The organism is Phyllobacterium sp. A18/5-2, assembly GCF_025452215.1.
In the GTDB taxonomy this organism is placed as follows: Bacteria; Pseudomonadota; Alphaproteobacteria; order Rhizobiales; family Rhizobiaceae; genus Phyllobacterium; species Phyllobacterium sophorae.
The window spans coordinates 399,683-515,025 of the sequence record NZ_CP104966.1 but is presented as its reverse complement, the minus strand read 5'-3'; the positions used below and the strand labels follow the sequence as shown (position 1 = coordinate 515,025).

Here is a 115,343-nt window from a genome sequence, read left to right as displayed (position 1 = left end):
ATTTGCCCGATACGCAGGCGGATGCAGTTAAAAATAGTGGCAAATTGTAAAGGAAAGGTCAGCGCGCGAATTAACGTCTGCGTCGGGAATGCGGCGTCATTTTACATTGAATTGGCTTGATTTTGCTGTATTCAGCACTGCGTTAGTGCACTGCACAATGCCCGATCCTTCCTCCCGAAAGAACCATCATGCCAACCTTCCTTTCGCCTTCCATCCTGCCCATAATATTTCTTATCGCTTCAAATGTATTCATGACCTTCGCCTGGTACGGGCATCTGAAATATCCGGCGGCAGCGCTCACTCCAGTTGTTTTCATCAGCTGGGGCATCGCGTTGGTAGAATACTGGTTCGCCGTTCCGGCAAATCGAATCGGACATGCGGTTTATTCGACAGCCGAACTCAAGACGATGCAGGAAGTGATCACGCTGGTCGTCTTCAGCCTGTTCTCAGTGTTTTACCTGAAGGAGTCGTTCACTTGGCAGCATGTGGCCGGTTTCGTTCTGATCGCCGGAGGGGCAACGCTGATCTTCAAGGCCTGACTTCGGTTCTGCTTCGCAGGGCCGGGATCAATTCAACCGTAATCATTGCCATGAAGATGAGCGCGCAACCGATCGCACCCTGAAGTGACATGCGCTCTCCCATAATAAGTGCGCCGAAAAGAGCGGCGAACAATGCTTCGGACGATAGCATGATCGCAGCCTGCGGTGCAGTTGTGAAGCGCTGACCAACAGCCTGCAGCGTGAAGGCGATGCCCGACGAGATGACCCCCGCAAAGAGAATTTCCGGTGCAGCGGCAATAATGGAGAAGAGTTCAGTGCGTTCCGTTCCAAGCGTTACGATGAAGCCAAGCACGGCGCATACGGCGAACTGCACAAGCGAAAGCATGATCGGCCGGCCATTATTTGCGGCAAGGCGATTGATGAAGATGATCTGCAGCGCCCAAAAGACAGCGCATGCAACGATCAGCCAATCACCAGCCGTCAGACCTTCGAGGCGTCCCCCGGATAAGAGATAGATGCCGGCAACCGCGGTCAGCGCGCAAGGCCACACGACGGGATGTGGCCACTGCCAGAAAAGCACGACAGCGAGGAACGGCACCATGATCACATAGAGCCCGGTCAGGAAGCCGGCATTTGTGACAGACGTTGTCTGCATGCCGATCTGCTGAAGGGCCGCCCCTGCAAAAAGCAGCAATCCGATGAAGGTAAAGCCAAAATAGTCGAAACGCGATAGTTTCTTCGGGGCTGCCTTTGCTTCGCGGATCGCAAGTGGCATTACCGTAAGCGCTGCGAGCAAGAAGCGCAGGGCAATGAACATAAATGGTTCGACACTGTCCATGGCGCTGGATTGCGCCACAAAACCCAGGCCCCAGATGGCTCCCGCAGCAAGCAGCAGTATATTGGCCCGGCCATGCGTCATGATGATCCCACAGTGCTCTGCGGTTATACCCGCGAGGGATATCTACAGATTGCAATTTAATGCCGCAAGGCCAGAAATGCTGCGGTGTCAGGTTCCTGATGCGCGTGACAGCCGGATGATTTTTCCATCACTTTCATCGGTCAGAAGGTAAATCGAGCCGTCGGGTGCCACGCGGACATCCCGGATGCGTCCAAACTCGCCCTTCAAAAGGCGCTCCTCGCCTTTGATAGTCCCTTCCTCATCGCGATCAAGGCGCGACAGCAACTCAAATTTCAGCGCTCCGACGAGAAGATCACCTTTCCATTCGGGAAACATTGCCCCCTCGTACACGGCCAGGCCCGACGGTGCGATAGACGGATCCCAGTAGTAGAGTGGCTGCTCATAACCTTCGGCACTTGTGCCTTTGCCGATTTTCGCACCCGAGTAATCCTTGCCATAGGTAATGACAGGCCAACCATAGTTCTTGCCGGGCTCCGGCCGGTTGATTTCATCGCCACCCATGGCGCCATGCTCGACAGTCAGCAGGGATTGTGTGACGGGGTCCCAAGCCGCGCCTTGCGGATTGCGATGGCCCTTGGACCAAAGCTCCGGCAGTCCTTTTTTGCCATCAGCGAACGGATTGTCCGCTGGAACGGTGCCGTCCGCGTTGATCCGAAGCACGGAACCCGCGTGATCCTTGAAATTTTGCGCGCGCAGTTTGTCGCCGCGCTCGCCCATCGTTACGAATAGCTTGCCGTCGGGGGCCACAACGATACGTGAGCCAAAATGATGCGCTGTTCCGGTTTTCTTGTTCATCGAAACGAGTATCGAGACATTTTCAAGTGCCGCACTTTCCTCACTCCGAACAAGTTTGGCGCTTGCCAATGCCGTTCCTGCTCCACCCTTGCCCGGTTGCGAAAATGTAAAATAGATCCGGCTGCTTGTGGCGAAGTCGGGTGCCAAGGCGACATCGAGCAAGCCGCCCTGACCCTTGGCAACCACTTTGGGAACGTTGGCAACTGGTTTCGACACTTTGCCGCTTTTGATGATGCGCATGCTTCCTGTGCGCTCCGTCGCAAGAAGTGCCCCGTCGGCAAGAAATGCAAGACTCCACGGATGGTTGAGCCCGCCTGCTACCGTTTGAGCCGAGAGAGTGACCGTCTCGGTTTTGAAATCCTCAGCAAAAGCAGTCGAAGAAAGGGCCAACAGCGTGGCAAGGAGCGGAGCTGATTTAAAGCTCGGTGTTCGTTTCATTGGCGATCCTCCTGTCCCAACCGAGATTGCACCATTTTGTGCATATTCCTTCGACGCGGTCGTCTCACAGTGGCGTGAGGTGCCGCTCCGTTGTCAATTTGCCGAGGCGTAAAGCCCGTTGATGCGACATTTTCCACTTTCTTCGTGAAATCGCCAGAAACAGTGCTATATTAAGGGACGACTGACTGAACGGTTCCGAAGTCTTGAGCTTCGGTGGCCGTTTTCTTTTTGTGCCGCGTGGCCTCGATGGAGCGCTATTCGACACTGACTACGAAAGGAGAGGGCATGGAAAAGGTCCCGATGACTCAGGCTGGATCTCGACAAGCTCAAGGAAGAGTTGCGCTGGCGCCAACAGGAAGAGCGGCCGCGTATCATCCAGGCAATTTCGGAAGCGCGCGCCCATGGCGACCTTTCGGAGAACGCCGAGTATCACGCTGCCAAAGAAGCGCAGAGTCATAATGAAGGTCGTGTGGGTGAGCTCGAAGACTATACCGCTCGCGCGGAAATTATCGATATCTCGAAACTGTCCGGCGACAAGATCAAATTTGGCGCGACGATCCATCTGATCGACGAGGACACGGACGAAAAAAGGATCTATCAGATTGTCGGCGATCAGGAAGCTGATCCCAAAGCTGGCCGCATTTCCATTTCTTCGCCCATTGCGCGTGCACTGATCGGGAAGACTGAAGGCGAGACAATTGAAGTCAATGCACCCGGTGGTGCCCGTTCTTACGAAATCATCGGTTTCAGTTTCGTCTAGCCTTCGTGCATGATCCCCTAAGCAGCGTCGAGGTGATAGCTCCGAATTTCAAGCGCAAGCTTTCCGGAGTCACCTCGACCATCATTCAACTTATCCCCCTGCAACGCGCGAACGGCCTCAAGATCGTCACGATAGGGCCGGGGCTGCCCGCCAACCTGCCCAATATCGGCTGGATGTCGCTTCCTGGTCTCTGGTTCAACCCCAAGACAAGACCGTTCCGCATTTGGCATGCGCGCCGGAACAATGAAATGATTGCAGGCATTTTCATGCGCTCGGTCTTGCGCATGAAGCTGAAGCTACTGTTTACGTCTGCCGCGCAGCGTGATCACAAGCCCTTCACCAAATGGCTGATCCGGCAGATGAATGGCGTGATCGCGACGAGCGGCAAGTCTGGCAGTTTCCTGAAAGTGCCGCACACGGTGATCATGCACGGTGTCGACACCCATCTGTTTCACCCGCCGCAGGACGATCAGGACACATTTGAAGCATCGGGGCTTCCAGGACAGTATCTCGTTGGCTGTTCCGGCCGTATCCGGCCGTCGAAAGGCACGGACCTGTTTGTCGACGCCATGATCAATCTTCTGCCGCGCTATCCGGATTGGACGGCAGTGATGACCGGCCGGACGACTGCGGAACATAAGGGTTTCGAACAGGCACTGCGCGACAGGATTACTCGGGCCGGGCTCGCCGATCGTATCCTGTTCCTGGGGGAGGTGCCGGATGTGCGTGTCTGGTATCGCAGGATGACGCTCTACGTCGCGCCTTCACGCAACGAAGGATTTGGCCTGACACCGCTTGAGGCTATGGCATCGCAGACGGCTGTGGTCACGAGCGATGCGGGGGCCTATGCCGAGATGATCGAGCCGGGCACCGGAACTGTTGTGCCGGCCGGCGACAGTATTGCGCTTGAACAGGCGATTGCTCCCTACCTTGCGGATCCGGCAATGTGTAAAAGAGCGGGCAAGGCGGGTCTTCGCCATGTCAGGGAGAAATTCCCACTGGAAAAGGAAGCCGCCAAAGTCCTCGAAGTATATGAATACCTTTTCGACGGTGGAGCGAAACCGTGACCATCACGGCATTTATCATTCATCTCAAGCGTGCCACAAAGCGCGGCGAACATATTCGCCAGCTGATCGAGCGCTTGCCGGTAAAAGCGGAAATCATTGACGCAGTGGACGCGCTGGATCTCAGCGATGACGATATGGGCGCAGTGTACAAGCGTTCGCTGCACAGACCCTACTATCCATTCGAATTGCGTATTTCGGAAGTCGCCTGCTTCCTGTCGCACCGCAAGGCCTGGCAAACAATCGTTGACCGCAATCTCGGCGCCGGACTCGTCATCGAGGATGATGTCGATTTGGACGATGCTGCCTTTGCCGCACAATTGAAGCTGGCATTGCAAGGCATGAAATCGACCGACTATATCCGCTTTCCTCGCTGGCCAAGAGGCGAGTATGGGCAGGAAGTCGCTAAAGAAGGCGCCAACAGTGTTATCGAACCGGACCTGCCTGGGCTCGGCATGCAGATGCAGCTGGTCGGGCAGGATGCGGCGTTGGCGCTTCTCGCCGCGACAAAGCAATTCGACCGTCCGGTCGACACAACGATCCAGATGCGGTGGCTGCATCCAATACGCGTCCTGTCAGCGCGGCCGATCACAATTCGCGAGATCGATTTCAATCTCGGTGGAACAGTGGTTCAGGGCAAGAACAAGACATTGTCCGGCCGCCTGAGCCGGGAGATACTGAGACCATACTACCGCGTGAAGCTGTATCTTTATAATCGTTTTCGCCGCTAGAGAACCATCAGCGGTTCGTTCTTGACCGAACGGATCGTCAGCGACGTGCGAACCGAATCGACATTCGGTGTCGAGGTCAGCTCTTCGATGACAAAGTTTTGGAACGTGCTGAGATCGCTGGCGACGCAATGGAGCAGGAAATCAGATCTCGCCTGATACCATCCATGCCCGGCGTACAAGGATCCAGTTCTTGGTTTTTTCTGCAAAATTCTTCAGATCCGCGTCGGATTGGCGATGCAGCCGGATCATGCAGAACGCCACGATGTCCTGGCCCAAAATCGAACCATTGAGGATAGCGCGGTAGCCTTGGATGACGCCGCTTTCCTCCAGTTTGCGGACACGGCGCAAGCAGGGTGGCGCCGAAATACCTACGCGCTCGGCCAGTTCCACATTGGTGATACGGCCATTATCCTGCAACTGTTTCAGGATTTTCCAGTCAATCGCGTCGAGGTCCGCCTTCAAAGGCATATTCCATCCTGTTCCAAGAGAATTGTCGTCACCATAAGCGATTCCCCACGCTGTGTAATGTATCCCTCACAGGTTGCAAACACCTTCGGCGCTACCGGCTCCAGAAACGACGGGTGAAGAGGATGACAACGGGAATAATCTCTAGCCGCCCGGCGAGCATGAGATAACTGAGAACGATCAGGGAGGGGTCTCCCAAAGTCGAAAAATTTCCCGCAGGGCCAATTGTTTCGCCAAAGCCTGGCCCGACATTGGAGAGTGCCGTCAAGGCGCCTGTGAACGCCGTTCCCAGGTCATTTCCAAGTATTGTGAGGATAGTCGCTCCAATCACCAAGGATGACATATAGAGGAAAATGAACAGCAAGGTCGATTGAGCGACGTCTTGGGTAATTTCAGAACGGCCATAACGCATCTTTATGACGGCGTTGGGCATTATCAGGCGCGTCAGGCTTGCAGATGCCAGTTGCCACAGAATGATAAGGCGGTTGAGCTTGATCCCACCCGAGGTGGAGCCAGAGCAACTGCCGATAAAGGTAACCAGGAAGAAGATGCCGAGCGCTTCGGAGCCCCACAGTGTGTAGTCCTCCGTCGCGAAACCAGTCGTTGTTATGACGGAGACAAGGTTGAAGAACGCTGCAATCAGAGCATCGCCTGTACCGATACCGGACTCCAGTTTCAACCCGACGGCGAGGACAGCGCTGAGACCGACGATGATGACAAAGAACAGCGTTACCTGCGGATCGACGAGAGACATCAAGCGCTGCGGCATGACCGCCTTGATATAGAGCACGAAGGGCAGAGCGCCAAGGATCATGAAAATCGTGGCGATTATCAGGATCGCGCGGTTGTGGGCATAAAAGCCAAGCGACGTATCGTGCGTTGAAAAACCGGCTGTCGCCACGGTTGTCATTGCGTGATTGACGGCGTCAAACATGCCCATGCCAGCAGCAAAATAAAGCAGCGTGCAGGCCAGCGTCAGGCTGATATAGGCAAGGATAATTCCGGTGGCGATCTGATGAATACGTGGCAGGATTTTTTCGGACTTGTCGGAGGATTCCATATGCAGAAGCTGGATGCCGCCGATACGAAGCGATGGCAACAGCAAAAGACCCAATCCAACGAAGCCGAGACCCCCGAACCAGCAAAGAAGAGAACGCCACATCAATATGCCGCGGGGCATGGAATCGAGCCCGGTAAGCACTGTCGCTCCCGTCGCCGTGATGCCAGACATGGATCTGAAGAAAGCTTTGGCAAAGCTGATTGGCAATGTCGAAAAAAAGAACGGCAAGGAACCGAGCAGGGCGGCTGTCAGCCAGATGGCGACAATCAGCAAAAAGCCCAGGCGCGGGGTGAAGCGGATCTCGGGGTTACTCGTGGCCAGGCTTACCAGCCCACAGAGGACACTCGTAAAAACCGCCGACTTAACAAAAACGGCCCAATCACGATTACCGATATGAATATCGACCAGTGCCGGGACAAGCATGGTCGCAGCCATGACCAAGCCAAACCGCGCGCAAATGTTGATGATGGTGCGAAAAATGGAGTGAACCTCAGGATCGCATTTTTGACATTTCAAGCTTCATAACTGGTTCTGGCAAACCGCACAACGTGTTGGAAACCGTGCAATGCAGCATCAACCTGTGGCTAACCCGCCTATGTTATGCACAGACCTTGCAACAAAGGGGGCTCAACCACTACTTTATAGCGATTGAAGCGGACCCCGGTTCGTGCCACCTATCGTATGTAGAGAAGATATCACTTCAAGGTCTTGTTATGTCACAGCGCCATGTGCCCGTTCTTATCATCGGTTCCGGTCCCGCCGGCTATACGGCGGCGATCTATGCTGCCCGCGCAAACCTCAAGCCGCTCATCGTGGCCGGCCTGCAGCAGGGTGGCCAGCTGATGATCACGACTGATGTGGAAAACTATCCGGGCTATGCCGATACGGTGCAGGGTCCGTGGATGATGGACCAGATGCGCATCCAGGCCGAGCATGTCGGGGCCGAGATCGTTCACGACATCATCACCGAGGTCGATCTATCCGTTCGCCCGTTCCGGCTCATCGGCGACGGCGGCACACAATATACTTGCGATGCGCTGATCATCGCCACGGGCGCACAGGCGAAATGGCTCGGCATTCCTACTGAACAGGCCTTCATGGGCTTTGGCGTTTCGGCCTGTGCCACATGCGATGGCTTCTTCTATCGCAATAAGGATGTGGTGGTCGTCGGTGGCGGCAATACGGCAGTCGAAGAGGCGCTTTATCTCGCCAATCTGGCAAAGTCCGTCACGATCGTGCATCGCCGCGATCAGTTCCGCGCGGAAAAAATCCTGCAGGATCGGCTTTTCCGCAAAGAAAACATCAAAGTTATTTGGGACAATGCCATTGACGAGATCACCGGCACGGTAGCCAAGGCACCGCTTCCGGCATCGGTATCTGGCGTTCGCCTGAAGAACGTCAAGACCGGTGAAACAACGGAACTGGCCACGGACGGCGTTTTCGTCGCCATTGGCCATGCGCCAGCTGTCGAGCTTTTCAAGGGGAAACTCAAACATAAGCCGAATGGCTATCTCTGGACCGCAGCGGATTCAACCGCAACCGATGTACCGGGCGTCTTTGCCGCCGGGGATGTCACGGATGATATCTATCGTCAGGCGGTCACCGCGGCCGGAATGGGCTGCATGGCAGCCCTTGAAGCCGAGCGTTGGCTGACCGCTCAGGAACCAGTGCGTCAAGCTGCTGAATAGCAGCCGCTAGAATGGAGCTGGCCGCGATATGCGTGGCCGGAACGGGGAGAGACTGCGCGATGTCGCTTGATTGGGACAAGTTGCGAATATTTCATGCTGCTGCCGAGGCAGGGTCGTTCACCCATGCCGCCGAGACACTGCATCTGTCGCAATCGGCCATCTCCCGTCAGGTTAGTGCGCTTGAGCAGGATGTCGGTGTTCCGCTGTTTCACCGCCATGCCCGCGGTCTTATCCTGACCGAGCAGGGCGAGGTGCTCTACCGCACCGCTCATGAAGTTCTGATGAAGCTGGAAAATGTCCGCTCCCGCCTGACCGACAGCAAGGACAGACCATCTGGAAAATTGCGCGTAACGACCACGGTTGGCCTTGGTTCGGGCTGGCTGATCGAGCGCGTGCAGGAATTCATCGAGCTCTATCCTGAAGTCCAACTGCAGTTGCTCCTCGATAATGAAGAGCTCGACCTGACCATGCGTCATGCGGATTGCGCTATTCGCCTGCGTCAGCCGCAGCAGCCAGACTTGATCCAGCGCCGGCTATTTACCGTACATATGCATGTCTACGCGTCACCAGCCTATATTGCCAAGTACGGCAAGATTGAAAGTATCGAAGAGATCGATACCCATCGTATCGTCAGCTTTGGCGAACCCGCGCCGTCTTATCTTACCAATCTCAACTGGCTGGAGGTGATTGGCCGGTCGGATGGCAATTTGCGTCCGGCGGTGCTGCAGATCAACAACCTGCTGTCGATCAAGCGGGCGATCCAGAAGGGCGTCGGCCTCGGTGTCCTGCCGGACTATATGGTGGAGAAGGATTCTGACGCTGGTCCGGCTGTTGCCCGAGATGGAATTACCTTCCTTCGATACGTTTTTCTGCTATCCGGAAGGAATCAAAAACGCTGCCAAATTGCACGTGTTTCGAGATTTTCTTTTCTCGAAAGCGCGCACCTGGTCGTATTAGGATCCCTGTTTGGCTTGATTGTGAAAAGTTTTTCTTCCTAAATGTGCGATTGCCAGCAGCATGGATTTACTCATTCTGTTGATATTCGTGACTAATTTTCCAATAGTGCTCGCAAATTCACCGCTATGCGCTGTGTGCATGGGTGCGTTGCACAAATGGGTGTTGCGATCATGAGGCAAAACCTTCATATCCACGTGACTTGCCGGTGCGTCTCCTCCTCCCATTGCGCGCCCGCAAGTGTTCCCCTCTGGAGGTTTCGCCGGAAACGGCATCCTTCAAAATTTAAGGCCGGGCAATTGTCCGGCCTCTTTTCTTTTCAGGGGGTATGCCTTCACGGCTCAGCGATAGAGTGGTTCGCCCTCGAGCCCCTTATAGAGCGAAGCGACGTGTTCGCCATAGCCGTTGAACAGCAGGGTTGGCACCGTTTCTCCCGTATGCAATATGCGTTCCTGCGCTTGGCTCCAGCGTGGATGCGCGACCTCCGGGTTAACATTGGCCCAGAAGCCATATTCATTCGATGCAAGGCCTTCCCAGAAACTTACAGGGCGTTGGTCGGTAAAAGTGATCTTGCGGATCGACTTCACTGATTTGAACCCATATTTCCATGGAAGAGCTAGCCGGATAGGTGCGCCGAACTGATTGAGCAGAGGCTTGCCATAGGCGCCCGTCACGACGAATGCCAAATCATTGGCTGCTTCCGCCATAGTCACGCCCTCGACGTAGGGCCAGGTGTAGAGAAAGCCGTTCTGGCCGCTCGCCATGGACGGATCGTTGAATGTCTCGAATCGGATATATTTTGCTGAAGCCGTGGGTTTGGCAAACTCGACCAGCTTTGCGAGGGAAAAACCCGTCCATGGCACGGTCATCGACCAGGCTTCGACGCAACGATGCCGGTAAAGTCTTTCTTCCAGCGGAACTTTTGCTTCCAGATCGGCAAACGCTATCGTGAATGGTTTTTCCACCATTCCGTCAATTTCGATATCCCATGGATTGGTGATTAAGGTCTGTGCTTCCGTCCAAATGTCTTTGTCGCCGCCGAACTCATAGAAATTATTGTATTTCGAATTGATCTCTTCCGGCGTGAGGCTGCGGCCCAACTCGTAAGCCTCGTTACGCTTTGCGGGATAGAGAGCAGGGTTGCCTGCGGGTTTGCGTTCGATCTCGGCTCGCGCCGATCTAGGCAGGACTGCGCAGGTCGTGGCTGCCAGTCCGCCCAAGCCCCAGGCTTTGAGGATCGTCCGCCGATCAAGGAAGGCCTGCTCCGGTGTTGCCAGGGCCTCGGAGATTGCCCAGTGGGGCTTTCGGTGAATAGCGACCATGATTATTCCTTGCGAAGAGTTCTCGCTCCGAAAATACGCAGTTTTCCATCACTGGTTTCACACAATGCTGTGAAGTTCTGCCGCAAAGAAAAAAGGGGCTCGCGAAGCCCCTTAATTTGATGCGATGTGCCCGATCTCAGCGAAGGCTGGCGCAGAAGCGCTGGATGCGCTTGCCGGCCTCTTCGAGGTTGGCATCGGAAGTGGCGTAGGAGATGCGGAAGTTCGGTCCAAGGCCGAAAGCCGATCCGTGCACGGCGGCGACAGCCTCGGTCGCCAGCAGTTCGCTGACGAAATCCTCATCCGTTACGATCAGCTTGCCGGATGGAGCTGTCTTGCCGATTGCAGCGGCGCATGACGGATAGACGTAGAAGGCGCCTTCGGGCTTCGGACACTCCAGGAAGTTGGTCTGGTTGAGCATCGAGACAATCAGATCGCGGCGCGCTTCAAATGCCTTCTTGAACACTGGAAGGTGGGCTTGCGTGCCATCGAGTGCCTCAACGGCCGCCCATTGCGAGATCGAGCTGGTACCTGAGGTTTGTTGACCCTGAACCATGTCCATCGCCTTGATGAGTTCAAGCGGACCCGCCGCATAGCCTATGCGCCAGCCGGTCATGGCATAGGCTTTCGACACGCCGTTCATGGTCAGGGTACGGTTGTAGAGGTTCGGCTCGACCTGCGCGGGCGTGACGAACTTGAAGTCGCCATAGGTGAGGTGCTCATACATATCGTCGGTCAGCACCCAGACATGCGGATGGCGCATGAGAACGTCAGTGAGCTTCTTCATCTCATCCCATGTATAGGCGGCGCCCGACGGGTTCGAGGGCGAGTTCATGATGATCCACTTGGTCTTCGGCGTAATGACCCGCTCCAGATCTTCCGGCTGCAGCTTGAAATCGTTCTTCTGCACGGCCGAAACGATGACCGGGGTGCCACCGCACAGCGCGACCATTTCCGGATAGCTGACCCAGTAGGGCGCGACGCAGATGACCTCATCGCCAGGGTTCAGTGTCGAGAGCAGAGCATTGTAGATGACGTGCTTGCCACCAGTGCCGACGATCACCTGGTTCGCCTTGTACTCAAGCTCATTCTCGCGCTTGAACTTGCGAACGATGGCTTCACGTAGCTGCGGGATTCCGGCGACAGGCGTGTACTTGGTCTCGCCGCGCCGAATAGCAGCGATGGCAGCTTCCTTGACATTGTCGGGCGTATCGAAATCCGGCTCGCCGACGGAGAGCGATATGACATCCCGGCCCTCGGCTTTCAGATCGCGCGCTTTCTGGGTGATCGCAATCGTTGCGGAAGTCTTCACACGGGAAAGGGCGTCTGCGAGGAATGCCATGTTATCGTTCTCCAGTAACGAGGGTTTGATGACCAGTAGACGGTTTGCGGGCCTGCTATGTCGCAACAGCGTGCGAATCGCAAGCGAAAGCATGCCCGCACGGGTTCACATCGTTCACTTTCTGTGCAGTGTGTGACATGGAACGCCTCAATCATCAGTGATGTTTGAACAACGCTTCAATCAAAATGATTGGACACGCCGGGAAGTAGCGGGAATATTCGCCCGCCACAGGAGACCAAAGCCATGCCGAAACTCTATTCGCAAATCGATCCTGAAACTGCTATAAGCCGCGGCTTTTGATGGCGAAACTGGCTCTGCCCTTTGAACACATTGCTATTTCATCAACGGATGGTTCAACGCGTAAACCGGAATTTCTGGCGAAGAATCCCAATGGCAAGGTACCGTTGCTTGAGTTTGACGATGGCCGGCTGCTGGCAGAATCAAATGCCATACTTCTGCATCTCGCTGAAGGCAGCCGGTTCATTCCGGAGGACGCCTACGAGCGAGCATTGATGTACCAATGGCTGTTTTTCGAACAGTATACCCATGAGCCAAATATAGCCGTTCGGCGCGCACTCCTGGTCTATCCGGAGAGAGCCAAGGATGCGACGCCGGAACGGCTGGCGGCAACGCTTGAGGGTGGCAACAAGGCCCTGCTCGTCATGGAGAGCCAGCTTCAAAAGACGCCCTATTTTACCGGCGGCACAATCAGCATCGCGGACATCGCGCTCTATGCGTATACGCATGAGGCTAATCGCGGCGGCTATGATCTTTCAGCGTATCCTTCGGTGTCGAAATGGCTGAACCGCGTTGCTGGCGATGAGGGTCATGTTCCCATCAGTTGGCTACCGGACTGATCAACCGCTCGACTTGATCTCCCCGTTGGTCCCGGTCAGGCCGGGCAGGCGAGCAACCAACGCATCGATCAGAATGCGCAACCGCGCCGGCATGAAGGGTGCCTTCGGCCAAATGGCATAGGTGTCGAAAACCAGCGGCTCGATATCAGGCAATACTCCGACGAGGCTGCCGTCCATGACCCGGTCGCGAATAAGCCAGCAAGGGAGCCAGGCTAGCGCCAGCCCGCTGGCGGCGGCATCGGCAGCCGCCTCGAGATCATCGAGAACAATACGGTTTCGTGTCGGAGCAGCGTAGGAGCCACCCTTACTGTCTGGAAACAGCCAGGGTCGTGTGCTGCCTTCGCGGCCATAGACGATCGCGTCGTGGCTGGCGATATCTTCCATGTAGGCTGGCGTTCCATGAGAGGCGAGATAGGACGGCGAAGCGCATATGGCCATGCGTTGCCGCGCAATTCGGCGGGCCGTGAGAACAGCGCTGTCGGGCAATGCGGCATTGCGCACAGCCAGGTCGTAGCCCTCTTCTATCAGATCAACGGGACGGTCTGTGAACGACATATCGAACCGCAGCTTCGGATATTGGCGCGCGAGATCGTACACCACCGGAGCTACGCAACGCCGGCCAAAGAGGACCGGCACGCTGATGCGCATGCGGCCCGCCGGTTCGCCCTTGTCAGGCGTCACCGAGTCTTCCGCAGCATCGACTGCCGCAAGGACGCGAACGCAATGCTCGTAGAAGGCGTGGCCGTCGCTCGTCAGTTTGAAATTGCGGGTCGTTCGGTGGCACAGCCGCACGCCCAGCCGCGCTTCCAGCCGCGCAACTGTCTTCCCGATGGCTGAGCGAGACAGGTGCAGCTTATCGGCGGCAGCAGAAAATCCTCCGGCATCCACCACCGTCACAAATTCCTGGATACCCGCAAGTCGATCCATTGTCCGCCTCCTATTGTAGACATATGAGATACAATAATGCAGCCAACAAGCGCAACTGTATTGCCCGCCGGTCCTATAAGTTGATGCCCTCAGGCCCCGTAGTCGGGCATAAAAAAGGACAGAGAGCATGGCGACGACAATGAAACGCTGGCAATTGACGGCAGCGGGCAGGGCGAATTTGAAACTTGTCGAGACGGCAATCCCGACACCAGGCCCTGGCGAGGTATTGATCAAGGTCGCGGCGGTTTCGCTGAACTATCGTGACAAGTTGCTGGTCGATGCCGGGTTTGGAATGCCGGATCCTCTAACGGAGCCGTTAATACCGCTCTCGGATATCTCAGGGGTTGTCGCCGCATGCGGCGAAGGTGTCACACGTTTTGCCGTTGGCGAGCGCATTGTTTCGACGTTCCTGCCGGACTGGATCGATGGCGACGGTCCAGGGACGGCGCGCCATCCAAACGGCCGCAATCTTGGCGGGCCGCTACAGGGCGTGCTGGCGGAATATATCGTCCTCAATCAGGATTGGGCGGTGTGCGGCCCCCGGAAGCTGAGCCATACCGAGGCGAGCACATTGCCTTGCGCGGGTCTCACCGCTTGGACCGCACTTGTCGAGCGTGGCAGATTGCGGGCAGGGCAGAAGGTGGTGGTACTCGGGACGGGTGGGGTATCGCTTTTCGGCCTGCAGATCGCATTGCTGCATGGGGCGGAAGTGATCGTCGTTTCCGGGGATGACAAGAAGCTGGCGCGGGCAAGGGACTTTGGGGCCCATCATGCTATCAACCGCAAACGAGAGGACTGGGTTGAGGCGGTTTATCGCCTGACCAGCGATCATGGTGCCGATCATATATTGGAGACGGTCGGAGGCGCTCATCTCGGCAAGTCACTCGATGCAGCAGCCGTCGCCGGGCGAATCTCGTTGATAGGCATTCTTGAGGGTCTTGATGTATCAGGCGGTTTTGGCGCCTTCGCTCGCAAACGCGTCGTTGTGGAAGGAATACAGGTGGGACACAGACGTGCGCTAGAGGACCTGGTCAGGGCTTTCGATCTATCAGGGACGAACCCTGTTATCGATGCGATATATGGTATGAATGACTTTGAGGCGGCCCTCGATCATCTCGACCGAGGGCCCTTCGGTAAGATTGTGGTTGAAGTCGGTTAGAATTGAGGGGCCGCAACGGTCTAATTTCATTGATAGAAATAAAAGAGGCGGGATAAATCCCGCCTCTTTTATTTCTATGTGCGTTCAGAAATCCGACGATTCCCGTATTCGGCTATCAGCCGGCAACGCTCAGGTTGTCTGCGGACGACTTGCCCGAACGACGGTCCTGTACGATCTCGTAGTTGACCTTCTGGCCGTCATTGAGACCGCGCAAACCTGCGCGTTCAACAGCGGAGATATGGACAAAAACGTCTGCACCACCAGTATCAGGCTGGATAAAACCGTAGCCCTTAGTGCTGTTGAACCATTTCACTGTTCCCGTAGCCATGGGAAATTCCTTTCAGATATATAAGACAGGCAGCATGCACATATGCGGCCCAGGGAATCGAACCTATGCAATGGAGTTCATCAGGAAGCGCAACGGGTTACGCAGGTCGCAAAGTCACTCGACCGATAAAATCGATGCCGGATACATATGACAGAATTTGCGCCAAAACAAGCCGTATTCAAATGGGTTTCTTGCCGGGGCTAGCTGCTGCGGGTTGCATAGGCAAATTTTGCCCCCACATTCCTTTTCGAATTTCAGTCCGTTCAGTCCTTGAGGATCTGTATTTCGTTTGGTTGCGAGGCTTTAGGAAATGATACGGGTTGGGAAAGTTCTTCCAAATCCGGTTGCTTGATATCAATCGAGTTCGTGACATGGCTGGTCTCCAGAGAGATATCCGGATAGCCGGTATCAGCATGATAGAGTTCAAGGCGAACGGGATTGCTTCTGAAGTCCAGATTGAAGGAGAAATAACGGAGCTGCTTGTCGTTAAGTATGTTGGGCTGGGGAATGAGAATATAACGCGCGCTGTCATCGCTGTTGGTTACTTTCACAAAATAACGAGCGTCATTGTAGAGATGAGGCAATCCCTTCGAAAATGGGTCTGGCAAATCGAACAGATTGCCACTTTTTGCGAATATTGCCGGATAAATTTGCGACGTGCCATTCGTATCGCTGGATGTCAGGGTTCCCATCACAGTCGTTACGGGAAGGTCGATACCGGTTGGTTCCAAGGCACCAGCAGCAGGAGCTGTTTTACTATAGGTTCTGGTGGTATTGTTCCACTTGTAGACCCCTGGAACACCGTTCAAGGAGAGCAGCGTCGGTGTAGTGTTCAGCCAACCCTGCATTTTCATGGCCTGGTAGGCCGTGTATTGAGGAAAGCAGGTTATCTTGTTGGCAGACTCGCCGCCGTTCATCGGGTCGTGCTTTCCTGCCAGCGCACCGGAATGATCATGAACCGGGCCATTTTCGTTCACTTCGTACCAGGTTCTGAACAGATTGCGCGTCGAATCGAATCCCGAGGGATTGGCTGGTCCATTCACCCCATCATGTGGGTATTCACTATCGATTTTCCATGCTTTTGCCGTGCCTTCGACAAAATGGTAGAGCGTAAACGAATGGCCAACTTCATGGATGAAAGCATTGCTGCATTGGTAGGCAAGCGTATTCCACATTTCGGCCCACCCCGTCCAGCCCCCGGACGCACCACCCGTGTTCGTATCATAGAATTTTTTCGTGGAGGGTTGATACCGCCAACCAAGGCCAACGTAAGTACCGAAACTATAAGGCGAGTTATCACCAAGTACATCGAGCAGTCCACGACCTGTATTGGCAAGGCTGACGCGCATGGTTAATTCCCGCGCGGGGCCATAGAGATCTGACATCCCATCTGCCTGCAGGTCTTGGTCCGTGTTGTATTTTTTAACGGGTTTCGCATTCGCATGAGTTATCAGGTAGTCAAATTTCATTGGAGTGTAATCAACGAGTTTGAGTTGTCGAAGCGGAGCAGATGCGAAATAGTCCTGCGCGAGTTTTGCAGCTGGAAGCAGGTTTACCGGGGAGGCCGTATTTGCCGGAGACCACAACACCATAGGGATTCTGGCGATCGTGAAGTCTGCGGGCCGTGACCAGTGGAGCGGGCTCACGTCCAAGGGGTTCAGGTCAATCGGACCGTCATACCGGATACTGAATTTGTACTCAGGACTCATGTAATCGGACGAGATTAGCGCACTCCACGCAGTTGTGCTATATCGCGGCAATTGGACATCGGAAAGTTTGTCTTCGAGATTTCCCGGCAGGCCGTCAGGCTCGGCGAGGGGGATGCTTTGTACCGATTCTCCATTCAAAGTGATATCCAAATAAGCGGTGTAGTCCTCAGGGATAGCGGAGGTTGGTGTAAACAGCAGCAATGTCTGGCGATCAGGAATTTGAACAGGGGCATTGAGGGTCCCGCCGGTGCGTTGAAGTACATGTGTTTGCGCAAATTCCACTTTTCCTGCGGGTTCGGGCGCTGGGGCCGCCGTTTGGGCAAAGGCTGGCGGTCCAAAGCCAAGTAAAACGGGAATACTGAGGATCGCAATGGTGTTGCATTCGATAAAATTTCTCACCGGATATCCTTCCACCTGGAGTGCACGACCAATCCGCGAATCCGCGTATCGGTATGTTATCGTTCCATATTTTCAAGAATTGGAATATTCGACATTAGTGCGATACCTTGCCGGATCCTTCACAGCCACCGGCCCCTCTGTAAGCTCGAATGGAGATTCCATTTGGAAGGGAAGGGCCTAACAGTAGATGGTAGAGTGAACAGGAACAGGCCGAATCGCGGTCGTCCACGGGGGAAACTCATGGCGGAGCAGAAAAAGAACCGATCCACAGCTACCTCGGTTGCAGGCGAAGTGGAAGCAGGGCTCCTCTCCCAACTGCGCGTCATCGGGGATATCTATTGGATATCGCCCGTGCGCAACCGCCTCATTCTGATGGTTCTCGGTGTTTTCAGTATCATCATCGTGACTTCGGCCGGACAGGTATTGCTGAACCGATGGAACGTCCCATTTTATGATTCCTTGTCCAGGCGGGATTTTCCTGCCTTCGTTGACCAGTTGATGGTGTTCTTTGGAATAGCTTCGGTGCTTCTCGTTCTCAACGTGGCCCAAACCTGGCTCAATCAGATGACTCGCCTGAAGTTGCGCGAAGGCCTCACCCGGGATCTGGTGGGGGAATGGCTGCAGCCACGCCGGGCATTCAAGCTGTCCAATTCCGGGCCGATCGGTGTCAACCCCGATCAGCGGCTGCATGAAGATGCCCGGCACCTCTCGGAAATGTCGACCGATCTCGGATTCGGGCTGTTGCAGGCTTCGATATTGCTGATCAGCTTTGTTGGTGTGTTGTGGGCGTTGTCCAGCGGCTTCGTTTTTAATATCTATGGCTACAGTTTTTCCATACCGGGATATATGGTTTGGGCAGCCTTTCTTTACGCCGCTTCCGCTTCCTGGCTCAGCTGGCTCGTTGGTCGCAAACTTATCAAATACAATGCTGACCGCTATCAAAAAGAGTCCGAGCTGCGCTTCTCGCTCATGCGGGTCAATGAGCACATCGATGCGATCTCGCTCTATCGTGGAGAAGCCGACGAGAATCGCAGAATTGGCTTTGATATCGACAGTCTTCTCGCTGCAATCCGTCTTTTGGTGACAGCGCTTACACAGCTGACATGGGTGACTTCGGGTTATGGGTGGATCACCATCGTTGCGCCGATTCTCGTGGCGGCGCCGGTTTACTTTGCCGGTAATCTGACCTTTGGCGGCTTAATGATGGCGATCGGGGCGTTCAATCAGGTCCACGACGCCCTGAAATGGTTCGTCAACAATTTCGGCGCCATCGCCGACTGGCGCGCGACACTTTTGCGCGTGACTTCTTTTCGACAGGCTGTCCAGGCGACTGATATCAAGAACGGGGTCCAGCAGCGCATCAAATTCGCGGAATCGGACTCAAATCAAATTGTCCTCGATTCTCTAAAGATCACGGCTCCCCGGGCCACAGTCCGCCTTAAGGAGAAGAAAGCCATCGTCAAGGAAGGCGAGCGCGTGCTGATCACCAGCGAGCCGGGGATCGACAGAACCCTGCTTTTCCGCGCAATCGCGGGCCTTTGGCCGTGGGGCGCCGGCACGGTGAGCTTGCCTCCAAATGCCACCGTTCTCTACATGCCGCGCCTGCCTTATTTTCCGCCAGGGAGCTTACGCGAAGCAATGTCCTATCCGCTTGGAAAGGAGGGATTTTCCGACGAAGAGCTAATTTCGGCACTGCATGAGCTTGGCTTGACCAGGCTTGAGACCTTGCTTGATTTCCGGGCTAGATGGGACAGGGAGCTAAGCGACGACGAACAGCAATCACTGGCTTTCGCGCGGCTCAAGCTGCACAAGCCCGATTGGGTTGTGATCGACGAAGCGTTAGATGCCATGGAACCAGCCGCGCATGACCGTGTTATGGCTGTCCTCCGCAATCATCTCGGCACGTCCACAGTGGTGCATATCGGCCGCGAAGACAAGGGCGACCATGTCTTCGCCAAGGTTCTGCATTTTGTCAGCGATCCCTCTGGACATGGTATGGAAGACGAAGGGCTCGAAGGCGTCTGACGTCGTTCCACCAGATCGTTCTGGAGTGATACTGGGTGCGCAAATTTCTCGTCTGCCTAGATCAGCGCGCCAGCGACTGTGGCCTCGTTCATGCGATCCGCTGGCTCCCTGTAGAACGCGCCGTGACCGCGATCCACAATTCCGGCCTTCGATAGGGACATACGGGGTGGCTCCATGGGGCATTCTGATTCCAACCAATTCAGACTCAGACGAAATAGTCCTGCAGTGGCCTGACCTCCAGCGACCCAGCCTTCAGCGCGGCAATTGCTTCCGCCACTGCGTCGGCACCGGAGAGGGTGGTATAGTAGGGCACCTTCTGCATCAGCGTCGCGCGGCGCAGCGATTTCGAGATCGGAGATCGCCTTGGCGCTGTCCGTGGTGTTGAAGACCAGCTGAACTTGCCGGTTACGGATCGCATCCTCGACGTGCGGACGGCCCTCCTGGACCTTGTTGATCTTTTGAGCCTCGACACCATTCTCTTTGAGGAAGCGGGCCGTGCCGCCGGTCGCAAGAATCTTGAAACCCTGTCCTGCAAGCCGCTTTACCGACGGGAGAATTCCCGGCTTGTCTTCATCGCGCACCGAGACGAAGAGCGTGCCGTCGCGCGGCAGATCGACACCGGCACCGAGCTGCGACTTGGCGAACGCCAGCGCGTAATCGTAATCGAGACCCATGACCTCGCCAGTCGAGCGCATTTCCGGTCCAAGCAGGGTGTCAACGCCTGGGAAGCGCGCGAACGGGAAGACTGCCTCTTTCACCGCAATGTGCTTGCGACCGGTCGTCGAGGGCTTGCCGCCATAGTTTGCCAGTGCGTCATCGAGTGTTTCGCCAGCCATGATACGTGCGGCAATCTTGGCAATCGGCTTGCCAATGGTCTTGGCAACGAACGGTACAGTACGTGAGGCGCGGGGATTGACTTCGAGGACGTAGATTGTGTTGTCCTTGATCGCGTACTGCACGTTCATCAGGCCGACCACATTCAGCGATTTGGCTAGAGCCGCAGTTTCCTTTTCCAGTTCTGCAACCGTCTCTGCGGAAAGCGAATGAACCGGCAGCGAGCAGGCGCTGTCACCGGAATGGATACCAGCCTCTTCGATGTGCTCCATGATACCAGAGATCCAGGTATCCTTGCCGTCGCAGAGGCAATCGACATCGACCTCGATCGCTTCGGTCAGATAACGGTCGAACAGCAAGGGATTCTTGCCGAGCAGCGTGTTGATCTGGCCGGTTTTGTCGTTCGGATATTTCTGCTTGATGTCTTCCGGTACGAGTTCCGGTACGGTGTCGAGCAAGTAGCTTTGCAGGCCGCGCTCATCGTGGATGATCTGCATCGCCCGGCCACCGAGAACATAGGATGGGCGAACCACGAGCGGGAAGCCGAGTTCACCGGCGATCGTGCGCGCCTGTTCGACCGAGTAAGCGATGCCGTTCTTCGGCTGCGTCAGGTCGAGCTTGATCAAGAGCTTCTGGAACCTGTCACGGTCTTCGGCAAGGTCGATTGCATCCGGTGATGTGCCGAGGATGGGAATTCCCGCCTTTTCCAGCGCATCGGCGAGCTTCAACGGTGTCTGACCGCCGAACTGAACGATGACACCGTGCAAGGTTCCGGCGGTCTGCTCAATCGCCAGGATTTCCAGCACGTCTTCTGCGGTCAGTGGCTCGAAATAGAGCCGGTCCGACGTGTCGTAATCTGTCGAGACCGTTTCGGGGTTGCAATTGATCATGATGGCTTCATAGCCCGCCTCTCGCAGGGCGAACGCGGCATGGCAGCAGCAATAATCGAATTCGATGCCCTGGCCGATACGGTTGGGGCCGCCGCCGAGAATGACGACCTTCTTGCGGTCGGAAACCTGCGCCTCAGAGGCGAGAGTCCCGGCAAACGGCACTTCATAGGTCGAATACATGTAGGCAGTCGGCGAGGCGAATTCGGCAGCGCAGGTATCAATGCGCTTGAAGACGGGGTGGACGTCGAGCTTGTTGCGCAGCTTTGTCACGTCGCTGGCTTCGACCTTGGCGAGGCTGGCGAGGCGCGCATCGGAAAAGCCCATGCCTTTCAGCACGCGCAGATTTTGCCCATCCTGAGGCAGGCCATGTTCGCGCACACGCTCTTCCGTGGCGATGATCTCGGCCATCTGCTCCAGGAACCACGGATCGATCTTGCAGCCTTCGTGAACTTCCTCGACGGAGAGGCCGATACGCAGCGCCTGGCCTACCATGCGCAGGCGATCCGGGGTCGGCACACCAATGGCGGCGCGGATCGCATTGTTGTCATTGCCTTCACCGAGCCCGGGAATGGCGATTTCATCGAGGCCGGTGAGGCCGGTTTCGAGGCCGCGCAGGGCTTTCTGCAGCGACTCCTTGAATGTGCGCCCGATGGCCATCACTTCGCCGACCGACTTCATGGCGGTGGTCAGGGTAGGCTCGGCGCCTGGGAACTTCTCGAAGGCGAAGCGCGGGATCTTGGTGACGACATAGTCAATCGAGGGTTCGAACGAAGCAGGTGTCGCGCCGCCTGTAATGTCGTTGTCGAGTTCATCCAGCGTGTAACCGACGGCGAGCTTCGCTGCGATCTTGGCGATGGGGAAGCCTGTGGCCTTTGATGCCAGTGCCGAAGAACGCGACACGCGCGGATTCATCTCGATGACGATCAGACGGCCATTGTCCGGATTGACCGCGAACTGCACGTTTGATCCGCCGGTTTCGACGCCGATCTCGCGCAGCACCGCGATCGAGGCGTTGCGCATGATCTGATATTCCTTGTCTGTCAGGGTCAAGGCCGGTGCAACGGTGATCGAGTCGCCCGTGTGGACGCCCATTGGATCAACATTCTCGATGGAACAGATGATGATGCAATTGTCCGCCTTGTCGCGGACGACCTCCATCTCATATTCCTTCCAGCCAAGAACAGATTCCTCGATCAGTACTTCCGTCGTCGGTGATGCGTCGAGACCGCTGCCGATGATGTCGTAGAATTCGTTCCGGTTATAGGCGATGCCGCCGCCGGTTCCGCCCATGGTGAAGGAAGGGCGAATGATAGCAGGGAGGCCGACATGGTCGAGCGCCGCACCTGCCATGCCGAGCGCATGGGAGACATAGCGCTGCTTGCGGTCGCCCTCGCCGAGTTGCCATTCGGTTTCGAGTTTGTCCAAAGCAGCGTCGAGCTCGGCGCCCGAATATTTGGCCTTCACGGCTTCGCGCTGTTCCTGATGCAACCTGCGGTCGAGGTCCTTGACCTCGGTGGCGTTGGCCAACATGGATTTGGGTGTCTCCAGGCCGATTTTGGCCATGGCTTCGCGGAACAATGCGCGGTCCTCAGCCTTGTCGATCGCTTCGGCGTTGGCGCCGATCATCTCGACATTGTAACGGTCGAGCACACCCATACGGCGCAGTGACAATGCGGTGTTGAGCGCGGTCTGCCCGCCCATGGTCGGCAACAACGCGTCGGGCCGTTCTTTGGCAATGATCTTGGCGACCACTTCCGGCGTAATCGGCTCGATGTAGGTTGCGTCGGCCAGTTCCGGATCGGTCATGATCGTTGCCGGATTGGAGTTAACGAGGATGACGCGGTAGCCTTCTTCCTTGAGGGCTTTGCAGGCCTGCGTGCCAGAATAGTCGAACTCGCATGCCTGACCGATGATGATCGGCCCGGCGCCGATGATCAGAATAGATTTGATGTCGGTGCGTTTTGGCATGGGTGCGTTCCTATCAACAGCGTGCTGCACAAAAAACCGCACGGTTTTGACCGTACGGGCAGGCACATAATTCCAAATGCGAGGCTAAGGCTGCCTTATAGGCAATGACTCTCTTCTGCGTAACCCCAAAAACGCGTCTTTTTACGCTTTTTCGCAACAGTTTTTGTCCCGCCGGCAGGTTTGGCACCGCTCTGCATTTATCGGTCACGAAAACCCGCACGTTGAAAAATAGCATCGTGCGTGAAACAAATATCGCACTATACTGTTGATAGTGCAGAATATCGGCGGTTAGGCCGGCAATCAGGAGACGGGGAAATGCGTTGGCAGGGCCGCAGACAGAGTGACAATGTTGAAGATCAACGCGGCGAAGGCGGCGGATTTCCCGGCGGTATCGGCCGCGGTGGCGGGTTCCGGCTTCCGGGGGGCTCCGGCCTGCGCACGGCGCGCGGCGGCGGTTTTTCCGGGATCATCATCCTGGCGGCAATCTTCCTGTTTCTCAAGTTCTGCACCAATATCGACCCAATGCAGATTCTCGTCGATTCCGGTGGCGATGGCGGTCAGCTGGTACCAGGCCAGAGCCAGACGGCTCCCGGCGAAACGTCGGTCACGAGCAATGACGAGATGACGCAATTCGTGCGCACCGTCCTGGCTGAAACCGAGGACGTCTGGAGTGGCATTTTCCAGGCAGAGGGCCAGACCTATCCAGCGCCGACGATGGTTCTGTTCAACGGGCAGGTGCGATCAGCCTGCGGTTTCGCCAGCGCCGCATCGGGCCCGTTCTACTGCCCCGGCGACAAGAAGCTTTATATCGATCTGAGTTTCTATGACGAACTCGACAAGAAGTTCGGCGCTTCCGGCGATTTTGCCCAAGCCTATGTACTTGCACATGAAGTCGGCCATCATATCCAAAACCTGATCGGTGTTCTGCCCAAATTCAACGCGATGCGCCAGAACATGGGCGAAGCGGAAGCGAATGCCATGTCGGTTCGGGTCGAGCTTCAGGCCGATTGCTTTGCCGGAATCTGGGGTCATTTCACCAAGCAGAAGGGGATTCTGGATGCGGGTGATCTGGAAGAAGCGCTGAACGCGGCGCAACAGATCGGCGACGATAATCTGCAGCGAAAGATGCAGGGCTATGTCGTGCCGGAAAGCTTCAACCACGGAACATCAGCGCAGCGCGCCACGTGGTTCAAGCGCGGCTTTGACAGCGGCAAACTGGAGAGCTGCGATACGTTTAGCGGGAATATTTGAGCCCAGTTATCCCCCCCCACAACGGGAGATAAGGGCGGGGCGGGCTATTTCCTTCGATCAACCCGCGTCTTGCTCGCTCGTGAAATCCATGCCCAGCGCATGGGCGACAGCCGCACGCGAATGGATTGTTGTCGAGTCGAAGACTGGCAAGGCGACGTTGTCGTCCGTGAGGGACAGGCAGATTTCCGTGCAGCCGAGAATGACGCAATCGGCGCCGGCATCCCTGCCGCGCTGAATGATCTTTTGCAGCGCATGGCGGGACTCTTCCTTGACGATGCCGCAGCAGAGTTCATCGAAAATCACCGAATGAATCTTGGCGCGATCGATCTCGCTCGGAACAACGACTTCGATGCCAAACTCAGCGCACATGTAATCGGCGTAAAAGCCATGTTCCATCGTGTAGCGCGTCGCGAGAAGGAGCGGGCGTCTCTTGCCTGCCGCGGCGAGGGTAAGGCCAGTTTCCTGGCGGATATCGATGAGCGGAACACTGACTGAGGCGGCCACGGCGTCAGCGACGAGATGCATCGTATTCGTGCAAATCAGGATGCAATCCGCACCGGCGCCTTCGAGGCGGCGAGCCGCGTCGGACAAGAGGGCGGCTGCATCATCCCAACGGTCGCTTTTCTGCAAGGCAACGACTTCGGCAAAATCCAGCGACTGCATGGCAATCCTGGCTGAGGCAAGGCCGCCAAGACGTGTCCGGACGATTTCATTGATCTGGCGATAGTAGACCGCAGTGCTTTCCCAGCTCATGCCGCCGATCAGTCCAATAGTGCGCATTGCAAATTCCCTTTTTGGTTCACGATCGGGATAATAAGTTGGATTGGACGCGAAAGGTTCGCAAAGTTTGTGAGAAATACTTGTTTGCGTGCAAAAAATAAGCGAACGATTTATACAGTGCGCGGGAAATTTGCTGGGAAGATAATATGCTCGACGATCGTGACCGCAAGATTCTGGATCTGTTGCAGGAGAATGCAGCGCTTGCCGTCTCCGATCTGGCTGATCGCGTCAGCCTCTCCGTCTCCGCCTGTTCACGCCGCATCCAGCGGCTTGAGGAAGACGGCTATATCGCCCGGCGCGTCGTTCTTCTCAATCGTCCGCTCATGGGGCTGCCGACGACAATGTTCGTGATCGTGCGCACGGCGCGCCATTCCGCCGACTGGCTCGAGCAATTTCGCAAGGCGATCAGCGACATTCCGGAAATCGTAGAGGTCCATCGCATGACTGGCACAATTGACTACATTCTGAAACTGGTTCTGCCGCGCGTCGAGGCCTATGATGAAATCTACAAGGCGCTGGTCGAAAAGGTCGAGTTCTTCGACATATCGGCGTCCGTTTCCATGGAAACATTGAAGGCAACGACTGCATTGCCGACCCATTACGTGCGCTAGGTTCAAGTGATGCCGGCCAGCAAATCGAGTCTTTCTACGCTTCCAGGTTCGGTACAGTTTGGCAGGATTTGTCAGGAGGATTTTGCCCAAGAGTCACTTTTCGGTGGCGCATTTGCGCATTTCCTGATCATGTTCACGTATTGTTTCGCCAGCGCGAAGCGATTTTAACGATTTTCCGCGTCAATCGCGGACGTGAACGCCATTGCGAGTTTTCCGATGATTGACCCGATCCTGGCCAAACGCGGCCTGACACTCGTCTTCATGATCCTGCTGCTTGATATTATCGGCATCGGAATCATCGTGCCGGTTCTGCCCGCATATCTTGAAGAATTGACCGGTTCGGATGTGGGGCAGGCGGCGATCTACGGCGGCTGGCTGCTCCTTGCCTATGCGGGAATGCAGTTCATTTTCGCGCCGCTCATCGGCAATCTCAGCGATCGTTTTGGCCGCCGCCCGGTGCTGCTTGTATCGGTCGTGACGTTTGCCCTCGACAATCTGATTTGTGCGCTTGCACCGAACTTCGCCATCCTGCTGGTTGGCCGGATACTTGCCGGCATCAGCGGCGGCAGTTACTCGACCGCCTCAGCCTATATTGCCGATGTCAGCACAGACGAAAACCGGGCGAAGAATTTCGGCTTGCTTGGCATTGCGTTCGGCGTCGGTTTCATCGTTGGACCGATCATTGGCGGTCTCCTTGGCGAATTTGGCCCACGTGTGCCGTTTTTCGGGGCTGCACTGATTTCATTTTTGAACTTTGTCGCAGCCTATTTCCTTCTGCCTGAAACGCTCAGCGCGAAGGACCGCCGTACGTTCGAGTGGAAGCGCTCCAACCCGCTCGGCGCGTTGAAACAGATGCGCAATCACAAGGGAATCCTGTGGATCGGACTGGTGTTCTTCATGCTGACGCTCGGCCATATGTCCTATCCGGCGGTATGGGCCTACGTCGGTAGTTATCGCTATGGTTGGAGCGAAAGCGATATCGGCATGTCGCTCGGCATCTATGGTCTGTGCAGCGCCATCGTGATGGGATTGGTCTTGCCTCGTATCGTGTCGAGATTTGGCGAATGGCGCACGGCCGTCATTGGCCTTACTTTCGCGGCGCTCGGTTTCTTCGGCTATGCCAGCGCGTGGCAGGGATGGCTGGTTTACGTCGTGATCATTGCCACTTGCCTGGAAGGTGTGGCAGATCCGGCCATGCGCAGTATTGCCTCCGCCAAGGTGCCCGCCTCGGAGCAAGGCGAGTTGCAGGGAGCCATGACCAGCCTCTTCAGCATCACCAATATTATCGGGCCGCTGATCTTTACCCAGATTTTTGCGATCTTCACGGCACCCAATGCGTCCATAGTATTTAGCGGGGCGCCCTATGTGCTGGGTGGCATTTTCGTGCTGATTGGTTTGATCGTGTTCATCCTTCGTGTTGAAAAGCCGGTGCTGGCGAAAGATGAGGTTCTCGCTCCGGGTGCATTGGCTCAAAACGAGGCAGGATAAAAGCAAGCTCGGCGCTCGACCTTTCAGGTCAAGAGCCGTTCCTCGGCCTTCTTCATGGCACGCTCAAACAATGTTGGCTCGCCAAGCGCGCGGGATAGTATGAGCCCACCCTGAATGCTGATTACGGCCTCTTCGGCGAGCTCGGAAGCCTTGGCTTCATCGTGACCGGCGCGTTGCAACGCTGCGGCGAGGGCCGTTTTCCAATCGGAAAAATAGTCCTTGATCTGATCGGTAAATCGATCCCGGACATTGTCGAGGGCGAAGGCGCCTACCAGGCAGATTCGCCGTCCAGAATGAAAATAGTCGATAACTGCGCCACACATCCCACTGATCGCCGCGCGCGGGTTTTGGGCCTCGCGCAACGGCCGATACACGTTGTTCTCGAACCATGTGTCGATCTCGTGCAGGACCGCCGCCGCCATCTCTTCCTTCCCGCCGGGAAAGAAGTGATAGAGACTGCCTTTGCCAAGCCCGGTCTTTTCGCCGATGATCGACAGGCTCGCGCCCTCGAAACCGTGTTCACGAAAGATCTCGGCAAGGACTGGAATGATATCCGTACGTTCGGCAACGGTTCTTGCCATCAACTATAACCCTAGATCTGATAGGCCGGGATGATCGGCCGGACGCGGGCCGGAGCGGTCCCAAAAGAATTTGCGTTCCGATTCCTTGATGGGCAAGTCATTGATAGAGGCGAAGCGCATTTGCATCAGTCCGTTCTCGTCAAATTCCCAGTTTTCATTGCCATAGGCCCGGAACCAGTTACCGGAATCGTCGTGATATTCGTAGGCGAAACGGACGGCGATCCGGTTGCCGCTGAACGCCCAAAGCTCCTTTATCAGGCGATAATCGAGCTCCCGGTCCCACTTGCCAGCCAGGAAGGCGACAATGGCCTCGCGTCCCTGCACGAATGTCGAGCGATTGCGCCAATAGCTGTCAACCGTATAGGCAAGAGACACGCGTTGTGGGTCGCGGCTGTTCCAGCCGTCTTCTGCACCGCGGACCTTCTGGATGGCTGTCTCAAGGGTGAACGGCGGCAATGGCGGGCGTTGGTCTGACATTTCAATCTCTCTATATTGTACTAATCGGTAAAGTGTTTACTAATTGGTAAACGAAGATCTCGAACACGTCAACAGACGCGAGGATGAATCTTTTACCTCCTGTGGTCTGCGCGCTATTTTCTCGGCTGGCCAGTTGGTTTAAGCAGGCGGGATCGCTGTTCCAGCTGAGGTTAAATCCAGATGTCCAATGAAAAACGCGTCGCGCTCAATGCCGAAGGTCTGACCCTGTCTCGCCTGGTGCTTGGAGCATGGCGATTGTTGAGCGGTCCGGAAAGGCCCGGCGCAACCAGCGTGGCGCGGCTGATCAGCGAGGCGATTGATCTGGGAATGACCAGCTTCGACCACGCCGACATTTATGGAGACTACGGGGTTGAAGAAGTCTTCGGTGCCGGTTTCAAGTACTGGGGTGGCCAGCGCGAGGCGATCGAACTGATTACGAAATGCGATATCATGCTGACGTCGGCCGCGCGCCCGGACAATCGCATCAAGCACTACGACACCAGCGCCGCGCACATCAAAACCTCGGTGGATCGCTCGCTCAAGAATCTGCACACGGATTACATCGACGTGCTGCTGATCCATCGTCCTGATCCGCTGATGGACGCTGACGAAACAGCGGCAGGACTGGAAAGTGTCGTGACGGCCGGCAAGGTCCGGGCTGTTGGCGTTTCCAATTTTTCGCCCTCACAATTCGATCTGCTGGCCTCGCGACTGCCTTTCCCGCTGGTCACCAACCAGATCGAGATGTCTGTCGTCCATACGGCTTCGCTATTCGATGGCAGCCTCGATCACGCTCAGCGCCTGGGGTATGCGCCGATGATCTGGTCACCGCTCGGCGGCGGCAGTCTCTTCACTGGCGATGGAGCGCAGGAGAAGCGTGTGCGCGAAACGTTGAAGATGATTGCAGATGAAGCAGGTGGCGTCGACATCTCGGCAATTGCCATTGCTTGGCTGCTGCGGCATCCAGCGCGGCCGATTCCCGTACTCGGCAGTCTCAAGCGCGAACGCCTGGCCGCGATGGCTGCGGCGCTCGATATCAAGCTCGAGCGCCAGCAGTGGTTCGGGATTCTAAAGGCAAGTACCGGCCAGGATGTCCCGTGACGATCAGGCAGCGTGATCACGTTCGGGCAGGGGCTCCAGCCCCTTTCTTTCACGGATCAGATTGAAGAACCGGCGGAACAGATAGTGCGAGTCCTGCGGGCCGGGTGACGCTTCCGGGTGATGCTGGACCGAAAACACCGGGCGTCCGGTAACGCGCAGGCCGCAATTGCTGCCATCGAACAGCGAGACGTGGGTTTCCTCAACGCCGTTCGGGAAGGATTCGGCGTCAACAGCAAAGCCATGATTCATCGAAACGATCTCGACCTTGCCAGTTGTATCGTCGCGAACCGGATGATTGGCGCCGTGATGACCCTGGTGCATCTTCTTGGTTTCGCCGCCAAGTGCCAGAGCCAGCATCTGGTGGCCAAGGCAGATGCCAAAAACCGGGATGTCGGTTTTGATCAATTCCTTAATGGCTGGAACCGCATATTTGCCGGTCGCGGCCGGATCGCCGGGACCGTTGGAGAGGAAGATACCATCCGGCTCGTAGGCCAGAACGTCCTCGGCCGTTGCGGACGCAGGGAGAATGGTCACCTTGGCGCCGAGACCGGCAATGAGACGCAGGATATTGCGCTTGATGCCGTAATCGATGGCGACGACGTGGAATTCCGGCGCCGATTGCTCGGCGAAGCCTTCGTTCCAAACCCAGGGCTTTTCCGTCCAGACGGAACTTTGCCCCGATGTGACGTCCTTGGCGAGATCGAGATCAAGGAGACCATGCCAGGCTGCGGCGCGTGCCTTGAGGGCCGGTATGTCGAACTTGCCATGCGGTTCGTGAGCGATCACCGCATTCGGCATGCCCTTCTCGCGGATGAGAACCGTCAGGGCACGTGTATCGACGCCAGCGAGCGCGATGACGCCGCGCGCCTTCAGCCAATCATCCAGATGATCGGCGGCACGGTAGCTCGAAGGCGCCGTGATGTCCGCCTTGAAGATCGCGCCGACGGCGCCGGCGCGATTGGCCGGGGTCAGGTCCTCGATGTCTTCCTTGTTGGTGCCGACATTGCCGACATGCGGAAAGGTGAAGGTGACGATCTGGCCGGCATAGGAGGGATCCGTGAGGATTTCCTCATACCCGGTGAGGGCGGTGTTAAAGCAGACCTCCGCTTCGCAGATACCCGTAGCGCCAAGGCCTTTACCTTCGATGACCGTTCCGTCAGCGAGCACCAGCAGGGCCGTTGGCTTGAATTCGGTCCAGCCTGCGGTCTTCGGCCCTGCTGCCTGGGCACCTGCGTCTGTAGTTGTCGTGGCGGTCATGCGGTTTCCTTAAGCGTGGGCTCGCGTCGTTGCTTGTTGTCTGTGCTGGGCATTGAAAAATGCCGTCCAGATTTCCATATGGCATGGCTGGACGCAGTGGTCGAACAATCCCCCACGGCAGCAACAACAAAAATGTCTGGCTAAGACCCAGTCCATAAACAAAGCCGCACCTCCGGTCAATTGCGACACAAGAACTCTTCGTCGAATCATGTCACAAGCGGCAAGCCCCGACGTTTGATTTCGCATGGGGTCGCCGTTAGTGTGCGGGCATAGCAGGAGAGTATGATCATGCGCGATACAATCGCCGGGGCACTAACCATAGCCATCAAGGCACAGGATAAGCGCCGAATTCCCACGCTGCGGCTGATCATGGCCGCCATTAAGGATCGTGATATCCTTAACCGTGGTACGGGCAAGGAGCCCGCAACGAGTGATGAAATCAGCGCCATTCTTGCCAAGATGATCAAGCAACGCGAAGAATCGGCCAAGCTCTATGAGGAAGGTAATCGCCTCGAACTGGCTGAACAGGAACGTGCCGAGATCGGAATTATTCGCGACTTCATGCCGAAACAGTTGAGCGATGCGGAGATCCGCCGGGCGGCCATGCAGATTATAGAGGAAATCGGTGCAAGCGGCCTGCGCGACATGGGAAAAAGCATGAATGTGCTGAGGGAAAGATATGCCGGCCAGATGGATTTCAGCAAGGCGAGCAGCATTGTGAAAGAGATTCTGCAATAGACGAATCTTGCGGGACGTGCAGGGGCCAGCAGCAGTCTGACTTGTTTGCGGGGTGAGTCTGACTCGATCCGGCGAGAAAGCTGACTCAACCCTCATTTTCCACAAACTTCAGACTGCGAATGGCGAGACTGGACGTTCTTTCCGACCGACCAGGATTCCCCCGGCCAATGCTTCTTGCTCGGCATTCGTCATCCCCTTCGTGATCCAAACCGTCATAGTCGATGCACCACTCAGACAGGGGCAGGTCCCGAGAGGTGCGGAGCAGGTTCGCAATACTCAATCAGCAATTCGGTGAGGACCCGTATTTTCCGTGCGGGATGCTGGCCTGGCGGGCGAATGACATATGCACCTGCCGGGGGTGGTGGATGACGCGTCATGACCGGTACAAGCGCGCCGGAGACTATATAGTCATGGGTAAGGCAATCGGGCAGGTAAGCGATCCCGAGTCCTGCAGCTGCGGCGGCGACCAGAGCAGTGCCGTTGTCGGCCTTAAAGCGCCCCTGCGGACGAACCGTGATGATCTTGCCGCCATCCATGAGTTGCCAGGCTTCGGTACCCTGCATGAGGGCCTCATGAGCGACCAGCTCCTCCGGCGTTTCGGGCGACCCATGCGCCTTGATATAGTCCGGGCTCGCGACGAACTTCCCATAGATCGGTCCGACGCGTCTTGCGATCAAGTTGGAGTCCTGAAGATAGCCAACTCGTATCGCGCAATCGTAACCCTCTGTGATGAGATCGACGAAGCGATCACTGTAGCAGGTGTGGATGTGGAGCTGGGGGTGGCGTCGCGCCATTTCCGCGAGGATGGGAGCGAAGTGAGTCGATCCGAAAGAAAGCGGCACAGCAACTCGCAAGCGGCCGCGAAGGTCACCGGCGGGTAGGATCGTTTCCTTGGCCACGTCGATCTCGGCGCAAACTCTTGCTGCATAGTCTCGGAACGTGGCCCCGGCTTCTGTGAGAGCAGCGCCGCGGGTGGTTCGTGCAAGAAGCTGGACGCCAAGTTCCGCTTCAAGCCGGAAGAGCCGGCGACTGACGATCGACTTGGAGACGCCGAGCCGGAGCGCGGCGGCCGAAACGCCCCCGGCATCAGCAACTTCTACGAATGTCCGTAGCTCTTCGATATCCAATTCAGTGTTCCCCATTTCGCGACACAGCTTACCACTTAAAGGTACTACCGCATCACGCATGGGAACGGCAATACTGCTTTCAGGCAACGTCGCCGCTGGCGCATGTCTTCCCGCAAACCGACCTAACTAACAATGACAGCATAGGAAGTAATAATGACCTTTCGCAACGGCCTTGATTCTCTTCTACGTCCCGAAGACTCGGTACTCGTTCTGATCGACCACCAGCCCTATCAGCTCGCGAACTTGAACAGCCACGATCCGCAAGCTGTGGTCAATTACACGACCGCTCTGGCGAAGCTGGCGAAAGCCTTCAATGTTCCGACGATTCTCACCAGCGTGATCGCGGCGCGCGGTGGGCTCCTCTTCAAGCAGATCACCGACGTGTTTCCGGGCCAGGAGGTCATCGACCGGACCTGGGTCAACACCTGGCAGGACGAGAAGGTCGTGGACGCGGTCAAGGCTACCGGCCGCAAGCAGCTGATCATCGCCGGCCTGTGGACCGAGGTCTGCGTGGCAATGCCTGTCATCCAGGCCGCCGGCGAAGGCTGGGACGTGACCGTGATCACCGACGCGTCGGGCGGGATTTCGAAGGAGTCTCACGAAGTTGCCATCCAGCGAATGATCGCGGCCGGCGCGAACGTGATGACCGTGATGGCGCTCGCTGGTGAATGGCAGCGTGATTGGGCGCGCACCGAGCATGTCGAGGAGCTGACCGAGATTCTCATCCAGCACTTCGGCGGCAGCGGCATCGCGTATCTTTGGGAGCAGCAGTTGCTCAACACGCCGGTGCCGAGCACCGCAGTGGCCGGTTGAGTCTGCTTTCCCACCAAATCGAGTCAGATTCTATGGCGGGGTCAATGCGAAAATTTGCATAGCTATTATGCAATTCTGAAAGTTGCCATACATTTGAACTCAGCTAATCTGAACTTGTCGGGTTCTTTTTCCTCCCAGATACCCCGACATTCAAATGTGCTGCACCTCCTCCCGCGGCATATTTACAATCAGGACCGCTGCACCTCCTCCCGCAGCGGTCCTTTTTATTTCATCGCATCAATCAGCCTTTTCGGGCGGGCGTTTCGGATCTGCCAGTTCCTGGACTGTCTCAGCAAGCGACGCGACTTCCTTCTCGCGAAGCTGATCGAACTTATGATGCAGAAGCTCTATCTTCTCGTGTAGAAGTTCAATCTCCAGCTCCGCCTTGATATTGATGCGGTAGTCGTTCTCAGCTTCCTTGCGGTCAATGTCTTGCTGACGGTTCTGGCTCATCATGATGAACGGCGCAGCATAGGCGGCTTGGAACGACAAAGCGAGATTGAGAAGAATAAACGGGTAGGGGTCCCATTCTCGCACATAGGCGGTGACGTTCAGTACGATCCAGATAAACAAGATCGTGGTCTGGATAATGATGAACGACCATGACCCCATTGTTGCAGCAACCTGATCTGCGATTCTCTGGCCCGGCGTCAGTTGTTCGCGATCGGCGGGCCTCTTGTGGCGCTCCTGGCGGCGAACTTCCCGCAAATGATGCAGCAGCTTGCGTTCGGCATCCCACAAGCCCTTCTTCACTTCCTCGACATTTGGCATGAACCTGTTTCCCGTTGCTATTGTGTGATTGTCTTGCTCATATTGATGCCAGTGACGCGGAACCCCGAGCGATCATAGACGTGTCTGGCGCGGTCGTTGTCTGCCGCCACGCGTAGTCTGATCTGGGTGTAGCCGCTGTCTGCCAATTGGCGCTCCAGGAGGGCCAATGCCTGTTTGCCGTAGCCATTTCCTTGCTTACCGGTAAATATGTGAAAATCGCTGATGAATGCGGAGCGAGCTGCGAGATCTTGCCGGTACCAGAGATAGCCGATCACGGTGCTGGCCCCAGCGATGATGCAAAGAAGTACTTGCCCCGCTGTTTTGGTGCCCTGTGGGAGGTCTTCATCTATTTCGCGTATCGCCTGTGCCCGGGCATCGACGTCGGAGAGACCGTAGTTAGTAGAAATCTCGGCTCCATAGTCGCGGATGAAATAATCGAGATAGGCAGTTAATTCGTCGGGACGCATGGGTCTAAGCGATATCATCGGCTGGTTCCTGTTTTGGATTGGGCGAGATCGCCGGATCGGAACATGCATCTTTAGCCCTTCGTGGCGCCATTTTGATCATACTAAAAGTTCCTGAACTCAAGCACCTATGGCGAGTTATGACCGCATTCCAGTCTGGCCATATGTTCAAAGGATAGCCTAGATAAGCAGACTTCATCCATGCCATCATGAACGGTCGAGTGGGAGTGCTGGCAGTGTCCGTGTTTGAAAGAAATTATTCCGCATTCATGTTTGACATGGATGGTACGCTTATCAACTCCACCGCAGCGGCCGAGCGCGTATGGGCCAAGTGGGCAGAGCAACACGGCCTGGATGTTAAAACCTTTCTGCCGACTATGCATGGTGCCCGCGCCGTTGATACAGTGCGCAGACTTGGGTTGCCGGGGGTTGTCCCTGAGGAGGAAGCGGCAAACATCACTCAAGCTGAATTAGACGACGTTGAAGGAATTGTCGCCCTTCCAGGCGCAATTGCGTTTTTGGCCCGGCTACCGCGCTCCAAATGGGCGATCGTCACTTCGTCGCCACTTGATCTGGCCAAACGGCGTCTTGCCACCGCCGGGATTCCGGTTCCGGATTGCCTGATCACAGCTGAAGATGTGATTGCCGGCAAACCCAGTCCAGATTGCTATCTTCTTGCGGCTAGAAAACTTGATGTGAGCGCTGTGAATTGCCTCGTATTCGAGGATGCCGTCCCGGGAATTATTGCGGGTGACGCAGCGGGTGCGGAAGTGCTGGTGATTACGGCGACGCATACACGTCCGATAGAGACTGCACACACGACAATGCCAAATTACGAGAACCTCAACACCGGTATTGATGACGACCGGATATTCTTGTTCCGGCCGGGCACTGAATAGCATTCATCCATGTAACCTGCGGATCGCGTGTCATCTCGACACTGCTCGCGAATTAGCGGGTGGGATGTAGTCCGTATGCGAGCTTTTGGTGCCAGGGACGCGATGCTTGGAACTGGCATGACATTTGCGCGTTTACCGTTCAAAAGCAACGGAGGCGAAAATGAAAGAACAACGCTGGTCTACCCTTATTGGAATATTGGCCGGTTTATCGGTTGGCGCGGGTATCGGCGGTGCGGTGATGGGAAATATGCTCCTCGGACTTCTAATTGGTACAGCCATGGGCGCATTCATAGGATCGAACACCCACATCCATCGCGATTATTGAACAGCTCCTTCGCTTACGAGGCTGCTGGTGCAGAAAACTTCCAGATGGTCAGCTGTGCAACGCACGTAAACGAGTGGTGTTCAGAAGACCCTGTTCTTCAAGCACAGGATAAGCCATCGCTGCGAGCAATGAATTGATCTGCTTCAGGTCGCGGATCGTATCGAGATGAATGGAACTTGTTTCCAGGCTGCGCGTCGTGCCTTCGCGCAGACGGCTGAAATGCCGGGAACTGCTTTGTTTTTCCAAATCCCGCAAATGATCCTTCTCCAGAACCAGCTGATGCGCGGTTTCCCGATCGCGGGAGACGAGGACGTTGAAGGCCATGCGTGCATTAGTCAGCACCTTAGCGTGGAAATTACTGAGTTCGAGCCATCCCTCATCCGTGAATTTGAGCTTACGGTCCATTTTCTTTTGCACCAGCGCCAGCATGTTACGTACGATGATATCGCCGACCTGTTCCAGCTTGACGCAGGCGCCGAGCAATTCCTGAGCGCGCGCGACTTCAAAGTCGCTGAGTGATTTGGTTGTCAGCTTGGCGAGATACAATTTGATCGCGGCATGCTTGCGGTCGACCTTGTCGTCTAGTGCTGACAATTCGTCGATGCGCTCTTGTTCTGGATTCTCATAGAGGTCGATGATCCGCCGCAGCATGATCTCGATAGTCTCACATACGCCCACGGTCTCGCGTGTCGCGTTGGCAAGCGCAAGGCTGGGGGTGTCGAGCACGCTCTCATCCAGAGCGCTGAGTTCTTCATGATCCAAGGGGCGTGGCTGTTCTGCAGGCACATTGAGCGCAACGAAGGCTTTGGTAACCTTCAGGACAAGGGCGGAGAGCGGCACGCCGGCAAGCAGGATGATGATATTGAACAGGATGTGCCCGTTGATCACCTGATCGGCGGGCGTGGAGCCGAGGAAGGCCATCGATGGTTTGAAAGTCAGGTACAGGACGAGGATTACCACCGAGCCCGCGCCGCGCATCAGCAGATTGCCCATCGGCACGATACGCGTCTGCGGCGCGGCATTGCGGGTAAGAAGTGGTGCGATGAAGGACGAGCCCAGATTGACGCCGAAGATCATCACGATCCCGAGTTCGGGCTGGATGAGTCCCCGGGCAGCAAAGGTGACCAAAAGCAACACAGCCGCGATGCTGGAGTGGAACAGCCAAGTCATTACAGCGGCAAGCAGGAAGGCGGTAACTGGGTCAGTATCAAGATAGCCGACAATCACCGGCAGCAATTCGCTTTCGCGCAACGGTTCGGTCGCCTGACCGGTCATCTCAAGCGAGAGGATCAGAAGGCCGATGCCGACGAGAATGCGGCCCATCTGGCGCCAGTTGCTGCGCTCCGTCGACATGAAAATTACCGTGCCGGCAACAAGGCATAGAGGGACGAGCAATGTGAGATCGAAGCTCAGAATCTTGACCACCAGCGCGGAGCCAACCTCAGCGCCGCGCACAGCCATCAGGCCGGCAATGCCACTGACTATGCCTGAGCCGACAAAGGACCCGACGAGAAGGCTGACCGCGGTCGAGCTTTGCAGGGCGATGGAAAGCATCAACCCCCAGAGTACCGCGAGAATGGGATTGTGCAGGACACCGCGCAGGCTTTGGCGCATACGCTCGCCGTAAGCGCGCTCCACTCCGGTTCGCACCATGCGGGTGGCCCAAAGCAGAAGTGCTACTGCTCCTGCGAGATGCAACAAAATTGCGGAACCGTTCACTTGAGGGCAATCCTGACACGTTGGAAAATACGGTAATGCAACCGCTTGATTTTAGTTTCAATTTGTTAAGATAACATATCGTGCAAACGGGGGAAAAAATATGTTCCGGCTAAGAAAAATTGTGTCGTATTTGACAAAGTGCAGCGGTTTTGTGACGGTTCCAGCTTGATGTTTTTTCGTTCGTTGGCTTTTGAAAGTCGGGCAGGCATGAGGGGCGTATGAGCAGGGGATGACGGTCTTGCAGCCCTTCCGTCGCGCCTTTATTTGTTGCATCATGTGATTGGCTTGAGCGATAGAGGCTCGAACCATCAATTCGGCCTCCAGAACCGTCAAATTTAACGAACGAAGAGCAGCATGCGATTTCCGCCGTCCTTTCTCGATGAGATCAGGGAACGTGTACCGATCTCCAGCGTGATCGGTACACGTGTTTCATTCGACCGGAAAAAGACGAATGCGCCCAAGGGCGACTTCTGGGCTTGCTGCCCGTTTCATGGCGAGAAATCACCGAGCTTTCACTGCGAGGATCGCAAAGGCCGCTACCACTGCTTCGGCTGCGGTGTCACTGGCGATCATTTCCGCTTCCTGACGGAATTGGAGGGGCTCAGCTTCCCTGAAGCAGTGCAGCGTGTTGCCGACATGGCGGGCGTTCCCATGCCCGCGCGCGACGCTGAAATGGAAATACGCGAAGCGAAACGCGCCACGCTCTACGACGTCATGGAGATGGCGACCAAGTTCTTCGAGGAGCAGTTGCAGACGGCTGGCGGTGCAAAGGCGCGTGCGTATCTGCGTGATCGGGGCCTGACTGCCGCCACACAGCATTCATACCGTTTGGGCTATGCTCCCGAGAGTCGCAATGCCCTGAAAGAACATCTGGCATTGAAGGGCGCCACCAAGGAGCAGATCGAGGCTTGCGGCCTTGTGGTCTATGGCGACGACAAGCCAGTATCCTTTGACCGGTTTCGCGACCGCATCATGTTTCCGATCGAGGATTTGCGTGGCCGCATCATCGCTTTTGGTGGCCGGGCGCTAGCGCCTAACGCCATAGCAAAATACATGAACTCCAACGAGACCGAGCTTTTCCACAAAGGCAAGATACTCTTCAACGCCCTCCGTGCCAGGAAAGCGGCACAGCCCCAGGCCGGGCAGCCGGCAAAAGCAGTGATTGCCGTGGAGGGTTACATGGATGTCATTGCCTTGGCCCAGGCCGGCTTCGCGCAGGCGGTTGCGCCACTGGGCACCGCATTGACGGAAGATCAACTCGATCTGCTTTGGCGGATGTCGCCGGAACCTTTGCTTTGTTTCGACGGGGACAATGCCGGTATCAAGGCTGCGCACAGGGCGATCGATCTGGCATTGCCTGCATTGAAGCCGGGAAGGTCGCTGCGGTTTGCGGTGTTGCCGGAAGGCAAGGATCCTGACGATCTTGTAAAGTCCTCCGGACCACAGGCCTTCCAGGCGGTACTCGATGATGCGCGGCCGTTAGCTGACATGCTCTGGGCACGCGAGACCAGCGGCGGCGTCTTCAATACGCCCGAACGGCGAGCAGAACTAGAAGCGCGGCTCAAGCAGATGACGGCGCTGATCGGTGACGAGAATGTACGCCGGCATTATGCGCAGGATGTTCGCGATCGCATCCAGCAATTCTTCAACTCGGGCCAGCGTGGAAATGATCGGCGCAACAATGGTCAGCGCGGCAACAGCCAGAACGGCTTTGGCCAACAGAACGGCTACGGGCAGCGGGGCAGAGGGGCGGCAGGCGGCCGCCTTGCCGTTTCGGACAGTCTGGCGCGTTCGGTTCTAGTGAAGACGACGTCTGCTGCGCCGCCGCTCCGCGAGACCGCTATCCTGATGACCCTGTTCAATCATCCGCGCCTGATCGAGGAAGATTTCGAAACGGTTGTCCGGCTTGAATTCAGTCACCCTGACCTCAAGCGCTTTCATGCGGCCATGCTCAATGCCATGGCGGAACACCATGTCGCGAATGGCGCCGAGATGCGCAAGGCGATGGTGGAAACCAGCCATGGAGCGCTTATCGAAGCACTTGAAGCACTGGCGCGGCGTGCTCGCATGTGGACCGCGACAGCGGAAGCCGCGGAAGAGGACGCTTTGGAAGCGTTAAGACAGGCAGTTCACTTGCATCAGCGCGCAAGTACACTACATAAGGAGCTGAAAGTCGCTGAAACCGCCTTGGCCACAGAAGCCACCGACGAAAACCTCAACCGGCTGCTCGATATTCAGAACGATATTCGCAATGCGCAAGCCACTGAAGCGCTGATCGAAGGGTTCGGAATACCTTCGGGACGGGCGGGTAAGGGTTTTTGACCGAATTGATCTCGCTTTTTTATCGCGAATCAGTTGAGTCGGGGTTGACGTGGGTCAATAATGACGGAATCAGATTGCGCGGAATTGAAGATATTTGCAGGTCTAGCACAAAAACCGGCAAATTCAGCAGATATGTAGCGTGCTCGCCACCGGGATAACAAGGTTAATCCGCCATTAACGGGATTTCGGCTAGTCGATCATTTATTACCTTGATGATGCGGGGGAACCGGTGTGCGGCCGCACTCGTTTTCCCTTATGCATGAACAAAGCGAACGTCGCTTGGAGATATAGAATATGGCAACGAAGGCAAAGGAAAACGAGGAAGTAGAAGTCGAGCGCGAAGGCGCGCCAGACGGTCCGCTTCTCGACCTTTCCGATGACGCTGTCAAGAAGATGATCAAGCTCGCGAAGAAGCGCGGCTATGTCACGATGGATGAACTCAACGCAGTTCTTCCGTCTGAAGAGGTCACTTCCGAGCAGATCGAAGACACCATGGCCATGCTCAGTGATATGGGCATCAATGTTGTCGAAGATGATGAGCAGGATGCAGACGCTGAAGAGACTGACAACAGCGCTGACGAGGAAAGCGACGCACGGGAGCTCGCGGAGTCAACAGGCACCGCTGTAGCTCCAACGACGACCAAGAAAGAACCTACCGACCGTACCGACGATCCCGTCCGCATGTATCTGCGTGAAATGGGCACGGTTGAGCTGTTGTCGCGCGAAGGCGAAATTGCCATTGCCAAGCGCATAGAGGCTGGCCGCGAGACCATGATCTCTGGTCTGTGCGAAAGTCCGCTGACTTTCCAGGCGATCATCATCTGGCGCGAAGATCTGAACGAGTCGAAGATCCTGTTGCGCGAGATCATCGATCTCGAAACCACCTATGCGGGCCCTGAAGCCAAGCAGGCTCCGGTGATCGAACGCGTCGAGGAAGAACGGCCTGCCGCTGCCAATGACCGGTCGCGCAGCCGTCGCGATGATGACGACATTACGAACGTCGGCGGCGATACACCGGTCGAGGAAGATGACGATGAGGATGATGAGGCCAATCTGTCGCTCGCCGCGATGGAAGCCGAACTGCGTCCGCAGGTCATGGAAACACTCGACGTTATCGCTGACACCTACAAGAAGCTGCGCAAGTTGCAGGACCAGCAGGTAGAAAATCGTCTCGCTGCCTCAGGCTCGCTGTCGCCAAGCCAAGAGCGCCGCTACAAGGAACTAAAGGATCAGCTGATCAAGGCGGTCAAGTCGCTGTCGCTGAACCAGAACCGCATCGAAGCGCTGGTTGCACAGCTCTATGACATCAACAAGCGCCTCGTTCAGAACGAAGGCCGCCTGCTGCGTCTTGCCGAATCCTATGGCGTGCGCCGCGAGGACTTCCTAAAGGAATATCAGGGCAACGAGCTTGACCCGAACTGGCTCAAAGCCGTTTCGAACCTGACGACACGTGGCTGGAAAGAGTTCACAAAGAACGAAAAAGACACGATCAAGAACCTGCGCACGGAAATCCAGAACATGGCGCAGGAAACCGCCATTTCGATCTCGGAATTCCGCCGCATCGTCAATCAGGTCCAGAAGGGCGAACGCGAAGCGGCGCTTGCCAAGAAGGAAATGGTCGAGGCTAATCTGCGTCTTGTTATTTCCATTGCCAAAAAATACACCAATCGCGGCCTTCAATTCCTCGACCTCATTCAGGAAGGCAATATCGGCCTGATGAAGGCGGTTGATAAGTTCGAGTACCGCCGTGGTTACAAGTTCTCGACCTATGCGACTTGGTGGATACGCCAGGCCATTACCCGCTCGATTGCCGATCAGGCCCGAACTATCCGTATTCCGGTACATATGATCGAAACGATCAACAAGATCGTCCGGACTTCGCGCCAGATGCTGCATGAGATCGGCCGTGAGCCGACACCGGAAGAACTGGCAGAAAAACTGGCCATGCCGCTGGAAAAGGTGCGTAAGGTCCTGAAGATTGCCAAGGAGCCGATTTCGCTTGAAACGCCAGTGGGTGACGAGGAAGATCTCGCATCTCGGCGATTTTATCGAGGACAAGAATGCGCTTCTGCCAATCGATGCTGCCATCCAGGCCAACCTGCGCGATACGACGACGCGGGTTCTTGCTTCGCTGACACCGCGTGAAGAGCGTGTGCTCCGCATGCGCTTCGGTATCGGCATGAACACCGACCATACGCTGGAAGAAGTCGGCCAGCAATTCTCTGTAACGCGCGAACGCATTCGTCAGATCGAGGCGAAGGCACTTCGCAAGCTCAAGCATCCGAGCCGGTCGCGGAAACTGCGTTCATTCCTCGACAGCTGATTTTGCGGCTTGCACAGCCGCAAATATGAAAACGGGATGGGTGTGAACCCATCCCGTTTTTGTTTGTGTAGAGAACAATGTGCCCCGTTTCACACCTGGGACATCTTCCCTGCAATGGGAATTGGCTTAAAGCCGGTTCAGAGCGAGGGTTCGCTTGATTTCTTTCCGGCCTTTTCCTTGACCATCAGCTTGTCAATATAGGCCAGGAACAGCGCCGAGAAGACGAAGGCAAGGTGGATCACTGTGAACCAGGTCAATTGTTCCGTGCTGAACTGGGTCAGATTTAAAAACACCTGCAGCAGGTGGATCGAGGAAATGGCGACGATGGTCGATGCAACCTTGATCTTGAGCGATCCCGCATCGATTGTCCCCAACCAGTGCACTTCCTCGGCTTCATCAAATCGGCTGACGAAGTTTTCATAGCCGGAAATGATCACCATGACGACGAGGCTGGCGACCAGCGCCGCATCAATCAGGCTGAGCATTTTAAGGATCGTGTCGGTCTCGTTCAGAATCGTAACCTTGGAGACGAAATCCACGAGCTTGCCTGCGAAGGAAAAGGCGTAGATGGCGAGCGCGAGCGCGAGGCCAAGATAGAAAACGACCAGAAGCCAGCGCGAGGCAAGGATGATGTTTTCGATGAAGATTTCGATGCGTTTCATAAGGTGGGGTCCGGTCCGGTTGCAGGAAACTGGCTCATGCCATCACATAACAACGCAGAGCGTGAACTCAAGTCAAAATCACAAAAAACCCGGACCGAGGCCCGGGTTTCTGGCTGCCAGCGTATTTGCAGCCGTTAGTTGTTACTAGCCATAGGAGCGACGAGAGGTGTGATGCGGCGAATGGCTACACGGCGGTTCTGCTGTTCCGGACCATCGGCTTTAATTTTCAGATAGCGCTCACCATAGCCCTGAGTTGCCATGTTTTCCGGCGGGATATCGAACACGTTCGTCAGCGCCTGCGCTACGGACTCGGCACGCTTATCCGACAGGACAAGGTTGGCCTGATCCGAGCCGACAGCATCGGTATGGCCCTCAATCAGGAACGTCTCCGCCGGGTTCTTTTTCAGGACTTGTGACATGGCGTTGGCAACGCTTTCGATACGCTCGATCTGGTCCTCGCCGATTTCGGCCGACCCGAACTGGAAGGTGATCGTGTCGAGATCGACCCGGCGCACCTTGTCGCGGATACGGGCGGAGCGCTTGACTTCATCCACCGAATAGATGCGTTCCACCCGTTCGACCGGCGGCTGCGCAAAGAACTCGTAGACATCTTCTTCAGGCGCTTCTTCAGCATCCATAATGTAATCGCGGACCGGAATGTTCAGGCGAAGCGGTGGCAAATCATCGCCCGGGTCGCGCCATTCAAGACGATCCTCGCGGTCGTAGTCAGGCGTATAGGTGAGTAACACCTCGCGTCCATCCGGCATGACACGCGACCGCTGGATCACATCACCATAGCGGTTGCGGATGGTAATGATCTGGACGCCATTGTCGCGGACGATTGTTTCGCGAGTGCGGCGGCGCGGCAAGTCCTCGTAGTAAACCTCTTGCGCATTGCGCGACATGCGAGGGCGATCAGAGCTCTCGACAAAGACATTGTTGTTGACTTCGACGATGGTGCGGTCGTCGAACTGCTTGATTACCTGAACATCAGCTGGACGCTCGTCACGCCGGCGGTCCTTGGTCCGCGTACCCTTTTCGGTAAGGACCGGCTCGATTTTGACGGGAGTTAGTTGCTGCTGGACCTCAGCATCGGTCGTGGGTGCCGGCGCGGGTGGGGTGGCGGGCTCCTGAGCAACCGGCCTTGCTGCGGCGGGTGCTTCGGCTGCCTGTCCGCCCTTGCTGCCCTTACTACGATTCTTTCCTTCACGAACGGGTGCTGGCTTGTCGCTGTCGAGAACCGGCGCCGCGTTTTCCGGCAGGGGTGATGCCTCTTGTTGTGCAGGCTGGGTGGCCTCGGCTGGCGCTGTTGCCGGAGCAGTCGCCGTCCCTTCAGGAGTCGGCTGTCCAGTGGCAGGATTTGCAGGTTTTACTGGCTTGGTTTCGTCGACGGTTACAGCCGGCTTTTGGCCGGTTGTCTGGTCGGGCGCAGGTTTTTCTGCGGTCGCCGGGGTCTCCGGCGTAACCTTGGCAGGTGCTTCCTGGGCGGCTTCCGTCGCCTTCTTCGCGTCGTCAGCAGCTTTTTCGGTTTGCTTGTCCGCCGCCTTCTGGGCGCCGTCAGCCTTCTTGCGCGCTTCTTCTTCGGTCGCCTTTTGAGTTTTTGCGGCCTTTGCCGCTTCCTGTTCCGCAGCCTTCTTGGCTTTCGCCGCTTCCTTTGCAGTATCCTGTTCAGCGGCCTTTGCTGCTTCAGCCTCTGATGCCGCCTTCTTGCGCGCTTCTTCCTCAATAGCCTTCTGCTGTTCCGCCGCCTTGTTGGATTCGGCCTCGGTAGCTCGCTTGGCTTTCTCGGCTTCCTGAGCAGCCTCCTTTTCGGCGGCCTTTGCAGCCTTCGATCCCGAAGCAGCTTTCCGTTTTACTTTTTCTTCTACGGCCTTCTGCTGTTCCGCTGCCTTGTCGGCTTCGGCCTGCGCGGCGCGTTGCGCTTCGTCAGCCTTCTGAGCAGATTCCGCTTCGGCGGCTTTCGCAGCCTGATCAGCCTGTTGCTTCGCCTGCTTCTCGGCCTGTTGCTGCGCTTTGGCTGCGGCATCTGCTTCTTCCGCGGCGCGCTCTTGGGCTTTCTCAGCCCGCTTGCCCGCCTTCCTCTTTATTTCTTCGGTTGCAGAATCTTCCTGCGGTAAGGCTTCTTCGGCCTGCGCGAGCATAAGCGACGGCACGTTTGAGTTGGAGGATATAAAGGGCCGATTGAGCGGGGGCTGTTGAGCCATCGCCAATGGCGAGGAGAAGAGAATTGCTGTTGAAGCAAAAAAGAGCGCTGTACGTTTCATTTTCATCCCTGTCTCGCGTTCCTTCTTGTTGAAACACGTCAAATGTTCGTGATCGCAACTTGGTTCCGCTTTGTGGCAACGAATTGTCCGTTGCGATCGTCTTTGCAGTTTCATTGCCGGTGGCAATGCTGTCCGGCCGCGAAGTTTGGCCGAATCCGATGAGGTGAGGATTGCAATACCAGCCTGTATGTCGGGTGAAGAAGCTGTTCATCTTGCGTTCATGTTAAAAATATGGACGCGGAACTGCTTGCGCTGTATTGGAACGCATGCCTATGGAGCCATTCTGGAAAACAAAGACTCTCGACGAGATGAACCGCTCGGAGTGGGAAAGCCTGTGCGATGGCTGTGGCCGCTGCTGTCTGCACAAGCTTGAAGACGAGGACACCGAAGAAATCTACTTTACGACAGTGGCTTGTACTTTGCTTGACGCAGGGACATGTCAGTGTTCGGACTACGTCGACAGAAAGAAGAAGGTGCCCGACTGCGTATTCCTGACGCCTGAGATCGTGCGCACCGTCGACTGGCTGCCGGAGACATGCGGATATAGGCTCATCGATGAGGGCAAAGATCTTTACTGGTGGCACCCTCTCGTATCGGGCAGTGCAGAAACTGTGCACGAGGCGGGCATTTCGGTCCGAGGCAAGGTCACTGCATATGACCACGATCTTTCCAGTGATGAAGATTACTTCAAACACATGATGCAGGCCGAATTGCCATCCTGAGCCTGTTTCGAAATGAACCGTGCGTGAATGGCACGTTGAGGATTTGTTCAGCTCATTTATGGAAGAACGGGCGCCTGTCCGGATATCAGATTTTCTGAATCCCCTAATCCCGGACAATCAGACAGGAGAACGCCCCATGGCTAGTCTTTCATTGAAGTTGCTGGCGGTCGGTGCTGCGATCAGCATCGGTGCAATTCTCGGCGCGAACACATCTAATGCCGCGCCGGTCGCTGCGGTGCCGATTGTTGTTGACTATGGCACAACGTCGGTACCGGTAGTGCAAATCGATCACCGATACGGGCATTATCGCCCGCCCTATCGTCCCGCATTTTGTACGCCCCGCCAAGCCGCCAACAAGGCGAACCGCATGGGCATTTACCGGGCGCGCGTGGCCGTAAACCGCAACGTCATCCGTGTTGCCGGCTGGAAGCGCGGCCTGCGCACAGTTGTTGTTTTCGCCCGTGCGCCTGGTTGTCCGTTCATTCGATAATGTCTGCAGACGCAAACAAAAAGGGTGCCGCAAGGCACCCTTTTCCCTGATGTGCAGGATCAATTTTTCAGTTCGAACGTCACGTTTACGTTTACGTTATAGGTGTTTTCGCCCGCCGCAACCGGAACGGAGTCGGAAGCCTCCATTGACATCATCTTGGGCCGAGCGGCCATCGGCATGGGGCGAGGGTTGAACGACTGCTCGCTAATGTCGATAACTTTGCCAAGGCCGACGCCTGCAGCTTCCGTCAAGGTCTTTGCCTTGGCCATGGCACTTGCAACCGCCTTCTTTCGTGCCTCTTCAAGGATCGCATCGGGCTTGTCATTGGTGAAAACAAGATTGCCGCCTTGATTGACACCGAGTGTTACGGACTGATCGAGGATCTCGCCTACCTTCTTCAGATCGCGCACGCGGACCGAAAGTGAATTGGAAACCGCGTAGCCAACGATTTTCGGTGCCTGTGGTGGTTGTGTACCATCTTTGTTTTCCGGATAGACATAGCGTGGGTCGATGCTGAAACCGGAGGTCTGTAGATCCCGTTCGGCAATGCCGGCTTTCTTCATAGCATCCAGAACCTTGGCCATGGCCTCATTGTTGGCTGTCAACGCTTCGCGTGCCGTCGGCTTTTCCTGCAGGACAACCAGTGAGATGATTGCGGTGTCCGGCGCGGCAGCAGCTTCGCCTTCTCCGGTAACCGTAATACGTGGTCGTGGAGTTTCGTCCGCCAGGGCGGCGAAAGGTACAGCCATCATTGTGGTGGCTGCGAAGGCCAGCGTCAGGAATTTCGGTGTCATGGATATCTCCCCAGATGAAGTGACGTTGCTGCGTCGCAGGTCATTATGGGTGGATTAGGGCAAAAGGCAAAACTTTTGGCGGCTCCACGCTTCGTGCATCCAATTGGCTGCATGCGCGTTTCTCTTTCAGGAAGAAGGAAGAGAATCATGACTATCGAAAAAAACAAGAACAGCCCTGGAAAGATCAAGGGGCGCGAAGGTCCGGCAGAAACACCGATGAAGAAGCGGGATTGGAGTGAGGTCAATTCGGAGGAAATGCCTATCGACGACGAGTTGGCAATTCGCGGCGAGCGGCACGTAGCGTCGGAGGATGCGGGTGACCTGTCAGAAGACGACGATGACAACCCCTATCAGAACAGCGATGACGCCTTGCCCGACGATGAAGAGGAGGAGGAAATTACCCGCGATCCGGAGCGGGAAGGGCACCGATTTGGCGACTAGCTTAGTCATTGGACGCCCGCATCCAGTAGGCGATGTCCGTCCAGTCGGCGAACACCGCTACTGCGCCTTTGTCGAGGAGGGCTTGCGCGTGGGTACCATAGGTATGCGCGCCGCCGGTGTAGCCTATAGCGGTCATGCCAGCGGCGACAGCCCCTTCGATGCCGAATGGCGAGATCTTCCATGACGACGCAGTCTTTTGGATCGGCCTTCATCTCGCTGGCGGCATGCAAAAAGAGGTCAGGTGCGGGCTTGCCGCGTTTGACCATGGAGGAACTGTAGATCGCATTGCCGAAACAGGCAGATAGCCCTGTCGTCTCCAGGCTAAAATGAATGCGTTCCAGCGACGAGGATGAGGCGACGCAGCGGGGTGTTTCCAACGTCTCAAGCAGTGCCCGGATTCCGGGTGTCGGCCGTAGTGACTGGCTGAACACACGTCTGGTTTCCGGCCAAAGACCGGTTTCCGCTTTATCCGAAAGCTGGTGGCCGGTGAGTTCGGCAATTCGCTTGATGATGTCGGACTGCTTCATGCCAATGCATTGCGCGATCGTACCTTCCGGTAGCGGCATTCCCTGATTGGCATAGACATTGTGATAGGCAACAGCTGCTAGGGGTTCGCTATCAACAAGCACGCCGTCGCAATCAAATATCACCAGATCAAATCGGTTCTGCAGCATTTTCGTCCCTCTTTATCATGCGCTTCACGGGCCTTTGCCCGCTCGTCCTTACCTTTCATATAGTGCACATAGGTCTTGACTAAAATACAAATGTTCAATATTCGGTGGTTGTGATTTGAACGGCTTCGAACACCGAATAGAGGCCGCGGAGGAGGGCATTATGGCTACGAATGTTGCATTGACGGGATTGGCACGGGACATGCAGGCGCGGGCGGAGACGGGCCGTCCGATCCGCATCGGCCTGATCGGTTCGGGCGAGATGGGCACCGACATCGTCACCCGGGTAGCGCACATGCCCGGCATCGAGATCGGGGCGATTTGCGAACTGAACCTGCAGGGTGCGCTGAAGGCGGTCGACATCGCCTACAGGCAAGAAGGCCATTCGCGCGAAGTCGCCACTGCCGCGGCGCTGTCCGCGGCGATGGAGGCGGGCAAGATCGCGGTCACCAATGATGCCAATCTCATCCTCGAGAACGGACTGATCGACGTGGTCATCGATGCGACCGGCGTGCCGGCGGTCGGGGCGGAGATCGGCCTTCGGGCCATGGAGCACGGCAAGCATCTGGTGATGATGAATGTCGAGGCGGACGTGACCATCGGCGCCTATTTGAAGAGCGAGGCCGACCGGCTCGGCGTCACCTATTCGCTGGGAGCGGGTGATGAACCCTCGTCCTGCATGGAGCTGATCGAGTTCGTCTCGGCCATGGGCCATCCGATCGTCGCCGCCGGCAAGGGCAAGAACAACCCGCTCAACATCGATGCCATTCCCGACGATTACGAGGAGGAGGCCGCCCGCCGTCACATGAATGTGCGCATGCTGGTCGAGTTCGTCGACGGCTCGAAGACCATGGTGGAGATGGCGGCGATCGCCAATGCCACCGGGCTGGTGCCGGACCGGCCGGGCATGCATGGCCCGGCGGCAACGCTGGAGCAACTGTCGAAGGTGCTGGTGCCGGAAAAGGATGGCGGCGTGCTGTCGAAGGCCGGCGTTGTCGACTATTCGATCGGCAAGGGCGTGGCGCCTGGCGTCTTCGTCATTGCCGACATGTCGCATCCGCGCATTTCGGAGCGCATGGAAGATCTGAAGATGGGCAAGGGCCCGTATTTCACCTTCCACCGCCCCTATCATCTGACCTCGCTGGAAGTACCGCTGACCTGCGCCCGCGTCGTGCTCTACGGCAAGGCCGACATGGTGCCGCTGGCGAGGCCGGTTGCCGAGGTCTGCGCGGTGGCCAAGAAGGATCTGAAGCCCGGCGATACCCTCGATGCGATCGGCGAATATTGCTACCGCGCCTTTATCATGACGGCGGGGGAAGCCCGCAGCGCCGGCGCCATCCCCTGCGGCCTGTTGCAGGGCGGCAGCGTCACCGCGCCGATCGCCAAGGGTGCGCTCATCACCAGCGCCAATGCCGTCCCGGCCGCGGGCTCGAAGATCGTCGAACTCAGGGCCCGCCAGGACAAGCTCGTCTACGGCGCGTGAGCGGCGTCGACGCATCGGCGCAGATACAAGATCAAGGCAACCAGACAAGGAGTGCCGACATGGCATCCGCCAGAAGTTCAAATGCCAAGCGACAAGATGATGGGAGCAATCTTCCCTTCGCGTTCCGGCATTATCCCCCGGAACAGCTGAAGGAAGCCCTGCGCAAGATGTACCTCATCCGCCGCTTCGAAGAGGGTGCGGAGGAATCCTATACGCGTGGCCTCATTCACGGCACAATGCATCTTTCGATCGGTCAGGAAGCCAGTGCGGTCGGCATTTCCCTGCCGCTCAGCGAGGATGACATGATCACCTCGACCCATCGCGGTCATGGTCATTGTATCGCCAAGGGCGCGGAAGTCTCGAAAATGTTCGCAGAGTTCTTCGGCAAGGAGACCGGATATTGCAAGGGCCGAGGCGGCTCGATGCATATTGCCGATGTCTCCAAGGGCAATCTCGGCGCCAACGGTATTGTCGGCGGCGGCATTCCGATTGCCGTCGGTGCGGCGCTTTCCGCCAAGAAACAGAAGAACGGCAAGGTTGTCATCTCCTATTTCGGCGACGGTGCCAACAATGAGGGTGCCTTTCACGAGGCGCTCAACATGGCTTCGGTCTGGAAGCTTCCGGTCGTTTTCGTCTGCGAAAACAATGGATATGGCATGTCGACTTCAACCAAGCGTTCGACTGCGGTCGCCAATGTCGCTGACCGGGCTGTCGCCTATAACATGCCGGGCGTGATCGTTGACGGTAACAATCTGTCGGATGTGGCCGAGGCCTCGCACGGAGCGGTCGAACGGGCGCGCCGGGGTGAGGGGCCGACGCTGATCGAATGCAAGACCTATCGTCACCGCGGCCATTCCAAGAGCGATCGCAATCGCTATCGCACCAAGGAAGAAATCGAGGACTGGATCACAAATCGCGATCCTATCCATCTTTTCGAAGATCAGCTGAAGGAATTCGGTTTCGTCAATAACGCCGATATCGAAGCGATCCGTGCGGATGCCGAGAAGGAAATCGCCGAGGCGATCGAGTTCGCCAAGAACAGCCCATCGCCAACCCTCGATAATCTGACACGCGACGTTTACACGGACTGAAATTAGATGAATGAGATAATCCGCGAACTGAGCTACTCGCAAGCGATCCAGGAAGCCATGGCGATTGCCATGGAGGCCGATGACCGCGTATTTCTGATGGGTGAGGATATCGGCGTCTATGGAGGTGCCTTTCAGGTCACCGGTGATCTGGTGCAGCGTTTCGGCGAAGACCGGGTGATGGATACGCCGATCTCAGAACTTGGCGGTGCAGGTGTTGCCGTCGGTGCGGCGCTGACGGGCATGCGGCCGATCTTCGAATTCCAGTTCTCGGATTTTGCCGCGCTGGCGATGGAACAGATCGTTAACCAAGCGGCCAAGATCCGCTACATGCTTGGCGGCGCAGTCTCGGTACCGCTGGTGATGCGGTTCCCGGCGGGCTCCGGCACGGGCGCGGCTGCGCAGCACAGCCAGAGCCTTGAAGCGTGGTTCGGCCATGTGCCGGGCCTCAAGGTGATCCAGCCTTCGACGCCTTATGACGCCAAGGGTATGCTGCTGGCAGCCATCGAGGACCCAGATCCCGTGATGATCTTCGAGCATAAGCTGCTCTATAAGATGAAGGGCCCTGTCCCAGAGGGTCATTACACCGTACCCATCGGAAGGGCTGCCATCGTACGTGAAGGCACCGACCTCACCATCGTTGCCTCTGCCATCATGGTGCATAAGGCGCTGGAAGCGGCGCGAGAGCTCGCAAAGGAAGGCATTAATGTCGAGGTAGTTGACCTGCGTACCGTGCGCCCGATGGACAAGGAGACGATCATCGCCAGTGTCAAGAAAACGTCGAAGCTGATGTGTGTTTACGAGGGCGTCAAGACGCTGGGCGTCGGCGCGGAAGTCAGCGCGATGATCGCCGAGAGCGAGGCCTTCGATTACCTCGATGCGCCAATCGTGCGGCTTGGGGGCGCCGAAACACCAATTCCCTACAATCCGGAATTGGAGAAGGCGACCGTGCCGCAGGTACCAGGCATTCTGAAGAGCGCCCGCGATCTGGTCAAAGGGGTTCGTTAGGCCATGCCAGTCGAAGTGATCCTGCCCAAGGTCGATATGGATATGGAGAGCGGCCAGATCTCGCGCTGGTACGCCAATGACGGTGACAGCGTGTCCAAGGGCCAACTGCTGTTCGAAATCGAAACGGACAAGGCGGCCATGGAAGTTGATGCGCCGTCCTCGGGGATATTGCGCGATGTGAAGCCGCAGGGCGCCGTTGTACCGGTGGGACAGGCGGTGGCGTGGATCTACGCCGAGGGCGAAGTCTATAGCACGGCGGCACCAGCCAAGGAGCCGGCCGAGAAACCTGTCATGGCCGAAGAAGCAAAGCCTGCTGTTCAACCGGCCGAAACTGCGCCGGTGAAACCTGATCCAGTCGCTACTGAGACCAATGGGGTTCGAGCTACGCCTCTGGCCCGGCGGATCGCCAGGGAAGCCGGGATCGATCTAAACTTCCTCAAGGGCTCCGGGCCGAAAGGCCGTATCCAGAAAAAAGACGTCGAGGGTGGTCTTGCCGTAACAGCGCCGGTTGTGGCCAAGCCATCAGCGCCTGCACGATCGCCTGTCGTTCAAAACGGCGATGCGCCGCTGCATGCGGTCTGGTTGCGCGAGGGCAATGGTTCGGGCCGGGCGCCGCTGGTCCTTATCCATGGCTTCGGATCCGATCTCAACAGCTGGCGTCCGATGCTGGGCGGCGGAACACTGGACAATCCCATCCTTGCTATCGATCTGCCCGGTCACGGCGGTTCGACGCACACTATTCCGGATGATCTCGACGGGATCGCCGCTCAGGTCGAGCAGACCATTGCTGCCCATCATTCGGGCGGGACCATCCTGGCCGGACACTCCTTTGGCGGCGCGATAGCCACGGAGATTGCTGCGCGCAGCAATCTCGACATCCGCGCCTTGACGTTGATCGCGCCGGCGGGACTGGGTCCGGAAATCAACGGGGCATTCCTTTCAGGATTTGTCCGCGCCCGCACCGAGCCAAGTCTCGTCGCCTGGATGAAACAGCTGGTGCAGGATGAGAGCCTGCTGACCAAGCCATTCATCAACGCGACGCTGGCGCAATCACAGGATGTGGCGTTGCGCGATGCGCAGCAGCTCGTTGCCGACCGGTTCTTTGCCGACGGCACTCAGGTTTTCGACATACGGCAAAGGCTCAGCAACCTCGCAATTCCTGTCCGCGTCATCTTCGGTGCTGCAGACCGTGTCATTCCTGCAGCGCATGCAACCGGCCTGCCAGGCGAGATTGCGGTCCATGTCTTTGCCGGGACGGGGCATATGCCCCAGCTTGAGCAACGGGAGAAAATCATGCGGATCCTGCGCGAGGTCTGCCAGTCGGCAGGGTAGGGCCGCCGGATTTTGGCGGGACCATCGCCCGTTGAATGGCGCTGCGGGCGGAAGCAAGGTTGGGCATCACCCAATTGGGTTCCGTACCAAGAAACTTGTCAAGAAAAGCAATGGCATAGCCCGGCATTTCCTGAACGTTTTCGCGGTAGGACCACCAGGTGCGCAGATCGTCGGCGCATTTATCGATCTGCGGCGCCGTACCGAATTCCTGCTCGCATATGGCGGCAATCGCCCCAACGCAGTAGTTGGTATAAAGGAAGCCTTCGGGCCAGAATGCAATGATATCCTGCATTTGGGAGGCTTGAGAATCGTTGCGCTTGGGTTGGCTGCGTACCTTTGCCGGTGCTTCTGTGATCAGTTCCTTGAGTACAAGGCCGGCAGCGAAGATAATGAAATCCTTGCGATCGATCTTGGAATAAGATTTCTGCTTCTCGACCGTCTCGATCCAATTGAGAAAGGCTCGTGTCAGCTTGGTTTCGTCGATGACGAAATGATAACCATAATGATCCGCTATAACCGCCGCATTCTTGCGAAAAGCCATGCGAAACCAACGCAGCCGGCGCAGGCGATGCCGTAAATCCGGCATGTGGACCAATTCGTCTCTAAAAAGAAAATCCATGCCTTCTCACTTTCGACTTTAGTGTCGTACGTCATACGCTTTTGCGCAGCATAAGCCAAGTTTTCAACGGTTCCAGAAATCATACATATTGACATTACAAAAAACAAATGTTCTATATTTTTTCGTTCGATCATAGCATATGTTGGCGGTCGGGCGTTGGGAGGTTGAAGACATGGCGATGTGGCAATGGGGATTGCTTGCCCTTGGTATTTTGTGGGCGCTGCAGTCACTGGGCGTCTGGTACCAGATGCGCCACTACAGCGACGTGATGAAAGGCATCACTTCCAAATATAATGATGGATTTGTCGGCGCGGGCAATGTTCGCGGGCGATTTGGCAAGGGGGTGATTGTTCTCATTCTCGTCACGCCAGATCTCACCATCCAGCGTTTTTTGGTTATGAGCGGCCGGTCGGTTTTTGCGAAATTCAAGCGGCGCACGGAGTTCGAGGGTATTTCGCTCGATGCAATGCGGAGGGATCCGGTCATGGCCGGTGTGGAGGAGCCCGCTCTGGCCAAGGCGGCAGAACGGGCGATTGAACAAATAGACAAGGCGAGGGGCAGAACCGGCGCGGCCGGGTCTAGTTGGGATCAAGGCAGTCAACGCATAGGGACGGCCGTTTCGGAAGGACGGTCGATTAGGAGGAGGGAACATGTCAATTCTAACAATGTTGGCGCAACATGCTGACATCGCCGCGCACCATATTTCGGTGGCGGGAGCGATGGTTTCGGATGCTGCGCTTCATGGCAAACAGGCCATTGACCATGCAGGCAATGACCTTGTGGTGCTGGCGCAGTCGACTGGCGACATTACTGTCGAAGAATTCAAGGATAAGCTGAAGAACGTCCAGCAGGAAGAGCAGCTTGGCTGGCTCACCAGCGCGGGTAAATATTTCATCGGTATTTTCCAGAAGGGTGGCGAGGTCTTTGCCGGCTTCGTTACGGGCATCATCCCAACCCTCGTTGTGCTGATGACGGCATTCTACGCACTGACAGAACTTGTCGGTGAAGAGCGAGTGCATGGTATCGCCCGCGGCGCAGGCCGTATAGCCCTGACGCGCTACACGGTCCTGCCAGTGCTTTCCGTTTTCTTCCTGACCAATCCAATGGCCTATACGTTCGGATCGTTTCTTGAAGAAAAGCACAAGCCAGCCTTCTACGATGCGGCCGTTTCCTACGTACATCCGCCGCTTGGCCTGTTCCCGCACATCAATCCCGGCGAATATTTCGTCTGGGGCGGTATCCTCGTCGCACTTCTCGAACTGGAGAAGAAGGGCGCTGTTCCCACCGGCTACCATATCAATGTCGCTATCTGGTATGCGCTCGTTGGCCTGGTGGTAATCCTGCTCAAAGGCATGCTGACCGAACGCATTACTGCGATCATGGCGCGCCGTCAGGGCATCGAGCTTTAATTCGGGGCGGGGAACAGTAAAATGTCAAAGACCTATACAGCAGTCAAAATCTCGAAGGGCTCCAATGGTTGGGGCGGGCCGCTTGTTATCCAGCTGACGCCTCAGCGTAACAAGGTTGTGTCCGTCACCGGTGGTGGCATCCATCCGGTCGCGCGCCGTATTGCTGAACTCACTGGCGGTGAAGCCGTCGACGGCTTCAAGGCGCCGCCGGTTGAGGGTGAAATGGGCGTGGTGGTTGTCGATTGTGGCGGCACCGCACGTTGCGGCGTCTATCCGCGCAAGCGTATTCCGACAGTCAATCTGACGCCGGTTGGCCAGGCAGGTCCTCTCGCCCAGTTCATCACCGAGGATATCTATGTGTCCGGGGTGAAGGAAGGCAATATTGAGCTCGCCGACGGATCGCAGCCTGCAGCCGTTGCCGGGGCAAGGTCAGATCCGACACCGGCTGAACTGGCAGCTTCGATGTCCAGCCGTACTCAGGCTGAATCGGACGCCGGTGAAGGCGGACTGATTGGTTTCATCAGTACCATTGGCCGTGTCATGGGTCGCGTGGTGGGCATTTTCTTCAATGCCGGACGGCGTACCATCGACCAGGTAGTGCGTAACGTTCTGCCGTTCATGGCGTTCGTCACCATGCTCATCGGCTTCATCCTCTATACCGGGATTGGCGATGTTCTGGCGCAACCTCTGGGACCACTTGCCAACAATATTGTCGGCTTGCTGGTCATCTCCGCCATTTGCGGCCTGCCCTTCCTGTCGCCCATATTGGGACCGGGCGCGGTCATTGCGCAGGTCATCGGCGTTGCGATCATCGGTCCGCAGATTGCCAATGGCACGATCTCGCCGGCAATGGCTCTGCCGGCGCTGTTTGCCTATAATACGCAGGTTGGCTGCGACTTCGTCCCGGTCGGTCTGGCACTGGGTGAAGCCAAGCCCAAGACCATCGAGATCGGTGTTCCGGCGGTGCTGATCAGCCGCCAGATCATGGGGCCAGTCTCGGTGCTGATTGCCTGGATTGTCAGCCTGATCGTATTCTGATCTTCAACGACCAAGAAAAAGAGGTTCGCCATCATGTCAGTCCTATTGAAAACACGGGTAACAGCCGTCGGACCTGAGGTGGCGGATCTCGCGGAGGGAGGCGTTGTCATCCTGTTTGCAGATGGCGCGCCGCCTGAACTTGCCGAAGTTTCGATCCTGCACAGCGTGGAAGGCAAGCCTTCCGACACGACGCCGCCCGTGGGATCGACAATTCAGATCGGCGATGTCTCTGCAAGAATCACCGGCATTGGCGAATACGCCTGGCAGAAGGTAAGAGACATTGGCCACGTGGTCATCACGTTCAACGGTTCAGACGAGGTTGAACGGCCGGGTGAGATCTGCGCCACGGAAATCGATACCGAACAACTGGTGTCAGCGCTGAAGGTTGGAACGACAATTACCATCGGGTAGTTATCTGAACCAGTAACAGAATGAACTGCCGAAGAGAGAACTGAATGGAACGCTCGACGATTGTGCGGGTGCATGACGGATTGCATGCGCGGCCAGCTACCCGGTTCGTCAAACTCGCCAAGAGTTTCGAATCGGATATCGAGTTGATCAAGGCGGACAAATCGGTCAGTGCCAAGAGCTCGGTCAAATTGATGCTGCTCGGCGTCAAGGAGAATGAGGAAATCACTGTTCGCGCAACGGGGGCAGATGCGATAGAAGCCATTGAGGCGCTGATTGGCTATCTCGAGAATCCGCGTTCCGGTACAGAAGAAGAGGGAGCTCCCTCGGTCGAGACAAAGTCGGCGGAACCTACCTCCAAGCCGCAAACGGCGCTCTACTCGGACGAGGCGAAAGCTGCGGGCAATATGCGGGGGGTCGCGGCAAGCGAAGGCTTCGCAATCGGACCCGCATTCGGCTTTTTTCCTGCAGAGATCAAACATGAAAACCGGCTGCTCGGTGCAGGAGAGATCTCGAATGAGATCGCACGGCTGAAGCAAGCGTTCGCCACGGTACAACAGCGTATGGATAAATCGCTGGCGACGAACAATCTGGCCGAGAGCGATCGCGGTATCATCGCGGCACTAAAAGACATTGCCTGCGACGACGAACTGACTGGTTCCGCCAGGGAACTTGTCCATGGCGGTATCGATGCGGTATCGGCGGTCATCGGCGCCACATCAAAAATCGCCGCCGATTTCGCGTCGATGGATGATCCTTACCTCGTTGCCCGCGCCGATGATGTGAATGCTGTTGGACGGCAGATATGCCTAGCGCTTCTGGGCCAGGACGATGCCAATCTCGATGCTGTTCCGGCCGGTGCCATCCTGATCGCCGAGGATATCGGTGCCTGGGATCTGGCTCGCGCGCCACTGAAACGCATTGCCGGTGTTATCTGCGGGCATGGCGGTGCCACCTCGCATGTGGCGATCATTGCACGTGCGCACGGCATTCCCGCTGTCCTTGGGCTTGGCCGCTCCGTGCACGAACTGCAAAATATCAAGACTGTGGCGCTGGATGGCAACAATGGCGATGTATTTGCCGATCCCGATCAGGCGACAGCCGATCGCTTCCACGAACAGATCGGCAAGGCGAAAACCGAAAAGCAGGCACTGCGGGCCTATAAGGATATAATACCCAAGCGGGCCGATGGCACCATCATCGAGATTGCCGCCAATCTGGGGTCGCTGGAAGAGATCGAAGCGGCCCAGGAAGCCGGCGCCATGGGTGTCGGGTTGTTTCGTACCGAGCTTCTGTTCATGCGGCACATCCATTTGCCTTCGGAAGATCTGCAGGCAGAGACCTATGCAACGCTGGCCAAGGCATTTGCACCCTATCCGGTGATTGTCCGCACGCTGGATATTGGCGGTGACAAGCCGATTTCCGGCATCGATTTCCCCGACGAAGAAAATCCCTTTCTCGGCTGGCGAGGTATCCGCATGTGCCTGGACCGGCCGGATGTGTTCAAACCGCAGCTCAGAGCGCTTCTGCGGGCAGCAGTGCACGGGAACATCAAGGTGATGCTGCCGATGGTTTCCGGCCTCGATGAAGTCCGTGCAACGCGCGCGCTGATCGAAGAATGCGCAAAAGAGCTGGAAGCCGAGAACAAGGCTTACGCCACGTTCGATCTTGGCGTCATGGTCGAAACGCCGGCGGCGGTGATGATCGCGCCAATGCTTGCCAAGGAAGTCGCGTTCTTCTCCATCGGCACCAATGACCTGACGCAATATATTATGGCGGCCGACCGGCTTAACCCAACCGTCGCCAAGCTCAACGATGTGACACACCCGGCGGTCATGGCGGCCATCGAGCTGACGGCGAAGGCTGGCGTTGAAGCTGGCATCATGGTCGGCATGTGCGGTGAGGCGGCCGGCCGTCCGGATCTGATCCCGGCATTTGTTGGGATGGGCCTGACAGAGCTAAGCATGAGCCCTTCATCGATCCAGCGCGCCAAGAAATGCGTTCTTGCGCTAGGGCAAGTGGGGGATCAGGAAGGCAAATAGACCGGAGAACGCCTCGGCCCGATCAGTCGCATGGATAGCTTGATCGAACTTGTCCTGTCTGGCCTGCAAGGCGAGGAGCGCGCTTTCGACAAGTCGCTCTTCACCCGGTTCATGGTCCGCATAGGTTGCAAGGCCAATGGCCAGAGCGATAGATGCAAAGCACAGATATTCAGCCTCAGTGTCCGGCTGCGCTTCGTAGTGTGCTGGCAATGTCAAAGGTTCAGTATGGTAGTGCGACTGCAGTTCGATCGCCATGGCAGCGCAGGCCGTCGATATATCGTCCAGCCCGCCATCTACCTTCGCGGCCCGCAAGAGTGCACCGTGTCGGCGAATCATTGCGCCATGGACACCGGAGAAGGTTGCTTCGTGAATCAGGGCATTGTTCGATCCGAGAACGCTGAACATGCGTTTGGTCAGATAGTAGATATCGCGGCGGAAAGGCGCTTCGCCCGTGCAGGTATCCGCCGGGAAGTAAACGTCGAGCCCGCGCGCTTCGATCGTCGTCGAATGCGCAGCTGGATCTTGTGATACGAGGGAAATTGAAACCGTTTCGGCAGCAGTTAGTGCCTTGTCAACTGCACGTGCGGCCTTGTCGAACAGGATGTCCGGCAAGGTCTGCGTCACTGGCTCGACCCCGTGACGGCTCGCCCGGATAAGGTGACGAACATCGCGCAGCCGGTCTTTCAGACTGACGACGATCTCGTTCGAAATATCCCGGATCATGTGGCAAACCTCTGCTCGCAAGTGGATAAGACTTTGTATCTGTTTTTCATGGCTTGCTAAACAACATTCTGGTGGAGTGTACTGGGAATAATGTGCTGGCATCGGCACAGCACTTGCTGCCGGTGGAACCGCAATCAATCAAAGGGGGAGACGATTGACCGATCGACGCAAGCGAACGAATGGTTCGACGAATAGTCTGCAAAAGACTCCTCTGGACGTGGGGCAGCCCGATACCAAGATCAGCCGCATGCGTATGCGCGCCGCCTGGATGTACTATATCGAGCAAATGACGCAGAACGAGATTGCGGAGATCCTCGGCGTCGGCCGCGTGACGATAGTACGTATGCTCGCCGAGGCGCGGGCTCGCAATGAGGTCAAGATCGGAATTCAGGGCTATCTTTCTGATCTGGTCGCGCTGGAAAGAAAGGTTGAAAAGCAATTCGGCCTCGACAAGGTGGTCATCGCGCCATTATCCCATCCGGACAACGACCCGATCCCGGCAATAGCTGCCGCAACTGGCGACTATCTATCCGGTGTCGTCAACAACGGCATGCGCGTCGGTGTCGGTTGGGGGCGGACGCTCCTCAACACTTTGTCCTATCTCGAAGCGCGGGCGCTTGAAAATTTTACGGTCATATCCTTGCTCGGCGGTATCAGCCAACCTCGCCGGTTCAACCCCGCGGAATTTGCCTGGCAATTTGCCCAACTGTTCCAGGGTGATGGTTATCTCATTCCTGCGCCTGCCATGGTCGACAGTATCGAGACGAAGACGGCGTTAATCGAGCGTTGCGGCCTGAAAAGCGTGTTCGAGATGGCCGAGGACCTTGATCTTGTGCTCCTCAGTGTAGGCGCAATAGAAACGGCATCGAGCACGCCTTATCACATCGGCTTTCTCAATGAGGGGCACCAGGCCTCTCTGGCGGAACGCGGTGCCGTGGGCGATCTGCTGTTCCATTTCTATGACAAACAGGGCCGTCTGGTCGACCATCCTATCCATGATCTCGTCATGTCCGTCGGCATAGATACGGTGCAGCGCGTGCCGGCGCGGGTCCTGACTTCGGGTGGCAAGGAAAAGATCAGGGCGCTATATGGCGCGATGACGCTCGTGCGCCCGACGGTGTTTATAACGGATGAGGAAAGCGCCCGGCGCCTGCTTGTGCTGGCCGAACAGGAAGAAGGTTGAAACTCCTGGCTGCTTTTCCGTTGGAAATCAGAGCATGAGGACAGGATAGACGAAGTCAGGGATTGCATTCGCGGTTTTTCCCGTTATTGATCGCGGCAGATGTGCAGGGCAGTACCCGGTACGTCGAATTTCAGGTGGGGCCTGTAGCTCAATTGGTTAGAGCCGGCGGCTCATAACCGCTTGGTTGGGGGTTCGAGTCCCTCCGGGCCCACCATTTCTCTAGCACGCGCCACGGACTGCCACACCATGATGTTGAGCAGGAGGTTCTACATCTGAAGAGCGGTCCCGTATCGGATCGGACTCTCGGCATTGACCGCCGCCCAGCTCAATTGTTGGAGGCTAGGACGAATACACTTGGTCCCGCAGCCATATCGGCTTCCAATTTGTCATAGAAGCCATCGCGGTCGTGCGGTTGCGAGATCGGCGGCCCCAATCACGCCGGCGTGACGCTCGAGACGGGCGCTCACCAGCGTTGGACGAAGCGAAATTTTGGGAATGTAAACGCACTGCGAATTTGATCGAGATATCCTTCAGCGGCGCATCCTCCGGACGAGGAAGCCGCTGATTCACTGTCTGAAGCTCAAAGAAGCCAGCTCAAGCCGAAAGCGATTGCGACACCGGCGGCGAAGATGCAGCTGTAAAGAAAATATGATCGATGGTGCGGCCACGCATCGTCATCATCTTCGTCAAGATCATCCGTTATATAAATGTCCTCGCGCCGCATGCCGGACTCCCGATAACAACCCACTCAACACTAAACCCTTTGAACGCCTTCAAGTTCCAACACCTGTGAGCAATGATGTTCCGTCACAGGCGATATATTTCTCCATTATGAACCATTCACTTCAAGGCCCTTTAAGCGTTGACGGTATTATAAAAGCTCTCCCCCAGCCGTAATCTCAAACATCTGCCTGTTGCGCCAGTCCATCCACGTCACCAGCAATAGCAAGGATACATCCAGGAGTAGGGCAAGAAATCGACCGGTCGTTTGGTGTCTCGTGTCGTGTGCCCAATCCTCATCATTCCGCCCCAGCCACCCTCGAGGAAGCCATGGCCCATACCATCAAGATCAATGGAACTGCTCATAGCGTCGACGTCGATGATGACACCCCCTTGCTGTGGGTGCTGCGAGATGTGCTCGGCATGAACGGCACCAAATTCGGCTGCGGAGCCGCATTGTGTGGCGCTTGTACCGTTCATATTGACGGCGTGGCGACGCGTTCCTGCGTCACCACGATCGACAGTATCGGTGACAGTGCGGTCACCACGATCGAGGCTATCGGCGAAACGCCGCAGGGAAAGGCTCTGCAGAGGGCCTGGCTCGATCTGGAAGTGGTGCAATGCGGCTATTGCCAGTCGGGACAGCTCATGTCGGCCGCAGCACTCTTGACCGATACGCCGAAGCCGACCGATGCCGATATTGACGGTGCAATGGCTGGAAATGTCTGCCGTTGCGGCACCTATCAGCGCATTCGCGCTGCCATCAAGCAAGCAGCGGAGGCCTGAGGTCATGAACACAATCGATTTGAACGTTCCCATTCTCGGGCAGAACAAGACCTCGCGCCGTGCCTTCCTGCAAGGCGGCGGCTTGCTATTGGGCTTCGCCATGACCGGCATGGGCAGCAAAACAGTGTTTGCCGCAACTGCGGCGCAAGTGACCGAAGCTGAAGTGATAGCGCCATTCGAACCTAATGCCTTCATCCGCATCGATCCCAAGGAGGTCGTGACGCTGGTCATGCCGATGGCTGAAATGGGCCAGGGTGTCTATACGTCCATGGCCATGCTCCTTGCAGAAGAGTTGGAAGTCGACCTTGACCAGGTGTTGCTGCAGCATGCCCCTGCCAATGATGCCCTCTACGCCAATCCGATACTCCAAAGCCAGACGACGGGTGCCTCAACGACGATCCGCGCGTTTTGGACGCCATTGCGTCAGGCAGGTGCGGTCGCTCGCAACCTTCTGATTACGGCTGCGGCCAAGAAATGGAACGTCGATCCTGCGACCTGTCAGGCCAGAAAGGGCGTTGTTTCCGATGCGTCTGGCTCGCTACACCTTGGCTATGGGGAATTGGCGGAGGAGGCGGCCAAGCTGCCAGTACCGGCCGCCGACAGCGTGGCGCTGAAGGATCCGAAGGATTTCACCCTAATCAGCACCAGGGCCAAGCGGCTGGACACAGCCATAAAAGTGGACGGCCGTGCTGAGTTCGGCATCGACATCAAGGTGCCGGGAATGAAGGTCGCGGCGATCGCCATCTCGCCCGTTTTTGGCGGCAAGCCCAAAACAGTGGATGACGCGGCAGCGCTTGCCGTCAAGGGCGTACATCAGGTGGTCAGGACGGACGAGGCGGTCGCCGTCATTGCCGATCATACGGGAGCGGCCAAGAAAGGATTGGCGGCGGCGGCCATCCAATGGGACGATGGTCCAAATGCCACGGTCAGCAGCGCTGACCTCATCAAGCAGCTTGACGAAGCGTCAAGGCAGCCTGGTGCAGTTGCACGCAATGAAGGTGACGTCGAAAAGGCGCTCGCCGGTGCGGCACAACGAATAGATGCCATCTATCAATTGCCTTTCCTTGCTCATGCGACGATGGAGCCGATGAATTGTACCGTACATGTGCAGAAGGACAGCTGTGACATCTGGGTTGGCACCCAGGTACCGACACTTGCCCAGGCAGCGGCTTCCAAGCTCACCAACTTACCTGTCGAGAAGGTGAAGGTACATAATCGCTTGCTCGGCGGCGGTTTTGGGCGGCGCCTGGAAACTGACGGTATTGTCCATGCCGTCAAGGTTGCCAAGCAGGTGGATGGCCCGGTCAAGGTCGTCTGGAGCCGTGAGGAAGATATCCAGCACGATATGTATCGCCCCTATTACTACGATCGGCTCTCCGCAGGGCTGGATGCAGATGGCAAACCCGTAGCCTGGACGCACCGCGTCTCAGGTTCTTCGATCATTGCACGCTATATCCCGCCGCTGTTCAAGGATGGACTCGACTTCGATGCTGTTGAGGGTGCTGCCGAGCCACCCTATGCCCTGCCAAACATCCATGTCGACTATGTGCGGGTCGAACCTGCCGGCATTCCGACTGCCTTCTGGCGCGGCGTTGGCCCAACTCACAATATATTCGTCGTCGAAAGCTTTATGGACGAACTTGCACATGCGGCAAAGCAGGATCCCGTCGCCTACCGAAAGGCGCTGCTCGGGCACAATCCGCGCGCGCTCGGTGTCCTGAACCTCGCCGCTGAGAAGTCGGGCTGGGGAACAAAGATGCCTGAAGGTCATGGCCGTGGCGTCTCGGTGCAGTTTGCCTTTGGTACCTATATCGCGCAGGTGGCGGAGGTGGAGGTCGCTGCTGATGGATCGGTCAAGGTCAATCGGGTCGTTTGTGCTGTCGATTGCGGCTTGGTCGTCAATCCGGACACGATCGAAGCGCAGATGCAGGGCGGAACGATTTTCGGTCTGACGGCGGTCTTGCACGGTGCGATCACGCTCAAGGACGGGCGGGTCGAGCAAGGCAATTTCGATACCTATTTGCCGATGCGGATCGATGAGGTGCCGGTGGTCGAAACGCACATGATCAAGAGCGCCGATGCACCCGGCGGCATAGGCGAAGTAGCAACGGCGGCTGTCAGCGCGGCGGTGGCGAATGCGATCTTCGCGGCCACCGGTAAACGCGTCAGGACCCTCCCGATTGATCCCGGCGTTTTGAAGAAGGAAGCCTGACCGGTTCCAAATCAAGTGGCGCTGGGGCCCTATGTCACGGACATGGGCTCCAGTTTTTCATGCTCGGCAGCTTGGAGAATTCATGCCTGTCTGGCTTCTCGAACCCCCACGACTTCCTTGGAAAATATTACGGCTGCGAACACAAGTGCGCCCGCGAAGGTGATAAGCGAGCCTATGCCGACAAGTGGCTCTAACTGGGTGTTGCCGAGTTCCATGAAGTATAGGGCGGGCAGCATGACCACCAAGCCAAATGTGTACATTGCGTAATGGACCATTGCCAGGCGCTTGTTTGCCTTGGAAGGATTGAGAGCATAGTACCCTCCAAAAATGGCACTCGATACCCAGCCGAGAAGGTTGACATGGGCATGGGCTGCTATCGTGGTGTGGTTTCCCGACATTCCCATCTGCAGGCCCACAATCAGGCCTATGATCAGCCATATGATTGCTGTTTTGAAAAACAGCTGAGAAATCTGTGGCATTTGCGGTTCCCCTCCGAACTGCGATTTAGTGATGTGGCGGAGAATACACGCGTGTCCAATGTCTTTCTAGCAGGCACATCTAAGCAAAAATAATCAGATTCAATACGTATTTGATGGATATCAGGTATTGGGTGTTTCAATATTTTCCATCGGTGCGCGTACGGTCCAAACAATGCGATTGGCACTTTGCTCCAGCGTGCCTTCGCCGCCAAGTGACAGCGGTGTTACGCGTTCGAGAACAACTTTGCCAAATCCATTGTTGCGTCCCAATTTGACGGCAGGTCCGCCAGACTCGGTCCAGGCTAAATAGAAACTCCTGCCTCCATCGCCAACGAACCAGTCGACGGTAATGTGTCCGGATTCTGCCGAAAAAACGCCGTACTTGGCCGAATTTATCGCCAGTTCATGGAAAGCGATCCCCAGGTATTGGACTGCATTGGGTTGAAGCGTGATTGATGGACCTGACATCGTGATATTCGCTTCGTCACCGAATGGCCTGATCTGTGCCAAAAGCAGATCTGAAATCGTCGCCCCGCGCCATGCGACATGCACCAGCAAGTCGTGTGACCGTGCGAGCGCCATAATCCTTTCACGAACTTGCTGCTCAAATTCAGGAGCATCACCGGTGCGGTTGCCTGTCTCGCGGATCATGGACAGGATCACGGCGTATTGGTTCTTCACGCGGTGGTTCACCTCCCGCATGAGCATCAAAATCCGTTCTTCGTTCTCTTTCTTTTCGGTAATGTCGCGCGCAATTTTTGAGGCGCCAATGACGCGGCCAGACGAGTTTTTTACCGGCGACACTGTCAACGAAATGTGGATACGATCGCCGTCCTTGCGTTGGCGTATTGTTTCATAATGGTCGATTCTTTCTCCCCTGCGGATGCGCTCGACAATACTTGGTTCTTCATTCAAGCGCTCAGGCGGGATTAGCAGGGTGATGGAACGGCCAATCATTTCGTCCGCCGTGTAGCCGAATATCCGTTCGGCACCCTTGTTCCAGCTGCGAACAATTCCGGTGAGGTCCTTGCTGATGATCGCATCGTCCGATGATTCAACGATTGCAGCAAGTCGTTGCGTGGCAATTTCGTCTCGCTGCCGGTCGCTTACATCGAGCAGCATATTCAATGCACCGACGATTTCGCCCCGCTTGTTGCGCAGCAAGACCGGACAGGGCAGAAAGGTAATGCGGCTGCCGTCGGGTCTTTCAGCGATTGCCTCTGTCCCGCGAACCTCCCGTTGTTCACGAAGGGTTACGGCCATTGGGCATTCATCGTGCCGCATGGGTGTTCCGTCGGGCCAGTACAATTTCCACGACCCGCACCACTCATCCTCACCTATTTGAGGTTTTCGCCCCCAAAGTTCAGCTGCAGCTTTGTTGTAAAAAGTAATAATTCCAGATTTATTGGTGGTATAGACCGCAGCGGGGAGATCCATGATGATCGTGTCACGGCTATGGTTGTCCATGCCATGCAAAGCTGCTAGCGAAGATGCAAATGAACTTTGCGGAACGTCCACAATTTCCCCAATCCAACGGCAATTCTCTTCTCTTGTTGTCGGTCAAAACCAGGAGCCGCAGGTTACAACAAGATTCCGAGTATTGCCGTTAAACTGTTTGCGACGTACTTGGTTCCATTCCTTGCGCGTCAACCGGCTTGCGCATGCACATTGTCGAGGCGGCGCTTTCGTGGGGTCTGGAGGTTGAAGGGGTGGCGCTTTTCGATGAAAGCACTTGAAATGCAATTGCAGACCGGTTTCGCAAGGAATCCGGCCTGCAATATATTCAGCGTATCGCTTGAGCGCCAGTATGCTTGAGTTCTATAGACCCGGCGTGCGAACCAATCAAATTGCGAAGACGACAGCTGCAACTGCAAGCGCGCCAAACAAAATCATCGAGCATGTCATCCAGTTGGAGATATCGCCGTTTTCTTTCGTATGCCGCATCATCGCCTGACTCCTCCTGAGCATAGCCGGTTGCACCGGCCCGTTCTCAAAAATCACGAACATCCGTCGCTGATTTTAGTTTCCAGCTGTTTTCATAAGTTGTCGTGATTCATAAACTGTCGCTGGAAGGTCAGAAGATCTAATCCTGTCACTCCAGTTTCAGTGTAAGGACTATAGCGCTTTCAATTTAGTCGTTCAATTTGAACCGAGCGGATGGTCATCACATTTTGATAGCAATTGAAAGGAATGTGATACTGTCGGTTCAGCTCGTGGCGGCGTCCAACAGCCTTGGAAAAACCATCCGCACCAAGGCACCACGACCGCCGTGGAAACTTTCCGGTGCATCGAGCATTTCAAGTTGCCCGCCATGATCCTCGACGATTTTCTTGACGATCGCGAGGCCGAGACCCGTTCCCTTTTCGCGTGTCGTTACATAGGGCTCAAGTAACTGGTGACGGTTTTCGGACGGCAATCCTTTGCCATTATCAAGAACTTCGACAATGATCGATTGGCCAGCGGCAGTGGCGCGGATGAGAATAAAGCCTGCCGTGATCTGACCGGTCTCTAATACCGCATCAATGGATTCCGAAGCATTCTTTATGATATTGCCGAAGGCCTGACCAAGCAGGCGGCTATCGAAATTTCCTAGAAGCGGTTCATTGGCAATATCGTGTTCAAACTTGATCCGGTTTTTGCTTATTTCGACGAGGAAGGACGCATCGCGCAATACGTCGCGGATGTCCGTCGCTGCCAGCTGGGGCTTTGGCATGCGAGCAAATTCGGAGAACTCGTCCACCATGCGACCGATATCGCCGACCTGCCGGATGATGGTCTCGGTGCACTGGTCGAAAACCTCTCGATCTTCGACAATGACCTTGCCATAGCGGCGCCGGATGCGTTCGGCGGACAGCTGTATCGGCGTCAATGGGTTTTTGATCTCATGGGCAATCCTGCGGGCCACATCGGCCCATGCAGATGAGCGATGGGCGGCTACCAGGTCGGTAATGTCGTCGACTGTGACCACATAGGACGTGTTCTTGGTGTCAGCGTCTTCCCGGGTGATCTGGACATTGAAAGATCGTGCGATGCCACCGCGTGTGATGCTGATCTGTTTGCGGCTGGAAGACCGGCCGTTCTCGCGTGCAGCCACGAATACCGCACCGATCTCAGGTAAAATCTGGACAAGGTTCTTGCTGGCTGCCTGCAGGCCGTCAATTGACAACATCTGTTCGGCCGGACGATTGAGCCCGGCGATATTGCCTTGCGAATTGACGCTGATGACCCCAGCCGTCACGCCGGACAAGACTGCTTCTGTAAACCGCCTGCGCTCATCGATCTCATCCTTGGCCGAGATGAGGTCGCTGTGCTGAGTTTTCAGCTGCTCTACCATGTTGTTGAACGTTTGCGAGAGCGAACCAATGTCACCATCCGATCCGCGCACGGGGACGGAGACGTCGAAATTGCCGGTGGCTACGTCCTCTGCTGCGCCGATCAGCATCCGGATCGGTTGAACGACGCGATTGGCGACCGCAATACCCGTCCACACTGCGGTGAGCAGCAACAGCAATGTGAGCTCGATGTAAAGCAGCGCGTAGGCGATCTGCGTATTGGAACGGTTGTTTGCCAGCGATTGATACTCAGTGTTGTTGTCCGTCATGACGCGCATATTGTCGAGCGCAGAGGAATCCACCGCACGGATTGTATAAAGATACAGGTCTGGCAGGGCCTGTGTCTTGACTACGGCGCCGACAAGATTTGTGTCCCCGGGCGGTATCAGCACAGGCTTGTCTCCGGCCGCACCTTTCAGCGCTTCCAAGGGCACTGCGGGCAATGAATGATCTACGAAGAGTTCTGCTCTGACGACAACCTCGCCGGTCGACTTGACCAACGATGCGCCCAGCAAATTATTGCGGCCGGCATCGTATGTCAGCCAATCCGAGAATGCGCCCCGGTCGAGACTGTAGAGAAGTCGCCTCTGATCCAGGTCTATCGCCATGGAAAGTGTTGTCGTCAACAGGCTCTGTACGTTGTCCTCCATGTAGGATTGCGCTGCCTTGATCGACATGTCGATGATCTGGTTATTCTCCGGTTTGATCCATGAGTTCAGCCGGTTGTCCAGGACAATGAGCGAAAAACACGCAACAATAATCGACGGGATCGATGCAATCAGAGCAAAGATGATCGCGATGTTGGTGTGCAGGTCGTTGTGCTTTTCCTTGCTCTTGAACAGGAGCAGTTTTTTCAGCGTCGCGTAGGACAAATAGACCAGCACCAGAATGGAAATGGCATTGGCAGCGATGATGAGCTGGGTCGTTTGCTTTGTCGGTGATACGTTGGTGATGCCCATCATGACGATGAACGAGACGATCGTTGTCGCCAAAACCAGGAGCGTCATCACCAACGCGCCTTTCGGCAGAACCTGCGGTTTCACTACAGTCTTGCTGGCGGGCATCCATTCGCCTCGTTGGATCCCCCCGATCGTTCGGAGCGGATCAAATAGTTCTGTTGTCGATTATCGGTCGTGGCGCCGCTTGTAAAGCAAGCTTGCATAACCAGCACACTTTGAGGCAACAGGAAGAATGGGCGCGTTGCCGATGTGCCACGGCTGCCTACGGAGAACCTTATGACAATCCGCACCATACTTAAGTTTCCCCATCCAGGTCTGCGATCGCATGCCAAGCCTGTCACCGAGTTCGACGGTGGCCTGCAAATGCTGGCACAAGATCTCCTTGAGACAATGCGTGCTGCTCCCGGAATTGGTATTACCGCTCCGCACATTGGCGTCCTGAAACGGCTTGTCATCATTGAACTGGACCCGAATGCCGGCGCCCGGTTCTATGCCAATCCCGAAATCGAATGGGCCTCCGATGAATTTATCCGGCACGAGGAGGGGAAGCATTTCTATGCCGGGCGTCTCGAATGAACTGGAGCGACCCATATCAATACGCGTCCGCTACCAGGATCTTTCAGGTGTTTTACACACCGAGGAGGCGAGCGGCCTTTTGTCAGCTTGCCTGCAACATGAAATCGATCAGCTGGATGGCCTGTTCTGGATACATCGCCTGTCGAAATTGAAGCGTGATCGCGTGATCAAGCGCTTCGAAAAGTTGCAGCGCAACCAGAAAGGGTAGGGCTGTTCAGCGGTGAATCGGGTCTTTCCAGGGGACGCCTTCCGGCTTTTCCACAGGTTCGATATCCAGATTGACGACAACCGGTTCCTGGCCGGAGCGGACAAGGACACATTCCAGTGCTTCGTCCGGGCTGGCGTTGATCTCTTGGTGCGGTACGTAGGGCGGTACGAAAATGAAGTCGCCGGGGCCAGCTTCCGCGACAAATTCCAGCCTCTCGCCCCAGCGCATGCGAGCGCGGCCCTTCACCACATAGATAATGCTTTCCAGGTCGCCATGGTGATGCGCACCGGTCTTGGCATTGGCATGGATCACCACGGTGCCGGCCCAGATTTTCTCGGCGCCTGCCCGGGCACGGTTGATCGCAGTTGCGCGATTCATGCCCGGTGTCTGTGCCGTGTTCGGATCAAGTGAATCGCCCGGAATTACCTTCACACCGTGCTTACGCCAGTCGATAGGTTGCTGACGATCTTGGCCACCATCGTGGGGATGATTGTTGGACAAGGTTATCTCCTGTTTCTTTCCAAGTATCGACGTCAATCTAATCAAGATTGCGACGCTCGACCAGACTGGCTTTTAATGACGATTAATTAACCTCACCTCGGAGTATTTACCTTGACGATCTAACTCTTCGCTCGCCAATGTGTGTCAGCTGCGGGTGTTTCCGCAGTTGTCTGGAACGCTGGGTGATGCCAATCAGTAAATCGCGAAAATCACCGTTCAATGCCGGGAATGAGCGCGGTGGTGATCGCCTGCTTCAGATCGAGGCGGTCTATGACAAGGTTCCCGTGGGCCTTTGCTACATCAATCGCCACGGAGTCTTCGTGACAATCAACGATCAGTTGTCACGCATGCTTGGAATTGCAAGTGAGTTGGCGCTGTGTCAGCGCATCGAAGACATTGTACCTGACCATGCGCCTCTTCTGCGCAAGGGATTGGAAGCGGCTCTCGCTGGACTTGCCATTCCCGATCAACAGATCGAACATTGCGAAGATACATTCATGGTTTCTGCGGCACCAGTGATGAATGATCTGGGCGAGTTCGCTGGTATTTCCGTCGCCTACACCAACATCACTAATATGAGAAAAATGGCCGAGAAGCTGTGGGAAACCGAGCAGCGTACGGCCTATGCGCTCGAAAGTGCTGGCCAGTGGATATGGGACTTGAATATTGCGACGATGCGCGTGTGGCGTTCGCCGCAATACCGCATACTGCTCGGCCTTGACCCGAACGGCGCAGATTCAGAAAGCGTTGCCTGGGATATCGTGCACCCTGATGACAAGGCCCACGCGATTCAAGCGTTTGAGGATGCCGTCAGTGGTCGCACGTCACATTTTGAAGCGATATACCGTGTGCCGCGCGGCGCCGGCGGCAACGCATGGATACTAAGCCGTGGTAAGGTCGTTGAATATGGCCCCGACGGTTCACCGTTGCGGCTCCTGGCGACAAGTGTCGATATCAGCGCGCAGAAGCGTGTCGAGGAACAGCTCTCAACGACGGTACAGTTGCGGCTGGAACTCGAGCAGAAATTGCTGGAAGCCAACCGCAAGCTAAAGAACCAGTCGGAACGGGATCATCTGACCAATCTGCCCAATCGCCGGAAGTTCAGCCATCTGCTGAAACGGGAGTTCGTGCGTGCCATCGAAAATGCAGATACCCTGGCGGTACTGATGGTCGATATCGACCATTTCAAGGCTTATAATGATTTCTACGGGCATCTGGCTGGGGACAAATGTCTCGTGCAGGTGGGACGCGCCTTGAACAAGGTAGTCAAGGATAGCGGGGGATCTGTTGCACGGTTTGGCGGTGAAGAATTTGCGGCACTCCTGCCCAGCATTACAACAGAACGGGCCGCCGATATTGGTGGTCGAATGCTTGAAGCAATTTCCGCCATGCAGCTTGAGCACGGCGCCAGTCCAAGCGGGAAGGTTTCCGTCAGCATCGGCATGGCGGTCCTTGACGAAGCTCACCGTGTGGCCGTTCCCGGCCCCGACGACCTTCTGAATCTGGCTGACAGTGCGCTTTACGAATCGAAACGCAATGGACGTGGCAGGCTGAGTGTTTGGGGTGCCTTCACGAGATAGGCCGTTGCATGCCGCGTATCGACTTCCTCCAAATCATGGGTGCATGCAGGTTGATCGACCGGACTTCTGGTTGCGATTCTCCTCCATGGTTTGCGAGCCATGCAATACTGTTTTTCACGATTTCGTCGACCGGCTGGGAAAACGTCGTGAGCGCATACGATGCCCATGCTGCCTGCTCGATATCATCAAAACCGACCACGCAGACGTCTTCCGGAATCCGCAGCCCGAAATCATGACGTGCTCCGTCCATCAGTCCAAACGCCATGAGGTCATTGACGCAGAATACCGCATCTGGTTGCTTTGGTTCAGCAAACAAGGTTTGGGCAATCTTGCGGCCGCTCTCATAGACTGTGTTGCCATGTCGAACGACCGTCACATCAAGGCCGAATTCCGCCGCGGCAGCAACGAAGCCTCGTTCGCGAGCCATCAGGCTCGGGGTGCCAACCGCTGAGTTGGCGAGAGCAAGGTGGCGGCAACCGGCGCGTAAAAATGCACTTACTGTCACTCTCGCGGCATGGCCGTCATCAAGATTGATGCGGAAAGGCCCGTCGATCTCGTCATCCCTGTTGATCAGAACAATGCGCTGTCCACTGTCGAGACAGAGTTTTGTGATTGCTTTGTCCGGTAGCCCAGACAAGAGAATTGAGGCGTCGGCGCGGTAATGCAGGGTCTGTCGCAACGCCGCATCGACGCTGCCATCCGATCGGTCCGTGTTGATCAGCATCGAAATCTTGCCGGCCCGCTGCAATTCGTGGGTGAGGGCGCGTACCAACCGGGCGCGGTAGGGCGTATCCATCTCCGATACGACGAGGCAGACAATACCGCTTTCGCTGCGCATCAAACCGCGCGCCAACTGATTGACATGATAGCCAAGCGCTTGCGCGGCCGCCATGACGCGCTGACGCGTTTCATCCGATACGCTGGCGCCGGGCGTAAACGTGCGCGACACTGCCGACCGGGAAACGCCGGCCCGCTTCGCAACATCATCGGCGCTGACGAATGATTTGTTCAATTGCCTGATCCCACCGGTTAGCGCTCTCCCTTCTATCATCTTGCACGCGATTGCGTGGGCTTGCAATCCCGCATTAGGCCTCAAATATTCGCGCATCGAGCAGTCATTCAGCTTGACAGCCTGTCTCAGCATGTGAAATCTTTGCACACGCTTGCAAAAGGCGTGCGGCATGGAGGTGCCGCTTTTTCAGGGAGGAAAATCATGCGTTCTGTATTCGCAATCGCTGCCGCTTTTGCCGTTGGTCTTCAGATGATGCCAACCGAAGTGCGCGCTGCGGACAATCTCAATTTGATCTGCTCGGCCGATGTCGTCATCTGTGAGTTGATGAAGGGCATGTTCGAGAAAGAAACCGGCATTCAGGTTAATATGGTGCGTCTGTCATCGGGCGAAACCTACGCCAAGATCCGAGCTGAGGCACGCAACCCGAAAACCGATATCTGGTGGGCTGGTACGGGTGATCCGCATTTGCAGGCCGCATCCGAAGGACTGACACAGGAATACAAGTCGCCCATGCTCGACCAGTTGCAGGATTGGGCGAAGAAGCAGGCAGAGAGTGCTGGATACAAGACGGTTGGCGTTTATGCCGGTGCGCTTGGCTGGGGCTACAACACAGAGATCGTCAAGACTAAGGGCCTGAAGGAAGCAAAATGCTGGGCGGACTTGATCGATCCATCCTTCAAGGGTGAAATCCAGATCGCCAACCCGAATTCATCTGGCACGGCCTACACGGCGTTGGCGTCCCTTGTGCAGATAATGGGCGAAGACAAGGCCTTTGACTACCTGAAGCAGCTCAATGCCAACGTCTCGCAATATACCAAGTCCGGATCGGCGCCGGTGAAGGCTGCTGCACGCGGTGAAACGGCGCTCGGTATTGTCTTTATGCATGACGCCGTCGCGCAGATTGCCGAAGGCTTCCCTGTAAAGGCTGTCGCTCCTTGCGAAGGCACGGGATATGAAATCGGTTCTATGTCGATCATTAAAGGCGCTCGCAATCTTGATGCCGCGAAGAAATGGTACGACTGGGCGCTGACTGCCGAAGTGCAATCGCACATGAAGGAAGCAAAATCCTTCCAGCTACCTTCGAACAAGTCTGCGACGGTTCCGCCGGAAGCGCCGAGGTTCGAAGACATAAAGTTGATCGACTACGACTTCAAGACCTATGGCGACCCGGCCAAGCGCAAGCAGTTGCTAGATCGCTGGGACAAGGAAATTGGCGCAAGCGCCAACTGATCCCTCCGCGCTTCTGACGCTTATATGTCCGGACCGACCGTCCGGACATATAGTCAGCGCAGGCAACTATCTTTCATGAATCAAGGCGGCGAGTGGCGTGATGGAACGTAGCGACCGGAGACTGAACATTGCTCTTGGTATAGGGCTTGCCGGGTTCACTCTCGTGCCCTGGTACAGAATCGAAAGTGGCTTTTTTAATCTCGGTTGGCTGGGCAATTTCCCGACAGGGCCGGAAGAAGCGCCTGGCTTGGCGCAAATCTTCGAATATGGCCGCTGGACCTTGGCGGTCTTGGCGCTGCTCTTCATTGTCGGCCTATGCGCTCGAGCCTTCAAGGTCTCGCCATTGCGTTCAAATATGCTGATCACTGCAGGTGGGGCCGGTCTCATCTTCCTTGTTTTGCAAGGTCTCGCGGTCGGTTTCAGCGGCTGGACGTGGACGATCAGCGAAAGTCTTTTCGGACCGCTTGCGGATGGACAATCATCCATGGGGGCGGGGGCAGGGCTGGTTGCGTTGTCCTTTGTCCTGTTGTTTTCCTTTGGCCTCGCCGAGCGCGGCGCGCTCAGGGGCGATGCCTTCGTGGTTGCCTCGATCGCTCTGCTTGTTGTCCTCGTCAGCATTTTTGTGTTCTATCCGGTCGGTAGCATGTTTGTCGGGGCCTTCCAGACCTTCGACGGTTCGTTCGATCCCTCCGGATTTGTCCGCAACATTCAGGATCCATCGATCTGGAGCCTGGATTGTGTCATCGGTGGCAATCGTTGCGGGATTGCCTGGCGGACCCTGCTTCTGGCGATACTTGCGGCCTTTAGCTCTACCTTACTTGGTCTATGTTTCGCACTGGTCGCGACACGTACACGCTTTCCATTCAAGAAGGGTTTGCGACTTCTGACGATCCTGCCGATCATCACGCCGCCTTTCGTCATCGGCCTCGCGCTCATCCTGCTCTTTGGCCGCGCCGGTGTGGTGACACAGCAGCTTTCCAACCTCTTCGGCATCGAGCCCGGCCGCTGGCTCTATGGCCTCACGGGCATCTGGATTGCACAGGTTCTCTCGTTCACGCCCATCTCATTCCTGGTGCTGATCGGTGTCGTCGAGGGTGTCAGTCCATCCATGGAAGAAGCTGCCGCAGACGCTGCGCGCAGACCGCTGGCGCACATTCTGGAAGATTTCACTGCCCTTGATGAAACCCGGGCTGGCCAATGCTTTTTTGATCGGATTCATCGAGAGCATGGCAGACTTCGGCAATCCGCTGGTGCTCGGCGGCAGCCACGGGGTGCTTTCGACAGAAATCTTCTTCGCTGTTGTGGGCTCGCAAAATGATCCGTCGCGTGCCGCCGTGCTGGCGATTATCCTGCTGTTCTTCACGCTTTCCGCATTCCTTGCGCAGCGTTTGTGGCTCGGCGGCAAGAGCTTTGCGACCGTAACCGGCAAGGGCGATTCGGGGGCACATATCGCCTTACCCCGATCGCTTTCAATAGGTGTGCATGCCATCGTCATTCCATGGATCCTGTTCACGCTGGTCATCTACGGCATGATCTTCGTCGGCGGCTTTGTCCGGACATGGGGTCTCGATAACACGCTCACGTTCGAGCATTATCAGCGCGCATTCTCGTTCAGCTTTGATAATGGCGTGGTTGCCTGGACAGGGGTTGCGTGGAATTCCTTCTGGACAACCATCAAAATCGCGCTGATTTCGGCACCGCTCACAGCAGCAGTCGGACTACTCACAGCCTATTTGATCGTTCGTCAGCGCTTCGTCGGACGCAATGTGTTCGAGTTCGCACTGATGATGAGCTTTGCGATACCCGGCACAGTTATTGGCATCAGCTACATCATGGCGTTCAATTTGCCGCCGCTGGAGATGACCGGTACCGCGCTGATCTTGATTGCCTGTTTTGTCTTTCGCAACATGCCGGTTGGCGTGCGCGGCGGTGTGGCGGCGATGAGCCAGCTCGACAAGAGTCTGGACGAGGCGTCATTGACTTTGCGGGCGACCAGTTTCCGCACGATCCGCAAAGTCATTTTGCCCTTGCTTCGCCCCGCGATCGTGGCTGCGCTGGTCTATTCATTCGTCCGTGCCATCACCTCGATCAGCGCTGTCATATTTCTGGTCAGCGCGGAGTACAATATGGCGACTTCCTACATCGTCGGCCTTGTCGAGAACGGCGAATACGGCGTTGCCGTGGCCTACTCGTCAATGCTGATTGTCGTCATGATCGTCATCATCACCTGCTTCCAGCTACTGGTGGGCGAGAGGAAGTTGCGCCGCGAGAACCGCGTTGCGACCGCCTTCGTTCCGTCTGCCGCACCTCAAGAGAAGGCCGTATCATGACAACCCATCGCACTGGTTCTGTTGTTTTCGCCAATGTCAAAAAGCAGTTCGGAACCTTCACGGCCATTCACGATCTGACCCTGGATATCGAACCTGGTACGCTTGTGACCTTGCTCGGTCCATCAGGCTGCGGCAAAACAACGACCCTTCGCATGCTGGCCGGTCTTGAGCATCCGAGTTCGGGACGCATTCTCATTGGCGGCAAGGACGTTACCATGCTTCCCGCGAACGAACGTGATGTCTCGATGGTATTTCAGTCCTACGCCTTGTTCCCCCATATGTCGGTGCTTGAGAACGTTGCCTATGGGCTCGAATCATCGAAGATGAAAAAGAATGAGGCGCGTGAACGGGCAGAGGAGGGGCTGAAGCAGGTTGGTCTTGCCGGTTATGGCCAAAGGCTGCCCGCCGAGCTCTCCGGTGGCCAGCAGCAGCGTGTCGCCGTTGCCCGCGCACTGGTGCTCGAACCGCAGGTGCTCTTGCTTGACGAACCCCTCTCCAATCTTGATGCTCGCCTGCGGCGCCGCGTGCGAACGGAAATCCGTGAGCTGCAGCAGCGCCTCGGTTTCACGGCCGTCTATGTCACCCATGACCAGGAAGAGGCGCTTGCGGTGTCGGACAGGATCATAGTCATGCAGGACGGTGTTGTTGCCCAGCAGGGCTCACCGCGCGAACTCTACGAAGCACCCGCGTCATCCTTCATCGCCGACTTTATCGGTGAGGCCAATGTGGTTCCCTGTGAAGTGCTGCGAAGTGATGGCGGGCAGGCGATCATCCGCGTTGGCAGGCTCGAACATTCGGTTCCCGGGCGAAGCGCGCGGCCGGGACCGGCCAAGCTCGCCGTCAGGCCCAACGCGATTACGCTCGAGGCGGCTGAAGCCGGCGCTTTTCCCGGAAGCATCCGGCATGCCGCCTATCTCGGCGATCACGTGGAATATGAAGTCGAAACGGAGGCGGGCACACTCTTTGTCGTGGATCCAGCCGTCGACAGGAACCTTGCGCCTGCCACGAATGTCAGCATCGGCTTTCATCATCGTGGCATCGCCATCATCAACAATTGACGCCTGTATCCATACCGAAGGAACGAACATGACATCGCATGCCGCTGCTGATCTTCAGGATCGCTTCGCCCTGGCTCAGAAAATGGCAACCGAGGCCGGGGCCGTGGCTCTTGCCCATTTCAATGCACGTGAACGGCTGGTCATCGAGACCAAGGCCGATCCGCACGATGTTGTCTCAATCGCCGATCGCGAAGTGGAGGATCTCATCCGGACGCGAATCGCCGTGGCATTTCCGGGCGATGCCATTCTTGGCGAAGAATATGGCGTCAGCTCAGGTACGTCCGATTATACGTGGGTTATCGATCCGATTGACGGCACTAGCCCCTTTGTCAACGGCATGCCGACGTGGTGTGTTTCCATCGCAGCCTTGCATGGAGAGGAAATAGCCATCGGCGTCATCTATGTGCCGTGCAACGATGAACTCTACGCGGCAGCCAAGGGCATGGGTGCCGCATTGAACGGCAAGGCCCTGAAGCTTGATGCGAGCCGTAACATCCGCAACGCCGTGACCGGCATTGGCGCCAACAATCATGTGACACCGGCAACAGTGGCAGCGATTGTTGAAAAACTGCTCGATGCCGGCGGCAATTTCATTCGCAATGGTTCCGGCGCGTTAATGCTGGCTTATGTCGCGGCCGGGCGGCTGGTCGGCTACTACGAACCATATATGCATGCCTGGGATTGCATGGCGGGCTACTGCCTGGTCAAGGAAGCCGGCGGCTGGCATCATCCATTTCCTGTCAAGGGTGATGGCCTTACGCGAGGATCGCCGGTGCTCGCTGCTGCGGAAGGTGCTGTAAGCGATCTGCGCGCAATAGCAGGCCTTTAGGGTCGAACCAATTAGACTGCTGGCGCAGGCGGCTATTCGACAGCTGTTGCGCCGTCGACCGTCGCGTGCCTGGCCGACAATAGTTTCGTATCGCTCGGCTGAAACCGTCCCTCGATATCGAGATAGGTTGAATAGAGAACGCCGGCCACGAAAAGAACCGCAACGCCGTAATCGCACACTTTGATCAAGAATAACCGCGTGTGCCTCCCTTCATAATCATAGTAGCCTCGAGTTCTTTTCATGGCCCCCACCACATTTTTACCCGTTAGGCTATTTTACGACTGACGCCGGTACCTCGCAATCAATCGGAGGCTAATCAGTTGGAGTGGCACGAGTGATGAGTGAGGCGGCCAACTAGATCCCTTGTGACTAAGCTGACGAAAACCGCACGTTGAAGCGAGGCGGGCCCTGTCGGCCAGTGAACACTATCGCTCTATTAGGGCGTGGGAAAATACCTGAGCTGACGAACTGGTAAAATGGAGGGATCGCCCGCCAGCGGGTCAGGTATTGCGCGAGAGCTTGTCACGCAAAAAAATGTCAATTTCCCGCTCTCGCGGCAAATGCAAATCATTGACTTATTTCAGCGAATAACATCGACTAAAGTATGATGCTGTAGAGCAGAGTTTCTTTAAAGCTGGATAGTCATGACGGTCGTGCGGAATCTTTTTGTGGGCGCCAACAATAGGCTTATCTTGGCTGTGGGGGTTGGGGTTCTTCTATTCTATCCATGTCACGTTGACTTATGGGTGGCTCGGCTTTTTCGGCTTTGCCATCGCCAATGTCGCGGGTCTATGGCTGTTCGGCTATATTCTTGGCCGCACCAAGCGCCCTCCGGATCAGATCATCAAGGAAATTGAAGGCCGTTACGCGGGTGTATTCCTGCTCTTCCAGATGGCCGCGCTAGTTGTCACCATCTTCGGCTTTGTAGCTTATCTTTGGCAGCCGATTGTCGGTGAGGGCTCTCCGGTCGGTGTTGCCCTGTTGCTCTTGTTTGCCTGCGCCATCGGGCATGCGCTGTCATTGCAACAAATAAAATTATTGCACATCGCCTATACCGTAGTTGGTGTCGCCGCTGGCATCGTCTTGCTCATTGGGTTGCGCCAGACGTCGGATTATCCGGGGGTGCCGCTTCAGCAATTCGATAGTCGCTTCTATGGCCTGGTCATGCCCACGCTTATCGGCTTTCTGCTTGGACCCTGGCTCGACATTCAGCATTGGCAACGGGCCGTCACCATCAAGCGCGAAGGCGGTAACGTGGGCCTTGCGTATGGGGTTGGTGCATTGCTGTTCTTCGGGTTTCTATTTCTGAACGCCTTGACAGCCTCGGCCGTCGGCCCGATCGGCAGCATTCTTTCGATCGATGGGCTGCCCAGCGCCCAGGGTGCCGTTTCTGCAGCCACTGTGCTCGCTGCAGAAAACGGGCAGCCATATCTCGCAGTTGCCTTTGTGGTCTGGACGGTCATTGCCCTCGCTTCAACCGTGGACAGCTTTTATTGCGCAACGTCGTGGTTCCTCAAGGGTAAGAATCTACGCAGTAACAGTCCGCTTCTCGCCCTGATCCCTGACGGTGTGGCCTCATCGCCCCTATGGCTTCTATTTGGCGCTGTCTGGGTTGCCTTCACTGCGGTTCCAGCGAACTTTTCATTGATGTATTTCATGATGCCTTTTGCGACATTGTTTGTCAGCGCTTCAGCCAATCTGGTCTGTGAAGCGCTGGGCGCCAGGCCGAAATTCGATCCTGTGCTGAGCTTCATGATCGGCTGCGGTTCCGCGCTGATATTCGTAATCGGATATATCCAGCCAATACCCGGTTTCCTGTTCATCTCGCCGTTCATAGGATTGATTGGCGCATTGCCGGCTATCATTGAGTTGGTTGGCCCAGCCTCGAAAGCGATACCAGTCGAGATCGTCGACCAGCCTTTCCGAATGATGACGCCATCACCATTGACAGGCGTGTCTGGCGGCGAGGATATGTCGCCGTCACATGGCTTCGACGGAGAGTGGTTCGTCATGCAGTTGGTACCGACCTACGACGACACCAATTCGGTCGGCAACGTTTATTTCGCCAATTATGTCCGCTGGGTGGGCAAGGCGCGCGAACTGTTCTTCAATGTCTGCATGCCGGATTTCGACCTCGCCACAACGCGGTTCTATATCCTTACCCGGTCGTTCTCTCACGACTATCGACGCGAGTCGAAAGAATTTGAACAGATCAGCGTGCGGATCAAGATCGCACGGCACAACCGCAAATTCGTCACGTTGCAGCACGAAATTCATAGCTCGGCGCAAGGCCTGCTTGGGCACGGCGAGCAGTCGTTGATGTTCGTGGATCGGGAAAATTACACTCCGCTCGACATTCCGGGCGAGGTAATCAAGGGCTTTCTTCCCTATTGGCCCAAAGATTCCCGCCTGTCTCCGAGCTACCGGCCACCTATCCAGGATGCTGCGAAACGTCAGGCTTGAGGTATTCCACCGGCCATTTCAGCTGATTGACGAGTCGTCCGGGATCCAGACCTGGCTTCATATGGACAAACTTTTGCTCTAGCTGGCGACCTGATAGCGCTCGCTGTCAAATGCCAGGAGTTCGAAGGTCTTTTCAACAGGCTCGGCAGGGCTGAACAGGAAGCCCTGCACCTGATCGCAACCTTCCTTCTGCAGGCAGGCGAGCTGTTCGCGGGTCTCTACACCCTCTGCGGTAATCTTCATGCCCATGCTGGCGCCGAGGCCCATAACAGCGCGGATGATCGCGAGGCTCCCCCGATTGTGGGGCAGATCACGGACGAAAGACTGGTCGATCTTGATCTTGTCGAACGGCATCTTGCGCAAATAACTCAAGCTCGAATAACCCGTCCCAAAATCGTCCAGTGCGATGCTGACGCCCATGGCGCGGAACTGGCGGAGCAGAGAGATTGCCGCAACATTGGCCTCGAGGAACACCGATTCCGTGATCTCGAGTTCCAGCCGGTTCGGTTTCAATTTGTTTTTCGTCAGGGCATCGCGGACAATCGATGCAAGATCGGAGTGCCGGAATTGGATTGCAGATATGTTGATCGCAACATGGATGTCCTGCGGCCACGAGACGGCGGTACGGCACGCTTCTTGAATGATCCATTCGCCAAGAGGAATGATATTGCCGGTTTCTTCAGCGATCGGAATAAAGATGGTCGGTGAAATGAAACCGTGTACCGGATGTTTCCAGCGAAGCAGGGTTTCAAAGCCGACGGTTTTCAGCGTCTGCGCGGAAACGATGGGCTGGAAGTGCAGGATAAATTCCTGCCGGGCCAGCGCTCCCCGCAAATCCATTGCCAATGCACGCTTTGCCTCGATGCGCGCATCCATTTCGACCTCATAGAAGCGGAAGCTGTTGCGGCCCTCGTTCTTGGTACGATAGAGCGCGAGGTCCGCGCAGCGCATAATGTCGTTGACGCTGTCGGTCGGAGCGATTGCAATGCCGACGCTGATGTGGATGTTGATCTGGATACCATCGATCCAGAACGGCTGTGAAATGCTCTGGACCAATTGCTCGGCAAGCTCGGTCGCCGCCGCTTGATCGGCACCGCGCGCCAGAATGGCAAATTCGTCGCCGGACAAGCGTGCGACTGTGTAGGTTGCGGGTGAGCTGCCGCGCAGCCGATCGGCAACCTGCTTGAGCAGTTGGTCGCCGATACCGTGGCCGAAGCTATCATTGACCGTCTTGAATTCATCGAGATCTATACAGAAAACAGCAAAGCTGCGCAGGCCCTTCTCCAGGTCCTTGGTGGCCTGGCCGAGCTGGTCGGTGAATAGTGTACGGTTCGGCAGGTCCGTAAGCACGTCGTAGCGGGCAAGATAGGATAATTGGTCATCGGATTGCTTCGCCGAGGTTACATCCGAACCGACGCCGCGATAACCGACGAACTGCCCCGCATTGTCAAAGATCGCCTTGCCGGTCAGGGACCACCAGCGTGTCTCTCCCTTGATGTTGATAGGGAGGATGTGATTGCGGAACGTTGTGCGGTTTTCGATAGCCTGCCAGATGGAACCAACCTTGACCGCTTCCTCCGCGTGGGACTGATCGACCTTGAACAGTTGGGCAAAGGGCATACCCTGTAGCTCTTTCGTCGTCTTCGCGGCAATCTGCGCCAAACGCGGCGATGTATGTTGGAGTTTCAGGTCAGCGTCGGTTTCCCATATCCAATCGCTGGCGTTTTCTTCGAAGTCGTATAGCAGCAGGCTGATGACCTCCTTTTGCTGTTCCACCTTGATCTGGTCCAGCGTACGCATGACAATGAGATTGCTCATATGTACGATGGTGAACAGTATGAAGAGGGCATAGAAGGCAAGTAGAATTGCTATGAAAAGAAAGAAATCCTCACCGGTCGAGGCAAGAGCGAAAAATGAACCGGTGATGATTGTGCCCGAATAGGCGATGGCCGCGAGCGGAACAACCGCAACGCCTATCCCGGTCGCCATCAAACCCGCTGCTGTACAAGCGATCAGAAGCCTGTGATAAGCGTCGGCATCGAGAAACAGCATCAAGGGAATGCTGGCAAGGCAAATGCCATAGAGCGATGATACGATAATCAAATACTTGATTGCATCAAAGCCGAGTTCCTTGATCTTGGGGACCTTGTACCATTGCCAGCAGGCAAAAAGCGAGCCGGCAGTCATCAGTGTGACCACCGTCGTAACGCCGGCAAGATAGGGGCGCGGGCCGAGATCCCAAAAAACGAAAGCGACGACGAACATGACACACATCGCCACGAGGACAGTAAACGGCGCCAGTCTGAGCGCAACATCCATCTGCTCGGCATAGACACGGCGTTTGACCGCCGGGTTTATCGCCCCGCGCATTCCGAACATCGATCGGATCGCGTCAAATGTATGAAAATTGGACAACGGCACGCAAAGCCCTCAGAATCGTGAGTTCATCTTTCCCCATGTTAGTTTTTTTACGTTCGGCATTGGTTAATATACTTAGCATTTTTTTTAATAGTTACCAATGTCTTTATGGTGCGTTGTCGCTTTTTGGTTAAGATGATTTTTCTACATTTAAGCCAGTTGAAATCAACGCTGATTATATTTGATATATATAAAATGGCTTTCGTGAATTGAAGGCACCTGTTTGTAGTAATTTTTCAAGAAATCGCATTCTTTTATTCAAATATATTTATGTATATTTGTTTAATTGCTTTCTGCAACCTGCTCCGCACAAATTACGACCTTTGATAGTATATTTGGTGTATCTCGTCGATCAAAAGAGCGATCGGTAAAAAACGGCTCGGAAGCCTGCCCTGTGCTATGCGCTGCAGTCCGGTATCAGCAGGCCGTTGCGCCAGACGTTCAATTTGGTACGGCGAGTACAGCTGTCAGCAGGCCGGGGAATGCCTCTTCCAGATCGCTCCTGCGTAACTCGTTCATATGGGAAGTACCGTCGTTGCGGGTTTTTACAATGCCTGACTCTGCGCAGCACGCGGAAATGATGGGACATACTTGACTTTGGCCGCCCGCCATCGAGTGCAGCACAGGTCGCTTCTCCTTCGAGTGCCAATTTACGGACAATCGAAAGGCGCACCGGGTCGCTCAAGGCGTACAGCACCGATTCAAGTTGGATTTCGGAGGTCGGGGGATGGCGGAACTGTCTCATCCCCAAATCATAGCACAAGTTTTCGTGTATTGCTATTGTTCGAATAATATCGAACTATCAAAATATTGAAGTTGAATTCCCCTACGGATCCAACATTGGAGTGATCATATATGGCTTCTCTTTTCGAACCCTTCACCTTGAAGGATGTGACATTGCGCAACAGAATCGCGGTGTCGACCATGTGCCAGTACTCGGCTCACGATGGGATGATTAATGACTGGCACCGTGTCCATCTTGGCGCATTGGCGCGTGGCGGTGCAGGCCTCTTGGTCGTGGAAGCCACGGCCGTGTCACCGGAAGGCCGTATTACACCGGGGTGCCTTGGTTTGTGGAATGACGAACAGGCCGCTGCGTTGGCGCCATCGGTGCAGCTTATCAAGGATGCCGGTGCAGTGCCTGGAATACAGATCGGCCATGCGGGGCGTAAGGCGAGTGCCAATAAGCCATGGGAAGGCGATGACCATATCGTAGAGGGTGATCCACGCGGGTGGGAGACGATCGCGCCATCGGCCATTGCCTATGGCGGTGGCCTTTCGAAGGTACCGCACGAAATGACAAAGGCTGATATCGAGCGGGTTAAGCTGGCGTTTGTCGACAGTGCGAGACGCGCCCTGGCGAGCGGGTTTCAGTGGCTGGAATTGCATTTCGCACATGGCTACCTGGCGCAGAGTTTCCTGTCGCAACATTCCAACCATCGAACCGATGAGTATGGCGGCAGCCTTGAAAACCGCAGCAGGTTCATTATCGAGACTTTGCAAGCGGTGCGCGCAGTCTGGCCCGAAAATCTGCCCCTGGCGATGCGCCTTGGTGTCATTGAATTTGACGGCAATGACGAGGAGACGCTGCAGGAGGCGATTGAACTCGTCAAGCGGCTGAAAGCCAACGGGCTCGATTTCATCGACGTGAGCATGGGCTTTTCGCTCGGCAAGGCGAGTATCCCCTGGGGGCCAGCTTTCCTCGGGCCGGTTGCAGCCCGTGTGCGCCGCGAAGCTGGCATTCCAGCTTCCACATCATGGTACATCAGCACACCACAGCAGGCGGATGGGCTGGTGCGTGACGGCGCTGTTGATCTGGTCATGCTGGCGCGACCGCTTCTCAACGATCCGCACTGGCCCTATAAGGCGGCAAAGGAACTTGGTGTGGAGAATCCAGCTTGGGTTCTCCCTGCGCCTTATGCCCATTGGCTCGACCGGTACCGCGCGGCGTAGATCTATATTTCTGGAGTGAGGAGTGGGCTTTCACCCACCCCTGCCAGTCCGGTTCTTTTCATTTCTGGTGTGATGCAAAACGGCCGGTGACAGCATTGTTCGCCTCCGCTTCGACGGCAAGGCCTTGCCTCGGTCGGGACCAATCTTCCGGTCACACCGGCTGGCACGGCGCTATCTGCTTCTGCCGTCGTTGCAATTGTGTGCTCGCCAAACTCATTGCGTGGTTCGAGGGGCTGCGCAACGAACGCAACATTGGCGTTGCAAGCGGTTGTTTTGGAATAGCGTTTTCACAATCCACCGAAATATGGAATGCCTTGCGTGGTCGTTTGCGAAGGCATTGCCTAAGTTGGCTCACAGGTGGAAACGCTTCTCTCACCTCAAAAAGTCGCCCCAAACTGCGTTGAAATGTTCATGCCTGTCGTCAAGGTCTATCGAAAATCTCGGATGGTCTGTATAGACGGTCGCAAAAAGACAACAGGGCGGATGTGCGAGCACCGCAAATGAATATGGCGATTGTGACAAACAGGGCAAAGAGCCCAATTAATGTAGCTGCGAATGACGAGCCGGCTGTCCAGAAGACGGCTAATCCCATGGTTGCATTCGAAGGCGTCTCCAAACGCTTCGCGGCTGGCCGGACCAGCGCGGAAGTGGTGGCGCTGGCCAATATCGACCTTGTCGTTCCGCGCGGTTCGGTGACCGGAATTATCGGTCGTTCGGGTGCTGGCAAGTCGACTCTGATCCGTCTCGTTAACGGGCTGGAGAAGCCAAGCTCCGGCCACGTCCTTGTCGACGGTGTGGATGTCGCCGGACTTGATGAGAAAAGCCTGCGTGCCGTGCGCCGCTCCATCGGCATGATCTTCCAACACTTCAATCTGCTGTCTTCGCGTACTGCCTTCGACAATATCGCATTGCCGCTGGAGATCGCGGGCGTCGACAAACAGTCGATCGAAAAGCGCGTCACCCCCTTGCTTGAACTCGTTGGCCTATCTGATAAGCGCGATCGCTATCCGGCCGAGCTGTCGGGCGGGCAGAAACAGCGTATCGGTATTGCCCGCGCTTTGGCGACGGAACCAAAACTTCTGCTTTCCGACGAGGCAACCTCGGCGCTCGACCCGGAAACGACGCGCTCAATCCTGGCCTTGCTGAAGCAGATCAACAGGGAATTGGGGCTGACTGTTCTTTTGATCACGCATGAGATGGAGGTGGTGAAGACCATAGCCGATCATGTTGCAGTCATCGATGGCGGACGCATTGTCGAGCAAGGGCCGACATTCGACGTTTTCACCGGACACATACATGAGACCACGCGGGCGCTGCTCGGGGGCCTCGCCGGCATGCGTCTGCCTGAGTTTTTGACCAGCCGGATTTCAGAACGGCCCGAAGCCGGTTCCCGCACCATTCTCCGCGTGGTTTTCAAGGGAGAGAATGCAACGGAACCGATGCTGGCGCGGCTCGGCAGCGACCTCGGTATCGAGGTCAACATTCTGGCCGGCGCCGTGGATGAGATTGCTGGGCGGCCCTTCGGCATGCTCGTCGTTTCGCTGCGCGCAGATGAGGTGAAGATCGTTGAGGCCCGGCAGTTCCTTGCCGACCACGGCCTGTCATCCGAGGTGGTTGGTTATGTCCGCTGATATTCTCGCACTTCTTCTCAAAGCAACCGGCCAGACTCTGTATATGGTTGCCGTGGCCGGGCTGATCGGCTCGCTTTTCGGTATTCCGCTCGGTGTATTCCTTGCAACCAGTGGTCGCGGTGAGCTCTTTCCTGCGCCTTGGGTGAACAAGGTGCTTGGTGCCGTCGTGAATGCGACGCGCTCGACCCCGTTCATCATCCTGGTTGTCGCCATCATTCCGTTCACACGCCTTGTCGCCGGAACGTCGATCGGCACGACAGCTGCCATTGTGCCGTTGACGATTGCCACCATTCCCTTCGTGGCGCGATTGGTAGAGACGGCAATCCGCGAGGTGGATCCCGGTCTGACGGAAGCGGCCCGGGCTATGGGTGCAAGCCCGATCCAGATCGTGTTCAAGGTGTTGCTGGCCGAGGCACGGCCCGGCATCGCTTCAGCTTTGACCCTGACGATTGTGAGCCTGATTGGCTACGCGGCTATGGTCGGCGCGATTGGTGGTGGCGGTCTGGGTGATCTTGGTATCCGCTATGGCTACCAGAGATTCATGCCCGATGTCATGGCAATCGTGGTTCTGGTGCTGATCGTGCTTGTGCAACTCGTGCAGAGCGCCGGTGACCGGCTTGCTCGCAAATTTGACAAGCGCATCCGTCCACGCTGAGTTCTTCATAAAACAGGAGTTTGAAATGTTGAAGAGAATCCTCGCCACCGCCGCTTTGGCCGCAATCCTGAGCGCGACCGGCGCAATGGCCGAAACGATCAAGGTCGGCGTGACCCCGGGTGAGCACGCGCAGATCCTTGAGAAGGTCAAGGAAGTTGCCAAGCCCAAGGGTCTTGATATCGAGATTTTCGAGTTCTCGGACTACGTCGTGCCCAACCAGGCGCTGAATGATGATGAACTCGATGCCAATTCCTTCCAGCACAAGCCTTATCTGGACAACCAGATTGCCGACCGCAAGTTCGATTTGGTCGATGTCGCCTATACGGTCAATTTCCCGATGGGCGTCTATTCGAAAAAAGTGAAGAGTTTCGATGAGTTGGCCGACGGAGCTACCATCGCGATTCCGAATGATCCGACCAATGGCGGCCGCGCTCTGCTTATCCTGGCAGACAAGGGCGCTATCAAGTTAAAGGACGGAGTCGGCCTCAAGGTGACGACTGCCGATATCACCGAGAACAAAAAGAACTTCAAGTTCGTCGAACTCGATGCTGCCCAGCTGCCGCGTTCGATCGACGACGTGGATGCTGCGGCGATCAACACGAATTATGCGCTCGAGGCCGGCCTTGACCCGATGAATGGTACAATCCTCAAGGAAGGCGAGAAGGCACCGTACATCAACCTGATTGCTGTTCGTACCGCGGACAAGGACAAGCCCTGGGTAAAAACCTTGATCGAGATCCTATCACTCGGATCCGGTGAAGCAGTTCATCCTCGACAAGTACAAGGGTGCCGCTGTTCCAAGCTGGTAATCACAGACTTCGGGAAGAATCTCACCCTGCGGGTGGGATTCTTTTTCCGTCTGCGCCAAACAGATGCAGCTTTTCCTTCGGGATTATCACCCGCAAATTGTCGCCGGTCTCTGAAATCGAACGGCCCGCCACCCGAACGACGACGCGCTCGCCGCCGACAATGCCGTAGACATAACTCTCCGCGCCGACTGGCTCGACGCCCAGCACTTTAAGCTCGAGAAGCAATCCGCCAATGTGCGTTTCGCTTCCGGCGGCGACCTCCAGATCTTCCGGCCGAAAGCCAATCACAGCGCCTGCAGCCGGCACAGCCAGGCCCTCCGCACCGATGCGTGTTCCATCTTTCAGCACGAGCCCAGTGCTGTCTGCCGTGACATGCACGAGATTCATTGGCGGGGCGCCGATGAAACTGGCAACGAAAGTGCTTGCGGGCTTCTCGTAGATATCGAGAGGAGCGCCGATCTGTTCGACCGAACCGGCATTCATCACGACAAGTGTATCTGCCAGTGTCATGGCCTCAAGCTGGTCATGGGTCACATAGACGCTGGTCACGCCCAGCTGACGTTGAAGGTTCTTGATCTCAACGCGCATTTGTCCGCGCAATTTGGCATCGAGATTGGACAGAGGCTCATCGAAAAGAAACACCTTCGGGCTTCGGACAATGGCGCGCCCCATGGCGACACGCTGGCGCTGCCCGCCAGAAAGTTCTTTCGGGCGCCGCTCCAGAAGATGAGTCAGTTCAAGTATTTGCGCGGCATCTTTCACGCGCTTGTCGATCTGGTCTTTCGGCATGCCGCGATTGCGCAGCCCATAGGCCATGTTGTCATAGACTTTCATATGCGGATAGAGCGCATAATTCTGGAAGACCATGGCAATGTCGCGCTCGGCCGGTCCAAGATTATTAACCACAGAGTTCCCAATCTTGACCGTACCATCCGTGATGGATTCCAGCCCGGCGATCATGCGTAGCAGGGTCGATTTTCCGCAGCCGGATGGGCCAACCAGAACGCAGAGTGCGCCATCCTCAATGGCGATGTCGACGCCTTTGACCGCTTCGACTGAAGTTCCATAGACCTTGCGGACATTGGTGAGTTCTACGCTAGCCATATCAATATCATTTCTCCGTTTCGACCAGTCCGCGCACGAACCAGCGTTGCATCAAAACGACAACGAGGATCGGAGGAACAATGGCGAGAATGCAGGTGACCATCACCAGATGCCACTCCGTATCGGCATCGGCGAAGGAAATCATTTTGCGCAAACCGATGACGATGGTCGTCATGTCGTTGCGGTTGGTCATGAGCAGCGGCCAGAGGTATTGCGTCCAGCCATAGATGAAGAGGATCACGAACAGCGCAGCTATGTTGGTTTTCGACAGGGGCAGGAGGATGTCCTTGAAGAAACGCCATGGTCCAGCACCATCGACGCGCGCCGCTTCTACCAGTTCTCCCGGAATGGTCATGAAAAACTGCCGGAACAGCAGCGTCGCCGTTGCTGATGCCATCAGCGGCAGTGTCAATCCCGTATACGTGTCGATCAGTCCGAGATCGACCATGACCTTGTAGGTAGGCAGAATGCGCACCTCGACTGGCAGCATTAGTGTGATGAAAATCAGCCAGAAGAAGACCATACGGCCGGGAAAACGGAAGAATACGATCGCATAGGCCGACAGGATCGAGATGACAATCTTGCCGACGGCAATTGCAAGCGCCATGATCACTGTGTTGAGGAGCAGGCGGTCGACGCCGACGCCGCCGATACGGCCGACACCACCGAAGAGCGCCGCCGAATAGTTCTCCCAGAAATGGCTGCCGGGCAGTAGCGACAGCGGGGGATGCATGATCTCCTGCAGCGACTGTGTGGAGGCAACGAACGTGTAATAGATCGGGAATGCCACGATCAGAATGCCGATGATCAGGATGATATGGGCAATGAGCCGGCCAATGGGATTGTTCTGAATCATCGTCTTCCCTCAGCCGTAGTGGACTTTGCGCTCGACACAGCGGAACTGTATCGCCGTCAAGCCGATGACAATGATCATCAGGATCACCGATTGCGCTGCTGAATCCCCGAGGATCAAATTGACAAAGCCGTCGTTATAAACCTTGTAAACCAGGGTTTCCGTCGCCTTGCCGGGTCCACCCCCTGTGACCGCATGGATGATGCCGAACGTGTCGAAAAAGGCATAGACCGTATTGACGACCAGCAGGAAGAACGTCGTCGGCGCCAGCAGCGGAAAGACGATGGTCCAGAACCGTTTTGTCTCGCCCGCGCCATCGATGGCGGCGGCTTCGATCAGTGACTTTGGAATTGATTGCAGGCCGGCAACAAAAAACAGGAAATTGTAGCTGATCTGTTTCCAGGCCGCCGCGGAAACCACAAGCACCATCGCTTGATCGCCGTTGAGCAGCGGGTCCCAATTATATCCAGCCGAGCGGACCAGATAGGCGAGTGTACCCATCGACGGATTGAACAGGAAGAGCCAGAGCATGCCCGCGATGGCCGGTGCAACCGCATAGGGCCAGATCATCAATGTGCGGTAGATGCCTTTGCCACGAATGACCTTGTCGGCCATAACGGCAAGCAGCAGGGCCAGAGCCATTGCAATCAGCGCGGTGGCCATGGAGAAAATTACAGTCACCTGAAGCGAGTTCACATAGTTGGCATCGCTGATAACACGCTTGAAATTGCCAAGACCGACAAACTGCGTTGAAAGACCAAACGGATCCTCGCGCAAAACGGATTGATAAATGGCCTGCGATGCGGGCCAGTAAAAGAATATCGCGGTAATGGCGAGCTGCGGTGCCAGCAGCAGATAGGGTAAAAACTTGTTTGGAAAAGTGACGCGTGTTGACGATGCCATGAATGCCTCGTGTGAAAATAGCCCTGTCCGTAACCGATACGGACAGGGCTGTCATGAGGGGATATTATTGACCGAGTGCTTGCTTAATCGCAGCGTTGCCGCGCTTGACGGCGTTATCGAGAGCCTGTTGGGCAGTCTGTTTGCCAGCCAACATGTTCTCGTACTCCTCGTTCTCGATGTCGCGAACCTGCGGCAGGTTAACGAGCCGGACACCCTTGGAGTTTTCCGTTGGAGCCTTGCCCAACATCTGCTTGATCGGAATCTCACGAGCAGGGTTCTTGTCGTAGAAACCGGATTTCTTGGTTTCTTCATAGGCGGCCAGCGTTACCGGCAAGTAGCCAGACACCTGATGCAGGCGCGCCTGGATGTCGGTCTTGGAGAGGAAATTGAAGAAGGCAGCAACGCCCTTGTATTGCTCGTCACTCTTGCCGGCAAAGACCCAGAGGCTCGCGCCGCCGGGTATAGTGTTCTGCGGGGCGCCCTGGGCTCCCGGTTCGTACGGCAGTTCGCCCGTGCCGTAGTTCATGCCCGACTTGACGACATCGCCGAGACCACCGGATGACTCGGTAAAGATTCCGCATTCGCCAGAGATAAAGAGCTGTTTGGCTTCAGAGGTACGTCCGCCATAACGGAAAGTGCCATCTTTAGCCAGGTCCGCAAGTTCCTGGAAGTGCTTGACGAAGATTGGCGCGTTTATCTTCAGCTCGACATCATTGCCGGCGATGCCGTTTTCATTGGTGCCGAAGGAAAGATTGTTCCAGGCAGCAAAGTTTTCAGTATGAATCCAGGTTAGCCAGGTTGAGGTAAAACCGCACTTTGCCGCGCCGCTGGTCTTGATCTTCTTGGCAGCTTCCCAGACCTCGGGCCAGGTCTTTGGCGGGTTGTTCTCGTCGAGACCGGCTTTCTTGAAGATATCCTTGTTGTAATAAAGGATCGGCGAGGAGCTGTTATAGGGGAAGGACAGCATCGTGCCGTCCGGCTTCGAATAGTAGGAGACGATGCCGGGCAGATAAAGGCTCTTGTCGAACTTCGCGCCCCCCATCGACAGGATGTCGGCAACTGGCTTGATGGCGCCTTCGGCGCCCATCATGACGCCAGTACCTGCATCGAATACCTGCATGATATCGGGTGCCTGCTTGGCACGGAAAGCGGCGATGCCGGCATTGAGCGTTTCCGGATAGGTGCCCTTGAATACCGGAACGACCTTGTAGTCGCTCTGGCTCGCGTTGAATTCCTTCGACAGCGTCTCCACAACTTCGTTATTGGCGCCTGTCATTGCATGCCACCAGCTGATCTCGGTGACGGCGAAGGATGATGTGGATGAAGCGAGAATAATGCCTAGTGCAAGGCCCAGGCGTGTACCACGATAAGTCATTTTAATCTCCCATGATAAGGCGTCATCTGAAGTGCGCTTGGGTGCAGTATCTCCATTATGTGACAGATAAACAACAGGTTTATGACTTTGAACTCATACCTTGGTTCAAGCCTGTGGAAAAAATGCGCAGCTGTTCAATTTTGCGCCATGCAATTAAGGGGCTTCAGACCAATGTGACGCCAGCCTTCCGCATTTTTGTAATCATTGCCGCAAGCGAACCCCCGAGATTTATGCCCCGGCATGCATCGAGAAGCACATCAGCGGCAGAATCCATGCTCGACTGCATCCAGTGCCGAATAGGCAACGCAATAGTCAGTCGCGAGGCCAACGAAAGTCACATTGGTGATTTCGCGTTCCCGCAGGTAACCGGCGAGGCCGGTGGGTGTCCTGTGGTCATTTTCGAAGAAAGCCGAATAACTGTCGACATGCGGCCGGAAGCCTTTGCGGATCACCAGTTCAGCCTTTGTCCATTGCAGATCTGGGTGGAAGTCAGCGCCACCCGTTCCCTGAATACAGTGATCCGGCCAGAGCGTCTGCTTGCCATAGGGCATCTCAATCGTTTCGAACGGCGCCTTGCCCGGATGCGTTGACGCGAAACTTGAATGCCCAGCCGGGTGCCAGTCCTGGGTTAGGACGACATGATCGAAGCGCACGATGAGCTTATTGATGACCGGAACGATCTCGTCGCCGCTATCCACAGCGAGCGCGCCAGCCGGACAGAAATCATTCTGTACATCGATGACGATCAGCGCATCCTTGGCCATTCCAATTCTCCGACTATCGCGAACTAAGGAATATGGCCAATGCGTTCCTGGCGTCAACGTGCGAAGTGCAGATCCCCGTCGATCCAGACGTGATTGACATCGAGCTTGTCATCAAGGTGGACCACATTGGCAACGAAGCCGGCATCCAGGCGCCCATAGTGATGATGGATGCGGATGCTCTCTGCCGGATAGAGTGAGGCCATGCGAAAGGCCCCGTCGAGCGGCAATCCAAGTTCGCGATGGACGAACCGCACGGCCGAGATCATGTCGAGGTCGGCGCCCGCGAGTGTGCCATCCTCCAGCGTCAGGCGGCCGCCGGCACGTGTGATCTTGCGGCCATTCAGTGTGAACGATGTAATGTCCGTACCGATCGTGGACATGGCGTCGGTGACAAGGAATATCTTTGACGGTCCCTGTTTGGCACGCAGCGCAATCGACATCGAAGCCTTGTCGACATGAAAGCCATCGGCGATCAATCCGGCAGACAACGTGCCCGATTGCAAAGCCGCTCCCACCACGCCGGGACTGCGGTGACCAAGCTGGCTCATGGCGTTGAACAAGTGTGTGACCATCGTGGCGCCCGCGTCCTTGGCTGCCAGGGCGATCTCATAGGAAGCGCCGCTGTGACCAAGGCTGACGATTATCCCGGCGTCCGCCATTGCCCTTATCTTGTCTACTGGCACGGTTTCCGGCGCGACCGTGGTCAGGAGAACCGGAATTTCCTGCGCCGCCTCGATGAGGGCAAGGAGATCGGCATCGTCCATTGGACGGATCAGCTTGGGATCGTGCGTCCCCTTGTGCGTAATCGAGAGATGTGGTCCCTCGATATGCAAGCCGATAAATCCCGCAACCTTTTCCTGCGCCGCAGCTTTGCCCGCGGCGAGCGCCGCTGCCGTGATCTCTGGTGTGTCGGTGATCAGCGTCGGGAGCAAGGCCGTGGTGCCAAAAGCGACATGCGCATCGCATATGGTGCGGATCGTGTCGACACTCGGGCCGTCATTGAGAAGCGCGCCGCCGCCGCCATTGACCTGAATATCGATGAAGCCGGGCACGAGCATGCCGCCCTGCAGTTCGACCTTTCGGATATCGCCATGCAATGTTGAGGCCGCCGTAATGTTCTTCACGACGCCGCCATCAACGACCAAGGCTGATCTCGGCATGCCAGTTCTCACCGTCGAATATCGCGGCGCCAGTGAGTGCGTATACGGTGCTCATAAGGTTTCAGTCACTTTTCTCAAATGCGGCGGCTCATCCGGGTTCAGCCCGCGGCTGCGGGCAAAGCTTTCCACGAACGCATAGAAAGACACAAGCAGGGCAAGCGGATCGGTCAGCGGATGCGATGTTGCAACGAAGGGCAAGGCGGTCGCCTTGGATGGCTTTGTCGATGTCAGGAAGACTGCGGCACCCTGTTCCGCCAGACGGTCCGCCGCTTCGACGATGGAGTCTTCGGCTGCGTCGCGCGCCGCCAGAACCAGGACGGGGAAGCCTTTGCCGACGATGGCTTTCGGTCCGTGCATGACTTCGGCGCTGCTATAGGACTCAGCGTGAACCGCGCTGGTTTCCTTGAATTTCAGTGCGACTTCGTTGGAAATTGCAAGGGACGGCCCGCGTCCGAGGACAAAAAGTGAATTTTCATCCTTCAGCGCACGGGCAAAGGGCGACCAGTCGCAATCGATGGCCTTGGCCAAGGCCGCCGGAAGCGCGTCAATGGCGGCTAACAGTTTCTTGTCCTCGGTCCAATGGCCGATCAGCGCAAGACCGGCAACGGCCGAGCTGACAAACGACTTTGTAGCGGCAACACTGCGTTCAGGCCCAGCCAGGATATCAATGGGAAAGTCGCTGGCATTGGCGAGATCGGAATTGATCACATTGGTAATGGCGATGGTAAGTGCACCGCTGTCGCTTGCTGCCTTGGTCATGCTGACGATGTCGGGGCTCTTGCCCGACTGCGAGATGGATAATGTGGCGGCGCTCCCAAGCTTGAGCGTCACACCATAAATCGACGCCACGGAGGGACCGAGTGAGGCGACCGGGACGCCGGCGGTGAGTTCGCTCGAATATTTCAGGAACGCGCAGACATGATCGGATGATCCACGGGCGATCGACGCCAGGAAGGGCGGGTTCTTCTCGCGCAATTTCGCGCCGGCTGACGCAAGTGCATCGCGGGAAGCGTCCAAAAACCGCGCCGTGACCGCGGGAATGGACAGGATCTCTTCCCGCATCAATGTTGTCTTGGTCGTCAAAGCACTGCTCCTGATATTTCCGAAGAATCGCCAAGCTTCAGTTCGGCGACAAATTCATAGGCGTCGGCCCGGTAGATCGATCGTGTGAATTCGATCACCTTTCCTGATTCCAGATATGATATGCGCTCGATGTTCAGGCTGGCTGAACCGGCCGGAACCTGGAGCAATTTAGCATCATTTTCCTTCAGTATGGCTGCCGAAATACGCTGTATCGCACGGACCGGCCGGTTGCCGCCTTCCGCCAGAACCGCATAAAGCGAAAGCGTTACCAATTCCGGGTTGGGCAGGACGTGAACCGAAAGTGCCGCCCGTTCGATTGCCATCGGGGTATCATTGGCAACGCGCAGGCGGCTGATGCGAGCGACCTTTTCGCCGGACGACAAGCCAAGCGTGACCATTTCCTCGGGCGAGGGGGCATAGATACCGCGGTCGAGCCAGGTCGAACGGACGATCATGCCGCGTCTGGCCATGTCCTCGGTGAAAGATGTGAGATGCGAAAGTGACTGTTCGACGCGCTCCGAACGCGGCGCAACGAATGTGCCGGACCCGTGCCGCTGCACAAGCAGACCGCTATTGACCAGGCCCTGGACTGCCTTGCGAACCGTGACGCGCGATATGTCTGCCATGGCTGCGAGTTCGCGCTCGGGTGGCAGTGCATCGCCCGGATGGAGCATGCCATCGCGCACGGCATTTTCGATAAGTCGTTGCAATTTGACGTAAAGCGGTCCGCCGCTGACGGAATCGTTGAGTGTTGGAAGGATGTCAATCAAACCGTCAGCCATAGATCACCCCCACCGTGACTTCGGCGAAATTCTTTACAGCAAGTTGTACCGCTCCGGTCAGGGCATCATTCAAGGGTTTTTGAAGTCTAGCGCGATAGCGTGGTGACAGGAGCGGCTCGTAAAGCGGGCCAAGGCCACCCAATAACGAAAGGCGCATCGGCGTTCCTGCCATGATTGCGTCTAGGCCCTCTTCGATTTGCCCGACCGTTTTTCGCAAAATGGCAAGAGCGACCTTGTCCTCTTGTGCGGCATAGTCGAAAACCATGGGCGCAAAAGAACCATAATCGCTTGGGCGCGCCGAATGAGCGAACTGAACGATGCGATGTGGATTGCCGCCAAATCTCTCCATGACCGCGCCGGTCATGGGGGAGGAAGGATGGAACCCGTCATGGGCGAGCAAAGTCTCTTCGAGCAGATCCCGGCCCAGCCGTGCGCCACCCCCGAGATCGCTGACGTTGAAGCCCCAGCCCCCCGCGAAGCGGATATCGGCACCGGATCGGCTAACAAAGGCAGAACCAGTGCCAAGAATAACCACTGTGCCGTCATGGTCCCCAAGCGCTCCCTGAAGCGCAATCACGCCATCGGAGTACACAAGTGAGTTCTTGAACGGCAACATTGCTTGCAGTTGGGCGCTGTTGCCGCCGACATTGGCGCCGGCAAGGCCAAGGACTGCTGAGATAGAGCTGATCGCGGAGGGATCAATCTGGGCCGCTATGAGTGCTGCTTCCGTTGCATCAAGAATGTTGAGACGTGCCGTATTCATGTCTGTCATGATATTGGCCGAACCGCTTTTGCCGACGCCCAGCACATGGCCGTCCATATCAGCCAATGCGGCCCTGCAGCCGGTGCCACCACCATCAATTCCCAGGAGATAAGTCACGTTCATTCGCCCTCCAAAAAACAGAATACCAATAAAATACCAATAGCCAAGCAATAATTTATGCTTTTCCAATTTTTTCCAAAACTCATTGAAATGTAAAGATAAAAAATGCAAGCCAGACTTTTGTATCATATTTTTTTAAGATTTGCTGGACAAGTGGTATTTTTTTGGCATTAATTATCGGAACGAGGAGAGAGGCAGTGGGAACAGCACGTACCGAGCAGCGTAACGACAAGGCATCCGGACTGGACGAGCGATCGCCAGAAGATGTCCTTCGTTTGCTGCACGATGCCCAGATTGAGGCTGCGGCTTCCGTGGCGCGGGCAACGAATTCCATCACCAAGGCTGCTCTCCTGGCCGCCGATACACTTCGCGCTGGCGGGCGTCTCGCCTATGCGGCGGCAGGTAGTTCTGGCCTTATGGCGTTGGCCGATGCGCTCGAGTTGCCGGGGACGTATGGTATTGCTCCGGATCGTATCGTCATCTTGCTTGCAGGCGGGGTCGCCAGCCTCGACCGCCTTGCTGGCGTCTATGAAGATGACAAGAGCCAGGCGGCCAAGGACATTACGCAGGCGGACCTTCAAAAGGGCGATTGCCTGATCGCGATTTCCGCCAGCGGTACGACACCCTATGCGCTTGCTGCCATCGATGAAGCAATCAAGCGCGGGCTGAAAATCATCTCGATCGCCAATAATCCCGATGTTCCGCTGTTTGAAGGGGCAGATGTCACCATCACACTGGAGACGCCGCCAGAAATGGTTGCAGGGTCAACACGCATGGGTGCCGGCACTGCTCAGAAGATCGCGCTTAATCTCTTGTCGACTTTGATGGCCGTGCATCTCGGCCATGTCCATGACGGTTACATGGTCAATCTCACCGCGGACAATATCAAGCTGCGCGAGCGGGCAGCGCGAATTGTATCGGCCATTAGCACCTGCGATATCAGCGACGCTGCAAAGCTGCTTGAGGCGAGCGGCGGTTCGGTCAAGGCGGCGATTCTGCTCGCGGCAGGCGCGGCAAATGCAGAAAAAGCATCAGAAATTCTCGAAAGCAATCAACAGAGGCTTCGCCCGGCGCTTTCGGAACTGAAAGGGAGTCTTGGTTCTCGTTAAGAATCCGGGCTCTCATTAACGGCACTGCTCATAAGGGTGCAACAGGAGACTAAAATGGGAAGCACGACACTAAAAACACTGCTTATGGCGACCAGCATCCTGGCTACGGCCGGTTTTGCTCACGCCGCAGATACCACGCTGACGATTGAAAGCTGGCGTACCGACGATCTCGCCATCTGGCAGGAAAAGCTCATTCCGGCGTTCGAAGCCAAGAACCCGGGCATCAAGGTCAAGTTCGCTCCGACACCGCCAACCGAATATGACGCGGCTCTCGGTGCCCGCTTCGATGCGGGCAGTGCCGGTGACATCATCACTTGCCGCCCCTTCGATAAATCCCTGGAGCAGTTCAAGCGCGGCAATCTGACGAGCCTGAACGATCTCCCGGGCATGAAGAACTTCTCGGATGTAGCCAAGGCTGCCTGGACGACCGACGATGGCAAGGACACGTTCTGCGTGCCGATGGCTTCGGTTATCCATGGCTTCATCTACAACAAGGATGCCTTCGAGAAGCTCGGCATCGCCATTCCGACCACGGAAGCCGAATTCTTTGCTGCTCTCGACAAGATCAAGGCAGACGGCACCTATATTCCGATGGCGATGGGTACGAAAGATCTCTGGGAAGCCGCAACGATGGGCTACCAGAACATCGGACCGACGTACTGGAAGGGTGAAGAGGGCCGTGCCAAGCTCATCAAGGGCGAAGCAAAACTGACCGATCCGGAATGGGTTGAGCCTTACAAGGTTCTTCTCAAGTGGAAGGATTACCTTGGCGACGGTTTCGAAGCCCAGACCTATCCGGACAGCCAGAACCTGTTCACGCTTGGCCGGGCTGCAATCTACCCTGCGGGTTCGTGGGAAATCGGCCTGTTCAATACGCAGGCGCAGTTCAAGATGGGTGCATTCCCGCCGCCGGTCAAAAATGCCGGTGACGCTTGCTACATCTCCGACCACAACGATATCGGTGCCGGCCTCAATGCCAAGAGTGCCCATCCGGAAGAAGCCAAGAAGTTCCTCGAGTGGGTTGCTTCGCCAGAATTCGCCGACATCTATGCCAATGCGCTTCCAGGCTTCTTCAGCCTGAATTCGACACCGGTGAAGATGGCTGATCCGCTGGCACAGGAATTCGTCTCGTGGCGTGAAAAGTGCAAGCCAACGATCCGCTCGACCTATCAGATCCTGGCGCGCGGCACACCGAATCTCGAGAACGAAACCTGGGTTGAATCGGCCAACGTGATCAACGGCACGGACACGCCGGAAGCTGCCGCCAAGAAGCTGCAGGACGGTCTCGACAGCTGGTACAAGCCTGCCAAGTAAGCAAATCGCTAGCCGGGGCGTCCGCGACAGGGCGTTCCGGCTATTTCTTTAGCTGAAGCGCGACGTGCACCGTCACGCTATCATCTTGCACAAGGTAGTCGTGTGCCGTGTTAAGCACGACCAAAAATCAAAAGCAGGGGTCTCGGATTCAATGGCCACAGTCGCAGAAGTATCGATCGATCGAGGTGAGGACAAACGCCAGCGTCGCTGGCACATTCTGGTGTTTTTGCTGCCGGCCCTGCTTGTCTATACTGCGGTGATGATCCTGCCGCTCATCGAAACGCTGCGGCTATCCCTGTTCAACGTCAAGGACGGCCAGAGCGCTTTTGTCGGCTTCGGTAATTTTCAGGTGCTCTTCGGCGATCCGCGGTGGGCTGCCAGTTTCTGGAATGCCCTGGGCAATAACTTCATCTTCTTCCTCATCCACATGCTGGTGCAGAATCCGATTGGCGTTGCACTGGCCGCCCTGCTGTCGGTGCCGAAGCTGCGTTTTGGCGCGTTCTACCGCACCGCGATGTTCCTGCCGACCTTGCTGTCCTTCGTGATCGTCGGGTTCATCTGGAAGCTGATCCTGTCGCCGATCTGGGGCGTTTCCCCTTATCTCCTTGATCTGGTCGGGTTGAAGTCGCTGTTCTCGCCGTGGCTCGGCAAGCCGGACACTGCGCTGATCGCTGTGTCGCTTATTTCGGTCTGGCAATATGTCGGTATCCCGATGATGCTGATCTATGCCGCCATGCTGAACATTCCCGATGAGGTGCTTGAAGCCGCCGAGTGCGATGGGGTAACCGGCTGGAGCCAGTTCTGGAAAATCAAGCTGCCGTTGATCCTGCCCTCCATCGGCATCATCTCCATCCTGACGTTTGTCGGCAATTTCAATGCGTTCGACCTGATCTATACGGTACAGGGCGCGTTGGCCGGGCCAGATGGATCGACTGACATTCTGGGTACCTTGCTCTACCGCACCTTCTTCGGCTTCCAGCTGCAGATCGGCGATAAATCGATGGGCGCGACGATCGCGACGGTGATGTTCCTCATCATCCTGTCGGGTGTCTGCCTCTACCTCTTTGCCATCCAGCGGCGCATGCGCCGGTACCAGTTCTAGGATCAAGCACATGGCAAAACCAACCGCTTCACCCATCCGTACCGGCTTCGTTCATTTGGCTCTCGGCGCCTACACGCTTGTCGCGCTGTTTCCGGTGTTCCTGACCGTCATCAACTCGTTCAAGGACCGGGCATCGATCTTCCGTGATCCGCTCGGACTGCCGACGCCATCAACATTCAGCCTCGTGGGCTATGAAACGGTTCTGAAACAGGGCGATTTCGTCCTGTATTTCCAGAACAGTTTCATCGTCACCGCCGTGTCGATCTTCTTCGTCCTGCTGTTCGGAGCGATGGCGGCCTTCGCGCTTTCGGAATATCGTTTCCGCGGCAACACGATGATGGGCCTCTATCTGGCGCTCGGCATCATGATCCCGATCCGTCTCGGGACGGTGGCTATTCTGCAAGGCATGGTTGCGGCAGGACTGGTCAATACGCTGACCGCGCTCATCCTCGTCTATACGGCGCAAGGGCTGCCGCTTGCTGTCTTCATCCTGACCGAATTCATGCGAACGGTTTCCGACGACCTGAAGAACGCCGGGCGCATCGACGGTCTTTCCGAGTACTCGATCTTCTTCCGGCTGGTCCTGCCGCTGGTCCGGCCTGCGATGGCGACGGTCGCGGTCTTCACCATGATCCCGATCTGGAATGATCTGTGGTTCCCGCTGATCCTCGCTCCGAGTGACGCCACCAAGACGGTAACACTCGGCAGCCAGGTGTTCATCGGCCAGTTCGTGACCAACTGGAATGCGGTTCTTGCAGCCCTGACGCTGGCGATTGTGCCGGTGCTGGTTCTCTACCTTGTCTTCTCGCGGCAGCTGATCCGCGGCATAACATCGGGAGCGGTCAAATGACGGCACAGAAACCGATCCGGGTTCTTGTGGCGGGGCTCGGGAATATGGGCCGGAGCCATGCGCTCGCATATCACAACAATCCGGGTTTCGAGATTGTCGGACTGGTCAACCGCTCGGTGGTTCCGCTGCCCGAAGAGTTGTCCTCCTACGCGATCCATCCGTCGTTCGGTCAGGCTCTGGCCGAGCTCAAGCCCGAGCTAGTCTCGATCAACACCTATTCCGACAGTCACGCCGATTATGCCGTGGCGGCGATGGAAGCGGGTGCGGATGTCTTTGTCGAAAAGCCGCTTGCGACCACAGTCGCGGACGCTGAACGCGTCGTTGCTGCCGCCAGAAAACATGGCCGCAAGCTGGTGATCGGATATATTCTCCGCCACCACCCGTCCTGGGTGCGGCTGATCGAAGAAGCGCGCAAGCTAGGCGGTCCCTACGTGTTCCGCATGAACCTCAACCAGCAGTCGAGCGGCGCGACATGGGAGACTCACAAGTCACTGATGAAGACGACATCGCCGATCGTCGATTGCGGCGTGCATTATCTCGACGTCATGCTCCAGATCACCGATGCCAAGCCGGTTCAGGTGCGCGGCATGGGCGTGCGTCTGACCGATGAGATCGACCCGAACATGTATAATTACGGCCATCTGCAGGTGCTGTTCGATGACAAAACGGTCGGCTGGTACGAAGCAGGCTGGGGTCCGATGATGTCGGAAACCGCCTTCTTCGTGAAGGATGTAATCTCGCCCAATGGTTGTGTGTCCATCGTCATGGACCAGAACGCCAAGTCGGACGATATCGACTCGCATACCAAGACGTCGACCATCCGGCTGCACGCGGCAAAGACGGGACCGGACGGCCGCTTTGCCAAACCGGACGAACTTTTGAACATGGCGGGCGAGCCGGGGCACCAGGACCTCTGTGATCTTGAACAGGCCTTTGTCCTCAAGGCAATTCGCGAGGATCTCGACCTTGGCCGCCACATGCAGGACGCCGTCCGCTCGCTCAGCGTCTGCCTCGCGGCGGATGAAAGTGTGCGTACCGGCAAGCCAGTAGACCTATGAATTTGAATCAAGAAACGGGAACAAGACATTGGGTTCTTTGAAGATTGAAAATATCCGCAAGTCCTTCGGCCATGTGGATGTGCTGAAAGGCATCGACCTCGAGGTCAAGGATGGAGAGTTCGTGATTTTTGTCGGACCGTCAGGTTGCGGCAAATCCACCTTGCTGCGGGTCATCGCGGGACTCGAGGATGCGACTTCAGGCGACATCCTGATCGATGGCAAGAAGGTGAACAACACGCCGCCTGCCAAGCGCGGCATTGCCATGGTGTTCCAGACCTACGCGCTTTACCCGCATCTCTCGGTTCGCGACAATATGGGTCTCGGTCTGAAACAGGCAGGCAAGCCGGCGCAAGAAATCAAGGAGCGCACCAGGATCGCCTCGTCCATGCTTTCGCTCGACGATTATCTTGAGCGCCGTCCGGCAGAACTGTCCGGTGGACAGCGCCAGCGTGTGGCCATCGGGCGCGCCATCGTTCGCGAACCGCAGCTGTTCCTGTTTGATGAACCGCTTTCGAACCTTGATGCCGCGTTGCGCGTCAATACGCGTCTGGAAATCGCCCGTCTGCACCGGCAGCTGAAGGCAACCATGATCTATGTCACGCATGATCAGGTTGAGGCGATGACCCTCGCCGACAAGATCGTCGTGCTGAACCAGGGACGGATCGAGCAGGTCGGCTCGCCGATGGAGCTTTACAATTCGCCGCAGACGATCTTCGTTGCGGGGTTTATCGGCTCGCCGCAGATGAACCTGATCGACGCGGCCAAACTCGGTCAGACCGGTGCCAGGACCATTGGCATCCGCCCGGAACATATCCAGGTGAGCAAGACATCGGGTGAATGGAAGGGCTCGGTGATCCATGTCGAACATCTTGGAGCCGATACGATCATCTATCTCCAGACCGATTTCGGCCCGCTGACGGTCCGTCTTTTCGGCGAACACAATTATGATGTCGACGGCACGCTCTATGCAACTCCCGACTCCGGGCGGACTTACCGGTTCGACGATGACGGGCAGGTCATCAAGGCCTGACGATTCATGTCATGACATCATAAAGCGTTTGGGCCATAGTCCGGCGCGTCGCGGAATCAGTTCCGCGCCACCGGTATGGATAGGAACAGGACGACGACCATGAGCTGGACACCCAATTCCAAGCGCTACGACACGATGAAATACAATCGCTGCGGCAGGAGTGGCCTCCATCTCCCCGCCATATCCCTCGGGTTATGGCATAATTTCGGCCATGACACGCCGCATCGGGTCAAGCAGGCGATCTGCCGCCAGGCCTTCGATCTCGGAATCACTCACTTCGACCTTGCCAACAATTACGGTCCGCCACCCGGCTCCGCCGAAGAGGCGTTCGGTGAGATTTTGCGGAACGATTTCAAAGGTTATCGTGATGAGCTGATCATCTCTTCGAAGGCCGGATACAATATGTGGCCCGGGCCTTATGGTGAATGGGGCAGCCGCAAATATATGATCGCCAGCTGCGATCAGAGCCTGAAGCGGCTGGGTCTCGACTATGTCGACATTTTCTATTCGCACCGGTTTGATCCGGATACGCCGCTTGAAGAGACGATGATGGCGCTGGATCACATCGTCAGATCCGGCCGCGCGCAATATATCGGCCTTTCCTCTTATAATTCAAAGCGTACGCGCGAAGCTGAGGCCATACTCGAAGAGCTTGGTACGCCTTGCCTCATCCATCAGCCGAGCTATTCGATGATCAATCGCTGGATCGAGGAAGATGGGTTGGTCGATACGCTTGAGGAACTCGGCATCGGTTCGATCGTATTCTCGCCGCTGGCGCAGGGAATGCTGACCGACAAGTATTTGAAAGGTGTGCCGGAAGAGAGCCGGGCGGCGCAGGGCAAGTCGCTCAATCCCGATTTTCTGAATGAGCGCAACGTCGCCAATATTCGCTCGCTCAACGAGATTGCTGCCAGACGCGGACAGACGCTTGCCCAGATGGCGCTCGCCTGGGTGCTGCGCAAAGGCCGCATCACCACCGCGCTGATCGGAGCGAGCAAGCCGCAGCAGGTGGTTGATTGTGTCAAAGCGCTCGACAATCTCGCATTCACCGATGCCGAGCTGGCCGAGATCGATACCTATGCGAACGATGCGGACATCAACCTGTGGGCCGCTTCGGCGGAACGCAAGGGACCGGAGCGCAATCCGCCCAAGCGCGATTGATACAGACATCGGCAACGCCTGCGGCATTATTGCCGCGGGTGGTCTCGTGCCAAAGCCAAGATTGGCAGCGCTCCGCTAATGTGCGAAATGTCTGCACCCAGAAATTGATACGGATTGGAATGCTTCGATGAAAATTGCGATGATCGGGACCGGGTATGTCGGTCTGGTGTCGGGCGTTTGCTTTGCGGAATTTGGCTTTCAAGTCTCGTGTGTAGACAAGAACCCCGCCATTATCGAACGCCTGCAGGCGGGCGAAGTCACAATTTACGAGCCTGGCCTGGATGAACTTCTAGTGCGCAATGCGCGCGACGGCCGCCTGGTCTTCACAACCGATCTGGCAACAACTGTCGCTGATGCAGAAGTCATCTTCATCGCCGTCGGCACACCGTCGCGTCGCGGGGATGGCGAGGCCGATCTGCAGTATATCCACGCGGCCGCTGATGAAATCGCCGCTGCGATGAAGCCAGGCGCCGTCATTGTTATCAAATCAACCGTGGTTGTCGGCACCAATGCGGAAGTGCGTGCACGCATTGCCAAAGCACGTCCGGGCGTGCCGTTCTCCATGGTCTCCAATCCGGAGTTCCTGCGCGAAGGCTCGGCCGTCGAGGATTTCTTGCGGCCTGACCGCGTTGTCGTCGGTGTTCACGACGACGCTGGCGCTGCGGCGATGAGGCGGGTTTACCGCCCGCTTTACCTGCGCGAGACGCCGATGATCGTGACGACGCTCGAAAATGCCGAGATCATCAAATACGCCGCCAACGCCTTCCTGGCGATGAAGGTGACTTTCATCAACGAAGTGGCCGATCTGTGCGAGAAGGCCGGTGGCAACGTGCAGGACGTCGCGCGGGCGATCGGCATGGATAATCGCATCGGCTCGAAGTTCCTGCATGCGGGACCGGGTTTTGGCGGGTCATGTTTTCCGAAGGACACACGCGCCTATGCCGCAACCGGCCGCAAGAAAAATGCGCCGCAGACCCTGATCGAGCAGGTCGTTACCGTCAATGAAAAGCGCAAGCGTTCCATGGCCGAACGGGTCATCGAAGCCGCCGAAACAAATGGCACGAAGGCTGTTGCCGTCCTCGGCATTGCCTTCAAACCCAATACCGATGACATTCGCGAGTCTCCCGCGCTTGATATCATTCCCCTGTTGCAAAAGGCCGGTCTGACTGTGCGCGCGCACGATCCTGAAGCCCGTAGCGCGGCCGAACCGGTTTTGCCGGGCGTGGTGTGGTGCAAGTCGGCATACGAGGCTGTTGACGGGGCAGGGATTACCGTCCTGCTCACCGAGTGGAATGCCTATCGGGCGCTCGATCTGAAACGGGTGGCCGATCTGATGAGCGGCAACACCCTGTTTGACCTGCGCAACGTCTATAGTGCACAGGACCTCGAAGGCACCGGCCTCGAATATCATTCGGTGGGAAGGCCGCTGGTGGGGAAGGGCAGCTAGTCGAGTGTGACTAGCCGCCCAGCAATTCCAATGGAAATGGCGTTCGTTTCCAGATTTTTTCAATCTTGTAGGTTTTGACGGAGGTTGCCTCCCATTCGTGGAGGATTCGGGTAATTCGTACGCGATCTTCTGCCAGGAGCGCCGGGTAGAACTCTGGTGAGAGATAGTTGAAATATTCCAGCACCGTCCTGTTCTCTTGCAGGAGCCGCACTGCAATATCGAATTCCCCTTTTATCACCGGGATCAGAGCTTCGAAGCGCTCGATCGTGGATGAACTGACCCATGGCATCGGAAGGCCGGAGAGATAGGCAAAATAGTCATCCAGACTTTCAATAGCATAGAGTTGCGGCAGCGCTTCCTCGATCATATCCAGCATCTGTGCGATCGTTTCCGGCTTCGTGATGTTCCACCCCGCTTCTCTTATGTACTCGCAATAATTGGCTTGCCTGAAGCGGGGACACCAGCCGGGAGAACTTATTTCGTGTCTTGGCGCGAGCAATCGCACTGAAAGTTTTGGGACAAAAACGTCCGGATCAGAGCAACGGTCTATATGGACGCCGCGCAGCAGGTGCTGCACGGGCTTAATGAAGACGAATCGTCCTGTCGAGATCAGATCGTTCCGCCGCTGAATGAGCGGCCGCACCGCATCGCGTACATCCTTGATGGTGGTCATTATTTCATCTTCGCGGTGCGCCAAGACCTTTTGCCCGGTTTTGAAATCATATATGCAGGTTAGATCGCTTCTAACGGCCTCATGGACATCGAGCCCCAGGGAGTCCTTTTCCCTTGTCCTCACTTTCTCTCGATAATACCCGCTTGGAGCCCCTTCAAACGGTGCCATAAGAGATAGTTCTGGTGAGAGAGTGCTGTCGCCGACTGCCAGCTCAGCGAGCCGCCCTGCAGCTCCAATGCAAATGGCGTTCGCTCCCAGATTTTTTCAATCTTGTACAGCTTTACCGAGTTGGCCTCCCATTCGTGCAGTATGCGAGCGAGCTCGAGACGATCTCCGGTCAAAAGCGCCGGATAAAGCGTGGGTGAGATTTTCGCCAGATATTCTTGCAGCTTGCGCTCTTTGTTCAAGATAATTCGAGCTTCCGCCAGGTCGCCTCGGCATAGTGCAAAGGTCAGCATTGTCTGCGGAAAATATTTCGGATGTGCAATACGGGAGCGTTCGATTGAGGCGAACTCAAAAAGATCGTCAAAGGTTTGGATTGAGCGGATCTGCGGCAGGATGATTTCCTCGATCATCTCCAGCATATAGGTGACGGTTTCAGGTCTGGTGACATCCCAATTGGGACCATAGGGATTACCGGGTCCGTAGACATGCCCATAATATTGGTCACCCCAGCCCAGTCCAACCCTGTCCCGTTCGAGAGCAAGCATCCCCGTTGTTGATGTTGGCTCGAAGGCGCGCGGATCTCCGGCACGTTCGATATAGACGCCGCGCAGGATATGGTGGACCGGCTTGATGAAAATGAATCTTCCGGCCAATGCGAGATCGCTATGGCGCTGGAGGAGCGGCTGTACTGCCTGTTTGACTTGCTTTGTCGTGGTCATAAGACGAGTCACCTTTCGCCGGCGGGGCCGGTGCGCACTTCCATGATGAATATGTAGCGAACGCCTGGTTTCGTCTTGGCCATGCCGCGCGAGAATAATTCCATGCGGCTGTGTGACAGCTCGGTTGGGCCTGTCTTGGCATCGTATAGACATAGCGTATCAGTGCTCACTTCCTCGTAGATATCAGGTAAAATTGTTCCCGAGGCGCCGCGGCGGGCTGGCTCATCGTATAGCGAGATCGGGAACATTCGCCCCAGGTTTCCAGATAGGATACTCCGCATGGAGATTTGGGTTGTTCAAGAGCCTGATAGCCACCGCAAGTCTTGCATGAAACTGATTGCCGTAGTTTTGTGGTGTTCCATAGAGCCGCATTGGACCCATCGTGTTCGCAACCATTTCAGCTTGTGTTTGCACGGTGAAGTAGTTTGGACAAAATTTGCTGAACGTCTCACGATCCACTTCCCGCACACTTGCCCAAATTTTTGTATCAGTCTCACCCTTGGTGAATTGCTTCGCGCGCAGCGAAAGCAGCGGGACGACATAAGGGTCATCCGCAGCTGCGATCGCGTTATATTGCTGCACGGCATCGGCAAGAGGATATTCAAGTTCCGGCGTTTTAAGAAACGAGAGGAGGCTCGTGACGGAGCGTATGACCGGATGACTTCTGACGATTGCCTCAGCGGAATATTACGGTCGATCTCCCGCGCGATTTGCTCGGCTCGTCCTATCCATGAACCGGTTGCTGGCTTCGAGGCACTTTGAGCAAGAGTGGCTCCGGTCACAACCGGATCTATGCCACCACCTGCATCAGTCCATTGGCCTCCACCGGAATTGCCGGCTGGCACGCGTGGCTGGTTGGGATCATATTTGTAACAAAGGTCCAGTTCATCCCAGACCTCGAGTTGCATGTACAGGAGATCCTGCTTGTGCTTGAGCAACTGATACCATTCATCGTAACGGGGGCTCGGACCGTGGCGCGTTGGCGTTCTTAGCCGAGTATCATTTGCCTTTATCTGGCGGATCAGGTCGTTATATGCGGGATGTTCTTTGATCGATCGATGCATGAATAAGGTCCTTTAAAAGGACTATAATCCTATTCATCCTCGCGGCCGTCAATTCGACAATAGTCGCAAACGGTCCACTACCGGCTCAGCCGAAGACCAGAGACTGGTGGACGCCAAACCCCGCCATCGCGCCTGCGGCGGAGGCCAGAGTAGCATTGGCCATGGGGCTGGCCGCATCGCCTGCCGCAAAGACCCCTGCAACCGTCGTTTCTTTCCGGGCGTCAACGCGAATGTAAGGTCCGAGCGGTCCATCATCGAAGATGCAGCCGAGTTGCTCCGCCAGCGCGCTCGCCATTTGGGTCTTCGGTGCGGTGAAAAGGGCTGCAACGGGTACGATCCTGTCATCGCTGAGCCTGACAGCTTCAAGCGCGGGCGCTTTGCCGAGGAGCTCCACAATGGGCGTCCGCTCGATCCGGGCGCCGCGGGCCGTCAGGCTTGCAACTTGCTCGCCGTCCGGCTCGAATGCCCCTTGCGTGAAGTAGGTAGTCGGACCCCAGTCAGGTAAAAGCATGCCCTGGTGCGGCGAGGAAGGATGATTGGCAAGGACGCCGACAGCCTGGTTGCCGACCTCGTAGCCATGGCAATAGGGACAATGCAAAATTGTCACCCCCCAGCGTTCCTGCAGGCCCGGAATTCGTGGCAATTCATCCCGCACGCCCGTGGCCAGAACGAGTCGTAAGGCAGACTCTTCCCCTCCGCCGGCGAGTGAAACTGAAAAGCCACCTTCACCTGCGCTGGCGGCCAGGGCTTCTTGGCTGGTGAAAGCTACAGTAGGATAGAGGGCGAGTTGCCGCTTGCCCTCATCGATGATCTCACGCGGCGGCTTGCCATCCTGGCCAAGAAAGCCGTGCGACGTTCTTGCGAAGCGATTACGCGGATGGCCCGCGTCGATAACAAGCACTTTGCGGCGAGCGCGAGCAAGTTGCATGGCTGCTGACAAACCGGCAAAGCTGCCACCGACAACGATCAGATCATACGGCATAGTTCTTCCTTTTTCCTGCAGGCGGGTGGATAACGTCAGATGGAGAACAACATAAGTTACATGAAACTTGAGAGTCAATAGCATGTAACTAATCTTGTTACGGAATAGGAATTGGTGTGCTATAGCGCCCTATCAGGAGCGGAAAAACATGAGACACGACAGCCGACTATCGCGCATGCTGCATGTCCTGATCCATATGGATCGGCACAACGGGTCAGCGACTTCGGAAAAGATCGCGCAAATGCTGAACACGAATCCGGTTGTTGTGCGCCGAACAATGGCGGGGCTGCGGGAAGATGGCTACGTTCGTTCCGAGAAGGGACATGGCGGGGGCTGGACACTTGCCCGGCCGCTCGAAGAGATATCGCTGCTCGACATCCACCGGGCCCTTGGAAGCCCGGAGGTGTTCGCAATCGGGCTGGCGATCGACCATCCCGATTGCCTCGTGGAGCAATCGGTCAATGCTGCCTTGCGGGAGGCCTTCACGGAAGCCGAGGCATTCCTCGTCTCGCGTTTCGCCAGCGTGACGATTGCCGACATTGCCCGCGACTTCGACGACCGTTACAGCAGGTGCGATCAACCTCAAGGCCCCGCCGCCTGCAATTAGGCCGGCGGCCACGGCCAGGCCGTAACCTTAATAGTCGATCACACCATCGAGTGCGTAGTGCTTTACCGTCTTGCGGTTGGCAATCAATTCCTCGACCGTCGGCGATCCTGTCATGGCGCGAGAAATGGCCAGTTTCGTTGCTTCATAGTTAGTGCGGTAAAGATCCTTGTGGTCGAGATTTTCGTCGTCGGCACAACGCGGATCGAGCCAGACCGTGATGATCATGCAAATTTCGTCAGCCTGATCCCTGGGGAGAATATCCTCGATAAGACAGTCGACGATCGCATCGCCCATGGCCGCCTGTACGACACCGCCGAGCAATTCAGCATAGGCCATGTTCTTGATGGTGACTTTGGTAGTCATCATTGTCGCCGGCCGTACCGCCTGGTTGAGGTCGCGCACCACGAACATGCGTGTATGACCCTTGACCTGACCCATCATCGACGCGAACGCTTGTCCTACCGGGCCCCTGACCGACCCGATCACTACCTCCGGCATGGCGTCTGTGACCTGACCTTCTGCTGCCAAAACAGTCGCTTCACCCGTACGAAACCAAATGTCAGTCATTTCTTCTCCCTTTCGATTGCGGTTCGAACCTATTGGCAAGGATCACACCAGTCCAGTTGACGAAAAGCCGCTCATCCCGGCATCTGGAGGGCATAAAGCTTGCCATCTGAATCGACCATTTGGTCCGGCTTATTTCACTGCCTTGTATAGTGTAATGGTCATTCTGCGGCCTTTGCTGTAGTTGACGCCAGATACTGTTGCGACCGCCGCAACCGATCTCTCGCCCTGGGGCAAATTGCTGATAAACGCGTCGTGTTCGCGATCGTCGACAGCTGAAATCGCGCATGCCGGGTCGCGCAAGAGGTGCTGTGCCGCGCCCTGACCATCGGTGAGGAGGGTTTTGGTTCCAGCCAGGAAGACCAGGCTTGGCTCGGTATACCTCGCCGAAGCCAGCACGCTGTTGCTGCACGGTTTCGCAGCATTGAAGGCATTGGCGATGGCTGGGCTGAGCCATATCGGGGTCAAGGCCGGAATGACCCCCCAAGTGAGCAGTCCAAGGGTAATTATCGCAAAAGTTGCAGCAGCTTGCAGCGCACCCTTGAGGTTCTGATTCAGGATGAGCCCGCTGGCGAAGATGCCTGCCGCAAGCGCGGTGAAGAAAACAATGACGCCCGGGAACGAGAACGAACCGGTCATGACATAGGGGAGGACAAGGCCCGCTCCCATAAGCGCGAGCGTCGCGGCGGCGAGCCCCAGCAGCGTCAGGCGTTCCAGCCAGATTTGCCAGCGGCCGCGATAGGGCTGCATGGCAATACCGGTGTCGACGGCCCATGCCATCATCAGCAGAACGGCTGGATAAGCCGGCAGGATGTAGTGCGGCAGCTTGGTGGGTACGAGTTCCGTCACCAGCCAGAATGGGATATACCAGGCCATCAGGAAGGCAAGGCGCGGATCTTCGCGCAACCGGCTCAATGCCTGCAATCCGCCGCGAATGGCAAGCACGCCAAACGGCCAGATGAAGAAGACGAAGATCAATGCGAAATAGCCTGGCGGAGCGCCATGGCTTTCCTGTGCATCGCCGACTTTCGACAGGAAGTCCTTGTTGACGGATTCGTTGAAGAATGCGCCGCCGCTCTTGAGAGTTATCAGGATGAGCCACGGCAGCACGATTGCCAGCAGGATGAGAACGCCGCTTAACGGCTTCAGCCGTTTCAGCCAGCGCCACTCACGATAAAAAAGGCTGAGAGTGCCCATCGTGAGGAGGCTTATGAACGGTGTGATGGGGCCTTTGATCAGCACGCCGATTGCGGTCGCTACCCAGAAAATGAGGGCTGGGGTCCACCGCTCCGCCGCCTGCACACGGCTTGCCATCCAGATCCAGGCCAGTGCTCCCTGTGCGAATACGACGGTCGCCAGCACCGTGGCATCGGTCTTTGCCACCCGCGCTTCAAAGCCGAGCATGACGATGGCGGCCAGCGCAATCCCAGCGAGCAAACCTGCGCTTTGGCCGAAGAAGAATGCGCCGAGCGCCGCGGTTCCAATCACTGCGAGTGTCGCTCCGGCCACCGAGACCAGCCGGTACGTCCAGACCGGTGTGTTGTCACCGTACCCCGTCAACTTGAGAGCGGCGCTCTGCAGCCAATAGATGCCGATCGGCTTCTTGTAGCGCGAGGAGTCCTGAAAGCGGATATCGACGTAATCGCCGCTCTCGGCCATCTGATGGGTGGCCTGGATATAGCGGGATTCATCACGGTCCAGCGGCGGTATCGAAGCGATACCGGGAACGAAGGACACGAGGCAGATAAAGATCAATAGCAGGTAATGGCTGGCGCGCAGCCGCCTGGCACTGCCCGGAGCAGGATCGGCGTGGGTCATGGCAGTCCCCTTGCTCACGTGTCCTGTGTCATCGCCTTCTTCTCATTGGCGATGAGCCAGAGATTGCGGATGTAGACGATGAGGCCAAGACCCTGCCCGGCGATGAACACCGGATCCTTGCGGACAATGGCATAGATGAACAGCAGCGCACCGCCGAACAGCGAAAAGAACCAGAATGTCACCGGCACTACACTGCGCTTGGCTCGTTCCGAGGCAAGCCACTGCAGCACAAAGCGCATGGTGAAACAGGCCTGCGCGAAAAAGCCGAGCACGACCCAGGCGTCAAACTGCGCGATGAATACCGAATGCAGCCAATTGGTGATAGCGTCAGCCATGGCTGATCTCCGTAATCGTTGGAACGGTCTTGCGGCGCTTTCTCAGCCACCAGACACCGTATAGATCGAGAATGCCGCGCAGCCCGCGGTCAAGAATGCCGTAGTTGGACTTACCATGGCGGCGCTCGCGATCGACAACATCCACATGCACCACGCCGTAACCCTCGCGAATGACGAGAGCCGGCAGATAGCGATGCCAGCCATCGAAAAACGGCAGTTCGCGGAACAGGTGGGTGTGCAATGCCTTGAGGCCGCAGCCGCTATCGCGGGTATTATCCTTGAGGATTGCAGCGCGCAGCTTGTTGGCATATTTCGACGAAATCTGCTTCAGTTTGGTGTCGGTCCGCTTCAGGCGCTGACCCGCGGCGATGCCGATTGCCGGTCCGGCCTGGAGCAAGGCATCAGCAAGTTGCGGCAGGTAAGCGGGATTGTTCTGGCCGTCGCCATCCATGGTGACCACAACCTTGCCCTTGGCGGCAAACACGCCGGAACGCACGGCCGCGCTCTGGCCAGCGGATTTGTCGTGGCGAACATGGCGCAACGGCTTGCCTGATTTGATCCTCTCACCGAGTGCCTCGCCAGTCGCGTCGGTCGAGCCATCATCCACCACAATAACTTCGTAGCTGCGGCCATCCATGGCTGCATCCACTTCATCGAGGAGAAAGGCTAGGTTGGCGGCCTCGTTGCGGCACGGAATGACGATTGTGATTGCCGGATTGCTCAAGTCAGACGCTTTCGTATTGTCTCATCAGGCGCGCTCCATAACATTGAAACTGCCGCCTTGCTATCCTCATTTGTGTTACGAAGCCGTAATGCCCGCCCTGCCGATCAACGCTTGTTACGGATTTCGGTGAGTGTCTTGGCCGGTGTGATCGCCTCGGGGTCAAGACGGATCTCGATGATCGCGGGTCTGCCGCTTTGCACCGCCCGCTGCCACGCTCCCGCGAACTCCTCAGTGGCCTCTACCGTCTCGCCGTGCCCGCCATAGGCGCGGGCCAGCATGGCGAAATCCGGGTTGGTGAGATCCGTTGCCGAAACCCGGCCCGGATATTCCCGCTCCTGGTGCATGCGGATCGTGCCATATATATTGTTGTTGATCACAAGGACGATGATCGGCAGGCTATATTTGACTGCCGTGGCAAAGTCCTGACCGTTCATAAGGAAACAGCCGTCGCCGGCAAAGCAGACGACGGTGCGTTCCGGATAGAGCTGTTTCGCAGCGACGGCAGCGGGAAGCCCGTATCCCATAGAGCCGGACGTGGGAGCGGCCTGCGTCGCGAAGCGGCGGAAGCGATGGAAACGGTGCAGCCAGGTGGCATAATTGCCCGCGCCATTTGTCATGATTGCATCTTCGGGCAGCACACTCTCGAGATAGGACATGATCGGTCCCATTGCCACTTTGCCGGGACCTGTCTGCGGCGGCGTCGACCAGGTGAGATAGGATTTGTGCGCAGTCTCCGCTTCGCCGGGCCAGTTGATGTGGGATGGCGGCGCAAGATGCTCGACCGCTTCGGCAAAGGCATCGGGTGCCGCGTTGATGGCCAGGCCCGCACGATAGACCCGTCCGAGCTCATCCGCGTCGGGATGGACATGGATAAGGGTTTGCCGGGGGTAGGGAATGTCCATCAGCGTATAGCCGGAGGAGGGCATTTCGCCGAAACGCCCGCCAACCAGCAACAGCACATCCGCCTCCTTCACGCGGGTGGCGAGGGCCGGATTGATGCCGATGCCGACATCGCCGGCATAATTCGCGTGCAGATGGTCGAACAGCATCTGGCGACGAAAGGAACAGCCGACGGGCAGATGCCATTTCTCGGAAAAGCGTGTGATCGAATGGACCGCGCGTTCATTCCAGCGCGAGCCGCCGAGGATCATGAAGGGCTTTTTCGCGCCCTGCAGCAGATCGGCAAGCTTTTCAATGCTGGCGGGTGAGGGGCCAGTCTCGACCGGTTGCCAGCCTTGCGCGTCGACCGCGTTGACGGCGTCGGTGAGCATATCCTCTGGCAAGGCCAGCACAACGGGTCCCGGGCGGCCCGAGGTCGCGACTGAGAATGCGCGCGTTACGAACTCCGGTATGCGCCGCGCATCGTCGATCTCCGCCACCCATTTGGCGGTGTCCGCGAAGAAACGGCGGTACTCCAC

At 56.5% G+C, this 115,343-nt stretch carries 91 protein-coding genes, 1 tRNA gene and 13 pseudogenes (1 of these 105 cut by a window edge); 55 read left to right on the top strand and 50 right to left on the bottom strand.

The window, feature by feature from the left end; genetic code table 11:
- The first annotated feature begins 188 nt into the window (after positions 1–188).
- Complete coding sequence (locus N8E89_RS02545; RefSeq protein WP_106663995.1) at positions 189–539, top strand: DMT family protein; 351 nt, start codon at positions 189–191, stop codon at positions 537–539.
- On the opposite strand, the gene N8E89_RS02540 is transcribed toward N8E89_RS02545, so the two are convergent.
- Positions 529–1,419 carry a DMT family transporter gene (locus tag N8E89_RS02540; RefSeq protein ID WP_262261060.1) on the bottom strand — a complete coding sequence of 297 codons (891 nt, stop codon included), beginning with the start codon at positions 1,417–1,419 and terminating at the stop codon, positions 529–531. The genes N8E89_RS02545 and N8E89_RS02540 overlap by 11 nt on opposite strands.
- A gap of 87 nt (positions 1,420–1,506) precedes the next feature.
- A complete protein-coding gene (locus N8E89_RS02535; protein WP_112759764.1) occupies positions 1,507–2,652 on the bottom strand; it encodes a PQQ-dependent sugar dehydrogenase in 1,146 nt (381 codons plus the stop codon).
- A 285-nt stretch (positions 2,653–2,937) separates the two neighbouring features.
- On the opposite strand from N8E89_RS02535, the pseudogene greA reads away from it, so the two are divergent.
- The 3 genes and pseudogenes from greA (at position 2,938) to N8E89_RS02520 (ending at position 5,207) form a co-directional block, all read left to right on the top strand.
- Positions 2,938–3,412: pseudogene (greA, locus tag N8E89_RS02530) on the top strand (transcription elongation factor GreA).
- A gap of 5 nt (positions 3,413–3,417) precedes the next feature.
- Positions 3,418–4,479, top strand: a complete 1,062-nt coding sequence (locus N8E89_RS02525; protein ID WP_106663991.1) for a glycosyltransferase family 4 protein — start codon at positions 3,418–3,420, stop codon at positions 4,477–4,479.
- The gene (locus tag N8E89_RS02520) at positions 4,476–5,207 is read left to right on the top strand and encodes a glycosyltransferase family 25 protein (protein ID WP_245448730.1); all 732 of its coding nucleotides are present in this window, start codon (positions 4,476–4,478) and stop codon (positions 5,205–5,207) included. Before N8E89_RS02525 ends, N8E89_RS02520 begins: the two co-directional genes overlap by 4 nt.
- On the opposite strand, the pseudogene N8E89_RS02515 reads toward N8E89_RS02520, so the two are convergent.
- Positions 5,204–5,675 (bottom strand): annotated as a pseudogene (locus tag N8E89_RS02515) (Lrp/AsnC family transcriptional regulator). The gene N8E89_RS02520 and the pseudogene N8E89_RS02515 sit on opposite strands and share 4 nt — an antisense overlap.
- Positions 5,676–5,766: 91 nt before the next feature.
- Positions 5,767–7,167: a TrkH family potassium uptake protein gene (locus N8E89_RS02510; RefSeq protein WP_262261059.1), complete on the bottom strand. Its 1,401-nt coding sequence runs from the start codon at positions 7,165–7,167 to the stop codon at positions 5,767–5,769.
- A gap of 278 nt (positions 7,168–7,445) precedes the next feature.
- Between N8E89_RS02510 and trxB the strand changes: the two genes are divergently transcribed.
- Together trxB and N8E89_RS02500 are read left to right on the top strand one after the other, a co-directional pair.
- Positions 7,446–8,420 (top strand): thioredoxin-disulfide reductase, encoded by a 975-nt coding sequence (gene trxB / locus N8E89_RS02505; protein WP_106663988.1) that lies wholly within the window; start codon positions 7,446–7,448, stop codon positions 8,418–8,420.
- Between the two features lie 59 nt (positions 8,421–8,479).
- Positions 8,480–9,377: pseudogene (locus N8E89_RS02500) on the top strand (LysR family transcriptional regulator).
- Positions 9,378–9,715: 338 nt separating this feature from the next.
- Here the strand turns inward: N8E89_RS02500 and msrP are convergent.
- Together msrP and N8E89_RS02490 are read right to left on the bottom strand one after the other, a co-directional pair.
- Positions 9,716–10,696 carry a protein-methionine-sulfoxide reductase catalytic subunit MsrP gene (gene msrP / locus N8E89_RS02495; protein WP_113172163.1) on the bottom strand — a complete coding sequence of 327 codons (981 nt, stop codon included), beginning with the start codon at positions 10,694–10,696 and terminating at the stop codon, positions 9,716–9,718.
- Positions 10,697–10,832: 136 nt separating this feature from the next.
- Positions 10,833–12,035, bottom strand: coding sequence for a pyridoxal phosphate-dependent aminotransferase (locus N8E89_RS02490; protein WP_106663985.1), 1,203 nt, complete (start codon positions 12,033–12,035; stop codon positions 10,833–10,835).
- 243 nt (positions 12,036–12,278) lie between these two features.
- Between N8E89_RS02490 and N8E89_RS02485 the strand changes: the two are divergent.
- A pseudogene (locus tag N8E89_RS02485) lies at positions 12,279–12,892 on the top strand (glutathione S-transferase family protein).
- Here the strand turns inward: N8E89_RS02485 and N8E89_RS02480 are convergent.
- Positions 12,893–13,819: a LysR family transcriptional regulator gene (locus N8E89_RS02480; protein WP_262261057.1), complete on the bottom strand. Its 927-nt coding sequence runs from the start codon at positions 13,817–13,819 to the stop codon at positions 12,893–12,895.
- Between the two features lie 127 nt (positions 13,820–13,946).
- Between N8E89_RS02480 and N8E89_RS02475 the strand changes: the two genes are divergently transcribed.
- The gene (locus tag N8E89_RS02475; protein WP_262261055.1) at positions 13,947–14,978 is read left to right on the top strand and encodes a zinc-dependent alcohol dehydrogenase family protein; all 1,032 of its coding nucleotides are present in this window, start codon (positions 13,947–13,949) and stop codon (positions 14,976–14,978) included.
- A 115-nt stretch (positions 14,979–15,093) separates the two neighbouring features.
- Here N8E89_RS02475 and N8E89_RS02470 read toward each other — a convergent pair whose 3' ends face one another.
- Entirely contained in the window at positions 15,094–15,306 is a 213-nt protein-coding gene (locus N8E89_RS02470; RefSeq protein ID WP_027233379.1) for a cold-shock protein, read from the bottom strand.
- 263 nt (positions 15,307–15,569) lie between these two features.
- Positions 15,570–17,414, bottom strand: coding sequence for a M66 family metalloprotease (locus N8E89_RS02465; RefSeq protein ID WP_262261053.1), 1,845 nt, complete (start codon positions 17,412–17,414; stop codon positions 15,570–15,572).
- A 240-nt stretch (positions 17,415–17,654) separates the two neighbouring features.
- On the opposite strand from N8E89_RS02465, the gene N8E89_RS02460 reads away from it, so the two are divergent.
- A complete protein-coding gene (locus tag N8E89_RS02460; RefSeq protein WP_262261052.1) occupies positions 17,655–19,439 on the top strand; it encodes an ABC transporter ATP-binding protein/permease in 1,785 nt (594 codons plus the stop codon).
- Positions 19,440–19,644: 205 nt separating this feature from the next.
- Here N8E89_RS02460 and carB read toward each other — a convergent pair.
- A pseudogene (gene carB / locus N8E89_RS02455) lies at positions 19,645–23,131 on the bottom strand (carbamoyl-phosphate synthase large subunit).
- 315 nt (positions 23,132–23,446) lie between these two features.
- Between carB and N8E89_RS02450 the strand changes: the two are divergent.
- Positions 23,447–24,382: a KPN_02809 family neutral zinc metallopeptidase gene (locus tag N8E89_RS02450; protein WP_106663979.1), complete on the top strand. Its 936-nt coding sequence runs from the start codon at positions 23,447–23,449 to the stop codon at positions 24,380–24,382.
- Between the two features lie 57 nt (positions 24,383–24,439).
- Here the strand turns inward: N8E89_RS02450 and N8E89_RS02445 are convergent, their stop codons facing one another.
- Positions 24,440–25,162: an aspartate/glutamate racemase family protein gene (locus N8E89_RS02445; RefSeq protein ID WP_113174736.1), complete on the bottom strand. Its 723-nt coding sequence runs from the start codon at positions 25,160–25,162 to the stop codon at positions 24,440–24,442.
- Between the two features lie 146 nt (positions 25,163–25,308).
- On the opposite strand from N8E89_RS02445, the gene N8E89_RS02440 reads away from it, so the two are divergent.
- Together N8E89_RS02440 and N8E89_RS02435 are read left to right on the top strand one after the other, a co-directional pair.
- Positions 25,309–25,773 carry an Lrp/AsnC family transcriptional regulator gene (locus tag N8E89_RS02440; protein ID WP_106663977.1) on the top strand — a complete coding sequence of 155 codons (465 nt, stop codon included), beginning with the start codon at positions 25,309–25,311 and terminating at the stop codon, positions 25,771–25,773.
- A 216-nt stretch (positions 25,774–25,989) separates the two neighbouring features.
- Positions 25,990–27,261, top strand: coding sequence for a TCR/Tet family MFS transporter (locus N8E89_RS02435; protein ID WP_106663976.1), 1,272 nt, complete (start codon positions 25,990–25,992; stop codon positions 27,259–27,261).
- A gap of 23 nt (positions 27,262–27,284) precedes the next feature.
- Here the strand turns inward: N8E89_RS02435 and N8E89_RS02430 are convergent, their stop codons facing one another.
- Positions 27,285–27,842, bottom strand: a complete 558-nt coding sequence (locus N8E89_RS02430; RefSeq protein WP_106663975.1) for a TetR/AcrR family transcriptional regulator — start codon at positions 27,840–27,842, stop codon at positions 27,285–27,287.
- Between the two features lie 3 nt (positions 27,843–27,845).
- Entirely contained in the window at positions 27,846–28,319 is a 474-nt protein-coding gene (locus N8E89_RS02425; protein WP_262261048.1) for a nuclear transport factor 2 family protein, read from the bottom strand.
- Between the two features lie 180 nt (positions 28,320–28,499).
- Between N8E89_RS02425 and N8E89_RS02420 the strand changes: the two genes are divergently transcribed.
- The gene (locus N8E89_RS02420; protein WP_106663973.1) at positions 28,500–29,420 is read left to right on the top strand and encodes an aldo/keto reductase; all 921 of its coding nucleotides are present in this window, start codon (positions 28,500–28,502) and stop codon (positions 29,418–29,420) included.
- Between the two features lie 3 nt (positions 29,421–29,423).
- On the opposite strand, the gene carA is transcribed toward N8E89_RS02420, so the two are convergent.
- Complete coding sequence (gene carA / locus N8E89_RS02415; RefSeq protein WP_262261046.1) at positions 29,424–30,677, bottom strand: glutamine-hydrolyzing carbamoyl-phosphate synthase small subunit; 1,254 nt, start codon at positions 30,675–30,677, stop codon at positions 29,424–29,426.
- 288 nt (positions 30,678–30,965) lie between these two features.
- Between carA and N8E89_RS02410 the strand changes: the two genes are divergently transcribed.
- Complete coding sequence (locus N8E89_RS02410) at positions 30,966–31,415, top strand: GatB/YqeY domain-containing protein (RefSeq protein WP_113174739.1); 450 nt, start codon at positions 30,966–30,968, stop codon at positions 31,413–31,415.
- A 230-nt stretch (positions 31,416–31,645) separates the two neighbouring features.
- Here N8E89_RS02410 and N8E89_RS02405 read toward each other — a convergent pair whose 3' ends face one another.
- Positions 31,646–32,542 (bottom strand): LysR family transcriptional regulator, encoded by an 897-nt coding sequence (locus N8E89_RS02405; RefSeq protein WP_262261045.1) that lies wholly within the window; start codon positions 32,540–32,542, stop codon positions 31,646–31,648.
- A 153-nt stretch (positions 32,543–32,695) separates the two neighbouring features.
- Between N8E89_RS02405 and N8E89_RS02400 the strand changes: the two genes are divergently transcribed.
- Positions 32,696–33,355 (top strand): hydrolase, encoded by a 660-nt coding sequence (locus N8E89_RS02400; RefSeq protein WP_262261044.1) that lies wholly within the window; start codon positions 32,696–32,698, stop codon positions 33,353–33,355.
- 237 nt (positions 33,356–33,592) lie between these two features.
- Here the strand turns inward: N8E89_RS02400 and N8E89_RS02395 are convergent, their stop codons facing one another.
- Together N8E89_RS02395 and N8E89_RS02390 are read right to left on the bottom strand one after the other, a co-directional pair.
- Entirely contained in the window at positions 33,593–34,126 is a 534-nt protein-coding gene (locus tag N8E89_RS02395) for a DUF1003 domain-containing protein (RefSeq protein ID WP_106663970.1), read from the bottom strand.
- Between the two features lie 17 nt (positions 34,127–34,143).
- The gene (locus N8E89_RS02390; RefSeq protein WP_262261042.1) at positions 34,144–34,611 is read right to left on the bottom strand and encodes a GNAT family N-acetyltransferase; all 468 of its coding nucleotides are present in this window, start codon (positions 34,609–34,611) and stop codon (positions 34,144–34,146) included.
- Between the two features lie 215 nt (positions 34,612–34,826).
- Between N8E89_RS02390 and N8E89_RS02385 the strand changes: the two genes are divergently transcribed.
- On the top strand, positions 34,827–35,489 hold the full coding sequence (locus tag N8E89_RS02385; protein WP_315975669.1) for an HAD-IA family hydrolase: 663 nt from the start codon (positions 34,827–34,829) through the stop codon (positions 35,487–35,489).
- Positions 35,490–35,649: 160 nt separating this feature from the next.
- Positions 35,650–35,814 carry a hypothetical protein gene (locus tag N8E89_RS02380; protein WP_262261039.1) on the top strand — a complete coding sequence of 55 codons (165 nt, stop codon included), beginning with the start codon at positions 35,650–35,652 and terminating at the stop codon, positions 35,812–35,814.
- A 48-nt stretch (positions 35,815–35,862) separates the two neighbouring features.
- On the opposite strand, the gene N8E89_RS02375 is transcribed toward N8E89_RS02380, so the two are convergent.
- Positions 35,863–37,533, bottom strand: a complete 1,671-nt coding sequence (locus N8E89_RS02375) for a Na/Pi cotransporter family protein (RefSeq protein ID WP_106663968.1) — start codon at positions 37,531–37,533, stop codon at positions 35,863–35,865.
- Positions 37,534–37,887: 354 nt separating this feature from the next.
- On the opposite strand from N8E89_RS02375, the gene dnaG reads away from it, so the two are divergent.
- Positions 37,888–39,855: a DNA primase gene (gene dnaG / locus N8E89_RS02370; RefSeq protein ID WP_262261037.1), complete on the top strand. Its 1,968-nt coding sequence runs from the start codon at positions 37,888–37,890 to the stop codon at positions 39,853–39,855.
- A 294-nt stretch (positions 39,856–40,149) separates the two neighbouring features.
- A pseudogene (gene rpoD / locus N8E89_RS02365) lies at positions 40,150–42,178 on the top strand (RNA polymerase sigma factor RpoD).
- A gap of 137 nt (positions 42,179–42,315) precedes the next feature.
- Here rpoD and N8E89_RS02360 read toward each other — a convergent pair.
- Both N8E89_RS02360 and N8E89_RS02355 read right to left on the bottom strand, forming a co-directional pair.
- On the bottom strand, positions 42,316–42,840 hold the full coding sequence (locus N8E89_RS02360; protein ID WP_106663965.1) for a TIGR00645 family protein: 525 nt from the start codon (positions 42,838–42,840) through the stop codon (positions 42,316–42,318).
- Positions 42,841–42,974: 134 nt separating this feature from the next.
- A complete protein-coding gene (locus N8E89_RS02355; protein WP_262261035.1) occupies positions 42,975–45,104 on the bottom strand; it encodes an OmpA family protein in 2,130 nt (709 codons plus the stop codon).
- 266 nt (positions 45,105–45,370) lie between these two features.
- Here N8E89_RS02355 and N8E89_RS02350 point away from each other — a divergent pair, with 266 nt between their 5' ends.
- Together N8E89_RS02350 and N8E89_RS02345 are read left to right on the top strand one after the other, a co-directional pair.
- Positions 45,371–45,826, top strand: a complete 456-nt coding sequence (locus N8E89_RS02350; protein WP_113174890.1) for a YcgN family cysteine cluster protein — start codon at positions 45,371–45,373, stop codon at positions 45,824–45,826.
- Between the two features lie 136 nt (positions 45,827–45,962).
- A complete protein-coding gene (locus N8E89_RS02345) occupies positions 45,963–46,316 on the top strand; it encodes an antifreeze protein (protein WP_106663961.1) in 354 nt (117 codons plus the stop codon).
- A gap of 59 nt (positions 46,317–46,375) precedes the next feature.
- Here the strand turns inward: N8E89_RS02345 and N8E89_RS02340 are convergent, their stop codons facing one another.
- Positions 46,376–47,110, bottom strand: a complete 735-nt coding sequence (locus N8E89_RS02340; protein WP_113174892.1) for an SIMPL domain-containing protein — start codon at positions 47,108–47,110, stop codon at positions 46,376–46,378.
- A 147-nt stretch (positions 47,111–47,257) separates the two neighbouring features.
- Between N8E89_RS02340 and N8E89_RS02335 the strand changes: the two genes are divergently transcribed.
- Positions 47,258–47,551: a hypothetical protein gene (locus tag N8E89_RS02335; protein WP_106663959.1), complete on the top strand. Its 294-nt coding sequence runs from the start codon at positions 47,258–47,260 to the stop codon at positions 47,549–47,551.
- 1 nt (position 47,552) lies between these two features.
- Here the strand turns inward: N8E89_RS02335 and N8E89_RS02330 are convergent.
- Positions 47,553–48,225 (bottom strand): annotated as a pseudogene (locus N8E89_RS02330) (HAD family hydrolase).
- A gap of 160 nt (positions 48,226–48,385) precedes the next feature.
- Here N8E89_RS02330 and N8E89_RS02325 point away from each other — a divergent pair.
- The 4 genes from N8E89_RS02325 to N8E89_RS02310 are packed head-to-tail and all read left to right on the top strand — an operon-like array spanning position 48,386 to position 53,133.
- Positions 48,386–49,705, top strand: a complete 1,320-nt coding sequence (locus tag N8E89_RS02325) for an NAD(P)H-dependent oxidoreductase (protein ID WP_262261033.1) — start codon at positions 48,386–48,388, stop codon at positions 49,703–49,705.
- A gap of 59 nt (positions 49,706–49,764) precedes the next feature.
- A complete protein-coding gene (locus N8E89_RS02320) occupies positions 49,765–50,796 on the top strand; it encodes a thiamine pyrophosphate-dependent dehydrogenase E1 component subunit alpha (RefSeq protein WP_262261031.1) in 1,032 nt (343 codons plus the stop codon).
- A 6-nt stretch (positions 50,797–50,802) separates the two neighbouring features.
- Complete coding sequence (locus tag N8E89_RS02315; RefSeq protein WP_113174237.1) at positions 50,803–51,801, top strand: alpha-ketoacid dehydrogenase subunit beta; 999 nt, start codon at positions 50,803–50,805, stop codon at positions 51,799–51,801.
- 3 nt (positions 51,802–51,804) lie between these two features.
- Positions 51,805–53,133, top strand: coding sequence for an acetoin dehydrogenase dihydrolipoyllysine-residue acetyltransferase subunit (locus N8E89_RS02310; protein WP_262261030.1), 1,329 nt, complete (start codon positions 51,805–51,807; stop codon positions 53,131–53,133).
- On the opposite strand, the gene N8E89_RS02305 is transcribed toward N8E89_RS02310, so the two are convergent.
- Positions 53,093–53,752, bottom strand: a complete 660-nt coding sequence (locus tag N8E89_RS02305; RefSeq protein WP_262261029.1) for a hypothetical protein — start codon at positions 53,750–53,752, stop codon at positions 53,093–53,095. The genes N8E89_RS02310 and N8E89_RS02305 overlap by 41 nt on opposite strands.
- A gap of 172 nt (positions 53,753–53,924) precedes the next feature.
- Here N8E89_RS02305 and N8E89_RS02300 point away from each other — a divergent pair.
- From N8E89_RS02300 to ptsP, 5 genes and pseudogenes are all read left to right on the top strand, one after another.
- A pseudogene (locus tag N8E89_RS02300) lies at positions 53,925–54,360 on the top strand (transcriptional regulator GutM).
- Positions 54,361–54,402: 42 nt separating this feature from the next.
- Complete coding sequence (locus tag N8E89_RS02295; protein WP_099998280.1) at positions 54,403–55,161, top strand: PTS glucitol/sorbitol transporter subunit IIC; 759 nt, start codon at positions 54,403–54,405, stop codon at positions 55,159–55,161.
- Positions 55,162–55,182: 21 nt separating this feature from the next.
- On the top strand, positions 55,183–56,199 hold the full coding sequence (locus tag N8E89_RS02290) for a PTS glucitol/sorbitol transporter subunit IIB (RefSeq protein WP_106667722.1): 1,017 nt from the start codon (positions 55,183–55,185) through the stop codon (positions 56,197–56,199).
- A gap of 33 nt (positions 56,200–56,232) precedes the next feature.
- Positions 56,233–56,610, top strand: coding sequence for a PTS glucitol/sorbitol transporter subunit IIA (locus tag N8E89_RS02285; RefSeq protein WP_106667721.1), 378 nt, complete (start codon positions 56,233–56,235; stop codon positions 56,608–56,610).
- A 44-nt stretch (positions 56,611–56,654) separates the two neighbouring features.
- Positions 56,655–58,649 (top strand): phosphoenolpyruvate--protein phosphotransferase, encoded by a 1,995-nt coding sequence (ptsP, locus tag N8E89_RS02280; protein ID WP_262261027.1) that lies wholly within the window; start codon positions 56,655–56,657, stop codon positions 58,647–58,649.
- On the opposite strand, the gene N8E89_RS02275 is transcribed toward ptsP, so the two are convergent.
- Positions 58,617–59,372 (bottom strand): hypothetical protein, encoded by a 756-nt coding sequence (locus tag N8E89_RS02275; protein WP_262261026.1) that lies wholly within the window; start codon positions 59,370–59,372, stop codon positions 58,617–58,619. The two genes, ptsP and N8E89_RS02275, sit on opposite strands and share 33 nt — an antisense overlap.
- Before the next feature lie 196 nt (positions 59,373–59,568).
- Between N8E89_RS02275 and N8E89_RS02270 the strand changes: the two genes are divergently transcribed.
- The 4 genes from N8E89_RS02270 to N8E89_RS02255 all read left to right on the top strand — a co-directional run bounded on the left by N8E89_RS02270 (position 59,569) and on the right by N8E89_RS02255 (position 64,273).
- On the top strand, positions 59,569–60,555 hold the full coding sequence (locus N8E89_RS02270; protein ID WP_262261796.1) for a sugar-binding transcriptional regulator: 987 nt from the start codon (positions 59,569–59,571) through the stop codon (positions 60,553–60,555).
- 137 nt (positions 60,556–60,692) lie between these two features.
- Positions 60,693–60,769 (top strand) — tRNA-Ile (locus N8E89_RS02265).
- Between the two features lie 836 nt (positions 60,770–61,605).
- On the top strand, positions 61,606–62,061 hold the full coding sequence (locus tag N8E89_RS02260) for a (2Fe-2S)-binding protein (RefSeq protein WP_106662654.1): 456 nt from the start codon (positions 61,606–61,608) through the stop codon (positions 62,059–62,061).
- A 4-nt stretch (positions 62,062–62,065) separates the two neighbouring features.
- On the top strand, positions 62,066–64,273 hold the full coding sequence (locus tag N8E89_RS02255) for a xanthine dehydrogenase family protein molybdopterin-binding subunit (protein WP_262261025.1): 2,208 nt from the start codon (positions 62,066–62,068) through the stop codon (positions 64,271–64,273).
- Positions 64,274–64,353: 80 nt separating this feature from the next.
- On the opposite strand, the gene N8E89_RS02250 is transcribed toward N8E89_RS02255, so the two are convergent.
- The 3 genes from N8E89_RS02250 to N8E89_RS02240 all read right to left on the bottom strand — a co-directional run bounded on the left by N8E89_RS02250 (position 64,354) and on the right by N8E89_RS02240 (position 69,148).
- A complete protein-coding gene (locus N8E89_RS02250; protein ID WP_113174244.1) occupies positions 64,354–64,752 on the bottom strand; it encodes a hypothetical protein in 399 nt (132 codons plus the stop codon).
- A 120-nt stretch (positions 64,753–64,872) separates the two neighbouring features.
- The gene (locus tag N8E89_RS02245; protein ID WP_262261024.1) at positions 64,873–66,219 is read right to left on the bottom strand and encodes a PAS domain-containing HWE histidine kinase family protein; all 1,347 of its coding nucleotides are present in this window, start codon (positions 66,217–66,219) and stop codon (positions 64,873–64,875) included.
- A gap of 739 nt (positions 66,220–66,958) precedes the next feature.
- Complete coding sequence (locus N8E89_RS02240; RefSeq protein ID WP_262261023.1) at positions 66,959–69,148, bottom strand: sensor histidine kinase; 2,190 nt, start codon at positions 69,146–69,148, stop codon at positions 66,959–66,961.
- A 171-nt stretch (positions 69,149–69,319) separates the two neighbouring features.
- Here N8E89_RS02240 and N8E89_RS02235 point away from each other — a divergent pair.
- Positions 69,320–69,827: pseudogene (locus N8E89_RS02235) on the top strand (peptide deformylase).
- 6 nt (positions 69,828–69,833) lie between these two features.
- Here the strand turns inward: N8E89_RS02235 and N8E89_RS02230 are convergent.
- Positions 69,834–70,328 (bottom strand): cupin domain-containing protein, encoded by a 495-nt coding sequence (locus tag N8E89_RS02230; RefSeq protein ID WP_106662661.1) that lies wholly within the window; start codon positions 70,326–70,328, stop codon positions 69,834–69,836.
- A gap of 185 nt (positions 70,329–70,513) precedes the next feature.
- Here N8E89_RS02230 and N8E89_RS02225 point away from each other — a divergent pair, with 185 nt between their 5' ends.
- On the top strand, positions 70,514–71,908 hold the full coding sequence (locus tag N8E89_RS02225) for a sensor domain-containing diguanylate cyclase (protein ID WP_162739880.1): 1,395 nt from the start codon (positions 70,514–70,516) through the stop codon (positions 71,906–71,908).
- Here N8E89_RS02225 and N8E89_RS02220 read toward each other — a convergent pair.
- Complete coding sequence (locus tag N8E89_RS02220; RefSeq protein ID WP_113174265.1) at positions 71,898–72,959, bottom strand: LacI family DNA-binding transcriptional regulator; 1,062 nt, start codon at positions 72,957–72,959, stop codon at positions 71,898–71,900. The two genes, N8E89_RS02225 and N8E89_RS02220, sit on opposite strands and share 11 nt — an antisense overlap.
- 162 nt (positions 72,960–73,121) lie before the next feature.
- Between N8E89_RS02220 and N8E89_RS02215 the strand changes: the two genes are divergently transcribed.
- The 4 genes and pseudogenes from N8E89_RS02215 (at position 73,122) to N8E89_RS02200 (ending at position 78,367) form a co-directional block, all read left to right on the top strand.
- Positions 73,122–74,150: an ABC transporter substrate-binding protein gene (locus N8E89_RS02215; protein ID WP_106662663.1), complete on the top strand. Its 1,029-nt coding sequence runs from the start codon at positions 73,122–73,124 to the stop codon at positions 74,148–74,150.
- A 100-nt stretch (positions 74,151–74,250) separates the two neighbouring features.
- Positions 74,251–76,480, top strand: a pseudogene (locus N8E89_RS02210) (ABC transporter permease).
- Positions 76,477–77,538, top strand: a complete 1,062-nt coding sequence (locus tag N8E89_RS02205) for an ABC transporter ATP-binding protein (protein ID WP_106662665.1) — start codon at positions 76,477–76,479, stop codon at positions 77,536–77,538. Before N8E89_RS02210 ends, N8E89_RS02205 begins: the two are co-directional and overlap by 4 nt.
- A gap of 28 nt (positions 77,539–77,566) precedes the next feature.
- On the top strand, positions 77,567–78,367 hold the full coding sequence (locus N8E89_RS02200) for an inositol monophosphatase family protein (protein ID WP_106662666.1): 801 nt from the start codon (positions 77,567–77,569) through the stop codon (positions 78,365–78,367).
- A gap of 32 nt (positions 78,368–78,399) precedes the next feature.
- Here the strand turns inward: N8E89_RS02200 and N8E89_RS02195 are convergent, their stop codons facing one another.
- Positions 78,400–78,609: a hypothetical protein gene (locus tag N8E89_RS02195; RefSeq protein ID WP_262261021.1), complete on the bottom strand. Its 210-nt coding sequence runs from the start codon at positions 78,607–78,609 to the stop codon at positions 78,400–78,402.
- A gap of 463 nt (positions 78,610–79,072) precedes the next feature.
- On the opposite strand from N8E89_RS02195, the gene N8E89_RS02190 reads away from it, so the two are divergent.
- Entirely contained in the window at positions 79,073–80,830 is a 1,758-nt protein-coding gene (locus tag N8E89_RS02190) for an acyl-CoA thioesterase (RefSeq protein ID WP_262261020.1), read from the top strand.
- 78 nt (positions 80,831–80,908) lie between these two features.
- Here the strand turns inward: N8E89_RS02190 and N8E89_RS02185 are convergent, their stop codons facing one another.
- Entirely contained in the window at positions 80,909–83,200 is a 2,292-nt protein-coding gene (locus tag N8E89_RS02185; protein ID WP_245448594.1) for a putative bifunctional diguanylate cyclase/phosphodiesterase, read from the bottom strand.
- 903 nt (positions 83,201–84,103) lie between these two features.
- Here N8E89_RS02185 and N8E89_RS02175 point away from each other — a divergent pair.
- The 4 genes and pseudogenes from N8E89_RS02175 (at position 84,104) to N8E89_RS02160 (ending at position 88,296) form a co-directional block, all read left to right on the top strand.
- The gene (locus N8E89_RS02175) at positions 84,104–85,201 is read left to right on the top strand and encodes an NADH:flavin oxidoreductase/NADH oxidase (protein WP_262261018.1); all 1,098 of its coding nucleotides are present in this window, start codon (positions 84,104–84,106) and stop codon (positions 85,199–85,201) included.
- A gap of 590 nt (positions 85,202–85,791) precedes the next feature.
- A complete protein-coding gene (locus tag N8E89_RS02170) occupies positions 85,792–86,832 on the top strand; it encodes a methionine ABC transporter ATP-binding protein (protein WP_162707290.1) in 1,041 nt (346 codons plus the stop codon).
- Positions 86,822–87,487 carry a methionine ABC transporter permease gene (locus N8E89_RS02165; RefSeq protein ID WP_106662672.1) on the top strand — a complete coding sequence of 222 codons (666 nt, stop codon included), beginning with the start codon at positions 86,822–86,824 and terminating at the stop codon, positions 87,485–87,487. The genes N8E89_RS02170 and N8E89_RS02165 overlap by 11 nt, the downstream gene beginning before the upstream one ends.
- Before the next feature lie 28 nt (positions 87,488–87,515).
- A pseudogene (locus N8E89_RS02160) lies at positions 87,516–88,296 on the top strand (MetQ/NlpA family ABC transporter substrate-binding protein).
- Positions 88,297–88,317: 21 nt separating this feature from the next.
- On the opposite strand, the gene ugpC reads toward N8E89_RS02160, so the two are convergent.
- From ugpC to N8E89_RS02115, 9 genes and pseudogenes are all read right to left on the bottom strand, one after another.
- Positions 88,318–89,400: a sn-glycerol-3-phosphate ABC transporter ATP-binding protein UgpC gene (ugpC, locus tag N8E89_RS02155; RefSeq protein WP_106662673.1), complete on the bottom strand. Its 1,083-nt coding sequence runs from the start codon at positions 89,398–89,400 to the stop codon at positions 88,318–88,320.
- A 7-nt stretch (positions 89,401–89,407) separates the two neighbouring features.
- Complete coding sequence (gene ugpE, locus N8E89_RS02150; RefSeq protein WP_106662674.1) at positions 89,408–90,256, bottom strand: sn-glycerol-3-phosphate ABC transporter permease UgpE; 849 nt, start codon at positions 90,254–90,256, stop codon at positions 89,408–89,410.
- 9 nt (positions 90,257–90,265) lie between these two features.
- Entirely contained in the window at positions 90,266–91,156 is an 891-nt protein-coding gene (ugpA, locus tag N8E89_RS02145; RefSeq protein WP_262261017.1) for a sn-glycerol-3-phosphate ABC transporter permease UgpA, read from the bottom strand.
- Positions 91,157–91,220: 64 nt separating this feature from the next.
- The gene (ugpB, locus tag N8E89_RS02140; RefSeq protein ID WP_262261016.1) at positions 91,221–92,531 is read right to left on the bottom strand and encodes a sn-glycerol-3-phosphate ABC transporter substrate-binding protein UgpB; all 1,311 of its coding nucleotides are present in this window, start codon (positions 92,529–92,531) and stop codon (positions 91,221–91,223) included.
- 163 nt (positions 92,532–92,694) lie between these two features.
- Positions 92,695–93,295, bottom strand: a pseudogene (gene pncA, locus N8E89_RS02135) (bifunctional nicotinamidase/pyrazinamidase).
- Between the two features lie 53 nt (positions 93,296–93,348).
- A pseudogene (gene nagA, locus N8E89_RS02130) lies at positions 93,349–94,510 on the bottom strand (N-acetylglucosamine-6-phosphate deacetylase).
- Positions 94,507–95,517, bottom strand: a complete 1,011-nt coding sequence (locus tag N8E89_RS02125; protein ID WP_106663286.1) for an SIS domain-containing protein — start codon at positions 95,515–95,517, stop codon at positions 94,507–94,509. The pseudogene nagA and the gene N8E89_RS02125 overlap by 4 nt, the downstream one beginning before the upstream one ends.
- 17 nt (positions 95,518–95,534) lie before the next feature.
- Complete coding sequence (locus N8E89_RS02120; RefSeq protein WP_106662679.1) at positions 95,535–96,320, bottom strand: GntR family transcriptional regulator; 786 nt, start codon at positions 96,318–96,320, stop codon at positions 95,535–95,537.
- Entirely contained in the window at positions 96,313–97,200 is an 888-nt protein-coding gene (locus N8E89_RS02115; protein WP_106663287.1) for a glucosamine kinase nucleotide-binding domain-containing protein, read from the bottom strand. The genes N8E89_RS02120 and N8E89_RS02115 overlap by 8 nt, the downstream gene beginning before the upstream one ends.
- A 200-nt stretch (positions 97,201–97,400) precedes the next feature.
- On the opposite strand from N8E89_RS02115, the gene N8E89_RS02110 reads away from it, so the two are divergent.
- From N8E89_RS02110 to N8E89_RS02075, 8 genes are all read left to right on the top strand, one after another.
- A complete protein-coding gene (locus tag N8E89_RS02110; protein ID WP_262261014.1) occupies positions 97,401–98,312 on the top strand; it encodes an N-acetylmuramic acid 6-phosphate etherase in 912 nt (303 codons plus the stop codon).
- A gap of 54 nt (positions 98,313–98,366) precedes the next feature.
- Positions 98,367–99,626 (top strand): ABC transporter substrate-binding protein, encoded by a 1,260-nt coding sequence (locus N8E89_RS02105; RefSeq protein WP_106662681.1) that lies wholly within the window; start codon positions 98,367–98,369, stop codon positions 99,624–99,626.
- A 151-nt stretch (positions 99,627–99,777) separates the two neighbouring features.
- Positions 99,778–100,728, top strand: a complete 951-nt coding sequence (locus N8E89_RS02100) for a carbohydrate ABC transporter permease (RefSeq protein ID WP_106662682.1) — start codon at positions 99,778–99,780, stop codon at positions 100,726–100,728.
- Positions 100,729–100,738: 10 nt separating this feature from the next.
- Positions 100,739–101,578: a carbohydrate ABC transporter permease gene (locus N8E89_RS02095; protein ID WP_106662683.1), complete on the top strand. Its 840-nt coding sequence runs from the start codon at positions 100,739–100,741 to the stop codon at positions 101,576–101,578.
- Entirely contained in the window at positions 101,575–102,636 is a 1,062-nt protein-coding gene (locus N8E89_RS02090) for a Gfo/Idh/MocA family protein (RefSeq protein ID WP_262261013.1), read from the top strand. Before N8E89_RS02095 ends, N8E89_RS02090 begins: the two co-directional genes overlap by 4 nt.
- A 28-nt stretch (positions 102,637–102,664) precedes the next feature.
- Positions 102,665–103,666 carry an ABC transporter ATP-binding protein gene (locus N8E89_RS02085; protein ID WP_106662685.1) on the top strand — a complete coding sequence of 334 codons (1,002 nt, stop codon included), beginning with the start codon at positions 102,665–102,667 and terminating at the stop codon, positions 103,664–103,666.
- Positions 103,667–103,765: 99 nt separating this feature from the next.
- Positions 103,766–104,827, top strand: coding sequence for an L-glyceraldehyde 3-phosphate reductase (gene mgrA / locus N8E89_RS02080; protein WP_106662686.1), 1,062 nt, complete (start codon positions 103,766–103,768; stop codon positions 104,825–104,827).
- 127 nt (positions 104,828–104,954) lie between these two features.
- On the top strand, positions 104,955–106,274 hold the full coding sequence (locus N8E89_RS02075; RefSeq protein ID WP_262261012.1) for a UDP-glucose dehydrogenase family protein: 1,320 nt from the start codon (positions 104,955–104,957) through the stop codon (positions 106,272–106,274).
- Between the two features lie 10 nt (positions 106,275–106,284).
- Here N8E89_RS02075 and N8E89_RS02070 read toward each other — a convergent pair whose 3' ends face one another.
- The 5 genes from N8E89_RS02070 to N8E89_RS02050 form a co-directional block, all read right to left on the bottom strand.
- The gene (locus N8E89_RS02070) at positions 106,285–106,947 is read right to left on the bottom strand and encodes a hypothetical protein (RefSeq protein ID WP_262261011.1); all 663 of its coding nucleotides are present in this window, start codon (positions 106,945–106,947) and stop codon (positions 106,285–106,287) included.
- A gap of 119 nt (positions 106,948–107,066) precedes the next feature.
- A complete protein-coding gene (locus tag N8E89_RS02065) occupies positions 107,067–107,831 on the bottom strand; it encodes a hypothetical protein (RefSeq protein WP_262261010.1) in 765 nt (254 codons plus the stop codon).
- Positions 107,832–107,839: 8 nt separating this feature from the next.
- Complete coding sequence (locus N8E89_RS02060) at positions 107,840–108,079, bottom strand: hypothetical protein (RefSeq protein WP_262261009.1); 240 nt, start codon at positions 108,077–108,079, stop codon at positions 107,840–107,842.
- Positions 108,054–108,413, bottom strand: a complete 360-nt coding sequence (locus N8E89_RS02055; RefSeq protein WP_262261008.1) for a hypothetical protein — start codon at positions 108,411–108,413, stop codon at positions 108,054–108,056. Before N8E89_RS02055 ends, N8E89_RS02060 begins: the two co-directional genes overlap by 26 nt.
- A gap of 567 nt (positions 108,414–108,980) precedes the next feature.
- The gene (locus N8E89_RS02050) at positions 108,981–109,877 is read right to left on the bottom strand and encodes an NAD(P)/FAD-dependent oxidoreductase (RefSeq protein WP_262261007.1); all 897 of its coding nucleotides are present in this window, start codon (positions 109,875–109,877) and stop codon (positions 108,981–108,983) included.
- A 148-nt stretch (positions 109,878–110,025) separates the two neighbouring features.
- Between N8E89_RS02050 and N8E89_RS02045 the strand changes: the two genes are divergently transcribed.
- Entirely contained in the window at positions 110,026–110,484 is a 459-nt protein-coding gene (locus N8E89_RS02045; protein WP_262261006.1) for an Rrf2 family transcriptional regulator, read from the top strand.
- Positions 110,485–110,511: 27 nt separating this feature from the next.
- Here the strand turns inward: N8E89_RS02045 and fae are convergent, their stop codons facing one another.
- The 5 genes from fae to N8E89_RS02020 all read right to left on the bottom strand — a co-directional run.
- Positions 110,512–111,051, bottom strand: a complete 540-nt coding sequence (gene fae, locus N8E89_RS02040; RefSeq protein WP_106662693.1) for a formaldehyde-activating enzyme — start codon at positions 111,049–111,051, stop codon at positions 110,512–110,514.
- Between the two features lie 129 nt (positions 111,052–111,180).
- Positions 111,181–112,866, bottom strand: coding sequence for an ArnT family glycosyltransferase (locus N8E89_RS02035; protein ID WP_262261005.1), 1,686 nt, complete (start codon positions 112,864–112,866; stop codon positions 111,181–111,183).
- Between the two features lie 14 nt (positions 112,867–112,880).
- The gene (locus N8E89_RS02030) at positions 112,881–113,201 is read right to left on the bottom strand and encodes a lipid-A-disaccharide synthase N-terminal domain-containing protein (protein ID WP_106662694.1); all 321 of its coding nucleotides are present in this window, start codon (positions 113,199–113,201) and stop codon (positions 112,881–112,883) included.
- On the bottom strand, positions 113,194–113,925 hold the full coding sequence (locus tag N8E89_RS02025; RefSeq protein WP_262261004.1) for a glycosyltransferase family 2 protein: 732 nt from the start codon (positions 113,923–113,925) through the stop codon (positions 113,194–113,196). Before N8E89_RS02025 ends, N8E89_RS02030 begins: the two co-directional genes overlap by 8 nt.
- Before the next feature lie 104 nt (positions 113,926–114,029).
- Positions 114,030–115,343, bottom strand: the 3' portion of a protein-coding gene (locus N8E89_RS02020) for a thiamine pyrophosphate-binding protein (protein ID WP_262261003.1). 336 nt of this gene lie beyond the right edge of the window; the window shows 1,314 of its 1,650 coding nt (coding positions 337–1,650); the start codon falls outside the window, past its right edge; it ends in the stop codon at positions 114,030–114,032.

Bases quoted from the DNA above. Each gene is read 5' to 3' on its own strand.
- N8E89_RS02305 (WP_262261029.1), bottom strand. From the start codon at position 53,752: ATGGATTTTCTTTTTAGAGACGAATTGGTCCACATGCCGGATTTACGG.
- N8E89_RS02360 (WP_106663965.1), bottom strand. From the start codon at position 42,840: ATGAAACGCATCGAAATCTTCATCGAAAACATCATCCTTGCCTCGCGC.
- N8E89_RS02275 (WP_262261026.1), bottom strand. From the start codon at position 59,372: ATGATCCGGGATATTTCGAACGAGATCGTCGTCAGTCTGAAAGACCGG.
- N8E89_RS02170 (WP_162707290.1), top strand. From the start codon at position 85,792: ATGGTTGCATTCGAAGGCGTCTCCAAACGCTTCGCGGCTGGCCGGACC.
- N8E89_RS02255 (WP_262261025.1), top strand. From the start codon at position 62,066: ATGAACACAATCGATTTGAACGTTCCCATTCTCGGGCAGAACAAGACC.
- N8E89_RS02240 (WP_262261023.1), bottom strand. From the start codon at position 69,148: ATGCCCGCCAGCAAGACTGTAGTGAAACCGCAGGTTCTGCCGAAAGGC.
- N8E89_RS02410 (WP_113174739.1), top strand. From the start codon at position 30,966: ATGCGCGATACAATCGCCGGGGCACTAACCATAGCCATCAAGGCACAG.
- ugpE (WP_106662674.1), bottom strand. From the start codon at position 90,256: ATGATTCAGAACAATCCCATTGGCCGGCTCATTGCCCATATCATCCTG.
- N8E89_RS02345 (WP_106663961.1), top strand. From the start codon at position 45,963: ATGGCTAGTCTTTCATTGAAGTTGCTGGCGGTCGGTGCTGCGATCAGC.
- N8E89_RS02225 (WP_162739880.1), top strand. From the start codon at position 70,514: ATGCCAATCAGTAAATCGCGAAAATCACCGTTCAATGCCGGGAATGAG.
- dnaG (WP_262261037.1), top strand. From the start codon at position 37,888: ATGCGATTTCCGCCGTCCTTTCTCGATGAGATCAGGGAACGTGTACCG.
- fae (WP_106662693.1), bottom strand. From the start codon at position 111,051: ATGACTGACATTTGGTTTCGTACGGGTGAAGCGACTGTTTTGGCAGCA.
- N8E89_RS02220 (WP_113174265.1), bottom strand. From the start codon at position 72,959: ATGATAGAAGGGAGAGCGCTAACCGGTGGGATCAGGCAATTGAACAAA.
- mgrA (WP_106662686.1), top strand. From the start codon at position 103,766: ATGAGCTGGACACCCAATTCCAAGCGCTACGACACGATGAAATACAAT.
- N8E89_RS02175 (WP_262261018.1), top strand. From the start codon at position 84,104: ATGGCTTCTCTTTTCGAACCCTTCACCTTGAAGGATGTGACATTGCGC.
- N8E89_RS02200 (WP_106662666.1), top strand. From the start codon at position 77,567: ATGACATCGCATGCCGCTGCTGATCTTCAGGATCGCTTCGCCCTGGCT.
- N8E89_RS02195 (WP_262261021.1), bottom strand. From the start codon at position 78,609: ATGAAAAGAACTCGAGGCTACTATGATTATGAAGGGAGGCACACGCGG.
- N8E89_RS02535 (WP_112759764.1), bottom strand. From the start codon at position 2,652: ATGAAACGAACACCGAGCTTTAAATCAGCTCCGCTCCTTGCCACGCTG.
- ugpB (WP_262261016.1), bottom strand. From the start codon at position 92,531: ATGACTTATCGTGGTACACGCCTGGGCCTTGCACTAGGCATTATTCTC.
- N8E89_RS02325 (WP_262261033.1), top strand. From the start codon at position 48,386: ATGGCTACGAATGTTGCATTGACGGGATTGGCACGGGACATGCAGGCG.
- N8E89_RS02185 (WP_245448594.1), bottom strand. From the start codon at position 83,200: ATGCGCGGGGCGATAAACCCGGCGGTCAAACGCCGTGTCTATGCCGAG.
- N8E89_RS02250 (WP_113174244.1), bottom strand. From the start codon at position 64,752: ATGCCACAGATTTCTCAGCTGTTTTTCAAAACAGCAATCATATGGCTG.
- N8E89_RS02425 (WP_262261048.1), bottom strand. From the start codon at position 28,319: ATGTCAGACCAACGCCCGCCATTGCCGCCGTTCACCCTTGAGACAGCC.
- N8E89_RS02095 (WP_106662683.1), top strand. From the start codon at position 100,739: ATGGCAAAACCAACCGCTTCACCCATCCGTACCGGCTTCGTTCATTTG.
- msrP (WP_113172163.1), bottom strand. From the start codon at position 10,696: ATGGTCGCTATTCACCGAAAGCCCCACTGGGCAATCTCCGAGGCCCTG.
- N8E89_RS02030 (WP_106662694.1), bottom strand. From the start codon at position 113,201: ATGGCTGACGCTATCACCAATTGGCTGCATTCGGTATTCATCGCGCAG.
- N8E89_RS02075 (WP_262261012.1), top strand. From the start codon at position 104,955: ATGAAAATTGCGATGATCGGGACCGGGTATGTCGGTCTGGTGTCGGGC.
- N8E89_RS02350 (WP_113174890.1), top strand. From the start codon at position 45,371: ATGCCTATGGAGCCATTCTGGAAAACAAAGACTCTCGACGAGATGAAC.
- N8E89_RS02035 (WP_262261005.1), bottom strand. From the start codon at position 112,866: ATGACCCACGCCGATCCTGCTCCGGGCAGTGCCAGGCGGCTGCGCGCC.
- N8E89_RS02435 (WP_106663976.1), top strand. From the start codon at position 25,990: ATGATTGACCCGATCCTGGCCAAACGCGGCCTGACACTCGTCTTCATG.
- N8E89_RS02540 (WP_262261060.1), bottom strand. From the start codon at position 1,419: ATGACGCATGGCCGGGCCAATATACTGCTGCTTGCTGCGGGAGCCATC.
- carA (WP_262261046.1), bottom strand. From the start codon at position 30,677: ATGACCGCCACGACAACTACAGACGCAGGTGCCCAGGCAGCAGGGCCG.
- N8E89_RS02065 (WP_262261010.1), bottom strand. From the start codon at position 107,831: ATGACCACGACAAAGCAAGTCAAACAGGCAGTACAGCCGCTCCTCCAG.
- N8E89_RS02090 (WP_262261013.1), top strand. From the start codon at position 101,575: ATGACGGCACAGAAACCGATCCGGGTTCTTGTGGCGGGGCTCGGGAAT.
- N8E89_RS02440 (WP_106663977.1), top strand. From the start codon at position 25,309: ATGCTCGACGATCGTGACCGCAAGATTCTGGATCTGTTGCAGGAGAAT.
- N8E89_RS02050 (WP_262261007.1), bottom strand. From the start codon at position 109,877: ATGCCGTATGATCTGATCGTTGTCGGTGGCAGCTTTGCCGGTTTGTCA.
- N8E89_RS02400 (WP_262261044.1), top strand. From the start codon at position 32,696: ATGACCTTTCGCAACGGCCTTGATTCTCTTCTACGTCCCGAAGACTCG.
- N8E89_RS02125 (WP_106663286.1), bottom strand. From the start codon at position 95,517: ATGCGGGAAGAGATCCTGTCCATTCCCGCGGTCACGGCGCGGTTTTTG.
- N8E89_RS02510 (WP_262261059.1), bottom strand. From the start codon at position 7,167: ATGGCTGCGACCATGCTTGTCCCGGCACTGGTCGATATTCATATCGGT.
- N8E89_RS02070 (WP_262261011.1), bottom strand. From the start codon at position 106,947: ATGACCACCATCAAGGATGTACGCGATGCGGTGCGGCCGCTCATTCAG.
- N8E89_RS02100 (WP_106662682.1), top strand. From the start codon at position 99,778: ATGGCCACAGTCGCAGAAGTATCGATCGATCGAGGTGAGGACAAACGC.
- N8E89_RS02470 (WP_027233379.1), bottom strand. From the start codon at position 15,306: ATGGCTACGGGAACAGTGAAATGGTTCAACAGCACTAAGGGCTACGGT.
- N8E89_RS02165 (WP_106662672.1), top strand. From the start codon at position 86,822: ATGTCCGCTGATATTCTCGCACTTCTTCTCAAAGCAACCGGCCAGACT.
- N8E89_RS02290 (WP_106667722.1), top strand. From the start codon at position 55,183: ATGTCAAAGACCTATACAGCAGTCAAAATCTCGAAGGGCTCCAATGGT.
- N8E89_RS02320 (WP_262261031.1), top strand. From the start codon at position 49,765: ATGGCATCCGCCAGAAGTTCAAATGCCAAGCGACAAGATGATGGGAGC.
- N8E89_RS02480 (WP_262261057.1), bottom strand. From the start codon at position 13,819: ATGGATCGACTTGCGGGTATCCAGGAATTTGTGACGGTGGTGGATGCC.
- N8E89_RS02205 (WP_106662665.1), top strand. From the start codon at position 76,477: ATGACAACCCATCGCACTGGTTCTGTTGTTTTCGCCAATGTCAAAAAG.
- N8E89_RS02380 (WP_262261039.1), top strand. From the start codon at position 35,650: ATGAAAGAACAACGCTGGTCTACCCTTATTGGAATATTGGCCGGTTTA.
- N8E89_RS02490 (WP_106663985.1), bottom strand. From the start codon at position 12,035: ATGGCATTCCTCGCAGACGCCCTTTCCCGTGTGAAGACTTCCGCAACG.
- N8E89_RS02245 (WP_262261024.1), bottom strand. From the start codon at position 66,219: ATGGACAACCATAGCCGTGACACGATCATCATGGATCTCCCCGCTGCG.
- N8E89_RS02260 (WP_106662654.1), top strand. From the start codon at position 61,606: ATGGCCCATACCATCAAGATCAATGGAACTGCTCATAGCGTCGACGTC.
- N8E89_RS02120 (WP_106662679.1), bottom strand. From the start codon at position 96,320: ATGGCTGACGGTTTGATTGACATCCTTCCAACACTCAACGATTCCGTC.
- N8E89_RS02340 (WP_113174892.1), bottom strand. From the start codon at position 47,110: ATGACACCGAAATTCCTGACGCTGGCCTTCGCAGCCACCACAATGATG.
- trxB (WP_106663988.1), top strand. From the start codon at position 7,446: ATGTCACAGCGCCATGTGCCCGTTCTTATCATCGGTTCCGGTCCCGCC.
- N8E89_RS02045 (WP_262261006.1), top strand. From the start codon at position 110,026: ATGAGACACGACAGCCGACTATCGCGCATGCTGCATGTCCTGATCCAT.
- ptsP (WP_262261027.1), top strand. From the start codon at position 56,655: ATGGAACGCTCGACGATTGTGCGGGTGCATGACGGATTGCATGCGCGG.
- N8E89_RS02315 (WP_113174237.1), top strand. From the start codon at position 50,803: ATGAATGAGATAATCCGCGAACTGAGCTACTCGCAAGCGATCCAGGAA.
- N8E89_RS02450 (WP_106663979.1), top strand. From the start codon at position 23,447: ATGCGTTGGCAGGGCCGCAGACAGAGTGACAATGTTGAAGATCAACGC.
- N8E89_RS02420 (WP_106663973.1), top strand. From the start codon at position 28,500: ATGTCCAATGAAAAACGCGTCGCGCTCAATGCCGAAGGTCTGACCCTG.
- N8E89_RS02295 (WP_099998280.1), top strand. From the start codon at position 54,403: ATGTCAATTCTAACAATGTTGGCGCAACATGCTGACATCGCCGCGCAC.
- N8E89_RS02460 (WP_262261052.1), top strand. From the start codon at position 17,655: ATGGCGGAGCAGAAAAAGAACCGATCCACAGCTACCTCGGTTGCAGGC.
- ugpC (WP_106662673.1), bottom strand. From the start codon at position 89,400: ATGGCTAGCGTAGAACTCACCAATGTCCGCAAGGTCTATGGAACTTCA.
- N8E89_RS02335 (WP_106663959.1), top strand. From the start codon at position 47,258: ATGACTATCGAAAAAAACAAGAACAGCCCTGGAAAGATCAAGGGGCGC.
- N8E89_RS02430 (WP_106663975.1), bottom strand. From the start codon at position 27,842: ATGGCAAGAACCGTTGCCGAACGTACGGATATCATTCCAGTCCTTGCC.
- N8E89_RS02310 (WP_262261030.1), top strand. From the start codon at position 51,805: ATGCCAGTCGAAGTGATCCTGCCCAAGGTCGATATGGATATGGAGAGC.
- ugpA (WP_262261017.1), bottom strand. From the start codon at position 91,156: ATGGCATCGTCAACACGCGTCACTTTTCCAAACAAGTTTTTACCCTAT.
- N8E89_RS02215 (WP_106662663.1), top strand. From the start codon at position 73,122: ATGCGTTCTGTATTCGCAATCGCTGCCGCTTTTGCCGTTGGTCTTCAG.
- N8E89_RS02060 (WP_262261009.1), bottom strand. From the start codon at position 108,079: ATGTTCCCGATCTCGCTATACGATGAGCCAGCCCGCCGCGGCGCCTCG.
- N8E89_RS02105 (WP_106662681.1), top strand. From the start codon at position 98,367: ATGGGAAGCACGACACTAAAAACACTGCTTATGGCGACCAGCATCCTG.
- N8E89_RS02285 (WP_106667721.1), top strand. From the start codon at position 56,233: ATGTCAGTCCTATTGAAAACACGGGTAACAGCCGTCGGACCTGAGGTG.
- N8E89_RS02445 (WP_113174736.1), bottom strand. From the start codon at position 25,162: ATGCGCACTATTGGACTGATCGGCGGCATGAGCTGGGAAAGCACTGCG.
- N8E89_RS02390 (WP_262261042.1), bottom strand. From the start codon at position 34,611: ATGATATCGCTTAGACCCATGCGTCCCGACGAATTAACTGCCTATCTC.
- N8E89_RS02475 (WP_262261055.1), top strand. From the start codon at position 13,947: ATGGCGACGACAATGAAACGCTGGCAATTGACGGCAGCGGGCAGGGCG.
- N8E89_RS02355 (WP_262261035.1), bottom strand. From the start codon at position 45,104: ATGAAACGTACAGCGCTCTTTTTTGCTTCAACAGCAATTCTCTTCTCC.
- N8E89_RS02395 (WP_106663970.1), bottom strand. From the start codon at position 34,126: ATGCCAAATGTCGAGGAAGTGAAGAAGGGCTTGTGGGATGCCGAACGC.
- N8E89_RS02545 (WP_106663995.1), top strand. From the start codon at position 189: ATGCCAACCTTCCTTTCGCCTTCCATCCTGCCCATAATATTTCTTATC.